This window comes from Sphingomonas sp. BL-S-29 (assembly GCF_055521495.1).
In genome coordinates, this window is sequence record NZ_CM145482.1 from 1,037,501 (window position 1) to 1,151,646 (window position 114,146).

Consider the following 114,146-nt stretch of genomic DNA (forward strand, 5'->3'; position numbering starts at 1 on the left):
TCGTGAGTTGTTCGCCCTTATTGGATTGGGCGGGCTTCGAAGAGGTTCCAGGAAATAGCCCCACCGTATAGACCGTACCCGAAACCGACACAGGTGGTCAGGTAGAGTATACCAAGGCGCTTGAGAGAAGTGTCCTGAAGGAACTCGGCAAATTGCCTCCGTACCTTCGGAAGAAGGAGGCCCTCACTATGCGCAAGCACTTTGAGGGGGCACAGGCCAGGGGGTAGCGACTGTTTAGCAAAAACACAGGGCTCTGCTAAGTCGGCTTCAAGACGACGTATAGGGCCTGACGCCTGCCCGGTGCCTGAAGGTTAAGTGGAGTGGTGCAAGCTGCGAAATGAAGCCCAGGTAAACGGCGGCCGTAACTATAACGGTCCTAAGGTAGCGAAATTCCTTGTCGGGTAAGTTCCGACCTGCACGAATGGCGTAACGACTTCCCCACTGTCTCCAGGACATGCTCAGCGAAATTGAATTCTCCGTGAAGATGCGGAGTACCCGCGGTTAGACGGAAAGACCCCGTGCACCTTTACTGCAGCTTCAGAGTGGCATTAGGAAAGAACTGTGTAGCATAGGTGGGAGGCTTTGAAGCGACGGCGCCAGCTGTCGTGGAGCCATAGGTGAAATACCACCCTGTTGTTTTCTGATGTCTAACCTCGATCCATGAAACTGGATCAGGGACCCTCTGTGGCGGGTAGTTTGACTGGGGCGGTCGCCTCCTAAAGAGTAACGGAGGCGCGCGAAGGTTGGCTCAGGACGGTTGGAAACCGTCTGTTAGAGTGCAATGGCATAAGCCAGCCTGACTGCGAGACTGACAAGTCGAGCAGAGACGAAAGTCGGTCATAGTGATCCGGTGGTCCCTCGTGGAAGGGCCATCGCTCAACGGATAAAAGGTACGCCGGGGATAACAGGCTGATAACCCCCAAGAGCTCATATCGACGGGGTTGTTTGGCACCTCGATGTCGGCTCATCACATCCTGGGGCTGGAGCAGGTCCCAAGGGTTTGGCTGTTCGCCAATTAAAGTGGTACGTGAGCTGGGTTCAGAACGTCGCGAGACAGTTTGGTCCCTATCTGCCGTGGGCGTCGAAATTTGAGAGGAGTTGACCCTAGTACGAGAGGACCGGGTTGAACATACCTCTGGTGTACCTGTCGTTTCGCCAGAAGCGCAGCAGGGTAGCTATGTATGGACGGGATAACCGCTGAAAGCATCTAAGCGGGAAGCCTCCCTCGAGATAAGATTTCATAGAGCCGTCGGAGACCACGACGTTGATAGATCGGATGTAGAAGTGCGGTAACGCATGGAGCTAACCGATACTAATTGCTCTATTTGCGCTTGAGAGTCCCACCATCAACGACAATCCTGGGTTCAGATCCAGCACTGTCCGCGATCGTCGGATGATTGACAGCAACGCCTAATAAACAACTACACCTGAATTCAGGCTAAAGCGTGCATCGATTTTAAAGAACCGTTTTTCGAGATAGATCCTCTTTGGAGGATCTGCCCGCGGTCAGGAAACTGACCGCGAGCTGTCTCACCGGCCTCATTGCTTGGTGGCTATAGCGTCAGTGCCCCACCCGATCCCATCCCGAACTCGGCCGTGAAACCTGACTGCGCCGATGGTACTATTGCTCAAGCAATGGAAGAGTAGGTCGTCGCCAGGCATTGAAGCCGGTGAAACAATCCACGAAAAACAGTCCTTCCAAGGAACCCATTCACAGTCATCCACCCGCCAACCAGCGGGTGCGAACCTTGGCGCGGGGTGGAGCAGCCCGGTAGCTCGTCAGGCTCATAACCTGAAGGTCACAGGTTCAAATCCTGTCCCCGCAACCAACGTCTCAACTCCAACGCCGAAACGGCGACAGAACCCATCTCATACCAACACCCACAGCCCGCAAAGCATCCGCTTCGCGGGCCGCAACGCGTTCGGCCACGGCCTCCAAAAATGTCAGTGACCTTCATGACATTTTGCGCCCCAGACCCTCGAGTCAAAACACCAGCCTCCGACTAGAGACAATACTCCGACGATCGCAAAACGCCGGCGCTCTTTCTCAACGTCGAAACCTCACCCCAGTAGATCCAGCTGCGCTTCGTCCTCACCCCCATCGAAGGTCGACAGGGTCACCCCGATCAGCCGGATCCCCGCTCGCAGCGGGTACAGCGTCCGCACCAGCGCGATCGCCGTGTCGTGCAAGGTCTCGCGGTCGTTCACCGTCGCATGCCGTGTCCGGCTGCGCGTCACCGTCTGGAAATCGGCATAGCGGCATTTCACCGTCACCGTCCGCCCGCGCCCGCCCGATTTCTCGCACCAGGCCCATACATCGTCGGCCATCGCCCGCACGCCTTCCTCGACCTGCTCGGGTGTCTCGCGATCCTCGCTATAGGTCGTTTCCGAGCCCGAGGATTTGCGCGGCCGGTCCGGGTTGACGATCCGGTCGTCCTCGCCCCGCGCGATCGCATGATACCAGGCGCCGGCCTTGCCGAAATGCGCCTGCAGGAACGCCATTTCCTGCGCGCGCAGATCCGCGCCGGTGAAGATGCCCAGCCGGTTCATCTTCTCCGCGGTCTTCGGCCCGACCCCGTGGAAGCGCCCGACCTCGAGCTTCTCGACGAACGCCGCACCCGCGCCGGGTGTGATGACGCATTGCCCATTGGGCTTGTTCTGGTCCGAGGCGAGCTTGGCGAGGAACTTGTTGTAGGAAATGCCCGCGGATGCCGTCAGCCCGGTCGTCTCGAAGATCCGTGCCCTTATCTCCGCCGCCGTTTCGGTCGCCGAAGCAAGCCCGCGCAGATTCTCCGTCACGTCGAGATAGGCCTCGTCGAGCGACAACGGTTCGACCAGCGGCGTATAGTCGAGGAAGATCGCCCGGATCTGCTGCGAGACGGCGCGGTACACCTCGAAGCGCGGCGGCACGAAGACGAGCTCGGCGCAGCGCCTGAGCGCCGTGACCGAGGGCATCGCGCTGCGCACCCCGAAGCGCCGCGCCTCGTAACTCGCCGCCGCGACCACGCCCCGCCCGCTCGGGCTGCCCACCGCCAGCGGCCGGCCGCGCAGCGACGGGTCGTCGCGCTGCTCCACCGACGCGTAAAAGGCGTCCATATCGACATGGATGATCTTGCGGGTCACGGCCCCGCCTTCTGGCACTGACGGCACGGTTCAGGAATAGCGCTCCTCGGTCCAGGGATCGCCGCGCATATGATAGCCGTTGACCTCCCAGAAGCCGGCCTTGTCGGCGGCCAGAAAGTCGATCCCCTTGATCCACTTCGCGCTCTTCCAGAAATAGAGATGCGGCACCACCAGCCGCGCCGGCCCGCCATGCTGGCGCGCCAGCGGTTTGCCCTGCCAGCCATGCGCCAGGATCGCGTCGGGCGCGGCAAAATCGGCCAGCGGCAGGTTGGTGGTATAGCCGTCATAGCCGTGGAGCAGCACGAACGCCGCGTCCTCGCCGGGCTGGACCAGATCGAGCAGGTCGCGCGTCAGCACGCCCTGCCAGTCATTATCGTAGCGCGACCAGGTGGTGACGCAGTGAATGTCGGTGCGGATGCCCGTCTGCGGCAACGCCATGAACGCCTTCCAGTCGAGCGCGACCGGGTTGTCGACCAGTCCGCTCACCGTCAGCATCCAGCGTTCGGTCGGCACATCGGGCTGCTGGCCCAGGTCGAGCACCGGCCAGTCGCGCACCAGATGCTGGCCGGGCGGCAGGCGCTCGGTGTCGGGGCGTGCGCTGTGGCCGGTCAGGAACTTGCCCTCGCTCGCCCAGCGCTGCTTCGATCGGGTGAGCTTGCTCGCTTCGGGGATGTCGTCGTCCATCCGTCGCTCCTGTGCCGTGCGCGCCCTGATTACAGCACGCGCTTCGCCGGCAACAGGGCCTTGTCGATCCGCGCCGACACGCCGACGCTGCGCCCCGCGAGATTGGCGATGGTGAGGCGCACCGCGCTGCCGAGCTGAGCGCTCTCGGACAGGGTCAGGCCCTAGTCCTGCTGCAACCACTGGATCAGCCCGGTGGTCGGGCCCTGGTCGGTGCGTCAAGTGGCGCAAAGCAATGTTAGCTATAAATCAGATATGCTATATGATCCGCGCAGGCGGAATCGCCGCTGCGTCGGGGAGGATTATCGAATGACGTTGTCGCGCTGGGTAGCCATGTCGATCGCGCTCGTAGCCAGTGTTGCGGGCGCCGAAACGCCCCGGCCGGCCGGGCAGTTCGTCGATCACCGCGACATCGGCGGGCCGGCGCATCCTGGCAACACCTCTTACGATGCGAAGACCGGCACCTATTCGATCACCGGCGGGGGCAGCAACATGTGGGCTGGGCACGACGCCTTCCAGTTCACCTGGAAGCCGATGTCGGGCAATGTCGCGATGCAGACCGACCTCGATTTCACCAGCCCGAAGCCAGCGCCGACCGCAGGCGGCTTCCTCCACCGCAAGGGCGGCGTGGTGCTGCGCCAGGATCTCGATCCGGATTCGGCCTATGTCGACGCGATCCGCATGAGCAACGACCAGCTCTCGCTGCAATATCGCGAAGTGAAGGGTGGGCAGACCCGGCTCATCTGGATCAACACCAGCCGCCTCGGCACGGTGAAGCTCGAGAAGATCGGCGACTATGCCTATCTCTCGGTGCCCGGCACCGATGGAAAGCTCCACCGCGCCGGCGGCTCGTTCAGGGTGAAGATCACCGGCACCTATTATATCGGCCTGGGCGTCTGTGCGCATGACGACACCAGGAGCGAGACCATGGCGTTCAGCAAGGTGAAGATCACCCCGCTTCCCGCGAACGCGACGGGCCGTTCGAACGATACCGTGCTGCAGACCATCCAGGTCACCAATGAGTTCGAACAGACCGTGCTCCACCGCAGCAGCGGCCCGATCGCGATCGCCGGCTGGTCGCCCGACGGCAAGGACATCGTCTATCACACGGGCGGCGCGGCCTGGAGCGCCACCGGCTGGGACAGCGACCGGGTCGGGAAACTCACCGGCGCGGCACCCGCGCTGGCGGCCCTTCCGGGTGGCGACTGGGTCTATTCGAGCGCCCCGGCCGGTCCGGCCTCCGGGCTCTGGCGCGCCCGCGCCGATGGCAGCGCCCGCACCCCGATCGAGACGGGCGCGGGCAGCGCATTCGATCCGCGCCTGTCGCCCGACGGCAAGTGGCTGGTCTATCTTGCGACCGAGACGCCGGTCCGCACCCTTGCGGCCACGACCGATGTCGCGCTGCGCCGCATGCCGGTGACGGACGGCGTGCCCCAGCCCGACAAGGCCATCACCCTGTCGAAGTTCCGCGGCGGCGCAGGCTCGCTCGACAAGGCAGCCTGGTCGCCCGACAGCAGACTGATCGCCTTCGTCACGCGCGACTGAGGCGGGAGGGCCTCCGCTCGGGGATTTGACCGGCGTCAAAGCGCCACCGGCAGCCGGGGCGCATCCCACCATCCTCACCTGGATGGAGCCTTTGAGATGATCGCCAACGCCTTTCCGCTGCTCGTTATCGTCAGCATGGTCCTGTTCGCGCTGGTGCTCGGCGGGATCGGCATCGAGGACGCGGTCCGCCACCGCGGCGAGTAAGGCTCAGCCCGCCGGTTCGATCCGGTAGTGGATCGGCTTGAAGCTGCCGCCGTTGGAATCCGGCGCCGAACAGGCGGTGAGGCCAATGATCAGATCGGCCGCCGCGCGAAAGGCGATATGGTCTCCGGCCCTGCTGATCGGCGGCAGCACCTTGAGTTCGCCGGTCTCGCCGTCGACCGGCACGTTCATGAAGCAGTTGAACGCGGTCGGGATTCGGTCCGGCACCACGCCATAGGGCGCCAGCGCTTCGGCGAGATTGCCGAAACAGCCGCGGTGCGGCGCCAGGTCGTCATAGAGCAGCCGGAAGGTGTCCGCCGAGCAGGGCGTCAGCAGGAAGTCGTGCCGGCCGACCATGTCCTCGACGATCTCCAGCAGCACGTTGGAGCGGTTTGAATAAAGCTTGTCGCCCGTCGTCAGATAGAGGCGCGAGGCATAGTCGAGCGTCCGCCCCGACGAGATCACTTCGTCCACATCATCGGCGTTGAACGCCAGAAGATCGGCCACCTGCTCGCCGCGCGGATCGATCACCACCAGCGTCTCGCCCTTGTGGAGGCGGAAGGCCGTGCCGCTGCGCTCGGGAATCTCGGTCACGTCGTTCACTTGGCATCCCCCGCATAACGGAATGGACAGGCCCAGTCCGAGCCCACCGCGCGACCGCTATATTGCCGCGCCTCGCTCGTGTCGCCGTGCCGCGCCAGCATCGGGTTGCGCGATCCGGCCAGCGCTTCGTCGCGCAGCAGGATCTTCTCGCGCATGCCCTCATATTTGCCCTGGGCGCGCAGCGTCTCGAACTGGTCGTGCAGGTTGAAGATCATCGCCGGCTTCGCGAAGCGCCGCGCCGGGCGGCTGGCATGCGGGTGCAGGCCGACGATGAAAAAGGCCTCGCCGCCGAAGCTCAGCGAGAAATGCGGGTTTTCCGGGTCGGGGCTGACGGCGGGATCATAATCCTGGCCGCGCCACACATCCTTGTCCGACAGCGACTGGACGCGTTCCCACAAGGCCGCCTCGAACCTGTCCTCGGCCAGATCCTCCGGCCCCTCGAACACCACCGCGAAGCTGCGGAACAGCGCAGGCGCCGCGCGATAGGCGCCGGCAAAGGCGATCAGCCCGTCATGGATGCGCAGATCGTCCCACGCGCTGTCGATGCGGTTACAGGCGAGCACCTGCAACGTGCCGCGCGCCAGGGCCGCCTTGGCGCCGACACAGGGGAAAGCCGGATCGTCGACCATGGCGTGCATCATGGCCTGCAATTCGTCCTGCGCATGATGCTGCCAGGGGTGAAGGGGGGTGCTGGGTGGTGACATAGCCGGGGGAAGACGCTTCGCCGCCGCCGCCGTTCCCGGGATTCGCACTGATCTACAGCAAGCGCGCCGCGATGAAATAAAACGACATTGGGGCCACCTGCGCTTGGGCCGTCCGGGAGAATGTGACATTTTCCGGGCTATGCCGATGTTCGAACCGACTTCACGGCCGATGACCGATTATGGCGGATTTCATCAAAGCAGCGGCATCTATTGGCGCTTCGCCCCGCCTGATGTGGGGTCTTTATGGGCCGGCCTGTCCGAAGTGAAGGCACGCGGCATGGCCGTGCGTATCCGCGGCGCCGGCCATTCGATGAACGGCTCCTCGATCCCACGCTCGGGCGAAGTACTTGTCGAGACCAAGGGGCTCGATTCCTATGTCTTCACCCGGTCCGGCACGATCACCGTCGGCGCCGGCGCGACGATGTGGGACGTGCAGCGGCTGCTCGCGCCGCTCGGCTACGAGCTGCCTGTGCTGAACGACGGCAATGCGCCTTCCTCCACCGTGGGCGGCTTCGTTTCGGCGGGGGGCTTCGGCGCGGAAAGCCGGCGGCATGGCGGCTTCTGGGAATGCGTCGAGAGTATCGACGTGGTGACGCTCGACGGCGCGGTGCGCACGGTCGGCCGGTCCGATCCGCTCTTTCCCTGGCTGTTCGGGTCGATGGGGCAGCTCTGCATCATCGTCTCGGTGACCATGGCCGTGCGGCCGCGCGATGGGGAAGACGCGGCCTTGCCGCTCGGCAAGCGGGGCCGCGTGCCGGCGAGCCGCCATCATTGGGAAAAGGCGATCTGGTTCTGTGCCTTCGTGCCGCGCCCTGCCTGGAGCCAGGCCCGGCGCGAGCTCGTAGCGATCGCGGAACGGCACCAGCATGCCTGGCAGGCGCGGCCGGCCTATGCCTATTCCCTGCCGTTCGGGCGCTTCACGCCGCCGCTGATCCATCCCGCCCAGCAGGATCTGGTCGCGGTCGGCATCTGGGGCGAGGAGCCTGAGGCGGGCTTCGATCACGCGGCGATCCGTGCGCTCGAAGCGGATTTCACCCTGTGGCTGCGCGCTCATCCGGATTTCCGCCGCTATGCCCAGGCCGAGCTTCTCTATCCCGGCTTCGATATCGCCGCCCATTTCGGCGCCGAATGCTTTGCCGGCTTTCGCAAATGGAAGCAGCAGCTCGATCCGTCGGGCCGGCTCGCGCCGGGCCTGCTCGATCTGCCGGCCCGCCGGGCAAGTGCGTGATCCGCCTGCCGGCCTGATCGGATCGGCCGAAGCACGCTTGGCGGCGCGCCCGGAGCAGGGCATGGTTCACCCGCCGCCGCCCGGCGGCATACACGGGCTCACCGCCGCTCCGGCGGTGCTGAGGGGAACGGGTTTGGATCTCGACGCGCTGCTCCATCATTATTTCGGCACGACGGCGATCGAGACGCTCGACGACGCGGCGATCGAACTGGGCATCGAGAGGCTCGGCACGGCCTTCTGGACTGAAGCCGAGCCCGGCCGCCGCTTCGCGCTCTGGGCGTTGCTGCACTCGCTCGGCGAGGCGCCAGATCCGGAGACTGCGTTCAAGACGGCGCGCGAGCGTGAGGCGGCCCATGCTTATGCCCGCGCGGCCTACCGGGCCGAACAGCCCTGACCGAGAGTCTTTCGCTCGCACAGGCGCGGCGGATCGCGCTCGCCGCGCAGGGTTTCGGCGCCGCGCATCCCGCGCGCGCCGATCAGGGTCATTTGCGCCGCACGCTCGACCGGCTCGCGCTGCACCAGATCGACAGCGTCAACGTGCTGGTCCGCGCGCATTATCTGCCCGCCTTTTCGCGGCTCGGCGGCTATGACCGCACCCTGCTCGATGCCGCCGCCTGGGGCCGCAAGGCGGAACGGCGGCTGTTCGAATATTGGGCGCATGAGGCGTCGCTGTTGCCGCTGTCGCTTCACCCCCTGCTGCGCTGGCGCATGGCGCGCGCGGATTCGGGCGTGGCCGGCTGGAAGAGCATGCGTGTCTTTGCCGCGGAGCGCCGGGCCGAGGCCGAGGCGATCCTTGCCCGCATCCGCGCCGAAGGGCCGCTCGCCGCCTCGGATTTCGAGGAGGGCAGGAGCAGCACCGGCTGGTGGGCATGGGGCGCGACCAAGCATGCGCTCGAATGGCTGTTCTGGGCCGGGCACATCACCACCGCGACCCGGCGGCGCAGCTTCGAGCGCGTCTATGACCTGACCGAGCGCGTCATTCCCTCCCGCATCCTCGCACTGCCGACGCCGCCCGAGGCGGACGCGCACCGCGCGCTGATCGAGATCGCCGCGCGCGCGCACGGCATCGCCACCACGACCGATCTGCGCGACTATTTCCGCCAGACGCCGGATGACGCGAGCCGTGCGGTCGCCGAGCTGGCGGAGCAGGGCGTGCTGGTCCCGGTCGCGGTCAGGGGCTGGACGCACCAGGCCTGGCTTCACCGCGACGCGAAGCGCCCGCGCCGGGTGCAGGCGGCGGCCTTGATCGCCCCGTTCGATCCGCTGGTGTGGGAACGCGCCCGCACTGAACGCCTGTTCGATTTCCGCTACCGCATCGAGATCTACACGCCGGCGGAGAAGCGCATCCATGGCTATTATGTCCTGCCTTTCCTGCTCGACGACCGCCTCGTCGCGCGCGTGGATCTGAAGGCCGATCGCCAGGCCTCGCGCCTGCTGGCGCACCGAGTCACGCTCGAGCCCGGCGCACCGGCCGAGACGATGGAGCAGCTGACCTTGGAGCTGCGGCGCATGGCGGATTGGCTGGCGCTGGACGATGTCGTGGTCGGGCCAGTGGTGTGACGCACTTTCTTCCAACCCTTCCCCGGCGGAGGCCGGGGCCCAGTCGGGAAGGCTGATGTAATGATGCGCAGCGCTCGTCCATTATCGTCCCCCAACTGGGCCCCGGCCTTCGCCGGGGAAGAGGACGTGTTTCGCCCGGGACCATTCCTCTCGCTGGTCGTTATGCGGCCATGAGCGCCGAGATCGAAGAGCTGCAAAAGCGCATGGAGGCCGCCGCCGCAGCACTGGATTTCGAGGAAGCGAAGCGCCTGCGCGACCAGCTCAATCTGTTGCGTGGCGGTGCCTCGGCCGAGGAGGCCGCGGCCGCCGACACCTCGGGGCTGATCCGCCAGCAGCCGGGCCGCATGGGCCTCGGCACCAGCCAGCAGCGCATGACCCCGCCGCCCGGCTGGACGCCGCCGAAGAAACCTGATCCGATGACTCGCGCGACCGGCCGGCGTCGCGCCAAGGATCCTTCATGATTCCCGAAAAAATCGCCCGCAGACCCGGCCTGATCAAACAGCTCGGCCCCGGCCTCATCACCGGCGCGGCGGACGACGATCCCAGCGGCATCGCCACCTACTCCCAGGCCGGGGCGCAGTTCGGTTTCGGCCTGCTCTGGACGCTGGTGCTGACCTATCCGCTGATGACCGCGGTGCAGCTGGTCAGTGCGCGGATCGGCCGGGTCACCGATGCCGGCCTTGCCCGCAACATGGCCAAGGTGCTGCCACGCTGGGCCGTGACCGGGCTGGTGCTGCTGCTGTTCGTCGCCAATACGATCAACATCGGTGCCGATCTCGCCGCGATGGGCGCGGCGGCCGAACTCGTCGCCGGGGCGGGCGGCCATCTGTTCACCGCTGCCTTCGCCATCGTTTCGCTGCTGCTCCAGGTCTTCGTGCCCTATCACCGCTATGCCGCCATCCTGAAATGGCTGACCCTGGTGCTGCTCGCCTATGTCGCCCTGATTCTGATGGTCCATGTCGACTGGGCGGCGGTCGGCTGGGGCCTGGTCTGGCCGAGCGTCGCGGGCGTCGGCGCGGTCACCACGATCGTCGCGGTCTTCGGCACCACGATCAGCCCCTATCTCTTCTTCTGGCAAAGCTCGCAGGAGGTCGAGGAAGTCGACCGGGACATCGCCAAGCACGCGCTGAACGACGCGCCGGACGAGGCGGCGGGCGAATTCCGCCGGATCAGCTTCGACACGTTCAGCGGCATGGCGGTGTCGAACCTCGTCGCGCTGGCGATCATGATCGGCACGGCGGCGACGCTCCACGCCTCGGGCAAGACGGACATCGCCAGCGCCGCCGATGCGGCCAGCGCGCTTCGGCCGGTCGCCGGGCAGTTCGCCTTCCTGCTGTTCAGCCTCGGTATTATCGGCACCGGTATGCTCGCCATCCCGGTGCTGGCCGGCTCGACGGCCTATGCGATCGCGGAATCGCGCGGCTGGAACACCGGCCTCGAACGCAAACCGCTCGAGGCGAAGGGTTTCTACGCGGTCATCGCGATCTCGACCCTGCTCGGTATCGGCATCGACTGGTCGCCGATCGACCCGATCAAGGCGCTGTTCTGGAGCGCGGTGATCAACGGCGTGGTCGCCGTGCCGATCATGGCGGCGATGATGATCGTCGTCTCGCTGAAGTCGACCATGGGGGACTATACCGCCCACAAGGCGCTGCTCTTCTTCGGCTGGGTCGCCACGGCGGTGATGGCCGCCGCGGCAGTGGCGATGGTGGTGATGTAGCGCTCAGCCCTTGAACAGGTCGCGAAACTGCCGCGGCTGCGACCGGAGATACTGGTCGGGCGCCTTGACCTGCCCGCCGAGATGCGCCGCCGCATGCCAGGGCCAGCGCGGATCGTAGAGGATGCCCCGGGCCAGCGCGACAAGGTCCGCATCGCCGGTGCCGATGATCGCTTCGGCCTGTTCGTAGTCGGTGATCATGCCCACGGCCACCACCGGCATACCGGTCGCCTGCTTCACTGCGCGCGCCAGCGGTACCTGATAGCTCGGGCCGGTCGGGATATGCTGCCGCGGGTCGAGCCCGCCACTCGACACATGCACTGCGCTGCATCCCCGTGCCTCCAGCGCCCGGGCAAAGGCGATGGTCTGGTCGACGTCCCAGCCGCCCTCGACCCAGTCGGTCCCGGACACCCGCATCGTCACCGGCTTGTCGGCCGGGAAGGCGGCGCGCACGGCATCGAACACTTCCAGCGGAAAGCGCATCCGGTTTTCCAGGCTCCCGCCATAATCGTCGTCGCGCCGGTTCGACAGCGGGGACAGGAACTGGTGGAGCAGATAGCCATGCGCGCCGTGCAGCTGCACCGCGTCGAGCCCGAGCCGCGCCGCGCGCTGCGCAGAGGCGACAAAGGCGTCGCGCACCCGGTCCAGCCCGACCTTGTCGAGCCCGAGCGGCGCATGGTCCTTGTGGTGGAAGCCGATCGGCGAGGGCGCGACCGTCTGCCAGCCATGCGGGTTGCCGGGCGCGATCTGCGCGCCGCCCTTCCATGGCACTTCAGTCGATGCCTTGCGGCCGGCATGGGCCAGCTGGATCGCGATCGGCATGTCCGACCAGCGCCGCACGCTCTCGATCGTCCGCGCGATCGCCGCTTCGGTCGCGTCGTCATACAGCCCGACATCGGCATAAGTGATCCGCCCTTCGGGCAGCACCGCGCTTGCCTCGATCGTCAGCAGCGCCGCGCCCGACAGGGCAAGCGAGCCGAGATGTATCAGGTGCCAGTCGGTCATGCACCCGTCGACCGCCGAATATTGGCACATCGGCGCGATCACGATCCGGTTGGACAGCGCGAGCGTGCCGATCGACAGGGGTTCGAACAGCCTGGGTCCTGCCATCTTCATGTCTCCGCCATCGCAACCGGGGCAACATGCCGCCGCGCCGTGCAGATCGGAATGGCGCATCCGACAATCAACCGCACCCCCTATTTAAGGGTGAGTGCAATCAATGCCCCTTCCCCGGCGAAGGCCGGGGTCCAGTTGGGAAGGCTAATGTGACGACGCGCAACGCTAGTTTACGACTGTACTCCAACTGGACCCCGGCCTTCGCCGGGGAAGCGGCCTGCGCGGATAGTGTCACATCACCCCACGAAAGCCCGTTCGATCACATAATGCCCCGGCTTCGCATTCGACCCCTCCTCGAACCCGCACGCCTCCAGCATCGCCGCGGTGTCGCGAATCATCGCGGTGCTGCCGCACAGCATCACCCGGTCATGCTCCGGATCGAACGCCTTGGCACCGGCCAGCGGCGTGCCGAACAATTGCCCGGTCTCCACCAGTGCATCGATCCGTCCGCTGGTGTGGAACGGCTCGCGCGTCACGGTCGGCACATAATGGAATTGCAGCAATGCCTGGTCGCCCACCAGCGGATCGCCGGCCAGCTGCGCGGTCAGCTCGTCATGATAGGCAAGGTCGCTCACGCGCCGCACTGAATGGACGATCACCACCTGCCCGAACCGGTCATAGACATCGGGGTCGCGCGCCACGCTCAGGAACGGGGCGAGCCCGGTGCCGGTCGACAGCAGGAACAGCCTTTTCCCGCCGAGCAGCGCATCGAGCACCAGGGTGCCGGTGGGCTTTTTGCCCAGATAGAGCTGGTCGTCCGGCCGGATCGTCTGCAGCCGCGAGGTGAGGGGGCCGTCGGGTACCTTGATCGACAGGAATTCCAGCTCGTCCGACCAGGCCGGGCTGGCGATCGAATAGGCACGCATCAGCGGACGGCCGCCGGCATCGTCGTCGCCGGGCAGCCCGATCATGACGAATTCGCCCGACCGGAAACGGAAGCTCGCGGGCCGCTCGATCGCGAAGCTGAACAGATGCTCGTTCCAGTGCCGCACCCAGCGCACCGGCACGGTCTGGAAGGCGGCATGGTCGGCAATGGTGCGCGGCGCGCGGACGGGCATGTTCATGGGTGCCCGGCGCCCGTGCCGGTGGCTGTGTCGCTGGCCATGGCGGTCGCGACGAAATCCGCCGCCTGGGCCAGTCGCGCCACCGCATCCTCGACGACCAGCCCGGCGGCCACCCGCTTGAGCCGCGCGATCGGCCCCTGCTGCGCGACCTCGAACAAGGCGAGCATGCGCGCCTCGTCGTCGGTCACCCGCGCCGATCCGGCGGCGCCGAAGCGGATCTGGCCGAAGCCGTCCTGGTCGAGCGTCGCCATCATCATGTTGAAATCCGGCAGCGCCTCGGCGATGCCGCGCCGCGCGAAGCCGGCATGGAGCGCATGACAGCAGCACCGCCCGGCGCGCGCCGCGCCGACCCAGGTCCGCATCGCGACGAGCAGGAACTGCTCCGGTTCATCGAGCCGGCGGATCGCGCGGTCGAGATAGCGGTACATGACGACTCCTTATTGCGAGTGCGTCGCATTATTGTGAAGCTGGACATGCGTCAATGCCGTAATGCCCCAAAGCGGGAGTGGGAAGGCCCAACCGCTTGAGGACGCGCCGATCGCCCTTTATCGTCCGGTGAAAAGGGGGAAGGCGGCGTGACCATCGACCAGCCGGGCGCGCCCGAACGCCCTTCGCAAAGCCTGCCCGAGCGCCCCCCCCAACGGCGGCGCCTGATCGGCCTGCAATATCTGCGCGGCATCGCCGCGACCGGCGTGGTCCTCTTCCATGTGACCGAGGCGGCGGGCGTGCCCTGGCGCTATGGTGCCTGGGGCGTCGACCTGTTCTTCGTGCTCAGCGGTTTCCTGATGATCGCGATCACGGATGGCGGGGCGCGTCCCTGGGCCTTTTTCAAGGATCGCCTGCTCCGCGTCGCGCCGCTCTACTGGATCGCGACGTCGGCGATGGTGGTGGCCGCGCTGATCGGCATCGCCCCCAATGTCGCGATCGATCCGGTGCGGGTGTTCACCTCCTTTGCCTTCATTCCCTATGGCCCGCAGACCATGCGGAACATCGCCTCGCCGATCCTCGCGGTCGGCTGGACGCTCAACGTGGAGATGCTGTTCTACACGCTCTTCACCCTGATCCTGTTCCTGCCGCGCTACCGGCTGGCGGTGCTGACCTGTATCCTCTGCGGGCTCGTGCTGCTCGGCAGGATGCTTGGTCCGAGCGGCCCGATCCTCGCCTTGTGGACTCTCCCGATACTCCTCGAATTCGTGGTCGGCGGCTGGGTCGCCATGATGTGGCTTCGGCCGGCGCTGCGCCGTCCGCGCGTCGCGCTGGCGGCGGTCGTGATCTTCGCGTTGCTGGCCCGCCCTGCGATGGTCCTGGTGACGGCGATGCTGGTCGGCACATTGATTCTGGAGGCGCGCGGCAGAGTCCCGACATGGCGGCCGTTCCTGCTGCTCGGCGACGCGAGCTATTCGATCTATCTGTGGCAGATCTTCCCGCTGCAATGCTGCTTCGTCCTCGCCCGGCTGCTGCACCTGCCGATGGCGCCGATGGCGGTGGTCGCGTTCTTCGGCGCGATCGGTGGCGGGATCATTGCCTATCTCCTGATCGAGCGACCGCTGCTGAAATTCTTCCATCGCCGCCGTACGCGGCGCGGCATCACCATCCCGTCCGGCCCATGATGACACTGGTGAGCGGCGCCGGTTTTTGATACCCTGCCGCAACGTTTTGCGGGGGCGGGCGATATGGCGACATTGGCGGGCGGTTTCGGGCGCGACAGCGTCTCCAGGGACCGCGGTTTCTTCCTGATCATGGCGCTGGTGATCTCGGCCACCGTGGTCGCCGGCTTCAGCCTCCAGCTCGTCGCCGGCCGGTCGAGCTTCGGCGCGCCCTGGTGGGTGCATGTCCACGGCATCACCTTCATGGGCTGGCTCGGCATCTATGTGACGCAGAATCTGCTCGTCTATCAGGGCAATCTCGCGCTCCACCGCCGGCTCGGCCGCTTCGCCGCTGTCTATGTCGGCTGGATGGTGCTGGTCGGGGTCAGCGTGAACACCCTGGCGGCGATCCATCACCGCATCCCGCCCTTCTTCGAACCCAATGTCTTTCTCGTGATGGACTGGCTGACCGTGCTGGTCTTTGCCGGCCTCACCTGGGCGGGCGTGCAGATGCGCGCGCGTACCGACTGGCACCGCCGGCTGATGCTCTGCGCCGCGATCCAGATCATGACGCCCGGCGTCGGCCGGCTGCTGCCGCTGCCGCTGCTCGGCACCTGGATCATCTGGACGATCTGGTTCATCATGCTGGTCTTCATCGGCATCGCGATGACCTATGATCTGTTCACGCGGCGCAAGGTGCATCCCGCCTATCTCTGGGGTTTCGGCGTGATCACCCTGGCGGTCGCGCTGACGCGCCCGCTTGCCTTCACCCCGTCGATGCTCGCGCTCACCGCTGCGCTGACGGGCTGATCCGGGAACCGCAAGCGCCGGGCAGGGTTGGAGACGCGCATGCCGAATACGGAAACCCTGCTGGTCGCCTGCCCGCATGACGGCGCGCTCAACCGCGTGCCGCGTGCCCGGCTCGACCAGAACCCGACCTGCGGCAAATGCCACCGGCCGCTCTTCGCGGGCAAGCCGGTCGATCTCACCGCGGCGAGCTTCGACCGGCATGTGGCGCAGGGCGATCTGCCCGTCGTGATCGATTTCTGGGCGGCCTGGTGCGGCCCCTGCCGAATGATGAGCCCCGCGTTCGAAGCGGCCGCGGCGCAGCTCGAACCCCGGGTCCGCCTCGCCAAGCTCGATACCGAGGCCGAATCCGCCATCGCCGCGCGCTACGGCATTCAGGGCATCCCCAGCATGATCCTGTTCCGCAAGGGGCGGGAGATCGCCCGCACCTCGGGCGCCATGCCGACGCAGCGGATTGTCGCCTGGATCGAACAGGCGCTCGGCTGATCATGCGCCTTCGCCCCTTCGGCAGCACCGCACGCGACGTCGCGATCATCGGCCAGGGTAGCTGGCGCATGGACGGCGGCAACCGCGCCGCTTCCGTCACGGCGCTCCGCCGCGGCCTCGATGCCGGCATGACGCATATCGACACCGCCGAAATGTACGGCGATGCCGAACCGATCGTCGGCGAAGCGATCGCCGGCCGCCGCGACGAGGTCTTTCTCGTCTCCAAGGTCCTGCCGCACAACGCCTCGCGCGCCGGCACGATCACCGCCTGCGACCGCTCGCTCGCGCGCCTCGGCACTGACCGGCTTGATTGTTACCTGCTCCACTGGCGCGGCAGCTATCCGCTCGAGGAGACCATCGCCGGCTTCGAGCAGCTCGTGCGGGCCGGCAAGATCCTGTCCTGGGGCGTCAGCAATTTCGACGAGGACGACCTTGACGAAGCACTGGCCATCGCCGGTCCGGGCCGCATCGCCTGCAACCAGGTGCTCTATCATCTGGAGGAGCGCGCCATCGAACATGCCGTGGTCCCGTGGTGCGACCGCAACGGCGTGGCGGTCGTCGGCTACAGCCCGTTCGGCAGCGGCGCCTTTCCCGCACCGTCGAGCCCGGGCGGGCGCGTGCTCGCCGACATCGCGGCGCGGCAGGGCGCGACCGCCCGACAGGTCGCGCTCGCGGCGCTCGCCCGCCATGCCTTCGTCATCCCCAAGGCGTCCTCGCCGGACCATGCCGCCGACAATGCCGGCGCCGGCGACCTCCTCCTCGACGAAGCGGCGCTGGCCCGGATCGACGCTGCCTTCCCGCTGGGACGGAAACCCCGCAGCCTGCCGATGATCTGACTCCTCAGGCGCGCGGTGCCAGCGCCTCGAGGATCCGACAGTCGGACATGGTCCCGCCCCGGCACGACGAGATCAGCGTGTTCAACTCCCGCCGCAATGCGGCCAGGTCGGCCAGCTTGCGGTCGATCTTGGCAAGATGCCCGGTCGCCATCGCATCGACCGACCCGCAATCGCGTTGCCCCTGCGCGGCCAGATCGAGCAGCTCGCGTACCTGGTCGATCGAGAAACCCAGGTCGCGCGCGCGCCGGATGAAGCTCAGCCGCGACAGCGCCTCGGTCCCATACGCGCGGTAATTGCCCTGCGTCCGCCCCGGCGCGGCCAGCAGCCCGATCCGCTCATAATAGCGCACCGTCTCCACCTTGGTCGCGGTCGCCCGGGCCAGATGCCCGATCGTGAATGCGTCAGCCATGGCTTGACCCTATAGTTGCTACAGGGTGCATATGCCCATCCGACTCCTGATCTGTCGAGGGAATGACGATGGCCTGCAGCAGCTGCGCGAGCGAGACGACACCGACCAATGATCCGCGCTGGCGCCGCATCCTGTGGATCGCGCTCGCGGTCAACGCGGCGATGTTTGTGGGCGAGATGGGCGCGGGCGTCGCGGGCGGCTCCCGCGCGCTCCAGGCCGACGCGCTCGACTTCCTCGGCGATGCGGCCAATTATGCGATCAGCCTCGGCGTTGCCGGCATGGCGCTGGCCTGGCGTGCCCGCGCCGCGCTGGTGAAGGGCGGCACGATCTTCGCCTTCGGCCTGGCCGTGCTCGCCGCCACTTTCTGGGCCGCGCTCCATGGCGCCACGCCCAGGGCCGAGGTGATGGGCGTGGTCGGCTTCATCGCGCTCGTCGCCAATGCCGCGGTCGCGGCGCTGCTGTTCCGCTACCGCACCGGCGATGCGAACATGCGCTCGGTCTGGATCTGCTCGCGCAACGATGCGATCGGCAATCTCGCGGTGATGCTCGCCGCGCTCGGCGTGTTCGGCACCGGTACTGCCTGGCCCGACCTGATCGTCGCGAGCGTCATGGCCGGGCTCGGCCTGTGGGGCGGCGCCCAGATCATCGGCCATGCCCGCGCCGAACTGCGCCCCGGCTCGGGCATCGAACCCGCCACGGCGTCTTGACGCGCCCTTCCGCCGGGGCGAGAATCCCGGCGCTAGGGGAGAAACGCGATGTTCAGTCACATGACGGTCGGCAGCAACGATATTGCCCGGTCCAGGACTTTCTACGATGCGCTGTTCGGTGCGATCGGGGGAAAGCCCGCCTTCGAAGACGATAGAGGCCGGCTAATCTACCGGCACAATGGGGGCACCTTCCTCGTCACCACGCCGATCGACGGCAAGGAAGCGTGCTGCGCCAATGGCGGCACGATCGGCTTCACGATGAGCGGCCCGGAAGAAACCGATGCCTGGCACAAGGCCGGCGTCGAGCATGGCGGCACCTCGATCGAGGACCCGCCCGGCATTCGCGCAGGCGGCTTCGGCAAGCTCTACCTCGCCTATCTGCGCGATCCCGACGGCAACAAGCTCTGCGGCGCGTACCGGGTGCCGGCGGCGTAAAGCGACGGGGTAGATTTCGCCCCCCGCCCTGGCAGTTCCCCGGCGGAGTACCGGGTCGGATCGTCCGCCGGACAACCCGGTGCTGGTCCAGTCGGGGGGCATATATTGGCTGCGATCGGATCCGACGCAGCGGCGGGTTCCGGCTCGCCCCTCACGCCTCCACCATCACCCCGCTCAGCACCGGGTCCTCCAGCGCCCGCCCGGCGCCCATCGCCACGCAGATCAGCGCATTCTCCGCGACGATCACCGGCAGGCCGGTGGCCTTGGCCAGCGCCTCGTCGATGCCCGCCAGCAGCGATCCGCCCCCGGTCATCACGATGCCCTGGTCGTAGAGATCGGCGGCCAGTTCCGGCTCGGTCCGCTCGAGCGCGCCGAGGACGGTCTCGACCACCTGGCCGACCAGGTCGGCCAGCGATCCGGCGATCTCGGCCTGGCTGACCTCGACTTCCTTGGGTACGCCGGCGACCAGGTCGCGGCCCTTCACGCGCATGATCAGGCTGGTCGATGCGGATTCCTCGCACGCCTTGCCGATTTCGATCTTCACCCGCTCGGCGGTGGATTCGCCGATCATGAGATTGTGCTTGCGCCGGATATAGGAGGCGATGGCATCGTCCATCCGGTCGCCGCCGACCCGCGCCGAAGTGCTATAGGCGAGCCCGCGCAGCGACAGCACCGCCACTTCGGTGGTGCCGCCGCCGATATCGACCACCATCGCCCCGATCGGCTCGGTCACCGGCAGACCGGCACCGATCGCCGCGGCCATCGGCTCCTCGATCAGATGGACCTTGCGCGCGCCGGCATTCTGCGCCGCCTGGCGGATCGCGCGGCGCTCGACCGGGGTCGCGCCCGAGGGGATGCAGATCGCGATCTCCGGATTGCGCGGCAGCCGGCTCTTCCCGCCATGCGCCTTGTCGATGAAATGCTTGATCATCTGTTCGGCGACATCGATGTCGGCGATCACCCCGTCGCGCATCGGCCGGATCGCGCGAATGCTCTCGGGGGTCTTGCCCATCATCAGCTTGGCCTCCGCCCCCACCGCGCGCACGCGCTGGACGCCGTTCAGCGTTTCGAGGGCGACGACTGAGGGCTCGTTGAGCACGATGCCGCGGTCGCGCAGATAGACGACGGTATTGGCAGTCCCGAGATCGATCGCCATGTCATTGGACGATCGGCTGAACAGGCGAGGAATTCGCATTTAAAATCAATCACTCGAAAGGCGGCCAGGATACGCGGCACGCCTGTATTGGGGTAAAGAGCGGCGGCGTGGGCGCGTCGGCCGAACGCGTCAAGGGTCCGAAGCGGACCCGTGCGCCCGACCGGCCTGTGCGGGCGACGAAGGGACCGGCCATTTCCGCGCGCGCCGATTCAAGTCGGTGCCCTTTCGTGCTGAACTCCCCAACCCGGCCCGTGGAGGCCGTACGGACTATTGGCGTTCAGCCCGAAGAAAAGCGTCATGATAAACCGATACCCCTCGCGTAATTCGGGAAATAATCCGTCCCTATCGCGGCAATACCGTCATGCGCCCGAATCGCATGATTCAGCTATTTCTGCGCCTCTCCAACAGCCCCGCTCCCTATTCGCCGCGCAGCGCTCAAGAACCGCTCGATTTCGCCCCGCTCGCAGGTGCCTCGCGAAATTCGGCGACTATTCGACCGGATCGCGCAACGCCGCGCCTTCTCCAACACCTGTTGCAGGCGTTTACTGCGGCGGTCCGATCCGGGCGCGCGCTTTACTCAGCGAGCGCGGCAGAGTCGGTCACCCGAAAGCCGGCGGCCGTCGTCACTGCCCCGGTCCCCGGCTGCCCGCCGCCGACCGTCAGCCCATAGGCCCCCGGCGCGACGATCCGCTTGCCCGCCTCGGTCACGCTGGAAAGCCCGCGCGCATCCAGGTCGAAATGCACCTTGCTGTTCGCCCCCGCCGCCAGATGCACCCGCGAAAAGCCGCGCAGCGCCCTGACCGGCATGCCCGGCGCCTGCGGGAAGCTGAGATAGAGCTGCACCACTTCGTCCCCGGCCAGCTTGCCGGTGTTGCGCACCGTCACATCGACGCCGAGCGCATCGCCCGCCTTCACCGTCGCGGCGGAGAGTATCGGCTTGCCATAAGCGAAGCTGGTATAGCTCAGCCCGTGCCCGAACGGGTACAAGGGCTTACCGGTAAAGTAGCGATAGGTCCGCTCCTTCATCGCATAGTCCTTGAACGGCGGCAGCTGGTCGACCCCGGTATAGAAGGTCACCGGCAGGCGCCCCGCCGGGTTGTTCGCGCCCGACAGCGTCTCGCCGATCGCGGTGCCGCCGGCCTGGCCCGGATACCACGCCTCGAGGATCGCATCGGCATTGGCGGCCGCCCAGTTCACCGACAGCGCCGATCCGTTCATCAGCACCACGGCCAGCGGCTTGCCCATCGCCTTGACCGCTTTCAGTACCTCTTCCTCGGGCGCGGGCAGGTCCAGGCTGGTGCGGTCCCCGCCGACGAAGCCCGGCACGTTCACCGTCATCTCCTCGCCCTCCAGCGCGGAGGTGATGCCCACCACGCCGATGACGAGGTCCGCGCTCTTGGCGGCCGCGACGGCACGCGCGAGCGCGTCGGTGCGCACCTCGTTCCACACGAAGCGCGGCGGGAATCGGCTCGGCGTCTGCTCGATCAGCACCTTGTGCTTCTCGCCCTTCACGAACCGCATCTCGACCAGGTTCGCGCCGCGCTGTTGCGGGTTCGTGTTGTCCGCGACGAGCTTGTCGTCGATCCACAATTTGGCCGACCGCCCGTTGATGCCGATCTTGTACAGCCCGTCGTCCGGCGCCGCCACGAAGCCGCTCCACCGCGCGGAGGTCACCGCCGCATCCGGAATCACCGCGGGCGTGTTGCGGCTATAGGCGATGATCGCATCGGTCCGGCTCACCGCCGGCGCCCCGGCGAAATCCACGCCGCGCCAGAATTCGGCCTTGAGCCCCGGCGCCCCATCGGGTGTCGACAGGGCGGCCGTCGGCACCGGCTCGGCCGCACGCAGGAAGTCGGTGCCCGGCTCGAACAGGATCTCCGCACCGGGAAAGGCCTTGCGGATGCCCTCCAGCGCGCTCACCGGCGCGACGGGCGTGCCGTTGTAATTGCCGTTCAGCACATCGACCTGATCCGCCAGCGGACCGACCACGGCGATCCGCTTCACGCCCGGCTTCACCGGCAGCACGCCATTGTTCTTGAGCAGCACCATCGCCTCGCGCGCCAGCGTCGTGGCGAGCGCGCCATGCTCGGGCGAATTGAGCGCGCTGTCCGGAATGGCGTTGAACGGTACCATCGCCGGCGGGTCGAACAGCCCCAGCCGCATGCGCGCGGTGAACAGCCGGCGCAGCGAGGCGTCGACCACCGCCTGGCTGACCAGTCCCTGCTTCATCGCATCGACATAGCGGTCGTAATCGGAGGTCGCGCCCGCCGTCCGGCCATATTCGGCGCAGTCATTGTCGACGCCCAGCTTGAGCGAGATCGCCGCCGCCTCGGCCACCGTCTTCGTATAATGATGCCCGCGCTCGATATCGGCGATGGAGTCGCAGTCCGACACCACATGCCCCTTGAAGCCCCAGGCGTCGCGCAGCCGGTCCTTGAGCAGGAATTCATTGGCGCAGGCGGGCTGGCCGTTGATCGCGTTATACGCGCACATCACGGACTCGACCTTGCCGTCCACCACCAGCGCGCGGAACGCGGGCAGATAGGTGTCCTCCTCGTCGTGCAGGCTCACCGGGATATTGTCGCTGTGCCGGCCCGGCTCGGGACCGCTGTGCACCGCATAATGTTTGGCGGTGGAGGACACGCGGTAATAACGCGCGTCGTCGCCCTGCATGCCGCGCACGAAGTTCACGCCCAGCGTGGCGGTCAGATACGGGTCCTCGCCATAGGTCTCCTGCCCCCGGCCCCAGCGCGGATCGCGGAAGATGTTGATGTTGGGCGACCAGAAGGTCAGGCCCTGCATGATGCGGTGCTCGCCCCCGGCCTTCTCGATCAGGTTCCATTTCACCCGGCCCTCGGTGCCGATCGCTTCGCCCATCGTTTTGATCGCCGGCGCGTCGAAGGTCGCGGCCAGCCCGATCGGCTCGGGAAACACGGTGGCGAAGCCGTTGTTCGCCACGCCGTGCAGCGCCTCGCTCCACCAGTCATAGGAAGGCACCCCAAGCCGCGGAATCGCGCGCGCCTGGTTGACCAGCTGCGACGCCTTCTCCTCGATCGTCATCTGCGCGATCAGCGCATCGACACGCTGCTCGGTGGGGAGCGCAGGGTTGCGCCAGGGCTGAGGAGAGGTCTGCGCAAAGGCAGTGCCGGACAGCAGCAGCGCAGCGAGCGAAAGGCCAAGCCCCGCCCTCCTGCCTTCGCCGGGGAAGGAAGAAGAGAAAGAACCAAAAATCATTTCCGATACCCCTGCCAAAGCCATTCGATCGCCCCAGGCAAGGTCTGCCCGACCACCCGCTGGTCGACATGAACCGAGTCCCTCGCGAACACGTAATGATAGGAATAGCCCTTCGCCTTCAGCGCCGCGGCCATGCGCTGGTTCGCCATCGGCCAATTGTGGAAGGTCGATTCCGGATCGTCGTAATGCAGGTCCTTCTCGCCGACATGCATCCAGATGCGGATCGGTTTCCGGGGGCTCTCGGGGACCAGATGCGCGTGATAGTCCCAGGCGCCCTCGGGCGTCGCAGGATCGGGCGGGCTCTGCTGGTTCACGAAGGTGCCCGAATAGGACAGCACCCGGCGATACCATTCGGGGTGGAACCAGGCCATGCTGAACGCCGCCGCCGCGCCGGAACTGGCGCCCATGGTCGCCCGCCCTTCCGGGTTTTTGGTGAAATTGACCCGGTAGTTGCGCGTCACCAGCGGCAGTACTTCGCGCTCGACGAACTCGGCATAACGGCCCGAGACCGTGTCGTACTCCAGCCCGCGCTCGGAGCCCTGCGCATCGCCACCGCCCGACTGGATCATCACCGCGACCATCGGCGGCACGCGCTTCTGCGCAATCAGCGTGTCGAGCGCGAGCGCCACCCGTGTCGCATAATCGCGCCCGTCCTGGACGACCATGAACGGCGTCTCGGTCCCGGCTTTATAGCCTGCCGGGATGTAGACGATCACTTCGCGGCGATACGGCGCCGGTTCGGACTGAAGCTCGGCCTTCGCTGCGATCCGGTTGCCGTACGCGTCGCGCTTCGCGATTGTCTCGTTCTGCAACTGCCGGATGCCCGGGTAGATGCTGGAATCCTGCGACAGCATCACGAAGCCGTGCAGCGTACCCATCGGCTGGCTCGGATTGACCGTCATTTCGGGCGCGTCGGTATAGATGGGGCCGATCACTTCCTCGGTCTTCGCGTCCTGCGCGAGGGCGCCCGTCGCCAGCAGCAGCGCCCCAACTGTTCCTCCCCACGCAGTGGGGAGGGGGACCACCCGCTTCTTCAGCGGGTGGTGGAGGGGTATTGGAGTGAGGCCAAGTCGCCGCGCTCCAAGCCCCCTCAACCGCGCAAGCGCGGTCCCCCTCCCCATCTGCGATGGGGAGGAAAGAAGATCACCATCACCAAATCTCATCGCGTTAGCCCCTCCGGCCGGTCGTCAGATCGCATAACCCTTGCGCTGCGGCCGGCTCAGCATCGCGTTCGCCGCATCGTCGCCGATGAAGCGCTCCTTGACCGGGTCCCAGTGCAACCGCCGCTCGGTGCGCATCGCGGTCCAGTGCAGCAGGCAGGTCGAGCAGGCCCGGTGCCCCAGCTCCGCCGGCGAGATGTTGGGCTTCCTTGTCCTGATCGAATCGATCCAGTTGCGATGCTGTTCGGGGCTGCGCGGCAGGTGGATTTCGTTCGGCCCGATCACGCTGTCGAGGATCTTGGGGTTGCTCGCCAGCAGCCCGCTCGTCCCCGCCGCGGCGATCGCCGGGTCGCTCGCGGTCACGCCGCCACCGGTACGCGTCACGAAGATCGACCCCTCGGTGCCGATGAACTTCACGCCATTGGGCAAGGCGCCGGAGATCTTCATCTCCACCCCGTTCGCATATTTGCCATAGGTTTCGAACGGCCCATGCACGTTCCACAACCCGCTCTTGGGGAACTCGGCCTTGCCCCATATCTCGATCGGGCCGGTGTGCTCGGTGTCCATGCCCCAATGCGCGATGTCGACATGGTGCGCGCCCCAGCCGGTGATCATGCCCGCGCCGAACTGCTCGCAGCGCAGCCAGCCCGGCCGACTGAACGTGCCGTCCTGCGGATGCACGCGGATTTCGGTATAATAGACCTCGGGCGTCGTCCCGAGCCACGCGTCGTAATTCAGGTTGGCGGGGATCGGCATCGGCGGCGCCTCGGGCCCGGAAGGATCGCCCGGCAGGCCGATCTCGACATGCGTCAGCTTGCCGATCCGCCCGTTGCGCACCAGCTCGCACGCGCGGTGGAATTGCGGCCATGGGTCCTGCGATCGTTGCTGCGATCCGATTTGCAGGATGCGGTCGGTCTTCGCCACGGCGTCGGCCATCTGCCGACCCTCGGCGATCGTCAGCGATGCGGGCTTCTGGCAGTACACGTCCTTGCCCGCCCGCACCGCATGGATCGAATTCGGCGCATGCTGATGGTCGGGCGTCGAGATGATGACCGCGTCGATGTCCTTGTTGGCCAGCAGCTCGTGATAGTCGGCATAGCCGCGCGTGCCCGAATAGGGCTTGCCCGTCTTCTCGCCATAGGTCTTGTCGACCAGCTCGATGCCCTGCTGCACGCGCCGTGTGTCGAGGTCGCACACCGCGACGATATGCGCGTCGTCGAACTTGAACACCTCGGCCATGTCATGGATGCGCGAGATGCGCCCCACGCCGATCGCGCCGATATTGATGCGCTTGCTCGGCGCATTCTGCCCGAACACGCTGGCCGGCACGATCGACGGGAAACCGACCGCGGCAATCGCCCCGGTCCTGATCAGGTCGCGCCGCGAGAAACCTTTGGTCATGAGAATGTCTCCCCGTCAGGCCGTGATCGGCCGGGTTGCGTTCTTCTGCGCCTTGAGCACGAGTTCGGCCGCCAGCAGCGCCTGTTCCTGGTCCTGCGCGATCGAGCTGCGCTCGACGATATCGGTCACGAATTGCGGGCCGAAGGGCAGATAGACCTTGCTGCAATCCAGATAGCGCGCGCTCTTGCCGTCGACCACGAACAGATGGTTGCCGCCGGGCTTGCCGGTCGGGTCGGCATATTTGCGCAGCTCGATATAGCCCTCGGTCCCCAGCACGAAGAGCCGCCCGTCGCCCCAGGTGCCGAGGCCCTTGGGCGTGAACCAGTCGACCCGCAGATAGCCGGTGCCGCCATTCCCGCTCATCGTCATGTCGCCGAAATCCTCGAACAACGGCTTGTCGGGATGGTTGATGTTGCCCGTCTGCGACGCGACGACCTGCGCGCGCGTGCTTTTGGTGAAGAACAGGAACTGCTCGGCCTGGTGGCTGCCGATATCGGTCAGGATGCCGCCGTACCGCGCCTTGTCCCAGAACCAGTCGGGCCGGCTCGCCGGGTTCACCTGGTGCGGCGCGATGTTGATCGTCTGCACGACGCGGCCGATCGCCCCCTGCTCGATCAGCTCGCCCGCCTTGATCGCGGCCGGCACTTCCAGCCGCTCGGAATACATGATCGCGAACTTGCGTCCGGTCGCCTTGATCGCGGCGCGTACATCGGCAAGCTGCTTCAGGCTGGTGATCGCCGGCTTGTCGCCGAGATAATCCTTGCCCGCCTTCATCGCCCGGATGCCGAGCGGCGCGCGCAGGTCGGGAATCGGCGCCCCGGCGATCAGCTGGATCGATCTGTCCTCGAGGATCTCGGCCTCGCTCCGCGCCAGCTTCGCGCTCGGGAAGAGCTTCTGGAAAGCGGCGAGCTGCTTCGCATCGGTGGCATAGACCCACACCAGCTCGCCCCCGCCGCGGATCACTGCCGCGGTCATCGAATAGATGTGATTATGGTCGAGCCCGATCACCGCGAATTTGATGTGGTGCTTTGGCCGCGGATCGCTCGGCGCGCCGGTATTGACCGTCTCGGGAACGGCATTGCCGCTCAGCGCCTGCGCCATCACGTCACCCGGCAGCGCGGCAGCAAGCCCGGCAAAGCCGGCGCCGGTCAGCATCGAGCGGCGGTCGATCGAATTCATGTCGTCTCTCCTGGTGGCCGGCGCTCAGTTCTTCGGCGTCGCCGGCGTCGTCCAGTTTATCACATGATAGGTCGTGTTGGTCGTGCCGACATTGCGCAGCCCGTGCAGCGAATTGGACGCGTTGAAGATCACCGATCCCGGCCCGAGCCTTTTCCACACGCCGTCGGACAGGGTCTCGACCGTGCCTTCGCGGATGATCACCAGCTCCTCGTTCGGGTGCTTGTGCGGGGCGTGGGACGTCTGGCCGGGCTTGAGCGTGGTGACGTGCATCTCGAGATCGTCGAGCGTCGCGGTCGGCCCATTGCCCAGGCTGCGCACTTCGCCGACATCGGTCGGAGTGACCTTCATCGTATTCCAGTCCCACACCGACGGGCCGATGATCTTCCTGGTCTGGGTTTGCGCCATCAGGCCGGCGGAACAGGTGACCGCTACCGACGCCAGCGCCACGACCAGGTCCCTACGCGTGATGCGCATCGCGATAATCCTCTCCTGGCCGGTGCGCCCGTGCTTCTCGGACGTCAGCGGAATCGCGCCGGTGGTAGCGCTAACCGGGTAGGTATCGTGTATCCTATAGGATTGTCAAAGCGCCATCTTCGGATCCGCGCTGATTCCGGTGGCTTCTTGCGGCTGGTCGCTCAGGCGCAGCATCGCCACGGCGGCGAACGCCATCAGCATGGCCGCGATCGCGATCGTCCAGATCGGCTCGGTCGGGAAGAATCGGTGGATCACCGGACCCATCACGAGCGCGATGAACAGCTGCGGCAGCACGATGAAGAAATTGAAGATGCCCATATAGACGCCGAGCTTGCCCGTTGGCAGCGCGTTCGCCAGCATCGCATAGGGCATGGTCAGGATCGACGCCCAGGCCACGCCGATTGCGATCATCGGCAGGATCAGCATCTGCGCGTCGTGGATGCCCAGCATCGCGGTATAGCCGGCCGCGCCGATCAGCAGGCAGATCATGTGAGTCCGCGCGCAGCCGATCCGCCGCACCAGCAGCGGCAGCAGAAAGGCGGCGGGCACCGCCACGCCATTATAGACGGAGAACAGGATGCCGACCCAGTCGGCGCCGTCATTATAGGCTTTGGACGACGGGTCGGTCGATCCGAAGACGTACCGGGTCACCACCGGCGTGGTATAGACCCACATGATGAACAGCGCAGACCAGGAGAAGAGCTGGACGACCGCCAGCCGCTTCATCTCGCCCGGCATGTGCACGATATCGCGCAGGATCTGCGCCACGGCATTGCCCGCTTTCCCGTCATCGCCCGCTTTCCCGTCATCGGGCGCCGGCGTCGCATCCTCGCCGGCAAAGACACGCAGCGCCTCGGGCGGATATTCGCGCGTGGCGGTCACGGTCCACAGCACGGCGGAGAGGATCGCCGCCGCGCCGAGATAAAAGGCGTAGCGCACCGCATCGGGGATCACGCCGGGCGGCGCGACATTGCTTGCCCCGAGCGCGGTGATCGCGAAGGGCGCGAGCGAGCCGAGCACGGCGCCCGCGCCGATAAACGCGGTCTGAAAGGCATAGCCCATGGTGCGCTGCGCCGGGCCGACCATGTCGCCGACAAAGGCGCGGAACGGCTCCATCGACACGTTGATCGCGGCGTCGAGCACCCAGAGCAGCAATGCCGCGGCGAGCAGCACCGGCGCATGCGGCATGCCGATCAGCGCCAGCGCGGCGAGCAGCGCCCCGACCAGGAAATAGGGCCGCCGCCGCCCGAACCGCCCCCAGGTGCGGTCGCTGAAATGCCCGATCAGCGGCTGAACGATCAGGCCGGTGATCGGCCCGGCGATCCAGAACAGGGCAAGGCTGTCGACATCGCTGCCGAGCGACTGGAAGATGCGGCTGATATTCGCGTTCTGCAGGCCGAACGCGACCTGGATCCCGAAGAATCCGAACGAAATATTCCACAGTCCGGCCAAGGACTGGCGCGGCCGTCCGGTCACTCTGTCCACCCCTGCATGTCTATTTTTTGTTTTCTGCCGGTCAGGATGTCAGTGACTTGGCGTCGCGGCAATCCCCGTTCGCGTATGGCCGTTGCTTTCAGCCCGGGGCGGCGCGCAAAAGGACGGAAACCGTAGGGGAGGGGCTGTGACGCGATCGGACGAGACGAGCGCATGGTGGCGCGGCGCAGCGATCTACCAGATCTATCCGCGCAGCTTCGCCGATTCGAACGGCGACGGCGTGGGCGATCTTGCCGGCATCACTGCGCATCTGGGTCATGTCGCATCGCTGGGCGTCGATGCAGTGTGGCTGTCGCCCTTCTACCCGTCGCCGATGAAGGATTTCGGTTACGACATATCCGATTATTGCGGCGTCGATCCGCTGTTCGGCACGCTGGCCGACTTCGACGCGCTGGTCGCCCGCGCCCATGGCCTCGGGCTTAAGGTGATCGTCGACCAGGTCTATGCCCACACCTCCGACGAGCATGCATGGTTCGCCGAGAGCCGGTCCGACCGCACCAACCCGCGCCACGACTGGTATGTCTGGGCCGATGCCAGGGCCGACGGGACGCCGCCCAACAACTGGCAATCCGTGTTCGGTGGTCCGGCCTGGACCTGGGACGCACGGCGCGGCCAATATTACATGCACAATTTCCTCAGCAGCCAGCCGCAGCTCAACGTGCATCTGCCTGCCGTGCAGGACGCATTGCTCGACGTCGCGCGCTTCTGGCTCGAGCGCGGGGTGGACGGCTTTCGGCTCGACGCGATCAGCTGCGCGATGGTCGATCCCGCGCTGCGCGACAACCCCGCGCGTCTCGGCAACAGCCGCCGCACCCGCTCGTTCGATTTCCAGTTCCATATCCACAACCAGTCGCACCCGGATATTCCGCTGTTCCTCGAACGCGTCCGCGCGCTGACCGATCGCTATCCGGATCGCTTCACCGTGGCGGAGGTCGGCGGCCCCGATGTCGAGCCCGAGATGCAGAGCTTCACGCAAGGCGATCACCGGTTGAACACGGCCTACGGTTTCAACTTCCTCTATGCGAAGACGCTGACGCCGGCGCTGGTCCGCGACGTGCTGGAACGCTGGCCCGATACGCCCGGCATGGGCTGGCCGAGCTGGGCGTTCGAAAATCACGACGCGCCCCGCGCGGTCTCGCGCTGGGCGCCGCCGGGGCATGAGGCGGCGTTCGCGCGGATGAAGATGCTGCTGCTCGTGGCGCTGCGCGGCAACATCTTCCTGTATCAGGGCGAGGAGCTCGGTCTCACCCAGGTCGACATTCCGTTCGACCGCCTGCGCGATCCCGAAGCGATCGCCAACTGGCCCCTGACCCTCGGCCGCGACGGCGCCCGCACGCCGATACCCTGGGCGGCCGGGGAAGCGGGGCGGGGCTTCTCGGCGGTGGAGCCATGGCTTCCCTTCGGCCCGGACCATGCGGCGCTGGCGGTCGACCGGCAGGAAAGGGACGGGGCGTCGATGCTGGCACTCACCCGGCGGCTGCTGGCGATGCGTAAGGCGAATGAGGCACTGCGGACCGGGGCGATCCGGTTCGTCGAGGCATCGGAGACGCTACTCGCGTTCGAGCGGGAGTCGGACGGGCAACGGCTGTTGTGCGTGTTCAACTTCTCGGCGGAAGCGCGGGGGTGGGCGCCTGAGGATGCGGACTCATGGAAGGTGATCGAGCAAGTGGGCAACATTGATGGCTGGGCATTCGGCCCATTCGGAGGATTGATTGCAGAACGCGCCGCCTAACCCCTCACCGTCATCCCGGACTTGTTCCGGGGTCCATCGTGGTTCGGGCGCTTCGCTTTGCGAAGTGGGCTGCGCCCCGCCGCAGAATGGATGCCGGAACAAGTCCGGCATGACGGTAAGGTCAGGCGAACGCGAACGCCTCAACCTCACGCCGCACTCCAACCTCGAGTGCCTCCGCCACCAGCCGCAACGGCGCCAGATCCACATCGCTCTCCCCCCGCGCCACCAGCTCGGCGAAGCGCGCATAAAGCCGCGGATATTCCACATTCGCCCCCACCGCGATCGCCTCGCCCGCAATGGTCAGTTCCGCGCCACCCATCGCCAGCTTCAGCATGCCGTCGGGCGTATCGATCTCGATGTCCCAGCGCTGCACGCCCTCATGCAGGAAATCGAGCGTGACCGAGACCGGCACCGCGCCGCTGCGCAGCGCCAGCGTCCCGGCGATCGGCTGCGACCGACCCGCCGGCACGTCCAGCCCGGCCGACTCCACCGTCAGCGGCGCTGGCAGGATATCGGTCAGGATCGACAGCGCGTTGATCCCCGGATCGAACACGCCGAAGCCGCCCGCTTCCAGGATCCATTCCTGCCCGGGATGCCAGACGCGGATGTCTTCCTTCCAGGTCACCCGAACCGCGTCGATCGTCCGCCCCACCAGCCAGGCGCGCGCCGGGTCGACCCCGGCCGCTTCCTGTGAATGCCAGGCGGTGAACAGGGTGACGCCCGCGTCCCGCGCCAGCGCCTCCAGCCCGGTCACCTCGTCGACGGTCAGCCCGGGCGGCTTTTCCAGCAGCACGTGCAGCCCCGCCGCGATCGCCTCTCGCGCCGCCGTAACGCGGGCGAAGGGCGGGGTGCAGATCGCCACCGCGGCCGGCGCATTGGCCGCGAGCAGCTCGGGCAGATCGGGATAGATCCGCACCTCGCTGGGCGCCGCATGCGGATCGACCGCCCCGACAAGCTGGAAGCGGGCGTCGGCACGGATCGCCGGGACATGCTGATCCCGGGCGATCTTGCCCAATCCGACAATGGCGATCGGCAGCATCAACGCTCCTTACTTCAGCGCCACGACGGTCACCGATTTGGCCGGCAGGGTCAGCACTGCCTTGCCGCCCGTCACCGTTACCGGCGCGATGTCGCGCGGCGCAACCGCCAGCGGCTCGCCGATGCGATTATGCGCGTCGATCCGGTCGGCGGTCAGCACGCTGCCGGTCACGGTCGATGCCGTGCTGCCATCGACGTTCAGGGTCACGGTCAGCGCATTCACCGGATCGAGATTGGCCAGCGAGACATGCACCACGCCGTCCGCACCGCGTACCGCCGAACTGCTCAGCGACGGCATCGCCCACTGGTCCTTGTTGTACCAGGGGCTGGTCAGGTCGACGGGTAATTGCGTCGCGTCCTGCCACGGCACGTACATGCCGAATATCTGATAGGTCGGCGTCACCACCATCTTGTCGCCGTCGGTCAGGATCATCGCCTGCAGCACGTTGATCATCTGGGCGATATTGGCCGTCTTCACGCGGTCCGCATGGCGGGTGAAGATATTGAGGTTGATCGCCGCGACCAGCGCATCGCGCAGGCTATTCTGCTGCTGCAGGAATCCGGGATTGCTGCCCGGCGTCGGATCGTACCAGGTGCCCCATTCGTCGACCGCCAGCCAGACGCGCTTTGCAGGATCGTACTTGTCCATGATCGCGCTGTGCTTGGTGACATACTCGTCCATCAGCAGCGTCTTGGACAGGGTCTTCGCCCAGTCCGCCTCGTCGAATCCGGTCGCCGAACCCTTTTTCTGCCAGGTGTCCGGCACGGTGTAATAATGGACGCCGATGCCGTCGATGGTGCGCCCCGTCTCGCGCATCATCACTTCGGTCCAGTCGTAATTGGAGTCGCTGGCGCCGCTGGCGATCTTCAGCGTCTTGGTGCCCTGGGGCACCTTGACGAAGGTCGAATAGCGCTTGGTCACGTCGGCGGCATATTGCGGGCTCATATTGCCGCCACAGCCCCACAACTCGTTGCCCAGCCCGAAATAGGGGAGCTTCCACGGCTCCTTGCGGCCGTTCGCGCGGCGTTCGTTGGCGAGCGTCGAACTGGTCGGCGAGGTCATATATTCGACCCAGTCGGCCATTTCCTGCGGCGTGCCGCTGCCGACATTGCCGGAGACATAAGCCTCCGCGCCGACCGCTTCGGTGAAGTTCATGAACTCGTGCGTGCCGACCGCATTGGGCTCGGTCACGCCGCCCCAATGGGTGTTGACCTTCACGGGACGCTTCGTGCCGACGCCCTCGCGCCAATGATATTCGTCGGCGAAACAGCCGCCCGGCCAGCGGATCAGCGGCACCTTGATCGCACGGAGCGCCGCGATCACGTCGTTGCGAAAACCATCGGTATTGGGGATGCGCGAGTTCCTGCCGACCCACAGTCCGCCATAAATGCCGGTGCCGAGATGCTCGGCGAACTGGCCGAAAATCTCGCGCTGCACCTTCGGGCCGGGCTTGTCGGCATGCACGGTGATGCTCGCCTCTTTCGCCTGTGCCCAGGCAGTGCCCGATCCGAGCGCCAGCGCCGCCGCCAGCGCGATCCGCGCAACCCTTTTCAACCGTCCCATCGCCGCCATCGCCCCGATCCTCTCAAAGATGCCGTTTAAGACGGCTGGCTTTAGCTTATTGTCTGAGTATATGATTACGCAAGCGCTAATCAGGAGAGGGTCATGCGAACGTCGCTCGTGCAGTTCATCAATGGCAGAGGCACGCGTGGCGTGGCCGTGCTGCGCGGCACGGAATCGCCGCGGCAACTGGCCGGGGTCGAGAGCATCCGTGCGCTGGCCGAGGCGGCGCTCGCGGCGGGCGTGACGCTCGCCGAGCAGGCGGCACAGACGGGCGACGCGGGCGTGGTCGATCTCGACTCGGTCACTTTGTTGTCACCGATCGACCACCAGGATCCGGCGCATCTGCTGCTCACCGGCACCGGCCTCACCCATCTCGGCTCGGCCGAGGGGCGCGACAAGATGCACCGGTCGATGACCGAGGCAGCGCAGCAGACCGATTCGATGCGCATGTTCCTGATGGGCGTCGAGGGCGGCAAGCCCGCCGCCGGCGAGACGGGCGCGCAGCCCGAATGGTTCTACAAGGGCAATGGCGAGCAACTGACGGCGCCTGGCGCGCCGCTGCGCTCCCCCGCCTTCGCGCTCGATGCGGGCGAGGAGCCGGAGATCGCCGGCATCTATCTGATCGATGCGGACGGCAATCCGGTCCGGCTCGGTTTCGCGATCGGCAATGAATTCTCCGATCATGTGACAGAGCGCGGCAATTATCTGTGGCTCGCCCATTCGAAGCTGCGCGCGGCGGCGCTCGGCCCGGAATTGCTGGTCGGCGAGCTGCCCGAGGATATCCGCGGCACCAGCCGGATCGTGCGGAACGGCGAGACCCTGTGGGAACGCCCTTTCGTGACCGGCGAGGCGAACATGTCGCACAGCATCGCCAATCTCGAGCACCATCATTTCAAATATGACCTGTTCCGCCATCCCGGCGACGTGCATGTCCATTTCTTCGGCACCGCGACCCTGTCCTTCTCGGAAGGAATCAGCACCGAGCCGGGCGATGTCTTCGAGATCGAGGCAGCGCCATTCCGCCTCCCGGCGCGCAATCCGATCGAAATCGAGGCGGCGCGTGATGTTCGGATACGAATGCTATAGGCTATCGACGGACGAGCCCTTCTGCGACGACGGAAGGGCCGAACGAGGAGAAGGCGGATGGGGGACAGGTGACGCCGGGAAAGCAACCAAAAGGGCGCCGGATCCACGGCACGATCGCGCACGATCTCGGCGTTCAGATCGTCACGGGGGTGTACAAGCCGGGCGACGTGCTGCCGGGCGAGATCGAATTCGCCGAGCAACTCCAGGTATCGCGCAGCGTGTACCGCGAGGCAGTGCGCATGCTGATGGCCAAGGGGCTGGTCGAAAGCCGCCCCAAGGCAGGCACCAGCGTCAGCCCGCGCAGCCGATGGAACCTGCTCGACCCCGATGTGCTTGCCTGGATGTTCGAGGGCGAACCGAGCGAGGGCTTCATCCGTAGCCTGTTCGAGCTGCGCATGATCGTCGAGCCTGCTGCGGCCGCCGTCGCGGCGGAACGCCGCACGGGCCGCGAGCTGGCGCAGATGGGCCATGCGCTGGAAGAGATGGGGCGCTACGGCCTCGCCACGCCCGAGGGCCGCGCGGCGGACCAGCAATTCCATCATCTGGTCCTCGAGGCGACGCGCAACGAGCCGCTGACCACACTCTCCAGCACCATTGCGGCGGCGGTCGGCTGGACCACCATCTTCAAGCAGCGCAACCGCAAGCTGCCGCGCGATCCCTTGCCCGAGCATCAGGCGCTGTACGACGCGATCGCCGATGCGAACCCGGATGCGGCCCGCGCCGCGATGGCGGAGCTGATCCGCCGCGCGCTGGAGGATACGGAATTGTCGATGGAGCCGGGTGGGGCGTGAGGCCTTCCTTTCTTCCTTTTTCTTCCCCGGCGAAGGCCGGGGCCCAGTTGGGAAAGCGCTTGTGACGACGCGCAGCATCCGTTTATCGACGTCCCCTATCTGGGCCCGCACCTCCGCCTAGGAAGGCAAATAGGGGAAGAATAACTCCTACAAATTTCTTGACCCGTTCGCGTCGCGCGCCATAGCGTCCCGCCGTTCCGGGAAGGGCGCGACCGCCAGGGTCGCCGTGCGTGGAGAAGATGTCGTGGCAAATCTGGCTCGAACCCTGGCGCGGCTGTCCACGCTGATGGTCACGGCAACGCTCGCGCTGTCGGGCGCCCAGGCCCAGACCGCCCCGCGCGAGCGCGTCCCGATCAACAGCGGCTGGCGTTTCCATATGGGCGACCCCGCAGGCGTCACCGGCCTGTCCTATGACGTGCGGCCCGAGATCGGGAAGAGCGAGGACGGCAAGGCAGCCGATGCGAAGCCCGACGAAGCCAGGGCCGTCACCGCCGTCGCCCAGTCCGTGCTCAAGCCCTGGATCCTGCCCAGCGCCAATGCCTTTATCCGCGATCCGGCGAAGCGCCACGTTCGGCCCGCGGGCAACCCCGGCAGCGACGTCTCCTTCGTCCAGGCTGGCTTCGACGACAGCGCCTGGCAGAAAGTGACGCTCCCGCATGACTGGGCGATCGAGCGGCCTTTCCTGAAGACCGGTCCCTATGGCGGCATGGGCCGGCTGGAGAGCTGGGGCATTGGCTGGTACCGCAAGGCGCTCGATATTCCCGCGCGCGACAAGGGCAAGTCGGTGTTCCTCGATGTCGAGGGCGCCATGTCCTATTCGGCGGTCTGGCTGAACGGCAAGCTCGTCGGCGGCTGGCCCTATGGCTATAATGGCTGGCGGCTCGACCTGACACCCTATCTCGCCTTCGGCGGCAGGAACGAACTGGTCATCCGCCTCGACAATCCGCCCGAATCGGCGCGCTGGTATCCCGGCGGCGGGCTCTACCGGAATGTGTGGCTGACCAAGGCGAATCCCGTCCATGTCGGCCAATGGGGCACGCGCGTGACCACGCCCGACGTCGCGAAGGACAAGGCGATAATCGCGCTCGACGTCTCGCTCGACAATGAGTCCCGCGTCGAGGCGAATGCGAGCGTGCGCACCGACATTTATGCGCTCGATGCCGCCGGCCGGAAGACGGGCGCCGTCGTCGCCCGCATCGCGCCCGCCAACACGCGCATCGCCGCAGGCGGCAGCGCCAGGATCGCGGGCGCGACCAGCCTCGCCAATCCGCGCCTCTGGGGCCCGCCGCCGACGCAGCAGCCCAACCGCTATGTCGCCGTCACCACCGTGACGCTGGGCGGCAAGCCGGTCGATCGTTACGAGACTCCGTTCGGCATTCGCGCCGTCACTTTCGACGCGAACAAGGGCGTGTTCGTCAATGGCGAGCGTATCGAGCTGAAGGGCGTCAACAATCATCACGATCTCGGCGCGCTCGGCGCGGCGTTCAACGTGCGCGCGGCGGAGCGGCAGCTCGAACTGCTGCAGGAGATGGGCGTCAACGCGGTCCGCATGAGCCACAATCCGCCCGCGCCCGAACTGCTCGAGCTGACCGATCGCATGGGCCTGCTGGTGATAGACGAAGTGTTCGACGTGTGGGAGCGCAAGAAGACCCCGCTCGATTTCCACCTGATCTTCCCCGACTGGCACGAGGCGGACCTGCGCGCGATGCTGCGCCGCGACCGCAACAATCCGTCGGTGGTGCTGTGGAGCGTCGGCAACGAAGTCGGTGAGCAATATACCGCGGAGGAGGGCGCCGCGATCTCGCGCGGGCTGGTCCAGATCGTCCGCGAGGAGGATCCGACCCGCCCGACCACCACTGCGATGAACTATGCCAAGCCGGACATGGCGCTGCCCGGGACGGTCGACGTGATCGGCCTCAACTATCAGGGCACCGGCGTCCGCGCCTATCCCGGCCAGTTCGCGGCCTTTCATGCGAAATATCCCGACAAGGTGATCCTGAGCACCGAAAGCGCCTCCGCGCTCAGCAGCCGCGGCGAATATCTCTTCCCGGTGGCCGGTGCGATCAGCGGCCCGGTGCGGCCGGGCTCGGGCGGCGACCCGGACCGGATGCAGGTCAGCGCCTATGAGCTGCATGCCGCCGATTTCGGCTCCTCGCCCGACCGCGTCTTCGCCTCGAACGACCAGAATCCGTTCGTCGCGGGCGAATTCGTCTGGACCGGCTTCGACTATCTCGGCGAGCCGACGCCCTATTATGCCGCGCGCAGCTCCTATTCGGGCATCATCGATCTGGCGGGTTTCAAGAAGGATCGCTTCTGGCTCTATCAGGCGCGCTGGCGCCCGGAACTGAAGTTCGCGCATGTCCTGCCGCATTGGACCTGGCCCGGTCGCGAAGGGCAGGTGACGCCGGTCCATGTGTTCAGCTCGGCCGACGAAGCGGAATTGTTCGTCAACGGCAAGTCGCAGGGCAAGAAGACCCGCGCGCCCTATGAATATCGTTTCCGCTGGGATTACGTCACTTATGAGCCCGGCGAACTGAAGGTTGTCACCTGGAAGGGCGGCAAGCCCTGGGCGACCGAGGTGGTGAAGACCGCGGGCGCGCCCGCCGCGCTCGAGGCGACGCCCGACCGCGCGCAGATCGACGCCGATGGCCGCGATCTGTCCTTCGTCACCGTGCGCATCACCGACAAGGACGGGCTCACCGTGCCGCGCGCCGACGATCCGGTGACCTTCACGGTCGAAGGGCCGGGCGAGATCGTCGCGACTGACAATGGCGATCCGACCAGCTTCGAGTCGTTCCAGTCGCCGACCCGCAAGGCGTTCAACGGCCTCGCGCTGGTGGTGGTGCGGGCCAGGGTCGGCAAGACCGGGGCGATCACCCTGCGTGCCCGGTCCGGGGCGCTCAAGGACGCCACGATCGTGCTGAAGAGCATGGCCTCGAGGTAACGCTATCGCTATTGCCCGCGCTCCGGGCGGCCTCTTGCCGGAGGTCGCGACGGCGCTGCATCGCGCAAAGAGACGATGCGTTCCGGTTCTGCGCTCAACCGAACATCGCTGCTTGACAGATTTTACCCAGACAATTAGCGGCCCGGATTGGTAGCGCTACCAGCGCTTTGTGCAATCAGGCGATCCGTCGACGAGCGGGCGCCTTCGGAGAGGTAAATCATTATGTTCCTGCGTAATCAGTCCCTGCGGACCGCCCTGCTGGCCGCCACCGGTATCGGTGCCCTGACGATCGCTGGAACTGCCTCGGCACAGGAAACGGCCGCTCCGGTCGTAAATACTCAGAGTATAAATACTGCGCCCGACGCTGCCGCGTCGCAAGAAACCAATCCGGCGAACCCCGACGACGCAACGGGGGACGACATCGTCGTCACCGGCATCCGCGCCTCGCTGCGCAGCGCGACCAACGCCAAGAAGAACGCCGTCGCCTTCGGCGATTCGATCTTCGCCGAGGACATCGGCAAACTGCCCGCGACCAACCTGGCCGAAACGCTGAACCGCATGCCAGGTGTGAAGCTCAACCGCGACATCAACGGCGAGGGCCTGCAGGTCTCGATCCGCGGCCTCGGCCCCAGCTTCTCCAAGGTGCTGCTCAACAACACGCAGATCGCGATCGCCTCGGACGGCGGCACCAATGGCGGCAATTCGAACCGCGAGGTCGATCTCGACTTCTTCCCGTCGGAGCTGTTCACCCGCCTCGACGTGGCGAAGAGCCCGGTCGCCTCGACGCTCGAGGGCGGCATCGCCGGCACCGTCAACCTGCGCAACGCGCGCCCGTTCGACAATCCCGGCCAGCACGTCACCGTGATCGCGCAGGGCCAATATACCGATAGCAACCAGCAGGTCAGCCCGCGCGGCGCGATCGTCGCCAGCAAGACCTGGGACAATTTCGGCGTGCTGATCGGCGTCTCGGGCGTGAAGACCAAGACGCGGATCGACGGCTTCGAAACGATCGGCTGGACCGATGCCAATCTCACCTGCCCGACCGCCAGCTGCAATGCAGGCGGCAACGGGTTCTCCTATGCGTCGGTCACGCCGAACAATGTCGGCCACGGCCTGACCCCGGGCACCCCGCTCGATCTCGCCGCGACCTCGGGCCTGTCGCTCGACCAGCTTTCCAAGGCGATCATCCCGCGGCTCGGCCGCAACAGCTTCACTGACGGCACGCGCTCGCGCATCTCGGCGCTGGCGTCGGTCGAATGGCGGCCGAGCGACACGCTCAGCTTCGCCGTCGACGCCATCTACGCCAAGTCGATCCGCGATTATTACCGGCTCAACATGAACTGGTATGTCCGCAACTCCGGGCCCGGCACCTCGCCGACCTCGACCGGCGGCATGGTCCCGATCGGCCTGACGGTCGATCAGAACAATGTCGTGACCAAGGGCACCTTCGCCAACTCCAGCTTCTTCCTGGAGAATGACGTGTTCCACCAGACCACCGAGTTCTGGAACGTGAACCCGAACGTCTCGTGGCAGCCGGCCGATAACGTGAAGATCGACGCGCAGCTCAATTACGGCCATTCGACCTTCTTCCGCGAACAGCCCCAGTTCGATTTCCAGACGCCGCGCGAATCCGGCCTGGAGGTCACCTATGACAACAGCACCGGCGCCGCGCAGCCGATCATCACCACCAACCGCGACCTGGGCGATCCCAATCTCGGCTGGCAATGGTACCGCGTGAACGTGCAGAATGTCCGCCGCGAGACGACCACCAAGGGGGCGCATCTCGACACGACGATCGGCGACAAGACGACCAACTTCAAGTTCGGCCTGGCCTATGACGAGGCCTCGCGCTCGATCCGCGCCTATGACAACAGCATCGCCTTCCAGACCTCGGTGTGCGGCGCGACCTGCAACGGCCTGACCGGCTCGGTGCCGAATTCGGCGGTGGCGCAATATCTGTCGCGCTGGAGCGTCGACAATTTCGGCCATCTCGCCGATGGCAGCGTCGGCTATACCAGCATGATCATCCCCAATCTGGCGGCGCTGGAAAAGGCCACCAACTATGCGTCCTTCCGCGACAGCGCGCCGGAGAGCAGCGGCGCGGTGACCGGCGGCGCGACCGGCGACATCGCGGAAAAGACCTTCGGCGCCTATGCCGAGACCAATGCCGTCGCGACGGTCGCGGGCAATGATCTGCACATCAATGCCGGCATCCGCTACGTCCACACCAACCAGACGGTGGTCGGCCCGACCCAGACCGCGACGGGCCTGGTCGATGTCACACTGAAGACCGGCTATGACGAGTTCCTGCCCTCATTCAACGCGACCTATGACCTGACCAGCCGGATCAAGCTGCGCGTCGCCGCCTCGCGCAGCATGACGCGTGCCGATGCCAGCCAGTTGCTGCCGGGCCTGACCTTCTCCGATCCGTCGGCGCAGATCGCGACCGCGGGCAACCCGGATCTGAAGCCCTACACCTCGAACAATATCGATATCGGCGGCGAATATTATACCGGCGGCATCGGCTATGTCGGCTTCGCGGCGTTCCACAAGAATGTCGACGGCTTCACCGTGACGCAGCAGTCGACCGTGCCGTTCACCTCGCTCGGCATCAACTATAGCGACCTCAACACCACGCAGCAGCAGGCGATCGACCTGCGCGGCGGCCCGAATGTCGCGACGGTGACGGTCAACCGGCCGGTCAATCTGCAGAATCTGGTGCTCGACGGCATCGAGGGCACCTGGGTCCAGCCGCTCGACTTCGCGGTGAAGGGTCTCGGTGCCTCAGCCAACGTGACCTATATCAAGCAGAGCTCGTCGAGCGGCCTGTTCGCGCCGGGCGTGGCGCCGTGGAGCTACAACCTCCAGGGCTTCTACGAAGGGCACGGCGTCTCGATCAGCGTCAACTATGTCTGGAACGACAAGACGGTGGCGGCGAACGGCCCGCAGAACAATCTGCCGGTCGGCCTGATCAGCGATGCGCGCGGCCAGCTCGATCTGTCCGCCGGGTACGAACTGCCGTTCCTGAACAAGGCGTTCCGCCTGACGCTCGACGTGCTGAACATCACCAACGCGCCGCTCCGCACGACCTTCGGCTACGAAAACGCGACCTACAGCGTCTATTATCCCGGCCGCCAGGTCCTGTTCGGCGTCCGCTCCAAATTCTGAACCCTTTCCTCTCCTCCCCCCTCCGGGCCGGCCTTCGCGCCGGCCCTTTTTTTGGGTTGGGGGGCATTGTGTCCCCGCGACGGCGGGGACCCAGTCTGGGCTCCCGCCTTCGCGGGAGCACAAGGAAGCAAAGGACACCGTCTCGCTTACGTCGCTGACTTCGGCAGCGATGGGCTGGCCCTTTAGTGATTATCCCGCGGCAACCCGCGCGTCTGGGCGATCCGCTGATATTGATCAGCCCCTTCCAGGATCGCGCCGCTATCCAGCTGGCCGACGATCGCACGCTGGATCTCCTGCCACGGCGTCTGCGAGGCGGGATAGGCATAGCCGCCCGCCGCCATCAGCGCGCGGCGGCGCTCGGCCAGCTCCGCATCGTCGATCAGTACATTGGCCGTGCCGGCACGCAGGTCGATGCGCACCCGGTCGCCGGTGCGGATCAGCGCCAGGCCGCCATTGGCCGCCGCCTCGGGTGAGGCGTTGAGGATCGAGGGCGATCCCGACGTGCCCGATTGCCGCCCGTCGCCGATACAGGGCAGGGCATGCACGCCCTCGCGGATCAGATAGCCGGGCGGTCGCATGTTCACGACTTCCGCCGCACCCGGATACCCGATCGGCCCGGCGCCGCGCATGAACAACAGCGTCCGGTCCGTGATGCCGGTCGCCGGATCGTCGATGCGCGCGTGATAATCCTCGGGCCCGTCGAACACGACCGCGGGGCCTTCGAACGCGTCGGGATCGTTCGGGTCCGACAGGTAGCGCGCGCGGAATTCGGGGCTGATCACGCTGGTCTTCATGATCGCCGCGTCGAACAGATTGCCCTTGAGCACGACGAAGCCCGCATCCGCCATCAGCGGCTCGGCGAAGGGGCGGATAACGTCCGCGTCCTCGATCGTCGCGTCGCGGCAATTGTCGCCAATCGTTCTGCCATTGGCGGTGATCGCCTCCTCGCGGATCAGCCCCTGCTTCATCAGCTCGGCCACCACCGCGGGGACGCCGCCCGCATGATAGAAATCCTCGCCGAGATATTCGCCCGCCGGCTGCAGGTTGACCATCAGCGGCACCTTGTGGCCGTGCGTCTGCCAGTCGTCGAGCGGCAGGTCGACGCCGATATGGCGTGCGATCGCGGCGAGATGGATCGGCGCATTGGTCGATCCGCCGATCGCCGAATTGACCACGATCGCGTTGGTGAAGGCGTCGCGCGTCAGGATGTCGCTGGGTTTCAGATCTTCCGCGACCATCTCGACGATACGCTTGCCGGTGCGCCACGCCACTTCCTGCCGGTCGCGATAGGGCGCGGGGATCGCCGCCGATCCGGGCAGCTGCATGCCCAGCGCCTCGGCCAGCGAGTTCATCGTCGTCGCCGTGCCCATGGTGTTGCAATAGCCGGTCGAGGGCGCCGACGACGCGACGAGCTTGACGAAGCCGGCATGGTCGATCTCGCCCGCGGCGAGCAGCTCGCGCGCCTTCCACACGATCGTGCCGGATCCGGTGCGCTCGCCCTTGTGCCAGCCATTGAGCATCGGCCCGACCGACAGCGCGATGGCCGGGATGTTCACCGTCGCCGCCGCCATCAGGCAGGCCGGCGTGGTCTTGTCGCAGCCGATCGTCAGCACCACGCCGTCGAGCGGGTAGCCGTACAGCACCTCGACCAAAGCGAGATAGGCGAGGTTGCGGTCCAGCCCCGCGGTCGGGCGCTTGCCCGTCTCCTGGATCGGATGGACCGGGAATTCGATCGCGATGCCGCCGGCTTCGCGAATGCCTTCGCGCAGCCGCTCGGCCAGCACGAGGTGATGGCGGTTGCAGGGGGAAAGGTCTGACCCGGTCTGGGCGATGCCGATGATCGGCTTGCCCGATTGCAGCTCCTCCTGCGACAGGCCGAAATTCATGTAGCGCTCGATATAGAGCGACGTCATGTCGATGTTCGCGGGGTTGTCGAACCAGGCGCGCGAACGCAGCCCAGAAGGTGGTGGTGTCGTCATCAGCGTGGCGCCACCGAGACGCGGTAGATCATCAGGTGGCGATAAGGCTTGCCCGGATCGACCCGTGCCGAGCCGAAGGCCGGCTGGTTGGGCGTATCGGGGAATTTCTGCGGCTCCATCGCGACGCCGTCACCCATGCGATAGACATGGCCGTGCTTGCCGACCAGCGTGCCGTCGAGGAAATTGCCGGTATAGAGTTGCAGTCCGGGCTCGGTGCTGAGCACTTCGAGCACCCGGCCGGAGACGGGGTCCTCGAGCCGCCCGGCCAGCTTGGGCTCGGCGGTCAGCCCGGCATCGATCGCGAAATTATGGTCGTAGCCGCGGCCCGCGACGATCTGCGTGTCGCGCCCGTCACGCAGGCCCTCCGCCAGCACGCGCGGCTTGCGGAAGTCGAAGACACTGCCCTGGACCGGGCGCAGCTCGCCGGTCGGGATCAGCGTGGCGTCGACCGGGGTATAGGCCCTGGCCGGCATGGTCAGCCTGTGACCCATCGCGCCCATCGGCGACCCTTCGCCGCCGAGATCGAAGATCGCATGGTTGGTCATGTTGACGATAGTCGGCTTGTCGCTCGACGCCCTGTACTCGATCGACAGCGATCCCTTCTCGTCGAGGCCGTAAGTGACGGTCACGTCGAGCTTGCCGGGATAGCCCTGGTCGCCGTCCGGGCTGACATAGCCGAAGGTCACGCGCGCCACGGGCCCGTTCTCGACCGAGACGACGCGCCACACCACCTTGTCGAACCCCTTGGTCCCGCCGTGCAGCGAATTGGGGGCGTTGTTGATCGGCAGCTGATAGGTCTTGCCGTCGATCGCGAACTGCCCCCTGGCGATGCGGTTGGCATAGCGGCCGACGGTCACGCCGAAATAATTGGGCTTGTCGACATAGCCGGCAAGATCGTCATAGCCGAGCACGATATCGGCCGGCTTGCCGTCGCGGTCGGGCGCGACCAGCGATTGCAGCGTCGCGCCATAGCTCAGGATGCGCGCCGTCACGCCCTTCGCATTGGACAGGGTGATCGCCTCGACCTTCGCGCCGCCGACCTCGCCCACGGTCTCGCGCGCCGCGGAGGCGGCATGGGCCTCGGCGGCGACGCCAAGGGTTCCAATCGCCGCCAGCATGATCAAAACCTTCTGCATGAAAAATCGCCCTCCACCACGGCTGCTCGAACCGGCGCCGTTGACCGCGATTTTGCTTACATATACTCAGACAAAAAACAAGCGATGCAGCAGAGGACGTGAAAATGGCGGGACCGATACTCAATACGACGGCGCCGCTGGGGGCAGGCGCCGGCGCGGGCCCCGGCTACCGGGCAACGCTCAGCCTGCTCGCCACCCTGTTCTTCATGTGGGGGTTCATCACCGTGATCAACGGCACGCTGCTGCCGCATCTGCGCAGCGTGTTCGATCTCAATTATACCCAGACAACCCTGATCGAATCGGTCTGGTTCATCGCCTATTTCTTCGCTTCGATCCCCTCGGCGATGCTGATCGAGCGGATCGGATACAAGCGCTCGATCGTCGCCGGCCTGATCATCATGGCCTTCGGCGCGGTGCTGATGGTCCCCGCCTCGATGATCCCCTCCTATGGCGTCGTGCTCGCGGCCCTGTTCATCATCGCCGCCGGCATCACCTTGCTGCAGGTCGCGGCCAACCCCTATGTTGCGGTGATCGGATCGCCCGAAACCTCCTCGTCGCGCTTGAACCTGGTCCAGGCGTTCAACTCGATGGGCACGACCTTGGCGCCCCTGTTCGGCGGCTATCTGATCCTCGGGCGCAGCACCTCGGGCACTGCGGCAGCGGGCGCGGTGCTGACCCCGGCGGAGCGGCTGGCCGACGCGCAATCGGTGCAGCTGCCCTATCTGATTGTCGCCGCGGTGCTGGTCGTGCTCGCGGTGGTGATCGCGCGCTTCAAACTCCCCGACATGAACGCCTCGACCCGCGGCCAGGCGCGCGAGGCACGGCACGGCCACAGCCTGTGGCGTCACCGCAACCTGGTGTTCGGCGTACCGGCGATCTTCATCTACCTGATCGCCGAGATCGGCGTCGGCAATTTGTTCATCAACTTCGTCTCCGCGCCGGAGATCGGCAATCTGACGCACGAACAGGCCTCGCATTATCTCTTCCTGCTATGGGGCGGGATGATGGTCGGGCGTTTCCTCGGCAGCTATCTGATGCAGCGTATCCCGGCCGAAACCGTGCTCGCGGCGTTCAGCGTGGGAGCGCTGGTCGTGATGCTCATCGCGACCTTCACCACCGGTCCGATTGCGATGTGGGCGCTGATCTCGGTCGGGCTGTTCCACTCGATCATGTTCCCCACGATCTTCACCCTCGGCATCCGCGGCCTCGGCCCGCTGACCGAGGAAGGATCGGGCCTGCTGATCATGGCCATCGCCGGCGGCGCGCTGGTGATCGTGCAGGGCTGGCTGGCCGATGCGTACGGCCTGCAACTGTCCTTCCTGCTGACCGCGGCGTGTGAGCTCTATGTGCTCTTCTATGCGCTGTGGGGGGCGAAGTCGGTCGAGGCGGCGGCGGACTGATCCGCCGCCTGCGCCACGCCGTCACCCCGGACCTGTTCGGTGGCGGTCCCGCTGAAGCATGTACCTACTCGTTCCCCGGCGAAGGCCGGGGCCCAGTCGGGAAGGCTATCGTTGTGAAGCGGGGGCGCCAGTTTATAGGCGTCCCCCAACTGGGCCCCGGCCTTCGCCGGGGAACAAGTAAAGTAGGTACCACCGGACAAGTCCGGCACGACGGAGGGAGCGGTCAGTGGCTGGAAGCCCCGGCCGCCCCGATTCCCGTCTCCGACCGCACCCGCTGCTCGAGATACGCCCCTCGATCCACCGCCGCCCGCGCGGAGGTGTCGAGCACCGACACCAGCCAGATCGTGAAGAAGGCCAGCGGCACCGTGAAGATCGCGGGCGACGAATACGGGAAGATCGCCTTGTCGTGATGCAGGATCGCGACCCAGATCGCCGGCGACAGGATCGTCAGCACCAACGCCGTCACCAGCCCGACCGATCCGCCAACCACCACGCCGCGCGTCGTGCAGCCCTTCCACAGCAGCGACAGCAGCAGCACCGGGAAATTGCCCGATGCCGCCAGCGCGAAGGCCAGGCTCACCATGAACGCGACATTCTGCTTCTCGAACAGGATGCCGAGCAGGATCGCGACCACCGCCAGCACCAGCACCGTCCGCCGCGACACGCGCAGCTCGGCCGCTGAATCGGCCGCACCTTTCCGGAACACCGTCGCGTAGAGATCGTGGCTCACCGCCGAGGCGCCCGACAGGGTCAGCCCCGCGACCACCGCCAGGATCGTCGCGAACGCCACTGCCGAGACAAAGCCGAGAAAGATGTTTCCCCCGATCGCCTGCGCCAGATGAATCGCCGCCATGTTGCTGCCGCCCCGCAACGCGCCGGTCGCGTCGAGATAGCCCGGGTCGGTCGCCACCAGCACGATCGCGCCGAAGCCGATGATGAAGGTCAGCAGGTAGAAATAGCCGATCCACCCCGTCGCCCACAGCACCGAGCTGCGCGCCGCCCGGGCATCGGGCACCGTAAAGAAGCGCATCAGGATATGCGGCAGGCCGGCGGTGCCGAACATCAATGCCATGCCGAACGAGATCGCCGAGATCGGGTCCTTGATGAAATTGCCCGGCCCCATGATCGATCGCCCGCGCGTCGTCGCTTCCGCGCCCGACAGGCCGGTCGCCACGGCGAGATCGGTCTTCACCTGCACGGCGCGCGCGAACAGCGCCTCGGGCGAGAAGCCGAACTGGGCCAGCACCATGAACGCCATGAAGCTCGCGCTGCCGAGCAGCAGCACCGCCTTGATGATCTGCACCCAGGTCGTCGCGGTCATGCCGCCGAACAGCACGTACAGCGTCATCATCACCCCGACGATCACCACGGCATATTCGTAACGCAGCCCGAACAGCAATTTGATCAGCTGCCCCGCGCCGACCATCTGCGCGATCAAATAGAACAGCACGACGACCAGCGTGCTCAGCGCAGCGAAGGTCCGAACCGGCGTCTGCGCGAAGCGGAACGAGGCGACATCGGCAAAGGTATAGCGCCCGAGATTGCGGAGCCGCTCCGCCATCAGGAACAGGATGATCGGCCAGCCGACCAGGAAACCGATCGAATAGATCAGCCCGTCATAGCCGTCGGCGAAGATCTGCGCCGAGATGCCGAGGAAGCTCGCCGCCGACATGTAGTCGCCGGCAATGGCCAGCCCGTTCTGGAACCCGGTGATGCCGCCGCCGGCAGTGTAGAAATCGGACGCGGTGCGCGTGCGCCGCGCCGCCCAGCGGGTGATGCCGAGCGTCAGGATCGCGAAGGCCGCGAACATGGTGATCGCGGTCCAGTTGGTCGCCTGCTGCACCGTCTGGCCCGCCACGCCGTCCGCCAGGGCAGGAGTGGCGATCAGCAGGGCGGCGGAGGCGATAGCGACAATGGGCGCGGCGGCGCGGGCGAGGGTCATTCGCCCTTGCTCTCGACCAGGCTCTGCACCAGCGCGTCGTAGTCGCGATTGGCGCGGCGCACATACAGCCCGGTCAGCCCGATCGCGAGCAGGATCACGCCGAGCCCGACCGGAATGCCGACCGATGTCACGCCCGATCCGATCGGCGCGGCAAGCGCGCTCTTGTCGAAGGCGATGAGCAAGATGAAGCCGAAATAGGCAGCGAGCATCACGCAGGTCAGCGTCCAGGTGAACCGGCCGCGCTGTCGCGTCAGCGCCAGGTATCGGGGGTCCGCCGCAATGCGCGCCAGACGTTCTGAATCAGCCATTGCTCTCTCCCCCTGCCGCTCGTTGGCGGTATCGCTACCATGCTATATCGGTCGCACGATGCAAGCGACGTTTGCCGATCGAACGTGTCAACAGGAAGGGCGCGCATGGGAAGACGTAAGGCCGGGAACAAGGAAAAAGATTCCCGCTGAGGCACAGTTCTCCGCGCCTCAGCGCGCATTTCCCTTTTCTCGCCGCCAAATCCGGTGTTTCGACGACAGATATCGAACGCGCGCTCGCTGGCGCCAGGACAGGACGCCGATGATGCGAAGAACCCACGCTGCGTTCCTGCTCGCCGGGCTGCTCCTGGGCGCCGCGCCCGCCGCCGCCCAGATCCGCTCGGGCTCGTTCCGGACAGCCGGGCCCGGTCCGCAGGGCACGCCGCACCTCCTCATGTTGGGCGGCGTCACGGTCGATCTCTACGACAAGCGCGCCCGCGCCAGGCCAGCGGGGACGCCGGCCGAGCGCATCTTCATCGATTTCCCGGAGGGCAGGGCACTGCCCAAGGGGCAATCCGCCGAACGCTGCATGATCACCGTCGCCCGCCTCCCGCCGGAGCCGCAACCCGGCAAGGCCTGGCGGACTGACTGGGCCGACATGCTCACCCGGCAGATCGACCCCGAGGATTATGCGCAAGGGGAAATCCCCACCGCGCCGGTCAGCCTGGACTATCCGCAATATGATGCCCTGGGTTTCACCTATGACGTGACGAACGCCGCGACGACGTCACATCCCGGGACTGAATTCTTCGAAAAAATCTATTTCGGCCGCGACGAATCCGGTGTGGTGCGAGACTATAGCGTCGCCTTGTGGTGCACGAGCCGGGGGTCGGCACGCGCGCTGGGCAAGAAGGTAATGGTCTCCGTCCTGCCGCAGCGGATGGTGCGCTAGATGCGCTACGGGGTGAAGCTGGCCGCCGGCGCGCTGACGCTATGCCTCATGGCGACGGGCGTGAACGCGCAGATCGGGCATTTTGGAACCGCTGCCCCAGGGTTGGGGGGAACTGGAACGGCATTTTGTGGGGCAGCACGGTCGAAAGCGTGCGCGCGGCTTCCGGCCAGCAAGGAAAATTCTTCGCGCCGGATCGTGACCAGCGGTCCGCGCTGAGGATTCCCTACACGCTGGCCGATCTTCCTTTCGAAGCGACGTTCCATTTCACCCGCAATGCGCTGCGATATGTCGACATCCACGATGAATCATCCGCGTTCGACGCCAGCAAATGCGCCGCGCTGATCGAGACCCAGTCCGCGACTACGCCACATGTCACTTTTCCGGGCCTTTATTCCAAGACCCGACGGAAATGGCCGATGTGACCTATAGCGATGAGCCCATGACCACGCACCGCTGGACGGATCTTGCGAACCGAACTCAATATTCCGTCGCGGTGGGCGACACCTCGAAAACTGCGAGTCGCTGACCGTCGCCCCGATGATCCGCCGAGAGGAATATGAGCACGGATCGCCGGTGAACGACTGATTCCGGAAAGCTGAACCGCAGATGCGCTCACGGCGTCATGTCGCCCGAACCTCTGTCGATCGTGACGCTGTAGGTGATCCGGTCGGGCAGCGCCTTCTCGATCGTGAAGGTCAGATCACGAATATGGGCCTGCGCGGCGCCCAGCCTGAAGGTCTCGGTCTGGCCCGATCCCGGATGCACCAGATCGTCGATCGAATAACCGCGGATCTCGAACTGCATCTCGCCATCCTTGATGCCCTGATAGGCGATGTCGTAGATCCGCCCGACGTCGATCGCGTCATGGTCCCTGGGCTCCGGCACCTGCGGCCCCCTGGCATAATCGCGCGGCGGCACCATCGGCTGTCCCATCGTCACGGTCTGCCGCTTGCCGAAGCTCGCGGGCGGCGGCGCGGAGGAGCGGATGACCGTGACACTGTCGTCGGCAGCCATGCGATCGTGCAGGGCGCTCGGGGACTGGCCCGCATTGGCCTCGTCGAGGACCGCCGCGGTAAATGCCGCATCGTCGATGGTCAGGGGGAAATAGCCGGCCGCTTCCCGTGCGGCTGCGTCGGAACAGGCAAAATCCAGCTCGGCCTGCGCTATCGGGCCGTCGGGCTTCGCCATCTCCGGGGCGCGGCGGGTCGAGGTGTCGATCACTGCCTCATCATGGCCGAAGCGCTGGACGCCTACCCAGCCCAGGACGCGGCCGGCGCAGTCCGCGCGCATGAACTTGACCCGCATCGCGACGGGATCGCCCAGCCGCCGGATCACCTCCTTCGACGCGAAGTCGACCCTCTGCCCATCGCGCTCGACCGATCCCGCATCGACGAACACCGCCCGGTCCCCGGCATGGCCGGCATACCACCAGGGCGCCGCCGCTGCCGGCGCGGCAGCGACGGTCGCAAGCATTGCAAGAAGCTTCCATGAAATACGCATCGATCGTCCTTTGTCTGACTGCTAACGGGTCGATCGAAACAGCGTCGGCCAGTCCCCCGGCGCGGTGCCCCCACAGGATTGCTGGAGCGTCATCTCGGAGAGGCGGAACGTCTCACCGTCCCAGATCCAGCTCGCCGACATGCCGCAATCGGCAAGCCCGCGCCCCTTGGCCGCCATGCTCAGCGTGCCCGTCTTCGGATCGAACGCGCTCTCGGTGAAATAGGCCGCGCCCGATCCGTCGGATCCAGCGCCGCGATACGGGGTCGGTGCGATCAGCCGATGCGCGGCGCCACCCGCACGGGGGGCGATGAAGGCAAGGGAGGACCCCTGATACGCGCCCATGATGCAGGGGATCAGGACGAGCGCCCGGCCCTCGTCCAGGGCATGTGCCTCGGGCAATTCCGGCGTCTCCCCGCATTCCTCCTTGTCGAATTCGGCCTTCTCGCTGGCACGAACCGAGGCGATCAGCCGCGCTTCCTCGCCCGCGGCCAGTTGCGCGCGGATCGGGTGGCCGGAAATCCTCGGGGCCATCGGCGCCGCGGGCACCCGAGCAGCGGGCAGCGGCCCCGGTTTCAGCAGTGCGCTAACGCCGCCCACTCTTCCCTGACGATCGTCGAGGCGCAGGACAGCCGCGGCGAACCCGTCCAGCGGCACCGCAACGTCCCCGCCCAGCGTCAGTGTCGAGGCCTTACGCAGGCGCTGCACGATCGCCCGCACCGCGCCAGGGTCGTCACTCGTCGCCGATGTCTCGCCGTCCTCGCTCGTCAAGTGCCAGGCCGGCGCCGCCAGGCCTGCCGGCCGGCCGTCGATCGCGACATCGCCAAGCGCAAAACCATGATCCGCGCTGATCGAGACGATCGCCGCGCCCTTCGGCCCCGCATCCCGCTCGATCCGGATCTCGGCGCCCGCGTCACTGTCGCTGAAGCCCTTGGCGACACAGGAGAGCGTGTTGTCACAGGCAACGAACCAGGATTGATAGCTGTCGTAAGACTGCACGATCTCGTGCGCTGCGGGAGCCGCGCCGGACGCCGACGCTGCCGCAGCCAGCAGGAGGAGGATTTTGGCCATTGCTCGCACAATCCCGGGCACCGGTGTTCGTTCCGAACGCTTCCGCGCTAAGCCGGAAGAATGCGCTACCTGCCCCCAAGCCTTCGCGCCTTCGCGCCTTCGCGTGAAAATCAAATCTGCGTGTTGATCCCGAACACCGGCTCGTCCGGATTCCAATAGGGCTCCACCTCGGCGATGAACGCGACCGGCACTTCGTCGATGATCGTCGTCAGCCACTCCGCGCAATAGCGCATCCCGCCCGCGACCGACTTCGCCTGGCCGAGCAGGATCAGCGCCTTTTTGCCCCCCGCGGCGATCAGGTCCTGGGCATATTCCACTGCTTCCCATTCGCGGGTGTAGCCGCACACCACCACATCGACCGCGCTGTTGAACAGGGCGATGGTCGGCAGCTGCGAGGCATTGCCCCAGCTCGTCGCGACCGTCGCCACCGGCAGCTTCGGGTCGCCGACGATGCGCATGGTGCGGTCGCCGAGCCTGTCATGAAGCTGCTGCGCCAGCCCGAGCAGGGTCGTCGGCGCCAGCTTGAACAGGTTGAGATTGGCCGGGTCGGCAAGGTTGCCCGTCCAGCCCAGCTCCTTCGCCATGCCGGTCGCGATCCCGTCGGGCGTGCGGTCGCGCCAGTGATCGTGGAAGTTGAAGATCACCAGATCATGTGCGCGGATGAAGTCGCGCTTCGCCTTGAACAATTCGTCGCCCTCGAGCCGGTCGAGCGCGTCGTTGCTCGACCAGAAGGGCGGATCAAAGGTGACGATCAGGTTCTTGCCCGTGGCCACTGCGGCCCTGAGGCAATCGAACGTCGCCATCGCCGTGGTGGCGATGCCCGTCACCGCGGTGGTCGGGTCGCCCGCGACGATACGGTCGACGGTCTGCGGCCGGCCCGGCGCGCCGGACTTTTCGAGGATGCGATCGACCAGCTGCAGCGCCGTGACCGGGCCGGTGTGGAGCGGCGGACGGGCCGGAAGGGGAGGGGCGGCCTGCATCATGCGATCCTCGTATCGATCTCGAACACCGGGCGGCGGACGTTCCAATAGGGCTCGATGATCGGCAAGAACTTCACCGGCACTTCCTTCACGAACCCGCCGAGCCATTCGGCGCAGGCCTTCATGCCCCATTGCTCCGACTTCACATGGCCGAGCACGATCAGCGCCTTTTTCCGGCCCGACGATACCAGGTCCTGGGCATAGGCGATCAGGTCCCAGTCCTGCGTCTCGCCGATCACCAGCACGTCCGCCTCGCTGTTGAGGAAGTTGATGCCGGGAAAGGCGCTGCAATTGCCCCAGCTTTCATAGACGATCGACACCGGCAGCGCCGGATCGCCGATCACCCGGATGGTGTTCGCGCCCATGTGTTTCTGGAAATCCTTCGACAGTGCGAGCAGGCTCGTTTTCGGAATGGTGAACAGCCGCTGGTTGTCGGCATGCATGAACTTGGTCCAGCCCATCAGCTGCATCGTGCCGAGATTGATCCCGTCGACCGGGCGCAGCGCATGCCAGTGATCGTGCAGATGGTACGACACCAGATCGTGCGTCTTCGTATAGGCCAGCTTGGTCCGGTAGAGCGGATCGTCCTCGATCCCGCTCAGCCGGTCCTGATGCGAAAACCAGGTCGATTCATGCGTGATGATCATGTTGAGGCCTTGGCGCGCCGCCGCCTTCATCGCGTCGAACGTTGCCATCATCGTGGTGGCGATGCCGGTCACGACCGTGTCGGGCCCGCCGGCCTTGAAGCCGTCCACCCCGCCGTCACGCCACGGACCGCCGATCTGCAGCTTCATCCGCTCGATCACCTCGCCGGCGGTAAGCTTGCCCGCGGCGAGGGCAGGGCCGGCGCTCGCGGTCAGCGCCGCACCCGCGCCCAGCGCGAGCACGCCGCGGCGCGACAAGTCGAGCTCGCGCATCATTTGAGTTCCTTCTGCGCGAACTGGATGAAATAGTGCCAGTTGGGGTTGGGCGTATGGCCCCAGGGATGCTGGCGGAACGCAACGTCTCCGCTGTCGATCAGCGTCTCGACCTTGGGGAAGGTCGAGGTGCCGATGCCCTTCCTGCCCAGCACTTCCCAGGCCGGGCTGGCTGCGACCGCCGCCATGAACATGCCCTGCGCGTCCTGCCACGCATCGCCCGGAATGGCGCAGGGCGGATCCATGATCAGCCCGCCGCCGCCGATGAAGATCGGGCGCGGCGCGACCAGGGCGACGAACTCATGCGCGTCGACCGGCATCTCGTCGGCGCTGTGGCCGACCGCGGCATATTTGAGGAAATTGCCCGCCATCCAGTGGAATTCATTGGGCGCCGCGACATTCTCCAGCAGCTCGCCATAATTGCGGCGGTACAGGTTCGCGCCGCCCGCGCCCGAGGAGGAGATGAAACCGATCGCGAAGCGCGGATCGTCGACCAGCGCCACCAAAGCCGCCTTGCCGCCGCGCGAATGGCCCATCACGCCGACCTTGCTGCCGTCGACATCGGGGTCGGTCAGCAGATAGTCCATCGTCCGGCTGGCGCCCCAAGCCCAGGCACGCAGCACGCCCCAATCGTCCATCGATCGCGGCTGGCCCTTGTTGACCAGGCCGATGATGCCCTTGGTCAGGCCGGCCCCGTTGTCCGCCTGCACCGCATTATTGTCGACCGAGACGAAGCCCCAGCCTTTCTCGAGCAACTGCTTGCCCGAGGAATCGACCACCGGGCCGCTCAGCATGCACATGCCGGTGGTGGCGCGGGTCGGCGGGGCGAGCGGCATCGGCCGTGGGCGCAGCGATCCGCCGCCGATGATCACCGGCACTTTCCTGCCCTTGGCGGAGGCGGGGGTGACGATGTCGGCCGCGATCTCGACGCTGATCGCCGGATAGGCCGCATTGTCGACATGGCCGACGACATGCTTGACGATCACGGGGATGCCCTCGAAATCCTGCTCCGCCGTGCTGGCAATGGTCCAGGTCACCTTGGGCAGACGCGCCGGATATTTGCCGTAGACCTGCGTGTCGAACAGCGCCTTGATCTCGTCGCGGCGCTTCGCCCATCCCGCCGGCGTCGTCACCCTGGTCCCATCGCGCAGCGTCATCAGCGGCGGCAGGTTCGGATAGGGATTGGCCTTGGCCTCGTCGTAATTGGCGAAGTCCGGCCGGCCGGGGATCACCGCGTTTTTCGGAATGCGCAACGCCGTGATGCCCTGCGCCTTCATCTCGCGCACCAGCTCGACGGTCGAGGCATCGAGCACCGCCTGCGCCTCGGGCGATCGCGGCCGCGCGGCGGAGTCGCTCGGAATCACTGGCGTCACGACGTCCTGGCCCGCGGCCGTGGCGACGCCGCCGGCCGCCATGGCACTCAGCAGCACACCGCACAACAAAGGCGATTTCTTCATGCTTCCTCTCCCCGACTCGGACATATCCGATATTCTATATGATTCTTGGCGCGGTTATCCCGCTGTCCGGGGTCGCTGGCAAGGGGCAGGTGAGCCCGATCATTTCTGTCGCGAAACGCCCGATTCGGGCCAGTTGGAGTCGCGGATAACGCCCGCTATGGTACCGCTATCGCGGCACCGGTCGAGGCCAGGGATGACCGTCACAAGGCGGCGAAACGATAAAAAAGGAGAAGATGGTGAGAAGCTTCCGTCCCTATCTGTCCCTCGCCGCATTGGCGCTGGTGTGTCAGCCGATCGCCGCCACCGCCCAGTCGAAGGTCTGGACGAGAAGCTGGCAGGCTGTGCCGATGGAGCGCCCCGGCCAGCGCCCCCCGCCGCCAGTACAGCCGGGCCAGCCGACGCCGCCACCGCCCCAGCCCCAACAAGGCCCCACCGTCCCGACCTCGGACGTCACCTATCGCATGGTCGCGCATCTCTCGGCCGGCGGCTCGACCCTGCGTCTGCGCCTGTCCAACGAGACGGGCACCGAACCGCGTCCGATCGGCGCCGTCCATGTCGGGCTCGCCGGCCCCAATGGTGAGGTCGTCCCCGGCAGCGACCGAATCGTCACCTTCGACGGCGACGCCTCGCCCGTCATCCCGGCCGGCGCCCCCATGGTCAGCGACCCCGTCGCGCTCAGAACTGGTCCGCTCGCCAATGTCGTGGTCAGCATCCATGTGCCTGGCGACACGGCCTCGCTTAGCGTCCACGCCCTGGGCGTCGCGACTACGCAGATCGCCCCGGGCGACCAGACCGCCGCCGCCAGCTTCCCGCCCGGCGGCCCCACCAACACGATGCGCGTGCTGCTCACCGGCATCGACGTCTCGGGCGGCCCCGCCACCGCGACGATCGTCACCATCGGCGATTCGATCACGGACGGCGCGCAATCGAGCCGCGACACCAACAACCGCTGGCCCGACATATTAGCCGCGCGGCTGGCCAGGGCAGGCAAGTCCGGCTTCGCCGTCGCCAATGCCGGCATCTCGGGCAATCGCCTGCTCAACACCGGCAGCGGCCCGGCGGCGCTCGCCCGCTTCGATCGCGACGTGCTGTCGGTGCCCGGCGTGCGCTATGTCGTGATCCTCGAAGGTATCAACGACATCGGCAGCGCGACCCGCGCCAAGACCGCGCTGCCCAGCGTCGCCGACATCACCGGCGCCTACCGCCAGATGATCGCCCGCGCGCATGATCGCGGCGTGAAGGTGATCGGCGCGACCGTGCTCCCCTACAAGGGCGCCGGCTATTACAGTCCGGAAGGCGATGCCGTGCGCACCGCGGTCAATGCCTGGATCCGCACGCCCGGCAATGTCGACGGCGTGATCGATTTCGACAAGGCCATCGCCGACCCGGCCGATCCGCTGCGCATGGCCAAGGCTTATGACAGCGGCGACGCGCTTCACCCCGGCGATGCCGGCTACCGCGCGATGGGTGAGTCCATCGACCTCGCCCTGTTCCGCTGATCCGGAGAATGACGATGCTGCGCAGCATGATGATCGCCGCGACCCTGATCGCGGCAAGCGGAACCGCACAGGCACAGGAGATCGCCTTCACCTGGGACGATCTTCCCTCGCACAGCGCGCTGCCCGAGGGCACGACCCGGGTCGAGATCGGCGACAAGATCATCGCCGCGTGGAAGGCGGCGAAGCTCCCGCCGGTCTATGGCTTCGTCAACGGCGTGCGCACCGAGGAGGAACCGGCATCGACCGCGATGCTCGATCACTGGCGCGCCGCGGGCCTGCCGCTCGGCAACCATGCCTGGTCGCACATGAACCTCGCGACCCACACCGCGGGCGAGTTCGAGCAGGACGTGATCAGGGGCGAAGGCGTCGTCGCCGATCGGATGAAGGGCGAGAACTGGCACTGGTTCCGCTATCCCAACCTCTCGGAAGGCGACACGCCGGAGAAGAAGGCGACGGTGCGCAAGCTGCTCGCCGATCGCGGCTACCGCATCGCCGGCGTCACGATGAGCTTCGGCGACTATATGTGGAACGCGCCCTATGCCCGCTGCGTCGCGAAGAAGGACGAGCACGCGATCGCCTGGCTGAAGAAGACCTATCTCGACGCAGCCGACGAGAGCATCACCTATGGTCGCGGCGTCTTCAAATCGCTGCTCGGCCGCGATATCCCCTATGTCCTGCTGATGCATGTCGGCGGTCTCGACGCGGAAATGCTGCCGCAATTGCTCGACCTCTACAAAAGCCGCGGCTTCAAGTTCGTAACCCTGGAAGAGGCCCAGCGCGACCCCTGGTACAAGGGCTATATGGACCCGCGCGAACCGGATGCTCCGGGGCGCCCCGAATCCCAGCTCCAGGCGAAAGGCCTGCCGGTGCCGGAACGCCACAATTACGGCCCGGAGCTGGAAAAGATCTGCACCTAGTTCCTCCCCGGAACGGGGAGGGGGACCGTTCGCCTCTTCCGGCGAATGGTGGAGGGGCTTGGAGCGCGGAACGGCTGTCCCGCGCTCCAAGCCCCTCCACCCCGCGCTGAAGAAGCGCGCGGTCCCCCTCCCCGAGCAAGCTCGGGGAGGAACGAGGAGTCACTGGACAACCCCCTCAAACGCTGCTCCTATATCCTATACGATCCGCGCGAGGGCGGACGGGGGAAAGCGACGATGAAGGGCCCATTCCGTGCATTGATCCTGGTCGGCCTCGGCCTCGCCACCCCCGCCATCGCCGCCGAAACCCCGCTGCTCCACGTCATGTTCCAGGATCACGCCGTCCTGCAGCGCGACAGGCCGATCCCGGTCTATGGCCAGGCCGCGCCGAACACGACCGTCACCGTCAAACTCGGCACCGCAACCGCCACCGCCAAGGCCGACAAGACCGGCCAATGGCGCACCACGCTCCCGGCGCTCCCCTCCGGCGGCCCCTACATTCTGGAGGCGCGCAGCGGCGGCGCAACCCAGGCTGTCCAGGACGTGCTGCTCGGCGACGTCTTCCTCTGCACCGGCCAGTCCAACATGCAGCTCGCGGTCCGCGCCGCGGGCAATGCGGCCTTCGAGATGCGCGCCGCGACCGATGGCCAGATCCGCCAGCTCGGCATCGCGACGAAGGACAGCCTGACCCCGCTTTCCACCTTCGCCACGCCGGTGTCCTGGACCGTCGGTTCCCCCGACACGGTCGGCAATTTCTCGGCGAGCTGCTATTATTTCGCCCGCGAGATCAAAAAGACCACCAACGCCCCGGTCGGCCTCGTCGTCTCCGCCTGGGGCGGCAGCCGGGTGCGCGACTGGGTAAGCGAGCCGAATCTGCGCAAGCTCGGCCAGTACAACGCCGATCTCGACATGCTCGCGCTCTACCGCACCGACCCCCAGGCCGCGCAGCGCCGCTGGGACGCAAGCTGGGAAAGTTGGTGGAAAGCGAACGGTGCCGCAGCCGCCAGGGGCAATCCCTGGGAGCCCGCCTATCCCGTCACCGACTGGAAAACCGCCCCTGCCGCGCTCGGCCCCTGGGCGCTGTGGACCGGCAATTCGCCCGACGGTTTCGTCGGTCAGATGTGGTTGCGCACCAGCGTCGATCTCACCGCGGCGCAGGCAGCGCAAGCCGCGACGCTCGATCTCGGCTCGGTCAATGAGGAGGACCAGAGCTGGATCAACGGCAAGGGCGTCGGCGGCACCAGCTGGTCGAAACAGGCGCTGCACGAGATCCCTGCGGGCGTGCTTCATGCGGGCGCCAACATCATCGTCACCAACATCTTCTGCAGCTGGCGCAATTGCGGGATGAGCGGCCAGGCCGAGACGCGCGCGATCCGCCTGAAGGACGGCACCGCCGTGCCGCTGTCCAGTCCATGGCGCTATGCGGAAGTGCCGAACGGCCTCATCGCGCCGCAGCTTCCCTGGGGCCCGACGCACGGCGTCACCCAGCTCTATAACGGCATGATCGCCCCGATCGGCGGCTACGGGTTCAAGGCCGCGATCTGGTATCAGGGCGAATCCGACATCTATTTCAGCAGCCGGTATCAGGCGACGCTGGCGGCGATGATGGGCGACTGGCGCGGCCGCTTCGGCGCGGACTTGCCGTTCCTCATCGTGCAAATCCCCAATTACGGCCCGCGCCCGACCGCGCCGGTGGAATCGGTCTGGTCCGAAGTCCGCGAGGCGCAGCGCCGTGCCGCGAATGCCGATGCCAGGGCCGCGTCGATCGTCACGGTCGATATCGGCGACGCGACCAATCTCCACCCCTCGAACAAGCAGGATATCGGCCGCCGCCTCGCCATCGCCGCGCGCCACACCGTTTATGGTGACGCAACCCCGCCGGCCGGCGCGGTGCCCGGCGCCGTGCGCCGCTCGGCCGATGGCGTGATCATCCCGTTCGGCCAGATCACCGGCACGCTGGCGGCCTGGAGCGGCCAGCCCAACGCGTTCGAACTATGCGGCCCGGCGGCCGGATCGTGCCGCTACGCCGACGCCCGCATCGACGGCACGACCGTGGTGGTGAAGGCTGATGCCATGGATGCGACGCGTATCCGCTATTGCTGGGGCGACAGCCCGACCTGTACCCTCACCGACACGAGCGGTCTGCCGGTCACGCCGTTCGAGCTGGCGATCCCGCCGCGCTGAGCGCCGGGACGGGGCAGGGGGAAGGTTGATGTGGTTCTGGTTTCTCGGGCTGCCGGTGGTGGCGGTCTATTGCATCTGCCAGGCCGTCCGCGATTTCCGCCGGGGCGAGCGCGCAATGGGTCTGCTCGGTGCGGTCTGCGCCGGTCTCATCCTGCTCATGCCGATCAAGACTCATGCGGTGAAGGTCGACTTGCCGATCGCGGTGCCCAATCGCTGAGGCCAATCGCGCCATTGCCCGCGTTTGCCGGGGCAGAGAGCGATTCTCGGTCTGGCCCCGCCAGTGGCGGGGATGATGTCACGCGGAGGCGCGGAGGCGCGGAGAGGAAGCGACCGGGGGACTGGCGGTCCGTAACGACCAGCCAGTCCAAAGCCGGCGATGACAGGAATCCTGCGCGCCGAGGACGATCTCCGCGCCTCCGCGCCTCCGCGCGAATCCTTTTTCCGACGCGCTCAGGCGCACGACATCCCGTCGATCGCCCCTATACCGTGCGGCGGCCGGTCACGAAGTGAAGAATGATCATCACCACCGCGATGACGAGCAGCAAGTGGATCAGCCCGCCTGCGACATGAAAGGCAAAGAAGCCGAGCAGCCAGAGCACCACCAGGATTGCAGCAATAGTTCCCAACATCATATTATCCTTTTCGTTGAACCCGCGAAACGACTTGGAAGGCCTTGTGGTTCCGTCGTCCATCAGGCGAGCGTGCGCACGCCCGGCTCGCGGTCCCAGAAACGCTTCGCCGCCGCCGCGGTGAAGCCCTTGTCCGCCGGCACCACGCCCTCGTCCGGCACGACCCCGGCCTTGTCGAGCAGCGGCTGGGCTTCGGGCGAATGGCCGATCGCCTTGAGATGGCCGAACGCATCCATCGCGAACTGCACCGCCGCCGCTTCCTTCAGCAACGCCGCGCAGCCTTCCTCCGACAGGATGATCGCCACGGCATCGGCCAGCACCGAGGGATAGCCGGCGAGCTGCGCATCGGCCTTGAGCAGCTTGCCGTCGGACAGTTTGGCCCCGCCGACCTTGGGCGCGACGATCACGGCGCGGGCGCCCGCGCCGGTGATCGCGTCGACCATGGTCGCGACGGCCTTGGCGTCCGATCCGTCGGCGATCAGCACCGCGATCGACCGGCCCTTGATATCGGCGGGCGCGCGCGGCCCCTCGACGATGCGCAGCGCGGGCGAGGGATCGAGATCCTGCGGCGCCACCGCCGCCTTGGACGCCTTGGGCAACGGCATGTTGAGCCCGTCCGCGACGCGCTTGGCGAGCGCGGCATCGACATTGACCAGGTTCGACATCATCCGCACCCGGACATGCTCGAGCCCGACCTTGGACAGCTCGAACACCAGCGCCGACGCCAGATGCGCCTGTTCCGGCGCGGCGAGCGAGCGGAAGAACAATCGCGCCTGGCTGTAATGATCGGCAAAGCTCTCGGGCCGGATGCGCAGCTTGTCGCCCTGCTCGTCCGGGCCGTCGGCCGCGGGGAAGCTGGTGAAGCCCGTCATCGGGCATTCGCGCGGGCCGCCATCCTCGCCCGCTTCGGACAGGCTGTTCGGCTCGTAATTCGCGCGGCCCTTGGGGATCGCCATCTGCATGTGCCCGTCGCGCTGGAAATTCATCACCGGGCATTTCGGCGCGTTGATCGGCAGCTGGTGGAAATTGGTCGAGCCGAGCCGCTTCAGCTGCGTGTCGAGATAGGAAAAGAGCCGCCCCTGGAGCAGGGGATCGTTGGTGAAGTCCACGCCCGGCACCACGTTCGCCGGGCAATAGGCGACCTGTTCGGTCTCGGCGAAGAAATTGTCCGGATAGCGATCGAGCACCATCCGCCCGATGATGCGCACCGGCAATATTTCCTCGGGGATGATCTTGGTCGGGTCGAGCACGTCGAACGGCAGGCTGTCGGCGAATTTCTGGTCGAACGCCTGGATACCGAGCTCCCATTCGGGGAAGTCGCCCCGGTCGATCGCTTCGAACAGGTCGCGCCGGTGGAAATCGGGGTCTGCGCCGGCGATCTTCACCGCTTCGTCCCAGCAGGTCGATTGCACGCCCTGTTTCGGTTTCCAGTGGAACTTCACGAACGTCGACTTGCCCTTGGCGTTGACCAGCCGGAAGGTGTGGATGCCGAACCCCTCCATCGTGCGCAGCGACCGCGGGATGGTCCGGTCGGACATCGCCCACATCACCATGTGCGTCGATTCCGGCATCAGGCTGATGAAGTCCCAGAAGGTGTCGTGCGCGCTGGCCGCCTGGGGATAGCCGGTCTGCGCCTCCATCTTCACCGAATGGATCAGGTCGGGAAATTTGATCGCGTCCTGGATGAAGAACACCGGGATATTGTTGCCGACCAGATCCCAATTGCCCTCCTTGGTGTAGAATTTTACCGCAAAGCCGCGCACGTCGCGCGGCGTGTCGACCGATCCGGCGCCGCCCGCCACGGTGGAGAAGCGCGTGAACAGCGGCGTGCGCTCGCCCGCGCGCTGGAACAGGTCGGCCTTGGTGATGTCGGCCAGGCTCTCATAGCATTCGAAGAAGCCGTGCGCCGCCGAGCCGCGCGCATGGACGATCCGCTCCGGGATGCGCTCATGGTCGAAATGGAAGATCTTCTCGCGAAGGACAAAATCCTCCAGCAGCACGGGGCCGCGCGGGCCGGATTTCAGCTGGTTCTGGTTGTCCGAGACGCGGATGCCCTGGTTGGTGGTCAGGCCGTTCTCCGCCTCGTTCGACACCGTCTGGTGGGTTTCGCCGCCATTGCCCGATGTCACGCCGCTTTTCGTCGCCATTGTCCGCTCCCGTCACTGTTCGCGGGGTCAACTGCAGGGCGACGGGAAAGGTCCGCGCGATCAGCGCGACTTGCTCTGGATCAGCGCGATTCTTCGGCCCGGGCGGGATTACCGGCGATCGTCCCGCCGCTGGATGATCGCGCGCCCGCTATCGGGCCCGGGCTTCGGGTGTCAGTGCCACGACGGTGATATGTACCGGGAAACGTCGCGGTCGCAATGGCAACGGCCGCGGCGTTCGATTCAACCGGCTCCCGCCGCGTCCTATGCTGCGGTCGTCGTCGGCCCATGCCGCCGCACCGGAGCCGTCACGCCATGCCCTTATCCGATGACGAGGTGACAAATAACATCAGGAATACCGTAAATACTCCTGATCAATTCTCGAAAATGCGCAGGAAAAACGGTAATATTCATGCCGATCGAATTCCCGGCGCTCTTCCTGGAAATACGACTGAGCGGGGCATGGATAGCCTGGGCGCCATCCGTCGCCACAGTAACGCGCCGAAAATTCGGGGTCGACGTTGGCTGGCGAAAATCCCGCTTTACTGTCCGTTTTTCCGCGGGTTCCAACAGAATTACTTGGGCTGCGGATCACCCGCCGCCATAGCCCCCGATGATCGGCAATATCTCCCCGGTGATGTAGCTGGAGCATTGCGGCGAGGCGAGGAAGACATAGGCCGGCGCGATTTCCTCGGGCTGGGCCGGGCGCTTCATCGGCGTGTCGGCACCGAAGGTCGCGACGTCGGGCGCTTCCTTGTCACTCGGGTTGAGCGGGGTCCAGACCGGCCCCGGCGCAACCGCGTTCACCCTGATGCCCTGCGGGATCAGGTGCGTCGCCAGGCTGCGGGTAAAGGCATGGATGCCGCCCTTGGTCATCGAATAATCGAGCAGATCCTTGTTGCCCATGATGCCGGTGACCGAGCCCGTGTTCACGATCGCACCGCCCGGCTTCATCTTCGCGACCGCTGCCTGCGCCATGAAGAAATAGCCGTAGAGATTGGTCTTCAGCGTCTGGTCGAAATGCTCGGCCGTCAGGTCGGCAAAGCTGGAATGGACCTGGAAGGCGGCGTTGTTGACGAGGATGTCGAGCCGCCCGAACGCCTTCGCCACCTCTTTCACCGCGGCCTTGCAGAATGCCTGGTCGCGCACGTCGCCCGCGATGACGATGGCGCGCCGGCCTTCCTGCTCGACCGCCTTTTTGGTGACCTGCGCATCCTCGTCCTCGTCGAGATGCAGGATCGCGACGTCGGCGCCCTCGCGCGCGAACAGGATCGCGACCGAGCGGCCGATCCCCGAATCCCCGCCGGTGACGATCGCCGCCAGGCCCTCCAGCTTGCCCGATCCCTTGTAGAAAGGCGCATCGTACAGCGGCGCCGGATCGAGCGCGGATTCCTTGCCCGGCTTCAGCTGATGCTGCTGCGGCAGCGGCGGCTCGGGATATTTTCGCGCACCGGCCTGCATCGCGCCGCCCTTCTTCTTGGGCTTCTTGTCGGCTTTAGCCACCTGCGCCTGGATCGCGCGCTGCTCGGCGACGGTCTTTTTCGGGTTCGATTTCGCCATGGTCATCCTCGCCGGTTGAGGCGACCTCAATGCATGGGGGCGAGGGACCGTTCCCCCGTTCGTTGTGGCCAGCGCCGCGATCACCTGCTAGCATGTTCCCAGTTCGTTCCAGAGGTGATGATGGCCAATCGCGCCGGCAGTGCCGATCTTCCCCTCCATGGCGGCCATGTGCCGCCATGGCTGAGTACGCGCATGGCGAGCCTCGGGGCGGTCATGGCGCAGGCGATCGTGCATCATTACGGGCGGGACGAGCTGCTGCGCCGGCTTGCGCACCCCTTCTGGTTCCAGAGCTTCGGCGCGGTGATGGGCATGGACTGGCATTCCTCGGGCATCACGACGAGCGTGATCGGCGCGCTGAAGCGCGGCCTTGCGCCGCTGTCGGGCGAGCTCGGCCTCCATGTCTGCGGCGGGCGCGGCAAACAGTCGCGCCGCACGCCCGGCGAGCTGGTCGCGATCGGCGACCGGGTCGGGCTCGATGGCGCCGGCCTTGCGCGCACCAGCCGGCTCGTCGCCAAGGTCGACAGTGCGGCGGTGCAGGACGGGTTCGATCTCTATCTCCACGGCTTCATTATCGCCGATGACGGGCAATGGGTCGTGGTGCAGCAGGGCATGAACGGCGATCTGCGCCAGGCCCGGCGCTACCATTGGTCGTCCGAGGGGCTGGGCAGTTTCGTCGACGCGCCGCACGCCGCGATCGAGGGCAGGGGCGGCGGCGAGATCGTCAACCTCACCGATCGCCGCGCCGCCGCGTCTCGCGATGCGCAACTCGACCTGCTCCGCGATCTCGGCCCCGACCGCATCGCCCGCGAGGCCGCCGCGCTCGAACCGGTCAAGCCGCCCGCGCCGACCGACCAGCCGATGCTCCCGCACCTGGTCCTGCCCGGCCATCACGACGTCCGCCCATCCGACGTGATGATCCGCCGCCTCCACGGCACGCTCGCCGCCGCGGCCGAGAATGGCCCGGCCGATTTCCCGGAATTGCTGCTCGTCCCCGGCGTCGGCGCGCGCACGGTGCGCTCGCTGGCGATGGTGGCGGAGGTGATCCACGGCGCGCCCTGCCGCTTCGCCGATCCCGCCCGCTTCTCGCTCGCGCATGGCGGCAAGGATCGCCATCCCTATCCGGTGCCGATCAAGGTCTTCGACCGGACCATCGCGGTGATGAAGCAGGCGGTCGGCAAGGCAAAGCTCGGCAATGACGAGAAGCTCGCCGCGATCCAGCGCCTCGACGCCCAGGCCCGCGCGATGGAACGCCACGCGACCGGCCCGACCCTGCCCGAATTCGTGGCGGAAGAATGCCGCAATTCGCACGACTATGGCGGCCGCAGCGTGTTCGGCTGGGAGCCGGAGGTTGCCGACGCCGAAAAGGCTGCACGGAACCTTTAGAAGCGCAGTCAGCCCAAGACAGACGTCAGTCGTCATTCGAGCAAAGAACCTTGTGTCCCCGCGAAGGCGGGGACCCAGCCTGGGCTCCCGCCTTCGCGGGAGCACAATAAGGTGCGAGGCGCTCTATCGTCGATTCAACTATTCGCTGGTCTAGGACAGTGTACCGATCAGGCGCGTGAAACCCGCCCCGCTGTTTCTCATGATGGCCGATTGCTTACGCTTCGATCCGTCCCCGTTCCCCGACCGAGCCGCCCTGGTCCGCGGGAAATTCACCCTGTTATGAGCACGGAACAGGGAAGCGCCGGCGCCTATTTCACCCCGATCAGCCAGGGCTGCACCACGCCGGTGGGCTTGGCTGTGCCGTCGATCCGTTCGGCCCGGATCAGCGGGATCGGCTTCAGGATCATCTGGCCCTTCATCGGGCCAGATCCGCCGCCGATCGGCTGGGCGAGGATCTTGCGCACCACGTCCATGCCCTCGACGACATGGCCGAACGCGGCATAGCCGGTATAGCCCGGCTTCGCGTCCATGCTCGGATGCGCGCCGAGCATGATCGCGAAATTGCCGGTCGCGCCATTCTCGTCGCGGCCATGCGCCATCGAGATCACCGTATCGACATGGCGGATACCGGTCCGGCTGGTCGGCTCCAGCGGCACCGGCGACGGCAGCATGCGCCGCGCATCGGTGCCGATCCCGCCCTGGACGAAGCCATAGGTCGGGTCAGCCTTGCTCCGCGCCGAGCGATAGAAGCTGGTATTGTCGAGCCTCTTGTCGTCGACATAAGCGAGGAAGTTCGCGGTGGTCTTCGGCGCGCGCCTGGCGTCGAGCGCGATCACGATCGGGCCGAGCGCGGTGACGATCCGCACGCGCACCAGGCCGGGTGCGGGCCTGCTGTGCTGCTGCGCCGTGGCGGGTGCCGCCAGCGCGAGGAAGGCGAGGGCGAGGAAGGAGAGAATCGGGCGCATCGGGCTCGCTCGAAGGGGGTGAAGCCCCTGCGCGCTAGGGGCTGGGCGAGGGGGACGCAAGCGGCGCAACGTTAGAGTTGGGGCGGATCCCACTCCTCCGTTCGTCCTGAGCTTGTCGAAGGACTGTTCTTCCCTTTCGCCAGTCGTGAAATGAGATCCCAATCGCCACGGATCAGCGCCAGCTTCTTGGCACGGCTCCACCCTTTGATCCGCCGTTCGGCCTCAAGTGCCTCGATCCGCCTCGGAAATTCCTGCGACCACACAAGCGTCACCGGACCATAGTCTCGCGTGTAACCAGGGATCAGTCCGCTTTGATGCTGACCGATTCTGGCTTCAAGATTGTCGGTGTGGCCGACGTACAATCGGCCGGCCCGGCAGTGCAGCATATAGGCCCAGAAGCTCATTGGGCGAGCCTAAGGGGAAGAACAGCCCTTCGACAAGCTCAGGGCGAACGGATGGTGGGGGGTTCCCTCCCCCTACCGCGCCGCGATCACCGGCCTTTGCCACCCGCCGCCGAGCGAGCGGAACAGGTCGATCTGCGCGCCGGCGATCCGCGCGTCCGATGCCGCCAGGTCGGCGTCCGCATCGGCGAAGGTGCGCTCGGCATCCAGTACTTCGAGGAAGTCGATCTGTCCCTCGCGCTGGCGGGCGCGGGTGATACGGGCGGCCGCTTCCGCCCCGTCGCGCGCGGCCTGCAGGGCGGCGCGGCGCTTCAGTTCGCCCTGATAGGTGGCCAGCGCGGTCTCGGTCTCTTCCAGCGCCTGGAGCACCGTCCCGTCGAACTGGGCAAGCGCCTCGCGGCTGCCTGCTTCGCTCTCGGCGATGCGCGCCCGCGCGGCTTCCTGGTTGGGGAAGGACCAGCTGATCAGCGGCCCGAGCAGGAAGCGCAGCGCGCCGCCGCCGAACAGATCGCCGATGCTCGCGCTGCTCGACCCGACCGATCCGCCCAGCGTGATGCGCGGATAGAGCTCTGCCGTCGCCACGCCGATGCGCGCCGTCGCCGCCGCCAGCCGCTGCTCGGCCGCGCGCACGTCCGGCCGCCGCGCCAGCAGCGCCTGGCCGTCGCCGACCGGGATCGGCTGGTCGAGATGCGGCGTGTCGGTCCGCGCCGCGGCGATCTCGGGCAGTTCCTGCGGCGTCCGCCCGGTCAGGGTCGCCAGCCGGAACAAGGCCGCCTGGCGCTCCGCCTCGATCGCGGGGACGAGCGCGGCACGCTGGTCGCGCAGGGTGGTGATGCGCACCTGGTCGAGCTTCGCCGCGCGGCCCGCCTCGACGCGCTTGCCGGTCAGGGTCGCGGACTTGTCGAGCAGCTCGACGATGCGCTTCGCCACGCCGAGCCGCTCGGCCGAGGAGGCGGCATCGACATAGGCGCGGGTGGTCGCGGCGACCACCGCGACGCGCACCGCATCGGCATCGGCATCGGCGGCGCGGACGTCGCCGCGCGCCGCCTCGATGTTGCGGCGGACGCGACCGGCCAGGTCGACCTCATAGGAGACGCTCAGCCCGACATCATAGGATTCGCCCTCGGCGGCCGAGCCCGGCAGGCGCTGGCTGTCGGGGGTGCGGCCATAGCCGCCGGTCGCGCCGATCGAGGTCTGGGGCAGCCGGTCCGACCGGACGCCGCGCAGCGACGCGCGTGCCTTGTCGAGCCGCGCCACCGCCACGCGGATATCGGTGTTGGCGGCGAGCGCCTCGGCGACGAACTGGTCGAGCGCCGGGTCGCGGTAGAGCTGCCACCAATGGTCGTCCGCCGGGGCGGTCGAGACGCTGGGGCTGGCGCTGCCGATGAACTGCCCCGCCGCCTTGGGCGGGGCGACCGGCGCGACGAAGTCGGGGCCGGCGGCGCAGGCGGACAGCGCCAGCGCGGAGATCGAGGCAAGCAATAGCTGTTTCATGACGGCCGCTCCTTATTCGGCGGGCTGAAGAGTCGCCGGCAGCTGGTGCTCGCGACGGCGGGTGAACCGCATCGCGAGCGCCCGGCAGACGACATAGAAGGTCGGCGTGAAGAGCAGGCCGAAGCCAGTGACGCCGATCATCCCGAAGAACACCGCGGTGCCCAGCGCCTGGCGCAGCTCGGCGCCCGCGCCGGTCGCGATCACCAGCGGCACCGAGCCGAGGATGAAGGCGAAGCTGGTCATCAGGATCGGGCGGAGACGGGTCTGCGCCGCCCGCACCGCCGCCTCGATCGGCGACAGGCCTTCCTGCTCCTCGGCCTGCTTGGCGAACTCGACCACGAGGATCGCGTTCTTCGCGGCCAGCGCGATCAGCACGACCAGGCCGATCTGGGTCAGGACGTTATTGTCCATGCCCCGCAGGTTCACGCCGGTCATCGCCGCGAGCAGACACATCGGCACGATCAGCACGATCGCCAGCGGCAAGGTGACGCTCTCATATTGCGCCGCCAGCACCAGGAAGACGAACACTACCGCCATCAGGAAGACGAGGCCGGCCGTGCTGCCCGCTGCCTTTTGCTGATAGGCGATGCCCGTCCACTCATGGGAATAGCCGGCGGGCAGGGTCTTGTCGGCGAGCTTCTCCATCGTCACCAGCGACTGGCCCGAGGAGAATCCGGGTGCCGTGTCGCCGTCCACCTCGACCGCGGGGAAGAGGTTGTAGCGGACGACGCGGTACGGCCCGGTCTTGTCCTGGAAGGTCGCGACCGACCCGATCGGCACCATCTGGCCCGAATTGGAGCGGGTCTTCAGGTTGGCGATGTCGGCGGTGGTGTTGCGGAACGGCGCATCGGCCTGGGCGGTGACGCGGTAGGTGCGCCCGAGCAAGTTGAAGTCGTTGACGAACGCCGAGCCGAGATAGACCTGCAGCGCCTCGAACACCCGCTCGGGCGGCACGCCGAGCATGTTCGCCTTGGTCCGGTCGACATCGGTGAAGATGCGCGGCGTCGCGGTGTCGAAGAAGGTGTAGATCTGGGCGAGGCCGCTGGTCTGGTTGGCCTTGCCGATCAGGTCATAGGAATTCTTGCCCAGATCGGCGTAACCGCGTCCCTCGGTATCCTGCACCATCATCCGGTATCCGCCGGCCGAGCCGATGCCCTGGATCAGCGGCGGCGGCACGATCAGCAGCCGCGCCTCGTTCACGTCGGCGGTCGCCTTGCGTGCCTCGGCCATGATGCCCTGGAAGGTGACGCCGAGCTTCCTGCGTTCCTCGAAGCTCTGCAGCGGGAAATAGGCCGCCGCCGAATTGGGCGCGAGCGTCTGGGATGGGCCGTCGAAGCCGGCCAGCATGACCGAGCCCTTGATGCCCTTGAGCGGCAGGATCTTGGCCGCGACCTTGCGCATCACCGCGTCGGTCCGCTCGATCGAGGAGCCTGGCGGCAGCTGGATCACGGTCAGGAAGTAACCCTGGTCCTGCGCCGGCACGAAGCCGGTCGGCGTGATCCAGAACACCCCGCCGGTCAGCGCGATGAGGCCCGCATAAGCGAACATCATCTTCTTCGGCGCGCTGACCAGCCGGCGCGTCAGCGCGGCATAGCCGACGCTCATCCGCTCGAAGCCGCGGTTGAACGCGTCGCCGGCACGGTTGACGATCCGCTGGAAGCGGTTCTCGGTCCCGGTCGTCTCCTTGTGGCGGAGCAGCAGGGCGGCGAGCGCGGGCGACAGGGTCAGCGACAGGACGAGCGAGATGATCGTCGCGGTCGAGATGGTCACCGCGAACTGGCGGTAGAAGGCGCCCGACAGGCCGGTCAGGAACACCGTCGGCACGAACACCGCGCAGAGCACGAGCACGATCGCGACGAGCGCGCCCGACACTTCGTCCATCGAGGTACGCGCCGCCTCGAGCGGGGAGAGCCCGCGCTCGAGGTTGCGCTCGACATTCTCGACGACGACGATCGCGTCGTCGACGACCACGCCGATCGCCAGCACCAGCCCGAACAGCGACAGGTTGTTGAGCGAATATCCGAACGCCGCCAGCACCGCGAAGGTACCGATCAGCGAGACCGGGATCGCGACCACCGGGATGATCGCCGCGCGCCACTTCTGCAGGAACACCAGGATGACGAGCACGACGAGCACGATCGCCTCGAGCAGCGTGTCCTTCACCGCGTCGATCGACTGCGCGATGAACTCGGTAGGGTTGTAGATGACCTTGTATTCGAGCCCCTTGGGGAAGCGGGCGGACATGGACTTCATCTCGGCGGAGACCCCTTCCGCCGCGGCGAGCGCGTTGGAGCCGGGGCGCTGGAACACCGCGACGATGACCGTCGGCTTGCCCGAGAGATAGGTGTTGGAGCCGTAATCCTGCGCGCCGAGCTCGACCCGGGCGACGTCCGACACCTTGACCTGGCGGCCATCGGGGTCAGTGCGGATCACCACATCGGCGAACTGCTTGGGGTCGGTCAGGCGGCCCTGAGTCTCGACGTTGAGCTGGAAGGCGTTGCCGCTGGCATAAGGCGGCTGGCCCAGGGTGCCGGCGGCGACCTGCACGTTCTGCGCGCGCAGCGCCGCGACGATCTCGCCGGCGGTCAGGTCGAGCGCGGCGGCGCGGCCGGGATCGATCCAGACGCGCATCGAATAGTCGCGCGACCCGAACAGCTGCACGTCGCCCACGCCGTCGATGCGGCTGAGGCGGTCGCGCACCTGGGTGAGCGCATAGTTGGAGATATAGCCGCGATCGAGCGAGTTGTCGGGCGAGATCAGGTTCACGACCATCAGGAAGTCGGGCGAGGTCTTGCGCGTCACCACGCCGAGCCGCTGCACTTCCTCGGGCAGGCGCGGCACCGCGATGGCGACGCGGTTCTGCACCAGCACCTGCGCGGCATCGAGATCGGTGCCCTGCTTGAAGGTGACGGTGATGACGACCTTGCCGTCACCAGTCGATTGCGAGGACTGGTACAGCATGTTGTCGACGCCGTTGATCTCCTGCTCGATCGGCGCGGCAACGGTCTCCGCGACCGTCTCGGCCGAGGCGCCGGGATAGGCAGCGCTGACCGTCACGGTCGGCGGCACGATGTCGGGATATTGCGACACCGGCAGGGTCATATAGGCGATCGCACCGACAAGCGTGATGACGACCGCGATCACCGCGGCAAAGATCGGCCGCGTGATGAAGAAGCGCGAAAAGCGCATGGATTTCGTCCTTCAGAGAGGAAATATCTTCACCACCGTTCGTGCTGAGCTTGTCGAAGCACTGTTCTTCCTTCTCACCGTCGAGAAGAAGAGCAGCCCTTCGACAAGCTCAGGGCGAACGGGGTGGTTGGTCTCAGTTCGCGATGGTCGCCTCGCCCGCGACGGGCAGCGACACCGCCGGCGCGGCCGACGCCGTCGTCGCGGCGGCGATGCGGCCTGCCGTGGGGGCGACCTTGGCGCCGGGCATCGCCATCTGGTTGCCGGCGATGATCACCCGGTCCTTCGGCCCGATGCCCGAGCGGATGACCCGCAGGCCGTCGACCACCGGACCCAGTTCGACCGGCTTGGCCGAAACCTGGTTCTGCGCGTCGACCGTCAGCACGATCTTGCGCGCCTGGTCGGTCTGGATGGCCGTGTCGGGCACCAGCAGGGCCGGGGCCTTGCCGCCGCTCGCCAGCCGCATGTTGCCGAACATGCCGGGCGTCAGGAAATAGCCCGGGTTGGACAGCACCGCGCGACCGCGGATCGTGCCGCTGCGCTGGTCCAGGCCATTGTCGGTGAAGTCGAGGCGGCCCTTCCAGCGATGCTCGGTCTCGTCCTGCAGCTGGATCTCGACCGCCGCCGGCTCGGCGCCGGGCTGACGGGCGCGCTGCGTCTTCAGGTACAGCGCCTCCGACCCGTCGAAGGTGAAGTAGATCGGGTCGAGCGCGTTAATCGTGGTCAGCACCGTGCCGTTGGTGCCCTCGCCGCCCGCGACCTGGTTGCCGGCATCGACCTTGCGGTCGGAGATGCGGCCGGCGATCGGCGCGCGGACCTGGGTGAACTCGATGTCGAGCGCCCGGACCCGGACGCGCGCATCGGCGGCGGCAAGTGCGGCCTGCGCTGCCTGCACCTTGGCACGCAGCGAATCCACTTCGCCCGCCGACACCGCCTCATCGGCGATCAGCCGGGTCGCGCGGCCGAGATCGGCCTGGGCCAGCGCCAGCGCGCTGCGTGCGCTCGCCGCATTGGCGCGTGCCTCGGCCAGAGCCGCGGCGAACGGGCGGGGATCGATGGTGAAGAGCAGCTGGCCCTTCTGCACGATCTCGCCGTCGCGGAAATGGATGCCGGTCACTTCGCCCGCCACGCGGGGACGGATCTCGACCGTGCGGCTCGGCGCGAAGCGGCCGACATAGTCGTCCCACTCGTTGACCTCGCGCACCAGAGGTGCCGCGACCGTTACCGCCGCCGGGGGAGGAGCGGCGGCAACGGCCGGGGACTCACCGGCCAGCTTGGTGCCGGCCGCGGCGACGATCGCCAGGGGGATGAGGACGATCGCCGCACGCCGCGTTCGCGACATGCGGTTGAAACCGTCGACCAGCGGTCGCGCGGTCGTGCTCTCGATGGGGGTGATCATGTTCATGCGGCGATCCTTGGATTGGCGTAGATCTGGACGAGGCCGACCCGGTCGCCGGTGACGCTGGCCACCAGGGTCTCGGCCTGGGAAAGGGTGAAGCCGGCGTCGAGGAACCGGTCGATCTCGGCCTGGGCGATGGCATAGCCGCGGCGCCAGGCATGGACGGCGAGCCGGCGCAGCGCCTCGAGCCTGGTGTCGGCCAGCCGCGAGCGGGTGCCGATGCCGAACAGGCCGCCCAGCGCGCGGGAGACCCGGCCGGGCTCCTCCAGGCTGGACAAGGTGTCGCGGCGCGAGACCGCGATCACGCTCCATTCGAGCGCCGAGAAGCTGCCGGTCTCGCCGTCCGGCGCGATCGAGACCTCCATCGCGCGGCTGCGGACGGGGGCGGCGAACATGTTGTCGATGTCGAGATAGGCCATGGCTATTCCCCTTGAAGTGATTGGCCACGAGGCGCCGGGCGCGACGACATCATGTCTCGCGGGCGGATGCGCTCGGGGCGTGAAGGGCCGGCAACGGACAGCCTCATGCCATCCGCTCCTCGATCCTCGAAAATGATGATGCGCGATTGGCCTCAGGCCGCTCGCAGGTGGTTCAGCAGTCCGACTTGGTCATGGGCGTTTCCCTCCGCCATGGCGAGCCGGTGAAGGACCCGCATTCAATACCGATCGGTATATAACGCCATGCTGCGGCGCGTCAAGCGCCTTTTATACCGGTGGGTACAATTAATTTCAATCATCGAGTGGGCCAGACCGACAGGCTGGTTTCGACCAGCTGGCTCAGCTCCTGGCAGGTCGCGCCCGAACCCGCCTGGACCGACAGTCCCTGCAGTAGCGCGGTGAGATAGCGCACCAGCGCGACCGGCTCGATCGTCTCCGGCAAGTCGCCCTCTTTCCTGGCACGCTCGAAGCGCGCGATCATCGCGGCTTCGGAGGAGGCGCGACGCTTGACCACCTCGGCCTTGATCGATTCGGCCTCGAGGCCGCACGCGCTCATGCTGATCACGCCGAGGCAGCCCTTGGGGTCGCAATTGCTCATCTGGATTTCGAGCGCACCGCGCAGCAGCTTCTCCGCCACGCCGCGCGCGGTCGGCGCGTCGAGTGCGTAGCGCATATAAGCGAGCTTTTCGCGCTCATAGAGGTCGAGCGCCTTGTGGAACAACGCTTCCTTGTTGCCGAACGCGGCGTAGAGACTCGGCTTGGTAATGCCCATCTCGGCGGTCAGCTCGGACATGGATGCGCCTTCATAGCCGCGGCTCCAGAAAACCCGGAGCGCGGAGGCGAGCGCGCTTTCCACGCAGAATTCCCGGGGCCGTCCCTTGGTGGGTGCCGGGGCAAGATCCTGTTCCATACCGATCGGTATATAGCGCGCTTTCCGTAAACGTCCAGTACCCCAATTTCCGTCCTAGTTCCTCCCCGTGCCGGGGAGGAATGCGAGCTTCTTCGCCGGCGAATTGACACCCGCCCCCATCACTCCTAGCAGATGCAAACGCGAATCACTCGCATTAGCATTACGTGTCACTTCGGGGGTATCATGATCGACCACATCACCACGCCGCGCGCGCCCATCCGCACCGGCGCCGCCGCGCTCGCGATCGCCTGGGCGCTGGCCGCCGGCGCGGCGCACGCCGCCGACGAGGCTCGCCCCGCCGACGAGGACAAGGACCTCGTCACCGTCACCGCGACGCGCACACCGCTGCTGATCTCCGACGTGCCCGCCACCGTCACCGTGATCACCGCCGAGACGATCGCCGACCAGCTCGCGAGCGACATCAAGGATCTGGTCCGCTTCGAACCCGGCGTCAGCGTCCGCCGCGCGCCGACCCGTTTCGGCGCGGCGCAGGGCGTCACCGGACGCGACGGCAATGCCGGCTTCAATATCCGCGGGCTCGAGGGCAATCGCGTGCTGATCCAGGTCGATGGCGTGCGCGTGCCCGACGGGTTCGAATTCGGCGCGCAGAGCGCCGGACGCGGCGACTATGTCGATCTCGGCGTGGTCAAGTCAGTCGAGATTCTGCGCGGCCCGGCCTCGGCGCTTTATGGCAGCGACGGCCTGGCCGGGGCGGTCAGCTTCGTGACCAGCGATCCGCAGGATTTCCTCACCGGCGGCAAGAGCTTTGGCGGCATCGCCCGCGCCGGTTTCGATTCGGCTGACGACCAGTTCTCCGAAACCGGTATCGTCGCCGGGGCGATCGGCAACTGGTCGGCGATGGTCGCCTATACCGGCCGCGACGGGCATGAGCTCGACAACATGGGCACCAACGAATCGCCCAACGCGAACCGCACCGCGCCCAACCCGCAGGACACCAGCTCGAATTCGGTGCTGGCCAAGCTGGTCTGGTCGCCCGATGACCATAACCGCGTCCGCCTGACCTATGATCATCTCGATGGCCATGTGCGCACGACCGTGTTGAGCGGCATCTCCGCCGCAGTGCCGGTCCCGGCGACCGGCGTGATCGGCCTCACCGCAAGCGACCGCACCAAGCGCGACCGCGTGGCGCTCGACTGGCTCTATACCGGCACCGGCGCGATCGCCTCGGCGCATGTGACGGGCTGGTACCAGGACGGCGAGAACCGCCAGTTCACCGCCGAGGATCGCAACACCGCGGCGGACCGCACGCGCCTCAACACCTTCGCGAATCGCGTCTATGGCGCGAGCGTCGAGCTGCGCAGCGACTTCGCGACCGGCGCGCTGACGCACAAGCTGGTCTATGGCGGCGATGTCAGCGTCACTCGGCAGGAGGGCATCCGCGGCGGCACCGTGCCGACCGCACCCGACGTCTTCCCGACCCGCGCCTTCCCGATCACTGATTATACCCTGGTCGGCGGCTATATCTCGGATGAGATCGGCCTTGCCGATGGGGCCTTCACCTTGTTCCCGGCGCTGCGCTTCGATCATTATGCGCTGACGCCCAAGCCCGACGCGCTCGTCCCGACGGCCTCGGCGCCCCCCGGCAAGCAGAGCGGGTCGCGGGTCTCGCCCAAGCTCGCCGCGCTGGCGACCTTCGGCCCGATCCGGCTGTTCGCCAATTATGCGCGCGGCTTCAAGGCGCCGTCGCCGACTCAGGTAAACCAGTTCTTCGATAACCCGACCTCACCGCAATTCGCCTATCGCTCGATCCCCAATCCCGATCTCCGGCCCGAGACCAGCGAAAGCTTCGAGGGCGGCGCGCGCATCGTCACGCCCGTGGTGAGCGCCGGCGTGACTGGCTTCACCGGCAAGTACCGCAACTTCATCAGCCAGGAGATGGTCGGCAATCATGCGGGCACTCCCGCCGATCCGATCATCTTCCAGTTCATCAACCTCGCCCGTGCCCGCATCAGCGGCGTGGAAGGCAAGATCGACGTGACCCCGGTCGCGGGCGTCACCGCGCGGTTCGCGGCCAGCTATACCAAGGGCACCAGCACGGGCGCCAATGGCGTGAAATCGCCCCTGGTGACGGTCGATCCGGTCAAGCTGGTCGGCGGTATCGGGTATGACGCGCCCAACCGTCGCTTCGGCGGCCAGATCGTCGCGACCTATTCGGCGCGCAAGCCCAAGTCCGAGGCTGCGTCCACTGCCTATCGCCCCGACAGCTTCACCATCGTCGATGCGACCGCCTATGTCCGGGTCGCCGATGTGCTCACCCTGCGGGCGGGCATCTTCAACGTCTTCGACCGCAAATATGCCTGGTGGAGCGATGTGCGCGGGCTCGCCGCCAGCTCGACCGTCACGGACGCCTATACCCAGCCCGGCCGTAACGCGAGCGTGTCGCTGACCGCGAAGTTCTGACCGTTTCCCCTCCCTACCTCTCCGGGAGGGGCTGGGGAGGGAAGCAGTCGCACCCACCGGATTTGCCCCCCGGGACTGTTTCTCTCCCCCTCTTGTCCGATCATCACGAGGAACCATGCTCATGAAGACATTCCCGTTCCGTCTGGCGCTCGTCGCAGGCCTGCTCACTCTTCCGCTCGCGGCGCCCGTACTCGCCGACGGTCCTGTCGCGCCGCGCAGCGCCGCCGAGGAAAGGGCGGCGTTCGAGGCGGATCGCGCCGCGATCCTCGCCATGGCGGGCAATTACAAGGTGACCTTCGACATGAAGGAAACCACGCCCTGGCGCGCGGACTACACCCAGATCCCGGCGAAGATTTCGGGCGGGCATGAAAGCGTCCGCGTCATCGAGGACAGTGGCCGCCATATCGTGTTGCAGCACATGCTGGTCGTCACCGGCGAGGGCGGCAAGACCATGGTGATCAAGCACTGGCGCCAGGACTGGAGCTTCGAGCCGGCCTCGTTCCTCGCTTATGCCGGCAATGGCCGGTGGAATGTCGAAGCGATTCCGGAGCGGATGCGCAAGAGCCGCTGGTCGCAGACCGTGTGGCAGACCGACGATTCCCCGCGCTACGGCGGCTGGGGCGAATGGACTGACGATGGCGGCGTGCGGCGCTGGCGCAGCAGCTGGACCTGGCGTCCGCTCGCCCGCCGCGATGCGGTGCGGCATCCGCGCTACGACCGCTATCTCGGCATCAACCGCCACTCGCCCTCGCCCGCGGGCTGGATCCACTGGCAGGACAATATCAAGATGGGCCCGGTCGACGGGAAGATCGTGCCCTTCGTCCAGGAAACGGTGCTCAACACCTATGCCACGGACGACACCTATGACGTGAAGGTGGCCGACGATTACTGGGCCGCGACGAAGGACTATTGGGCGGCGATCCGCGCCGCCTGGGACGCGGCGATCGCGAAGGACAAGGGCGTCTCGGTCGCCGAAGTCGCCGAGACCGGCTCGGCCTCGGGCGAGCGGCTGATGGACTATGCCGATCAGGTGCAGGCAGGCAAGCTGACCACCGCGGCGGCGATCGAGCAGGGCAGGGCGGTGATCGCGGAGGTGACGAAGCGGTAGGGGGCCATGGTAGCCACTACTTTCGTCCCACCCACTCCGTCACCCTGAACTCGTTTCAGGGTCCATGCGCGGTCAGCTAACCCAAGAGCGACGCTGATGGGGCAGGTGACCGCGCATGGATGCTGAAACAAGTTCAGCATGACGGCGGTGTCATAGTCGCGCTCGACCCGCCTCACTCCAGCGATTCCACCAGATCCTTGGTTTCCTTCAGCCCCAGATGCGTCGCATCCCGCGCCAGCTTGATCGCGTCGATCTTCCGCCCCGCCGCGAGCAGCGCGCGAACCTGTTCCTCCACCTCGGGCGGCAGGGAGGTAGCAAGTGCCTCGGCCGGAAGGCGAGGCGCAGCCGGCGCGCGATAGACCGGCGCCTGTCCGCCCCCCATCAACGGATCGCGGCTGCGCGCCGACCGCAGGGCCAATGCAAGCAGCACCAGAAAGACGACGCCGGCCGCGATCAGCACCGGGACGGGAACGAACATTCTAGCGCGTCACCACGTCGCCGGAGACCGTCACCCGCTCCAGCACACGGTCGGCGGGCCAGTAATCGCCGACGGCATAATGCTGAGTCGATCGATTGTCCCAGATGCCGATCGCGTTCGGGGTCCAGCGGAAGCGGACCTGATATTCGGGCACCTTGATCCGATCGTAGAGCAGGCGCAGCAGCTCCTTGCTCTCCGCCTCGGGGATGCCGAGGATCCGCGTCGTGAAAGTGTAGTTGACGTAGAGGATCTTCTCGCCGGTCTCGGGATGGGTGCGTACCACCGGATGCGCCACCGCCGGGAAATCGCGGGCGAGCTGCGCCTTTTTCTCCTCGCTCACGCGCCCGCCGAAGCTGGCGACGATGTCATGCTCGGCATCGAGGTTCGCGATGCGGTCCTTCACCGGCTGGGGCAGGCCCTCATAGGCCGCCGCCGTATCCGACCAGATCGTGTCGCCGCCCAGCGCCGGCAACAGCCGGGCGCGCAGCACCGAAGCGATCGACGGCCGCTCGCGGAAGGTCACGTCGGTGTGCCATTTGTTATAGGCCTTGAATGGGGTGAAGGCGTCGGCGGTGAGCTGCACGCCCTCGACGCCGCGGATCACCAGCACTTCCGGATAGCCCTCGACATGCGGGATGACCGGATGGCCCTCCAGCTCGCCGAACAGCCGGCCGAGGCGGAGATGGCTTTCATAATCCACGTCCTGGTCGCGGAAGAAGATCACCTTGTGGGTGAGCCAGGCCTCGCGGACGATCTCGGCCACGCTGTCGTCGAGCGGCTGGTTCAGGCCGATGCCCGATATCTCGGCGCCGATCGTCGGGGTCGAGGGCATGATGACGATCCCGCGCGAGGCGGCGCGTTCCTGCAGGTCGGTCCGGATGTTCAAAGCGGTCGCCATGGCGATCTCCTCTCCATGCTCAATGTCTGCCCTTGCACAAGGTTGCGCAACCTTTGCCGTTCGGCCCCGGATTCGATCCGGGGTTGTCGAAGCCCTGTTCTTCTCTTCGCAGGCAGAAAGAACAGCCCTTCGACGAGCTCAGGGCGAACGGGAGAGGGGGCGCTTAAGTCTCCGGAAACAGCGCCGGCCCTTCTCCCTCGGCGAAGGACAAGGCCGGCGGCTGCATCACCAGCGCGCCGGGGGCGACATCCCCGGTCACCCATACATTGCCGCCGATCGTCGCACCGCGCCCGATCCTGACCCGGCCGAGGATCGTCGCCCCGGCATAGACCACTACATCGTCCTCGACGATCGGGTGGCGGGCGAAGCGCTCGCGCACGCTGTGCCCGTCCTCGGGCGGCAGGCGCCGCGCGCCGAGCGTGACATGCTGGTACAGCCGCACGCGCGCGCCGATGATCGCGGTCTCGCCGATCACCACGCCGGTGCCATGGTCGATGAAGAAGCTCGGCCCGATCGTCGCGCCCGGATGGATGTCGATGCCGGTGCGGGTATTGGCGATCTCGGAGATGACGCGCGCGACGAGCGGCGCGCCCAGTTCGAACAGCTGGTGCGCCAGCCGGTGGTACATCACCGCCACCGCGCAGGGGTAGCAGATCAATATCTCGTCGACGCTGCGTGCGGCGGGGTCGCCCTGAAAGGCAGCGGCGACATCGCTGTCGATCAGCCGGCGGATCTCGGGCAGGGCGGCGGCGAACAGGCGGACGATGGTGTCGCCATGGTCGCAATCGAACCGGTCGCCGGTTTCTGCTTCCCAGTAACGCAGCTCGCGCCCGATCTCCGCCTCGAGCAGGCCGAGTGCCTGATCGAGGCGGAGCCGGACGAAGACGTCCTCGGTCGTGCCTTCGAAATGGCCGAGCCGCTGCGGGAACAGTGCCGCTTCGAGATGCTCGAGCATGAACTCCAGCGCCACGCGCGACGGGAAGCGCGCGGTGCCGGCATTGGCGTGGCGCTGGTGCGCGGCGCGCCAGTCCCGCCGCGCCGCAGCGAGGCCCAGGACCACGCCGTCGATCGAATCATTGGCCATCAACATGTCGCACCTTACCTGCTTAGGCGTATATTCCTATCATTTGGATGGGATATAAAAAGGCAAGTTCGGCTTGCCGGCCCGAAAGCGCGACTAACGGCGCCGGCAGGCCACCTCCCCGGAGATAAACCTTAGTCTGTGTTATCGTCCCCACCGCTCGGCACTATCTCAGGACAACGAGCGGCAAGGCGCCTGGATGACGGGTTTTTCATGTTCCATCCATCACGGCGTCAGGCGGCCCGGCATAGGAGCGGGCGATGAAAATGACCTTCCAGGACCGCGCGAGGCGGCGCGGTTCCTCTTCCAGGGCGCTGCACTGGGCTGGCGGCATTGCGCTCGCGATTGCTGCCGCGCTGTTGGCTTTGGCAGCGATGGCCGGCTTCTTCGATCGCGATCCGATCCGCCTGTTCGGCGATTTCGGTCGCGGACGCGTGCCGGTCGTCGCCTTGTTCTTCTCGGGTGATCTCGGCCTGCGCTTCGGCATGGGGCCGCATGTCACGCAAGCGCTGGCGGTGCGCGGCATCCCGGTGATGGGGGTGAATTCCCCCACGGTCTTCGGCCGGCACCGCAGCCGGGCCGAGGTCGACGGGCTGGTCGCCGATGCCGTGCGCGGCGCGCTCGCGCGGGCGCATGCCGACCGGGTCGTGCTGATCGGCCAGTCCTTCGGGTCGGATGTGCTCGGCACCGGTGCTGCCCGCCTGCCGGCCGACCTGCGCACGAAGGTCGCGGCGATCGTGCTGGTGGTGCCGGGCCAGACCGTGTTCTTCCGCGCCGACCCGACCGATCTTTCCTATCGCGGCACACCCGACGCCCGCGCGCTCGATGCGGCGCGTACTCTCTCCTGGGCGCCGCTGACCTGCATCTATGGCGTCCGCGAGACCGAGAGCCTGTGTCCGTTGCTCCCCGCACCAATGACGCGGATCGCATTGCCGGGCGGGCATTTCCTGAACAACGACCCGCACCGGCTGATCGCGACGATCGTCGCAGCGCTTCGCCCCGTGCTGCCGGGAATCCACGCATGATCGCCGCGCTCCTGTTGATGCTCGCCGGCGCTCCGGCCGGGGGCGGCGGCATGACCGCGACCCGCGACCTGCCGGTCGGCCTGTGGCAGAATCCGAAGGCGACGCTGCGGGTGCGGACCGCGCCGTGCGGCGATGCGCTGTGCGGCGCGATTGCCGCCGCGACCCCGACGGCCGAGGCCGATGCGCGCGATGCCGGGATCGACCATCTCATCGGTATCGAGCTGCTCAAGGACTATCGCCGGGTCGGACCCGATCGCTGGGCCGGCACCGTCTATGTGCCCGACATGGGGCATAGCTTCTCCTCGCGGATCGAGCGGCTTTCGCCCGATACGCTGAAGATCTCCGGCTGCCTGATCGGAGGGTTTCTGTGCAAGTCGCAGATCTGGAAACGCGTCTGATCCGGTCCCCGGGGCGGTCGGGCGCGACGCAGTGGATGCTGCGCCGCCGCCGCTGGCTGGTCGCGCTGGCCGTGCTGGTCGTCGCCCTGCTCGGCTTCGCAGCGCTCCATGCCCTGCTCGCCGAGGTACGGCTGAAGGATGTGCGCGCCGCGTTGCACGCCATTCCGGACGCGCGGATCGGGCTGGCGCTGGCGCTGACCATCGGCAGCTATCTCTGCCTGACGCTCTACGACCTGCTGGCGCTTCGGGCGATCGGCCGGCCGCTGCCGTGGCGGACGGCGGCGCTCGCCTCGTTCACCAGCTACACCGTCAGCCATAATCTCGGCCTGTCGCTGCTGACCGGCGGATCGGCGCGCTACCGCGTCTACGCCAATGCCGGGCTGGAGCTGGGCGATGTCGCGCGCGTCACTCTGCTCGCCTCGGCGACGTTCTGGGGCGGCGTGGCGGTGGTCGGCGCGGGGGCCTTGTTGTTCGCAGGCGAACCGATCGACCTCGGCATCGTCACCATCGCGCCGCTGGCCGGGCATGTCGCCGGCGCGGCGATGCTGGTGGCCGTTGCCCTGCTGCTCGTCGCACGCGCCGCCGGGCGCGACCGGATCGGCCGGGGCGATTTCGCGCTGCCGGTGCCGGCGCTGCCGATCATGGGCGCGCAGATCGGCGTGGCGGCGCTCGACCTGCTGCTTGCCGCCGCCACGCTCTATGTCCTGATCCCCGCGCCCTCCGCGCCGCCGCTCGACCTGTTCCTGGTCGCCTATGCGGTCGGGCTGGTCGCGGTACTGGTCACACATGTGCCGGGCGGCATCGGCGTGTTCGAGGCAGTGATGCTGGCGATCGTCCCGGGCGACCGGCCCGGCCTGTTCGCCGCGCTGCTGCTTTACCGCATCGTCTATTATCTTCTGCCGCTCGCCGCGGCGGCGGGACTGCTCGGTGTGCTCGAGGGGCGGCGGCTGCGCCGGCCGATCGCGGCCGGCGTGTCGATGGTCGAGCAGGCCAGCCGCGCCCTGGCGCCGCCGCTGCTGGCCGCGCTGGTGTTCACCGGCGGGCTGGTGCTGCTCGTATCGGGCGCGCTGCCGGCGGTGCATGACCGCATCTTCTGGCTGGCCGACATCGTGCCGCTGCCGTTCATCGAGGCATCGCATTTCTCGGCGAGCCTGGCGGGTACCGCGCTGATCCTCGTCTCGCCGGCGATCAATGCCCGACTGCGCAGCGGCTTCATCGCCGCGCGGCTGCTGCTGGTCGGCGGCGCCATCTTCTCGATCCTGAAGGGCGTGGATTATGAGGAAGCGGCGATCCTGGCGGTGATCGCCGGCATCCTGCAATATTGCCGCCCGGCATTCTACCGCCGCGCCGGGGTGTTCGACGCGCCGTTCCAGCGGCTCTGGCTGGCCGCGGCGATGGTGGCGCTCGCGCTCAGCCTTTGGGCCGGCTTCTTCGCCTACAAGCATGTGCCCTATTCGACTGATCTCTGGTGGGAGTTCGCGTGGAAGGGCAATGCTCCGCGTTTCCTGCGCGCGAGCGTTGGCGCGGTGGTCGTCCTCGTCGCCGTGGCGATGTGGCGGCTGCTTGTCGCGCCGGTGCGCGCGCATGGCGAAAGCGTCCTGCCGCGCGACCTGGCCGATCGCGCGCTGGCAGTCGCGTCACGGGCCGATGCGGCGCTGGCCTTCACCGGCGACAAGCATTTCATCGTCTCGGCCTCGGCCGACGCTTTCCTGATGTACCGCGTACAGGGCCGCACCTGGGTCGTGATGGGCGATCCCGTCGGCCCCGCTGCCGCCTGGTCCGAGCTGGTATGGCGGATCCGCGCCGAATGCGATGCGGCGCATGGCCGGCTGTGTTTCTACCAGGCAAGCACCGAGATGCTGCCGCTGCTGGTCGAACTCGGCCTGCAGGTGATGAAATATGGCGAGGAAGCGCATGTGCCGCTCGATCGCTTCACGCTCGACGGCCCGGCGGCCAAGTCGCTGCGCCATTCGGTGCGGCGCGCCGATGCCGCTAGCCTGCGTTTCGAAATCCTGCCGGCAGCCGACGTCGCGGCACATGGCCCCGCGCTGAAAACCGTGTCGGACGACTGGTTGCGCGGCAAGGCGGGAGTAGAGAAGCGCTTCAGCATCGGTCGATTCGATCCCGATTACATCACCCGCTTCGACTGCGCCGTGCTGTGGCAGGATGACCGGATCGTCGCCTTCGCCAATATCTGGGCGACGCGGAACCGGTGCGAGCTGTCGGTCGACCTGATGCGGCATCTGCCCGATACGCCTTATGGCACGATGGATTTCCTGCTCGTGTCGTTGATGCAATGGGGCGCGGCGCACGGGTACAAACGCTTCAACCTGGGCATGGCGCCGCTGTCGGGGCTGGGCGGCGGGCGTCTCGCGCCAGGCTGGTCGCGGATCGGCCATGCGATCTATGGCCATGCCGAGGCGCTGTACGGCTTCGCCGGCCTCCGCTCGTTCAAGGCGAAGTTCCACCCCGACTGGCAACCGCGCTATGTCGCGACCCCGCCCGGCCTGCCTGCGGCGCGCGCGATGATCGACCTGATCGCGCTGATCGGCGGCTGATCGAACGGCGTTTCCGGGACAGCGCCCTTGCCACCGGCGGCAATAGCGCCCACACGCCTCTTGCTGGCACTCCTTCGGGGAGCGCCAAATCGCAAATCGGCGGCGCTGGCTTCCCGCTTGTGAAAGCGGCGATGTCGTCGCGACCCAGCGACCGATCGGCCATCTCATGACCATTCGACCGCCCGAAAACCGGTCCTTGTTCGCGGCCCATTTCTGAGGAGTATCTATGTCCAGAATCCCCGTTCGCCCCTTCCTCGTCGCCAAGGACGAGGACGGCGTATTCCGCGTCACCGTGCGGACCACGCGCTATAATTCGCAAGGCTATCCGCTCGTGTCGGCCGAGCTGCTCGAGGACACCTTCCGTACGCAGACCGCCGCGCGCGCCTTTGTGCGGGAAACCTACAAGGCCGAGACGGGCGACATCGCCAGCAAATAGGCCGGGCTGACCGGCTGTCGCAGGGCAGCCGCCAGGTTCAGCGTTTTTCGAAGCGATCCGGCGGCGGGAGAGTCGCGCCCAGCCGATCCAGCTCGGCCTTCGCCGACATGTCGCCACGCAGGGTCCAGCGCCAGAACAAGGTGGTCGCCCGTGCCACCACCGCGCGCACATGCGGCACCGGGCTACTGTCGGGCAGCGGGATATTGTCCTGCCCGCTGAACATGCGGTGGTTAGCGCCTTCCATCACCAGCAGATATTTGCCGCCCGGTGCCATGGCACGGAACGGGCGTTCGCGGTCCTTCGGCGTGACCGTGTTGAGCCAGGCGACCTGGTCCTTCGTGCCCGTGATCGAGAAGAAGGGCATGCTGATGCCGCCGAACGCGCTCGTATCGCGCGCGGCGACGGGCGGCTGCGGGCTGAATGCGATCGCTGCCGTCACCCGGCCGTCGCCGAAATTCATGCCGGCCACCGGATACTGCTGCCCCGCGATCGACAATGTCGTCTGCGCGCCGAAGCTGTGGCCCGACATGCCGATGCGATGAAGGTCGAGCCTTGTCAGGTCGCACGCGCCCTCGCGCCTGTGTTTCGCCAATGCGTCGATCGCGAAATGCACGTCGTCCGCCCGCGCGCGAAGCTGCTCGATCGACATGGCGGCGCGAAGGCCGCCACTGCCGATGATGCCGCTGTCGCTGCCCGCATGCTGCAGGTGGATCACCGCGTCGCCATCGCGCACCCAGGCCTCGGCCCAGAGCGTCCCGGCGTCGAGCGAGCCACCCAGTCCATGGCTGAACAGGATGACGGGCACCTTGCCGGTGCCGGCGGGCATGCGGATGCGCACCGGCACGATGCGGTTGCGCGCGGTATCGCGCCACTGCGCTTCGCAGACCGCGCCGCTTGGCTGCGGCGACGGGGCGGCCGCGATCGAGGTCGCCGCGATGGCGGCGAGGAACAGGCTTTTCATAATGTCTCCACGGCGCCCGGTGGGGAAAGCCCGAGCGGCATCAGCCTTTCCGCTGCGCCTTCAGCGTCTCCAGAAGCTGTTTCGCCGCGGCGAGCTCGGCCTGGTCGACCTTGTCGTCATTGTTCGCGTCGGCGCGGTCGAACATCAGGGTCGGGGCGCCGGTGAATTCCTCGCGGCTCACCCGGCCGTCGCCATTCTTGTCCATCTGCGTGATCAGTGCGTTCAGGCGCTCGCCCGCCTGGGGGCGAAGCTTGAGCAGCCGGCCGAAATCGTCGCGCGCGACGGCGCCGTCGCCATTGCGGTCCATCTTCGCGAAGCGGGCGCTGCGCGCGGCGAGGAATTCGGCGCGGGTGATGACGCCGTCGCCATTGGCATCGGCATTGGCGAACGGGTCCATCGCATCGCCCGCGCCGAACATCTGCGCGCCGGCGGGCGCGGTGATGGTGGTGGCAAGCAGGACGGCAATCAGGAAAGTCTTGGTCATGTCTGGGTCTTTCGAAAAAGGAGCGGCCGCGCCGGAGGGGATGGCGCGGCCGTGGGGCGTCAGGGGCGGGGGACGGTGCCGCTGACGGTTCGGCTGTTGCCGTTGAGGCGAGTCACGGTGCTGCTGTAGCTCGCCGTGCCGTCACCATTGTTGGTCGTGCTGGTCGAGCGGGCGGCGGTGCGGCCGTCGCCGGTCGTGGTGGTGCGGTCGCCGCTATAGCCGCCATTGCCCCAGCTCGCGTCGCGCGAAGTATCGTAGCCGCGGCCGTTATTGGCGTGGACGCTGCGGTCGCTCGAATAATGGCCCGGGCCGTATTCCCGGCTGCGCGATGCCTCATAGCCGCGGCCGCTATTGGTCTGCAGGCCGCGATGGACCGAAGCCGCGCCGCGCTGGCGGTTGACCGAGCGGGTCTGGACCAGGCCACGCCCATGCGCGCCCTGGATGCTGAGGACATGCCCGCGCGAACGGGCCTCGGCGGGCGTCGCCGATGCCGTGCCCAGGGCGGCGGCGAGGGCGGCGAAACCCAGCATATGCTTGTACATGATGACTCCTTGCACTGGCGGCGATCCGGCCGCCGCGCCCTGGCTTATGCAGCCATAGCGTAAGCCGTTGGCGTCGATCAGGTGTCACTTGGTTACAGAGTGTAACAGCCGGGCCGCCCCTCTTTCGCGCGGGCGTGGGGCAGGGCAATCTGGCGACGATGGAAAATAGCTGCATTGCCGTGGTCGAGGACGACCGGGAGATTCGCTCGATGGTGGTCGACCTGCTCGCGCGCGAGGGATTCCGCGCGATCGGCTGCCGTACGGCCGCCGAGTTCGACCAGCTGCATGAACGCCAGCGCGTCGATCTCGCGGTGCTCGACGTGATGCTGCCCGGCGAGGACGGCTTCTCGCTGTGCCGTCGCTTGCGCGCGGCGGGCGACGTCTCGATCCTGATGGTCACCGCGCGCGGCGACGATATCGACCGGATCGTCGGGCTGGAGATCGGCGCCGACGATTATCTGCCCAAGCCTTTCAACCCGCGCGAACTGGTCGCGCGCGTTCGCGCCGTACTGCGCCGGACGCGCGAGCAGCACCGGGTGACGGCGGCGTTGCCGGTCGAGCGTTACCGTTTCGCCGGCTGGACGATCGATGTCGGCGCGCGGCGCGTGACCTGTCCGGACGGCGAGGAGGTCGATCTGACCGCGGGCGAGTTCGACTTGCTGCTGTGCTTCGTCACCCATCCGCAACGCGTGCTCAACCGCGACCAGCTGCTCGACTGGACGCGAGGCCGCAATGCCGCCGCGTTCGACCGCGCGGTCGACGTCCAGCTCAGCCGGTTGCGGCGCAAGCTCGCCGACCGCCCGAGCGGGGCTGCGCTGATCAAGACGGTGCGCGGCGGCGGCTATCAGTTCACGGTCGGCGTGGAACGGGCATGACGATCGCATCGAACCTCTCGCTGCGCATCACCGCGATCCTGCTCGCAGGCTTCGTCGCGCTGCAATTGCTGATCGTCGCGGCGACCAGCCTGCCGACGCGCGGCGACGATCGGCGGCCCTATAATCTGACGCTCCCTGCTGAAGCCCGCGCGATGGCCGATGCGCTCGATCGCGCGCCGGCCGGCCAGCGCCCGGCATTGCTCGATGCCTTTAACGGCGGCCTCTACACCGTGGCGCTCGCGCCCGGCCTGCCCGCTATCACCGCCACGCCCACCCCCGATCTGGAACTGCTGTCGCTCTATTATGCTCGTGCGCTGCCCGGGCGGGATATCGCGGTTAACGGCCGGCGTCCCGGGTTCGGCCGGCTGATCGGAACGCAACCGCGCCCCGCGCGCTTCTTCGCGCCCGTTACCGTGGCGATCGGGTTGCACGACGGCGGCGCGATGGTGCTGACCAGCCGGCCCTCGCCCTCGATGCGCGGCTATTTCCGCTCGCGCTCCTGGCTGGGCGCGATCGGCGGGTTGATCGTGCTGGCCGCGCTGGCGCTCGCGGTGCGCCAGACAACCCGGCCACTGGTTCGGCTGTCGCGCGAGGTCCAGCGGTTCGGCACAAGCCTCGATGCGCCCGACCTGCCCGTCGCGGGTCCGCGCGAAGTGCGCGACCTGTCGTCGTCGTTCAACGAGATGAAGGGACGCATCCGCGACCTGATGGGGGAGCGGACCAGGGTGCTCGCCGCCATCGCCCATGACATGCGCACCTATCTGACGCGGCTTCGCCTGCGCGCCGAATTCATCGACGATCCGCGCCACCGCGACGGCGCGGTGCGCGACCTGGACGAGATGTCGGCGCTGCTCGACGATACCCTGTTCCTGGCACGCGGCGAGGCGGAAGCGGTGCCGCCGATCGAGATCGATCTCCATGCGGCGGCGGCCGCGCTCGTCGCGGTGCGGCGGGACCTGGGCGAAGCGGTGACGATCGAGCCGGCCGGGCCGCTCCGGGTGCGCGCGACGCCGCTGTCGCTGCGACGCATCCTCGGCAATCTGATCGACAACGGCCTGCGCTACGGCACCGCCGTCACGGTACGCTTTGCGACCGGAGCGGGGACGATCGACCTGATCGTCGAGGATGACGGGCCGGGCGTACCGCCCGAGGTGCTCGCGCGGCTGGGTGAGCCGTTCAACCGGATCGACACCTCGCGCAATCGCGAGACCGGCGGTGCGGGGCTTGGCCTCGCGATCGTCCGCGCGCTGGCGGGTCGCGACGGAGCCGACGTGATCTTCGCCAACCGCGCCGAGGGCGGGTTGCGGGTGACCGTGCGCTATCCGGCGGCCTAGGCCAGCGCTTCCCGATGGTCCATCGTGTCCGGCGTCCATTTCTGCAGGATTGCACAGGGCGGGCGCTTGTCCTCCTTCGCGCGCGGGGCTGCCGGCGCCGGGCGACGTGCGTCCGGCTGCGCCGACGCGAGTCGCGTCATCGGATGAGTGCAAGGCCTGGCCAGCGCGGGCTGGGCCGCACAGCTGGCGATCAGGGCAAGGGCGAGAGCGTATCGCATGGCGCCATTATTCACACTCCGGCCGACCAGTCCATAACCTCGGTCGCGCCGATCCACAGCGAGCGCGATCCCCGGGCGTCACGCTCGACATGCAGGCGCAGGCCCCAGCCGCGGATCGTTTCGATCGGGTTGCTCGCGCCCATCGCGGCGAACTTGCGGCGAATGCGGAACACCAGCACTTCGCAGGTGTCGGGCCGCGCATTGCTCGCGGTGAGCATCTCGCGCAGGTCCGACCAGGGCGCGCGCTCGCGCTTGATCAGCCGGGCCATGATCGCGGCTTCGAGCGGGGATAGCGGCACGCGGCTGCCGTTCCAGCAGATTTCGAGCGGGTCGAACGTCGCGGTCAGCGCGCCGCGCTTGATCAGCGGACGCCTGCCTTCCGCGCCCATCATCGGCGGCGCGACCGGGGTGCGCGATACGATGTCGGAACGGGATGCGGTGCCGTGCATGCGGTGTATGATAGCCATGCGACACGGCGTCTCACCCGGGATGCCGCGAACAGCGCCGAGCCCCCGACGAACGGCATAAATGGTGCGAACGGCACGCTGAGGCCGACCAACGTCACGGTGGCGCTGTTTACCCGTCAAGGTGTCGCTCGCTACGATGGCGGATGCACGTGAAGATCGAAAACCTGCCGGAAGAGACTGACAGCATCCGGGCGATCCGTCGCACGATGACCTGGTTCATCCTGCTGTTCTGGACGACTCAATTCTCCATGCTGACGCTGATGCGGCGGCTCAACATGGGCGAAGAGGAGAAGCTGTCCTATCTGCTGCCACGCTTCTGCGTGACGGTGGTGGCGATCGGCCTGTCCTTCCTGATCGCGCAGCAATTGCGGCGGCTGGCGAGCCGATCGATGCGGGTCAAGCTGAGCGCGGCGGCGGCGATGGCGGTCGTGGGCTGCATCATCCATGGCGCCGCGAACCTCACGATCTTCGAATTGCTCGTGCCCGAATCGAACATGGAGTCCTTTTCGGTCGGGCTCTACCTCGCGGCATTGCTGCAATGGTTCTGGTCCTATGCGGCACTCTGCGCGCTGCTGCTCGCCGTCACGTCGAGCCTGGAACTGAGCGATCGCGAACGGCGCATCGCGCATCTGCAGCGCGTCGCGCATGCGGCGCAGCTCCGCGCGCTGCGCTACCAGCTCAACCCGCATTTCATGTTCAACACGCTCAATTCGATCGCCGCGCTGATCTCCCGGCGCGAGGCGGAGCGCGCCGAGGCGATGGTCGAAAATCTCGCCGACTTCCTGCGCGCTGGCCTGTCGCTCGATCCGCATGAGGACATCCCGCTCGCAAAGGAGATCGAGCTCCAGTCGCTTTATCTGTCGATCGAGGAACTGCGCTTCCCCGACCGGCTGAAGGTCGAGATCGACGTGCCCGAACAGGTCCGCGCGGCGCTGGTACCGAGCCTGGTCACTCAGCCCCTGGTCGAGAATGTCGTGCGCCATGCGGTCGCGACCAGCCTGGAGCCGATCCTGTTGTCGATCGTCGCGCGGCATGAGGGCGAGAGGCTGCGCATCACCGTGCGCAACAGCGCGCCGATCGGCGGCGCGCCGGTCAGCAAGGGCACTGGCGTTGGCCTCGCCAATATCGCCGACCGGCTGCGCGCGCGCTTCGGGCAGGACTGCCTGTTCCTGGCCGAGCGGCAGGGCGATGGCGGCTTCCTGGTGGTGATCGAACTTCCCTGGTCGACGATGGGCTGAGGCGATGATCAGACTTCTTCTGTGCGATGACGAATTGCTCGCGATCCAGCGCTTGCAGGACCTGCTCGGCCGGATCGACGGCATCGAGGTGGTCGGCACCGCCGCCAACGGTACCGCCGCGCTGGCCGAGATCGCGGCGCTTGCCCCCGATGCCGTGCTGCTCGACGTCGAAATGCCCGCGCTAGACGGGTTCGACGTGGTCGAGGAACTGGCGCGCGCCGGCGAATCCGCGCCGTTGATCGTGTTCGTCACCGCCTATCCGCATTTCGCGGCGACCGCGTTCGAGACGGGGGCGATCGATTTCCTGACCAAGCCGATCCGGCTCGGGCGGTTGCAGATCGCGATCGACCGCATCCGCCGGTCGATCGAGGACCGCAGTGCCCGCGCGCGCCTCACCGAATTGGCCGGCCAGCTCGACGCGCTGCGCCGCGAACGGACCGGCGGCGACATCGCCGAAGCCCGCCATATCTGGGTGCAGCGGCGCGGCGAGACGGTGCGGGTCGATCTCGACCGGGTCGACTGGGTCGCTGCGGAGGGCGAATATGTGCGGCTCCATGTCGGCGACGCCAATTACCTGCACCGGGAGTCGCTGACCGCGTTACTCGAGCAACTCGATCCGCAACGCTTCACCCGCATCCACCGCTCCTACATCGTCAACCGGGACCGCATCGCCTCGGTCAAAAGGATGGCGACGGGGAGCTACCAGCTCGGCACGGACGCAGGAAACAAGCTGCCGGTCGGGCGCAGCTATCGCCGCGTCGTGCGCGACATGATCGCCAATGGCCGGATTCCGTCGGATTGACCTTGTACAGCCTCCCTAAATCCTTCCCCGGCGAAGGCCGGGGCCCAGTCGGGGGACGATTCTGATTGGCGTTGCGCTCTGTTACTTCAACCTTTCCGACTGGACCCCGGCCTGCGCCGGGGAAGGAAGAAGGGGCGGCCTTAAGAAGGGGCGGCCCTCAATCAGCCCCCATATCGCCGCGCATCAAATGGTTCAGCATGGAATCGAGCCACGCGATCCGTGCCCGGATCGATCGCACCGCATTGTCGTGAACGAACGCCTTGAACGGCACCGAGACGCCTTGCTCATAGCGTTCGAGCCGCTCGATCTGCGCGGCGAGCTGGTCCTTCGCGCTGAGGATCCAGTCGATCCGCTCCGCCTCGCTGAGCAGGCCGAAGGACTGGACCTTGGTGCGCAGCGGGTCCTCGAGCAGCAAATGGCTCGGCCGGATCTCCTTGACCCAGGCGCGCACTGCCTCTTCGCCCGCGGGCGTGCAGCTCAGCTGCTCGGTCCCCCGCGCATCGCCTTCGACGACATGCTTGTCGAGCAGCCCGCGCTCCGCCAGCCGGCGGATCAGCGGATAGATCTTGCCCTTGCTGGTGTTGAAGTTGCTGACCGGCGATCCGTCATAGATTTTGGAGACGAGATAGGCAGTGACCGGCTGGATTCGCCGCACCAGCGCAAGGAAGGTGCCCTCATGATCGGTAAGGCTGAGGTCGCGATCAACCAACGGCATTCCCCATGCTATGAACGGGGCTTAGCAGGCGCGCGATGCCGCCAGCAAGACGCTGGCCGATCCGCGCTTGCCGAGGTGCCGGTGATCGGGTCCTACTGCGCGGTGCGCTCGCTGGCGGCGGGCGGGTCCAGCACATAGCGCTCGATCCGCCCGACGATCAGCCAATAGGCCGCGACGGCCGCCAGGACGTGGAAGCCCACATAGAGCAGCGCTCCGTCATAGGATCCGGTGCGTGCGACGATCATGCCGATCGCGATCGGCGTGATGATGCCGCCGATGCTGCCTGCGGCGTTGAACAGGGCGCCCGTCACGCCGATCGCCGCCGCGGGCGCGGTGTCCGCGATCACCGTCCAGCCGAGCGCGCCGAAGCCTTTGCCGAAAAAGGCGGCGCACATGATGACGACGACGACGATGTTCGCGTCGGTGTAGTTGCACAGGATGATCGTCGCGCTGAGGCAGAGGCCGATCGTGATCGGCACCTTGCGTGCGATGGTCAGCGATCCGGTGCGCCTGAGCAGCGCATCCGAGAAGAATCCGGCGGAGACGCCGCCGATACAGCCGCAGATCGCCGGCAGCGCCGCGACGAATCCGGCCTGCAGCATGCTGAAATGCCGGGCCTCGACCAGATAGCTCGGGAACCAGGAGATGAAGAAGGTGGACAGCGACGCGATGCAATATTGCGCGAAGAAGATGCCGACCAGCATACGGTTGGAAAGGATTCGCAGCACTGTCGTGCCCGCGCCCGGCTCGGGGCTCGCCCCGGCGCGGGGCGCAATGTCGCCCAGCTGAGTCAGCGCCCCGCGCGCGGTGATATCGTCAAGCTCGCCCGGGGACAGCCGCCGGTCGCGGCGCGGCGAATGATATTGCCCGATCCACACCAGAGCGAGCGCAATGCCGATCGCGCCCATCACCGAGAAGATGTGTTCCCAGCCGAAATAATGGAACAGAAAGCCCATCAACGGGGTGAAGACCGCGAGCGAGAGATATTGCGCCGAGTTGAAGATGGCGCCCGCAACGCCGCGTTCGTCCGGCGGGAACCAGGCGGCAATGACGCGCGCACAGGCCGGCGTTACCGGCGATTCCAATACGCCCAATAGAATGCGTAGCGCATAGATGGCGAGGATCGGCGCCGCGAAATAGCCGACGCCGGTGGTGAGCAGGGTCGCGATCGACCAGCCCAGCACGGCAACAAAGATCGCGATCCGCGCGCCGATCCGGTCGACGAGATAGCCCGCCGGCACCTGGGCGAGGAAATAGCTCCAGGAGAAAGCGGAAAAAAGCCAGCCCATCTCGACCGGGCCGATGCCGAGATCGCGCGAGATGCCCGGTGCCGCGACCGACAGGGTCGCCCGGTCGCCCGTGCTGACCGCAAGCACTGCGGTAATCAGCGCAAGGACGAGGAAGCGCCGCCGGGGCCTGCGGGAGGAGGGGGCTGCACCGCCGGATACGCCGTTCATACTCACGCGAACGCGATCGAGCCGTCCGGGCGCTTCGGCAGCTTGCGCTCCCACCGGACATAATTGTCCGTGGCGAGATGCGCCTCGTCGATCTCGACGCCCCAGCCCGGCCGGTCGGGGCGCAGGTCGAGGTAACCGTCGCGCGGCAGATAGGGATCGCGGACATAATGCGCGTCGCCGACCGCTTCGCCCTTCATCCCCTCGCGTCCGCCGGGCAGGACGTCCGGGTTGGGCAAGCGATATTCCAGGATCTTGAAGTTCTGCTGCGCCGCGCAGAAATGCACGTTCACCGCGGTCGCGAGCGGTCCCATCGGATTGTGCGGGGCCACCGTGACATAATGCGCCTCGGCAATGGCGGCGATCTTGCGCATCTCCAGCAGCCCGCCGACCACGCAGATATCCGGCTGGATGATGTCGCACCCGCCGACTTGCAGCAGGCGCAGGAATTCGTAGCGGCTGTAGAGCGATTCACCTGTGGCAAGCACGCAGGTGACGCTGCGGTTCAGTTCCCCCCATTTCTCGACATTCTCCGGACGGATCGGCTCCTCGAAGAACAAGGGATCATAGGGCGCGAGCGCATTGCCGAGCTGGGCGGCCAGGCGCGGCTCGAAGATCTTGGCGTGCGCGTCGAACGCGATGTCGATATCGGGCGCGGCATGCTCGCGCAGCGACCGGAAATAGTCCGCGCTGGTGCGCACCACTTCGCCCCAGCGATTGGCATGGATATCGATCCGGTAGGGGCTGAGCTTGAACGCGGTGAACCCCCAATCCTCGCGCAGCATCGCCATCGTGTCGGCCGCCGCCTGCGGATCCGGGGCAGTGTAGATGCCCGAATAGGTGCGGACCCGGTCGCGCGCATTGCCGCCGAGCAGCATATAGACCGGCACGCCGAGCGCCTTTGCGGAAATGTCCCAGAGGCAATGGTCGATCGCGGAAATGGCGGCGAGGCCGAGCGCGCCCGGCGGGAAGCGCGCCTGCTGCATCAGCAGCTGCATCAGATATTCGATGCGGCGCGGATCCTGCCTGGCGATGAACTCGGCGAGATAGTCGAGGATCGGCGGCAGCGCCCGGTCCGGCCCATGATTATAGCATTCGCCCCAGCCGGTGATGCCGGCATCGGTATCGATCGCGACGATCACGCGCGGCCGACCGCCGTCTCGGGTCATGAAGGCACGGAGGCGATCTATTCTCATCGGGTCGTCCTCGTCCTTGGTTGCGCCTGCGTCACGGGCATCTGCCGTTAAGGCGGCGATCGTTTGCCGGCATCAGCTTTCGGCCAGCGCCGCAGCGTTATCGGCGGCCACGTCCCGCAGCAAATCCGTAAGGACCTGCCGGGCATGATCGGACAGCGGCCAGGCTGCGGGCGGACGCGGCGGGCCGCAATCATTGCCGAGAAGCTGGAGCGCCGCCTTGACCACCGAAACGTTCGCGCCGTTGCGCTCTTCGGAGCGCAGCGCTTCGAAGGGGGCGATGCTCTCGACCAGGGATCGCGCCCCGGCATAGTCGCCCTTTTCCAGCAGCCGGCTGATCGCGACCGAACGCTCCGGCCACACATTGATCAGGCCTGAGGTGAAACCGCGTGCGCCGACCGCGTAGAAGATCGGCGCCCAGGTCTCGGCCAGGCCGCCACTCCATACGAGCGACGGATCGTTCGCCCTGATCGCCTCGGCCAGGCGCAGCGGGGTGGGGCTGGCCCATTTGACGCCGACGACGTTCGGAATGGCACAAAGATCGCTGATGGCGTCCATGCCGATACCGTCATCACGCAGGTATAGAAGGACGGGCAGGCCCTGTCCGGTCTCGGCGATGCGCGCGACATAGTCGACGATTCCGCGCGGCGCGGCGAAGGGATCGGGCGGCTGGTGCACCATCAGGCCGGCGGCGCCCGCCGCGCGCGACGCGCGCGTCAGCGCCAGCGCATCGCCGATGCTGCGGCCGATACCGGCGATCAGCGGGACGCGGTCAGCGACGAGCTCGGCACCGGCATGCACCATCGCCTCCGCCTCGGCGGTGGTCAGCGCATAGAATTCGCCGGTATTGCCGTTGGAGACCAGCACATCGACGCCGGCGCCGATCGCGCGGTCGATCACCGGGGCGAGGCGGGCGGGTGCGAGCCGGTCGTCGGCATCGAACGGGGTCGTGAGAATGCCCGAGACGCCGCGCAGGGCGCTCCTCAGCCGATCATCCGGCTTGCTCGCCATTCACCCGTCTCCCCGTCGCGTTTTGTGCTGCTACCTTGTCATTTATATTTACATGTTAAGAGCGATGTCAACCGTACGCGATCATGCTAGCCTTTGGCGCAGGGATGTTCCCGGAGAAGGCCGATTTGACCAACCTGATTGCGATACCGGAAAAAAAGGAGCGCCTGGGCGACCGGCTCTACGGGCAGATCCTCGAGCAGATCGTCTCGGGAACATTGCGGCCGGGCGACAAGCTTCCTTCCGAAAACCAGCTCTGCGGTCTGTTCAACGTATCCCGGCCGGTCGTGCGCCAGGCGCTGGTCCGGCTCCAGGCGGACGGCCTGGTGATCACGCGCAAGGGCCTTGGCACGGTCGTGCAGAATGCCCCGCCGGAAGGGCTGACGCGATTTTCCCAGCCGAGCGATGTCGCGCACATGCTGCGGTGCCTCGAGCTGCGCCTGGCGCTGGAGGGCCAGGCGGCGGCATGGGCCGCGACGCGCCACACCGCGGCGGAGCTGCGCCGGCTCGGCCGGGCGATGGAGGCCTTTGAAGACCAGATGCGCATCGGCGGCGTCACCGCGTCGGCCGATTTCGCCTTTCATCAGGCGGTCGCGGCGGCCAGCGGCAATATGTTGTTCGAACAGGTGTTGCAGTCGCTCGATGACGCGATTCGCCGCGGCATGGTGATCGCGCTCGGCCTGACGAAGGAGCGCAGCCCCGAACGGGCGCAGCGGGTGATGGACGAACATCGCGCGATCTACGATGCGATCGCCCGGCGCGACGGGCAGGGGGCGGAACTGGCGATGCGCTATCATCTCGATCGCGTACGCCAGCGCGTGACCGACGGAAGGCGCGACCAATAATCGGCTATTGACGTTTGCCACCTGTTAGTTCAATTTACAAGTAGAGACGAGCAAAGACGCTTGCCCGATTCCGTTGGGGTCATGGCAGCCGACCACGCCGTCGCTCAACACCCCGACAGGTCCAGCCTGGAGGCCGTGGCCCCGCGCCGCGGAAAGGTGGCGTGCAACAAATGAGCCGGTCGATGAAACCGGACGATCAGGAAGGATGCCGATGCGGAAGGGCCTTATCGCCACGTTGTTGACGGGCAGTGCGATTGTTCCGGTGCTGGCGATTGGCGCACAGCCGGCCAGCGCGCAGGTCGTCAAGGAACCGCCGGCGCAAGCCGCCCAGGAGGATGCCGCGCAAGCTGCGGCGGCAACCGAAACGTCCGAGGACGCAAGTCAGGATATCGTCGTCACCGGCAGCCGTGTGGCGCGTGCCGGTTACTCGGCGCCGACGCCCGTCACCATGCTTCAGGCGGATTCGCTTACCGCAAAGGCGCCGGCCAGCCTGTCCGACGGGCTCAACCAGCTCCCCGTATTCACCGGCTCGATCAGCAATGCGCAGGACCGCAACTCCAATGCCGGCCGCGTGCGCACGGGCAATTATCTCAATCTGCGCTCGCTCGGTGCCCAACGCGTGCTCGTGCTTCAGGACGGCCAGCGCCTGCCGCCGACCGGCAACGCCGGCGGCACCGATGCGAACATGATCCCGCAGTTGCTGATCGAGCGGATCGATGTCGTGACCGGCGGCGCCTCCGCCGCTTATGGGTCGGATGCCGTCTCGGGCGTGGTCAATTTCATCCTGGACAAGAAATTCACTGGCCTGAAGCTGCAGGCGCAGGGCGGCATCTCGTCGCGCGGCGACAATGGCTCCACGCGCCTCGGCGCCGCGTTCGGCCACAGCTTCCTTGACGACCGCCTCCACATCATCGGCAGTGCCGAACGCTATCAGTCGGACGGTATCACGCAGCGCTCGTCGCGCGCCGGCGTGAACGAGAATTACGCCGTGATCGGCGCCGGCACGGTGGCCGACCCCTTCTCCAATGTCTCCGGCGTGCGCTTCAACAACGTCACGGATGGCGGCTATATCCTGGACGGTCCGTTGCGCGGCCAGCAGTTCCTGTCGAACGGCCGCGTCGGCGCGTTCAACGCGGGCACGCCGACGGGGCGCTCGGGCCTGAGCTATGGCGGCGAAGGGTCGGTGTTCCCTGCATCGAAGAGTTCGCTCAGCGCCGCGGCGACGACCGAGCAATATCTGGGGCGCGTGTCGTTCGATCTCCGCAGCGGCACGTCGATCCATCTGCAGGGCACCTATAACCATGCCGTGAATTCGGATCACCAGCTGCCGGTGACGCGCAGCTCCTCGACGACGGGCATGCGCATCTTCGCGGAAAATGCCTATCTCGATCCGGCAGATCGTGCTGCGCTCGGCGCGACGCCGAGCTTCGGCCTGACCCGCTTCTTCTCCGACTTCCCCTTTTACACCGCGAAGCAGGAAACACGCGCGACGGTGCTGAACGCCGGTATCGAGGGCGGTCTCGGCAGCTTCAAATGGGGCGTCAACTACACCTATGGCCGGACCCGGCTCGATTCCTCGGCGCTCGATCTCGACATGGAGCGTTTTTATGCCGCGGTCGATGCGGTCCGTAACCCCGCGGGGCAGATCGTGTGCCGCGTCACCATCACCAATCCAGGCGTACAGGATGGCTGCGTGCCACTGAACGTGTTCGGCGTCGGCAATGCGTCGCCCGAGGCGATCGGCTATGTCATGCGCCGCACGACATGGCGCGCGATCAATACCATGCACGATGTCGAAGGCAGCATTTCGGGCGAGCCCTTCTCGACCTGGGCAGGCCCGGTGTCGGTGGTGATCGGCGGCGAATATCGCCACCAGACGCTCGACCAGGTTACCAACAGCAACCCCGCGACCCCGCCCTCCTTCACCGGCATTCGCGGTGTGCCGACCAATACTTTCGCCTTCTCGTTCACCAACGTCACCGCGGCGACGGGTGCCTATTCGATCAAAGAAGGTTTTGGCGAGATCGTCGTGCCGCTGGCCAAGGACTCGGTGATCGGCAAATCGCTCGAGCTGAACGGCGCCTTCCGCTACACCGATTATTCGACGTCCGGCTCAGTCCAGACATGGAAGGCCGGCGGCACCTATGAGCCGGGCTTCGGCCTCAAGGCCCGCGTCACCGTCTCCCGCGATATCCGTGCACCGACGCTGTATGAGCTTTTCGCCGGCCCGACGCAGCGCGTGCAATCCTATTCGGACAAGCTCACCAACCAGCTCGCGCAATATACCGAGGTCAGCCAGGGCAATCCCAACCTGCGGCCCGAAGTGGGCTCGACGCTGACCGGCGGCCTGGTGTTCCAGCCCGGCTTCCTGCGCGGCTTCGCCTTCTCGGTCGATTATTACCGGATCAAGATTCGCGACGCGATCGCAAGCCAATATTCCAGCATCCAGGTGCTCGATCTCTGCGCGAACAGCAATTATACCAGCCCGGTCTGCAGCCAGATCATTCGCCCGTTGGGGCCGACCAACACGACCACGGCCAACTTCCCGAGCCGGGTGAACATCTTCCAGAGCAATGTGGCGAGCGCTCGCACCGAGGGGCTCGACATGGAAGCCTCGTATCGCACGTCGCTGTTCGGCGGGACCTTGTCGAGCCGCCTGCTCGCGACCCGCCTGATCAGCTACACGGTGCAGGGATCGGCCACCGCCGCCGCGGTCGAATATGCCGGCACCGCCGACTTCGCCGATTCCGGCAACCAGCCCTTCCCGATGCCCAAATGGCGCGGCAATCTGGATCTGTCCTACGCCCAGGGCGGCTTCACCATCGGCGCACAGGGCCGCTACATCGGCGGCTACAAGCGGTCGAACCTGTTCGTGTACAAGAACAATGCCATCGGCTCCGTGTTCTACACCGACCTGAATCTCAGCTACGATATCAAGACGCCGCACGGGGATTTCCAGATCTTCACGACGGTGAACAACCTGTTCGATCGCGGTTATCCGATCACCCCGATCGGCTCCAACCCCGGGCTCGCGGTTTCCACCTTCCGGTCGATCTACGATGTGACCGGCCGCTACTTCACTACCGGGGTGCGCGTCCGCTTCTGACCAGATTCCGTATCCGTCGCCTCTCCAGGGGCGACGGATGCTGATCTTGTCGATCGTCGGCCCGGTTACCGGCGCGGCCGAGGCTCTCAATGCGCACGGGCGAACCTTCAATAGAGCCCTGGCGGAAGTTCCGTTCGTGGCCGCGCGGATTCCTTCATGGGTCGTGACGCCTTGTTTATCGGCCGCCGGGCGGCTTCCCACCGGGTATCGCCTGTGGCTGCAGGCGGCTTTTCGAGGTAGCGGGCGTCCATCCGCCACGCCTATCGCGGTAACAGGCCCGGTCCGGATGAATGCGCCGAGCGTCCGGCCTCGTGTCGCCACCGTCGCCCCATGCCGCCGAGTGGCACGGTTTTTCGGCCGAACGGCATGCGCAGACCAGAATCCATCGCCTGAAGGCTGCAAACGCCGCAGGTCCAGCCGCGTCATCATGCTGATCCAATGGGACGGCTGAACCTCACCGAAGTTATCGCAACCATTGCTGCCCTGGCGAGGGCAGAGCGGTAAACGCATCTGATCGCGACAATGACGGAAATCCCGCTCCTTTGGTGCCCCGCGCGCCAGAGTGGCTGGAGATGTGTGCGGTAACATTACTGCGCACCAGCTGGAAGTAGTCGAAATTTGTTGCGGTTTTTCGACCGTGTATGCAAGTTTCCACTATCCTATATCATATTTGCCATTCTATTTATTCCGTGAACGTCCGATTCGGTCCTTCGAAACCGAACGACGAAAAGGGGAGAGGAGACGCGCGGGGCAGGCAGGCCGCCGCCCATATTTCCGTGACAAAACAAGAAGCTTCAGCGCCCGCAGAGGCGTGGGGGTCCGGGAGGCGTGCGCGCGGTGGAGCTTTGCCGATCCGCGATGCGCGCGATGCACCATCAGGGGAGACTGAAATGATCCAACCGATGCGATGGCTGATCCACAGGATATCAGCCCTATTGCTGATCATGGCGTCCATGATCGCCCTACCACAATCCATACTGGCGCCCGCCTGGGCACAATCCACACCGGCACCCGCCGCGCCGGTTCAGGTCACCGAACAATTACCACAGGACGATGCCGAACTGAGCAGCGAGGACATCGTCGTCACCGGCACCAGCATCCGCGGCGTCGCGCCGGTGGGTGCCAACCTCGTTTCGGTCGGCCGCGAAGCGATCGAGCAGACCGGCTCGGTCAACGTGCAGCAGATATTGAAGACCGTCCCCTCGATCACCGGCCTTGGCGGCGCGGGTGTCGGGCAGACGGCGGGCAATAGCTATTATGCCCCGACCATCCACAGCCTCGGTTCGTCGGCGTCCAACTCGACCCTGACCCTGATCGACGGCCACCGCCTGCCGCTCGGCGGCACCAACCATGCGCTCGCCGATCCCTCGATGCTGCCGACCATCGCGATCGAGCGCGTCGAGGTCCTCGCCGAGGGCGCGTCCTCGACCTATGGCTCGGACGCGGTCGCCGGCGTGGTCAACTTCATCACGCGCAAGAACTACAAGGGCTTCCAGGCCAATGGCCAGGTCGGCTTTGGCGATGGCGGTTACCGCACCTACAGCGCCGGCCTGCTCTACGGGAACCGGTGGGATACCGGTTCGGTGATGGTCGCCTATGGCTTTTCGCAAGCTGGACCTCTGGTCAATGATTATGCCGCGCGGCCCTTTCTCCAGCCCAATCATCTCGACGAGGGCGGCAGCAACTTCCAGAGCTTCAACTGCTCGCCAGCTACCATCCAGATGGGAACCTCGGGCTCAGCGCCGGTCTACCTCTCGCCGAGCGCCACTTCGACAGTCGCCAATTCGGGCGCCAACGCCCCGTGCGATACTTCGATCTTCTCCGATCGCCTCGGCAAAGAAACCCGCCACACCGGTTATGTGAAGATTACCCAGGACGTCGGCGACAATCTGAGTTTCACCGGCGACTTCAACTATTCGAAGCGCAAGAACCTGTCGCGCGTCGCCCGCGGAGGCATCACCGCCCGTGTGTTCCAGACCGACGCCGCGAATAGCGGCGGCGATCCGACCAATGCGATCGGCCAGGCCAATCCCTTCTACATCAACCCGCCGGGGCAGACGGGCACCACGCAGACGATCCGCTGGAATGCCGATCAGCTGCTCGGTCCGGGCGCGACCAGCGAGAATTCGGCGCAAACCTGGTTTGCCACGCTCAATGCCGAATATCGCCTGGGCGAGAATTTCCGCATCACCGCGCTCGGCATGATCGGCCAGGACGAGACGCTGGCGCTCACTCAGGGTACGCTGTGCACGGCCTGCGCGCTGCTCGCGCTCAACGGCACGACCAATGCTAACGGTGTCGCCAACCAGTCCAACCCCGGTCGCACCGACGTCGTTCAGCAAAGCCTGACCGGCGCCAATGCGCTCGATGTGTGGAACGGCCCAAGCGGCAACCGCACCTCGGCGGCAGTGCTCGCGCGCCTCATCGACAGCCGCTCGGCGCAGCGCGGCAAGAACGTCATCAAGCAGGGCCGCATCGGCATCGACGGATCGGTTTTCGAACTGCCCGCCGGCAAGGTGCGGATCGCCGTCGGCGGCGAACTGCTCAGCTACACGCTCGACACAGCGGTCGATCGCCCCAACGGCACCGGCCCGTCGAGCCTAGCCAATCAGAGCTTCTTCTTCCCGACCAGCCGGTCGGTGCAGTCGGCTTATGGCGAATTGCTGGTGCCGGTCATCGGCGCGGATATTGGCGTGCCGCTGGTGCGCCAGTTCGATATCAGCGTGTCCGGCCGGTACGATCATTACAACGATTTCGGCAGCACCTCGAACCCCAAGGTCGCCGCGAACTGGGAAGTGTTCGACGGCCTCAAGATCCGCGGCAACTGGTCCAAGTCGTTCGTGGCGCCGTCGCTCCGCTCGCTCGGCGATCCCAATGCCAACGGCCTCTACAATGAATCGGCCGTCGTCCAGCTGAGCGATACGCAGCAGGTACCAGTCTCGTCCTTCCCGGACGTCGCGCTGATCCCTGGCATTCCGTGCTCGAACGGATTCTGCCAGATCAGCGGCACCACCCCGGGCATCCGCATCCAGACGGGCAATCCGGGCCTCAACCCGCAAAAGGGCACGACCTGGTCGATCGGCTTCGATTTCGCGCCGAAAGACTTTCTGAACGGGCTGCGCATCTCCACCACCCTGTTCAACAACAAGCTGCGCGGCGGCATCACCTCGCCTCCGCTCTCGGCGATCATCAACTCGGCCTCGATCAACAATTTGCTGGTCTTCTATCCACAGGGCCTGTCGCCGACCGACCCGATCGTCGCGGCGGCGATCGGCAATGTTCCGATCACCACCGGGCTGCCGACGCGCATCTATTACATCTACGACTTCCGTCAGCGGAACACGTTGAACCTGACGATTCAGGGCCTCGACATCGCCGCAAGCTGGCGCATCCCGACCGGCATCGGCACGTTCACGCCGGGGGGCTCCGTCACCCAGTTCCTGAAATACGACCAGAATTTTTCCGGCGGCCGTACCTTCAGCGTGCTCGGCACGACGGGCTTCAACACCACCTTCCCGTCGATCCGCACTCAGGGCCGCGCCTATCTGATGTGGGAGTATCAGGGCATCTCGGCCAGCATCTTCGCCAATCATGTCGGCGGATATCGCAACTGGTCGGGCTCCACGATCAGCCCGGTGGTGATTGCCGGCGGCGCGCCCACTGGCGCCGGCGGCGACCGGGTCCGCCCGAACACGACGATCGACACGCATCTCGCCTGGAACTTCTCCACGGGCGGTCTGCTCGGCGACAGCGAAGTCTATGTCGATGTCGAGAATCTGTTCGATCGCGATCCGCCTTTCTACAACGGGTCGCCGGGCTATGACTCCTACGGCGCCAGCCCGCTGGGCCGGGTGATTAGCGTGGGCCTCCGCGCGAAGTTCTGAGGCATTTGCGCCGCCTGCGCTTCGGGGCGCGGGCGGCGCTTCTTTTCCATCTCATGCTACAGAAGGGCCGAGTCGAAGCAGGGAGAAAGCGATGCTGCGCGGAATCGGGGTGATGGCGATACTGATGATGTCGGGCGCGCCCGATATGGCGCAGGCGCAACAAGCCGGACGGATCACCGGGGTCGGCGGGATCTTCGTCAAGAGCAAGGACCCGAAGGCGCTCGCCGCCTGGTACCGCGACGTGCTGGGCATTCAGGTGGAATCGTTCGGCGGCGCGGTGCTTCGCTACGATGCGCCCGGTCATCCCCCGGTTCTTGCCTGGAACGCGTTCCGACAGGGCACCAGCTATATGGAACCCTCGACCCGGGAGTTCATGATCGATTTCGCGGTCGACGATCTGGACGCCTTCATCGCGCGCCTGACGGCAAAGGGGGTCGAGATCCTCAAGCGCGACGATAGCGATCCGAGCGGCCGGTTCGCCTGGATCCTCGATCCGGACGGCACCAAGATCGAGCTGTGGCAGCCAAAGGCGGATCGCTAGGCCCGCAACGCCGACGCGCCCGGCGGCACGAAAAAATATCGCAGGACCTTGTCGATTCCCGACAGCCCCGTTCGTCGTTCCAATGTCGGGCAGCTGAGCCCGGCTCGAACAAGGGAGACAGCCAGTGCATGTGATGGTGTTCGTGAAGGCGACCGAAGACAGCGAAAAGGGCTTTGTCCTCACGCCCGAGACGGCGGAGATGATGGAGGCGATGGGCAAGTTCAACGACGAGCTGCGCGCCGCCGGCATCCTGCGCACCGCTGACGGCCTCAAGCCCACTTCCGAGGCGAAGCGTGTGGCCTTCGACGGCCCCGGTCGTACGGTCATCGACGGTCCCTTCGCCGAAACCCGGGAACTGGTCGCCGGCTTCTGGCTCTGGGAAGTCAAGGACATGGACGAGGCGGTCGCCTGGGTGAAGCGCTGCCCCAACCCCATGCCGGGGCCAAGCGAGATCGAAATCCGGCCGCTGTACGAGGCGAGTGATTTCCAGTGAGGTGCCGACGCGGGCTCGTTCCCGACGCACCTTGCCATCGATCGGAGCGTGAAGATGACCATTACCATCACCGCGTTTGAAACATCCCCCGATCGCGGCAGGGGCCTCGCGCGCGACATGCGCGTCCGCTGGGCGCTCGAGGAAGTCGGCCAGCCCTATGACGTCCGCCTCGTCTCGTTCGCCGAGATGAAGGAGCCCGCGCACCGGGCGCTTCATCCGTTCGGGCAGATCCCGACCTATGAGGACAATGGTCTCGTCCTGTTCGAATCCGGGGCGATCATCTTCCATCTCGCGGATCGCTATCCCGGCCTGTTGCCGGACGAGCCCGATGCCCGGGCACGCGCGATCACCTGGATGTTTGCCGCGCTCAGCACGGTGGAGCCGCCGATCCTCGATCTCGTCACCGTCAAGTTCATGGAAGGCGACAAGCCCTGGGCGGAGGAACGCCTGTCATTGGTGCAGGATCGCATCCGAGACCGGCTGGGCGACCTTTCGCGCCGGCTTGGTGATGCCGACTGGCTCGACGGGGCGTTCAGCGCGGGCGACCTGATGATGGTGGAGGTGCTGCGCCGGTTGAGCGCATCGGGGTTGCTGGACGAATATCAGAACCTCGCGGCCTATGTCGCCCGCGCCGAAGCGCGGCCCGCGTTCAAGCAGGCGTTTGCCGCCCAGCTGGCGGTCTTCACCGCCGCTTCGGGCGGCTGCAAAGGGCCGCGTCGAGCGCCAGAGCGAAGCTTAGTCAGCTGGAATCACCTCTCCCCGTTCGCCCTGAGCTTGTCGAAGGGCTGTTCTTTCTTCCGGGGAAGAGAAGAGCAGGGCTTCGACAACCCCGGATCAAGTCCGGGGCCGAACGGAGGTGGTGGATCAATCCAGCTCGAATATGCTCTAGCCTCCTACGACGCTGATCCGCGGCAGGGTGCGGATCGGCTCGATGGTGATCGCCCGGAACCAGGTCTCGGCGCCCTCGGACTGGAGCTGGATATGGCCATGAGTCAGCGGCACCCGCGTCCCGTCGGGCGCCAGGCTCGCCAGACCGCGCACCTCGGCCACCGGCACGCCGTTGACGACGTGAATCGCCCGGTCGCCAAGCACATAGAGATCGAGCGTGTTCCAGGCGCCGACCGGCCGTTCCGCATCGCTTGCGCCCTCGACGTTCCAGGTCGGGGTGCCGTTGATCATGTCGATCTCCCGACCGCCCAAGCGGAAACGGAGGTGCGGCGCGATCAGCGAGGGATCGAACGCCACGTTTGTCCATGCCCGCACCCTGGTGCCGACGGTGACGACCATGCCGGTCGACCCCTTCATGATCTCGAATTCGACCGACGGCCGCCATGTCCCGAACACCTCTCCGGGCGTTCCGTGGGTGTGGTAGAGCAGGCCGTTGTTCTGCGGCAGGCGCTCGCGCGGCGGCCATGTCCGTACGCCCCATTTATACTGGAGCCGGAGATGATAGTCGCGGAGGTCGGCATGGTGGACGAGGCTGCCCCACGTCTCGCCCTTCACCCGGATCGCCGGCGCGCCGTCGACCTGCCGGACGGCGAAATCGCCGCTGGTGTCGCGGCTGGCGCCGATCGGCGCGCTGCCGGGATTGGCTTTGTAGGTCACCGCCGGGTCGGCATAGCCGAGCCATGGCTGCCATCCGGCGAGGCTGCGGCCGTCGAACAACGCGATTCGCTTGCCCACCGGTTTCGGGAGGTCAGCGAGGGTGAGGCGCTGCGTGGTGGCAGGCGGGTCACCCGCGATGGCGCGCGCCCGCTCGGCTGAATCCTGTGCCAGTGCGGCGGCCGGCATCAGGAATAGGGTCAGCAACGCTCGGTTCACCACCATGATCTTCTCCCTCGTCACGTCGCCGTGCTCGGCGCCCGCGAGTCAGCGGACGGCACTCACTGCGGGAACTTGCGTCAGCAAGTGGCGACGGACAATGGTGGACGCTACCCGGCGGGCCGACTTCGGCTAGCCGAGATCGAAGAAATCCACCTCGCCCCGGGCGAGGCTGTAGGTGCCGCCGACGATGCGCAGGCGCTTTTCGGCGATCGGCGTCATCAGCATCGGCTCGGAGGCATGGCGAAGCTGGCTGACGATGCGCGACACGTTGCGCCTCGTGGATGCTTCGAGCAGATCGGTTGCGCCCGCCCGCTGCGCCTGGAGCACGGCCGGCACGATCGGTTCGATCATCCGGCCGATCGATCCGGGATAGTCCTTTCCTTTCAGGACCACCGACACCGCGGCATCCACTGCGCCGCAGCGCTCGTGCCCGAGTACCAGGATCAGCGGAACCTTCAGCACGGCGACGCCATATTCGATCGAGCCCATCGCCACCGTATCGACGACGTTGCCGGCGTTGCGAACGACGAACAATTCCCCCAGGCCGCGCCCGAACAGGAGCTCGGGCGGTACGCGCGAATCCGAACAGCAGACCAGGGCCGCGAACGGGCTTTGCGATTCCACCAGCGAAAGCCGGCGCTTCTCGCTCTTGTCCCGATCGGGCGCCTTCCCGGCGGCATAGTCACGATTGCCGTCCTGCAGCAAAGTCAGTGCTTCGTCCGGCGTCTTGCCCGAAACCGGGGGAACCATCTCCTGGCCGGCGGCCCAGGCGAATCCCGACATCAGGGGGAGGGCGATGGGCGCAGCAATCATGGCGCGACGTGAAATCATCCGATCAACTCCCAGCCGAATATCCGTGCTCGATAAGAATTCTTTATGATCCGGGCGAAAGCATTCTGTCCAACGCATTCGCGACACTCAGGCGGACTCTTGCCCGGTGTTGCTCGCACCGCGCGCCAAATGGCATGGAAACTGTTCGGGTTGCGGCAAACTCCTGACAAGTGACAGATAGATCGGAAATAGTTCTATCTGGTGATAATGCGATGTCGGCGGACCGATCGCATCGGGGCCGGAAGCGGCTGATCCGCTCCCGGCCCCATGAACATCCTCTTCGTTGCGCCGAAGCTGTACTCAGCTCCGGATGAACGCGAGCAGATCGCGGTTGATGATGTCGGCATGCGTGGTCGGCATCCCGTGCGGAAGACCGGGATAGGAGATCAGCGCGCCGTTCTTCAGCAGCTTGACCGATCTCGCGCCGGTGGTGGTGAACGGACAGATCTGATCGTCCTCGCCGTGCAGCACCAGCACCGGCACGTCGATCGCGACCAGGTCGTCGTAGAATTTGGTCTCGGACAGGGCGCTCGCGTCGCGGATACGTGATCGTTACCTTGAGACTGGTTTCCCGGACGAAGTTGGTCCGGCCATGACGCGAGGAACAGCTCCTTGCTTGCTGTGCCTCGCTCGCCTGCTCCCATCGTTGCGAAGCAGCCTAAAACTGTCGAAATTTAACGTTGTTTAACCTGCGCTGGTCTGCGCGCCAGGCTATTCCGGCCCCGCCGGCACGGGGATGCGCGCTCTTGTCACAAGTCACCGTCGACCGGCACGCATCAATGTCGACCGAAGGGAGAACCGATCATGTCCATGGGGAAAGTGCTCGTTGTTGGCTCCAATGCTACTCGTATCGAGATTCAGGGCGGCGGTACCGGACCGACCGGCCAATATTTGAACGAACTGGTCGTGCCGGTGATGGCGCTGGTTGAGGCTGGCTATGACATCGTCTTTGCCACGCCGAACGGCACCAAGCCGTTTATCGATCCGGTCTCCGACCAGACGATGCATTTCGACAATGACGAGGCGGCGCACAGGCGCGGCCGGGAGTTCTTCGACACGCATCCGGCGATGAACAATGTCTCGACGCTGCGTGCGATCATCGATGGCGGGCTGGATCCCTATCTCGCCTTCTTCACGCCCGGCGGCCAGGCCCCGGTGGTCGATCTGATGCAGGATGGCGATCTGGGCGAGATCCTGCGCCACTTTCACACGCAGGGCAAACCCACGGCCTTTCTCTGTCACGGCCCGATGGCGTCCGTCTCCGCCATGCCGCGCGCCAGGGAATTCCGTGCAGCCCTCATCGCCGGCGACAAGACCAAGGCGGCCGAGCTTGCCGCGGACTGGCAATATGCCGGCTACAACATGACGGTCTATTCGGCGAGCGAGGAGAAGCCGATCGAGGACAATGTCCTCCACGGCAAGCTCTATTTCCACATGCCCGAGGCGCTGACGATCGCCGGCGCCCATGTGGAGACCGGCCCGGATTTCGCTCCCAAGGTGATCGAGGACCGCGAAGTGATCACCGGCCAGAATCCGCGTTCGGACCATCCGATCGCCAAGGCGCTCATCGCGGCACTGGCGCGCGCGAGCGTCGAAGCATGAGCGACGGCGCGCGCGATCGTGGCGTCATTTTTGATCCGGGGAGAGCGCAATGCCTGGTCCAGTGAAACTCATGGCGATTCTCGTCGCGCGCCCCGGCAAGGCGGCGGCGTTGCGGGCGCTGCTCGACACCATGATCGCGCCAAGTCGGGCTGAGCCAGGCAACCTGCGATGGGATATCTGGCAGGATCAGGCCGACAGCGACCGCTTCGTCCTCGACGAGCTCTACACCGACATGGCTGCCGCGGTCGCACACCGTGAATCGCCGCACTTCCGTCACTATGCCGGCAGCGTCGGCGACCTCGCCGACCGAACGCCGCTGACGCTCGATCCCGTGGCGATCGGCTGATCGCTCGATCCGCCTGCGCCGCCGCGCACCGACCAACTGGAGACCTTCGATGAAACGCATGATCTGGAGCCTGTTCGCCATGATGGCCATCGCCGCACCGTCCGCCACGCCCGCCGCCGCCCCTGAGAAGCCGGTTTCGATCGTCCTGGTGCACGGCGCCTTCGCCGACGCATCCGGCTGGAAGCAGGTCTACGACATCCTGTCGCGCGACGGCTACGAAGTCCTGATGGTCCAGAATCCCACCATCACCCTTCAGGGAGATGTCGATGCAACGCGCCAGGTCATCGCCAGGGCAAGGCATCCCGTGGTGCTGGTCGGCCATTCCTATGGCGGGGCCGTCATCACTGAAGCCGGCACTGACCCCAAGGTCCAGAAGCTGGTCTATTTCGCGGCCTTCGCGCCCGATGTCGGTGAATCGGTGTTCGATCTTGCGACCAGGCCGACGCCCGGCGAGGATTCCGCCCCGCTGCTGCCGCCGAGCGAGGGCTTCCTCATGGTAGATCCGGAGAAATTCCCGAACGCGTTCGCCGCGGATATCGACCCGTCGGTGTCACGCTTCATGGCAGCCGCGCAGGTGCCCTGGGGGCTTGGCGCGGTGCAGCCGAAGATCGTCAACGCCGCGTGGAAGACCAAGCCTTCCTTCTACATGCTGACGCTCAAGGACCATATGGTGGCGCCGAGCACGCAACGCCTGATGGCGACCCGGGCTAAGGCGACGATCGCCGAGATACAGAGCAGCCATGCGGTAATGCTGTCGCATCCTCAGCAGGTCGCCGCCTTTATCGAAACCGCGGCAGGCGCGGCTAAATAGCTCCTGGATGCAAGGAGCTGCCGGACTTTCGGAGGAGCGTGGCAGCTCGTCCGAAAGCCGGCAGGCAGCTGGCGCGCCTTACATATTGGCGGAGGTCGGCCGCACGATCACTTCGTTGATGTCGACACCCTCGGGCTGTTCCAGCGCGTAGCGGATCGCGCGGGCGATCGCGTCCGGGGTCAGCGATTTCTGGCGCCAGTCCTTGAGTGCCGCCGCAATCTGCGGATCGCTGATGTCGTCGCCCAGTTCGGTTGCGGTCACGCCGGGGGAAATGACGGTGGCGCGGATGTCGTCATGCTCCTGCCGCAGCCCTTCGGTGATCGCCCACACCGCATATTTGGTGGCGCAATAGACCGCCGCCGTCGGCAGGACGAAGTGCGCGCCGACCGAGGCGACGTTGACGACATGTCCGCTGCGCTGCGCGACGAAGCGCGGCAGCACCGCGGCGATGCCGTTCAGCACGCCGTGGATGTTGACGTCGATCATCCGGGTCCATTCGTCGGTCTTCAGTGCGGCAAGCGGCGACAGCGGCATGACGCCGGCATTGTTGATCAGCACGTCGATCCGCCCGAATTTCTGCTCGGCGGCATCGGCGAACGCAGCGAAATCGGCTGCGTCGGTCACGTCGAGTTCGCGCCAGGCGACATTGGCGCCGAGTTCGGCGGCCAGCGCCTGGAGCCGCTCGCCACGGCGCGCGCCGATGAACAGCTGCGCACCCGTGGCGGCCAGTTCGCGTACGGTCGCTTCGCCGATGCCGCTCGATGCGCCGGTGATGAGGATGGTCTTGTCGAGGCTCGTCATGGTCATGTCCTTCTTGCTTCGAGGTGGTGACGGACAAATGGTGCCCGACGCATGTCAGGCGGTAGAGCGATCGCCCGCAGGCTTTGCACGATCCTCCAAAAGTGACGGGCGCGCCTTGCGCGCTCGCGCGGGATCGTGTCTCACCGCGCCATGCACCGTATCGCCGACCTGACCGACCTCATCGCACGTCACGCGCCACAATCCGGGATTTCCGCCACGGCAGTCCCCAGGCTGTCGCTGATCCGTGCGGATGCTCCGTCGGTGCCGGTGCCGGCGGTGTATGAGGCATCGCTTTGCCTGATCGCCCAGGGGTCTAAGCGCGTGTCGCTCGGCGATCACAGCGTGGTCTATGATGCGTCACGCTATCTGCTGGTCTCGGTCGACCTGCCGCTGGTCGGCCATGTGCTCGAGGCGAGCGCGGATGCGCCCTATCTGTGCTGCAAGATCGATCTCGATCCCGCCATGCTCGCCGACCTGGTGATCGCCGATGGCGGCACGCCTGCCAGGAGCGCGCTGCCCGCGCTCGCGGTCTATCCGGGCGATCCCGACCTGATCGACGCCGCGTGCCGGCTGGTGCGGCTGCTCGACCGGCCCGACACGGTGGCCGCGCTCGCGCCGCTGATCGAGCGGGAGATCGCCTATCGCCTGCTGAACGGGCCGCATGGGGCGATGCTGCGCCACATGGCGACCGCGGACAGCCATCTGAACCAGGTCAGCCGCGCCATCGCGCGCATCCGCCGCGGCTTTCACGAGCAGCTGCGGATCGACGAGGTAGCCGCCGCGGCCGGGATGAGCGCCTCGTCGTTGCACGCCCACTTCAAAGCGGTGACGCGCATGACGCCGCTCGAATACCAAAAACAGCTGCGCCTGCAGGAAGCGCGGCGGCTGATGCTCGCGGCCGGTGCCAGCGCGGGCGCGGCCGGCTTCGCGGTCGGCTATGACAGCCCGTCCCAGTTCAGCCGGGAATATCGCCGCCTGTTCGGCGCCCCGCCACGCCAGGATATCGAGAGCCTGCAGGCGGGGCAGAATTACGGCGCGGGCGTCTGAGGCCATTCTGCTCAATGCAGTACAGGCGTCGCCAAACCCACCTACGAAAGTCTTCGTTGACACCTACGAAGTTCTTCGTATAGAGACTCGGCTATGACGCGGATCGATCTTCCCAAGCCGACCGAGGCCGAGCTGGAGCTGCTCGCGGCGCTGTGGGCAAAGGGCGAGGCGACAGTGCGCGAGCTGTTCGACGGCCTCGGCCAGGATCGTCCGCGCGGCTATACCTCAGTGCTCAAGACGCTGCAGATCATGACCGAGAAGGGGCTGGTCGAGCGGACCGAGCAGGGCAAGGCGCATCTCTACCGCGCTGCCGCCAGCCAGAGCGACACTCAGAGCCAGCTGCTGCGTGACCTCACCACGCGGCTGTTCGCCGGGTCGGCCGCGCAGCTCGCCATGCATGCGCTGTCGATGGAGACGGTCGATGCCGACGAGCTCGGCGAGATCCGAAAGCTGATCGACGCGAAGAGGCCGAAACCGTGACCTTGCACGCCGACGCCCTGGCCTGGACCCTGATCCATTTCTCCTGGCAGGCGGCGGCCATCGCCTTTGTCTATGGCGTCGTCGACCGGACGCTTGTCGGCCTGAGCAGCCGGGCGCGGTATGGACTGGCGCTGGCGGCGCTGCTGGCGATGGTCGTCGTAGCGATCGCCACCCTGATCCACCAGGAGGCGCTGGCGCGGGTCGCGGCACAATCCCTGGCCATCCCGATTGCCGACGAAGATGTGCCCCTGGCGCTCGCGGCGATGAAGGACGGTACGGCGTTCCGGTCTGCCTGGTCGCCAGCACACGACGCGTTGCTGTTCTGGCTCGACCTGGCGTGGCTTGCCGGCGTGTCGCTGCTGTCGGTCCGGGCGATCGGCGGCTGGATCCTGCTGCGCCGTCTCGTACGCGCGGCCGATATCGAAGTCCCGGCGCCCCTGGCGGCGATGGTCGAACGGCTGCGCCTGCGCATGACGCTGCGCCCGGTGGTGTTGCGGCTGTCCTGGCAGGCGTCGGGGCCCTTCGTCATGGGCCTGTTCCGCTCGGTCGTGGTGGTGCCGGTTTCGGCGCTGGCCGCGCTGACGCCCGATCAGCTCGAAGCGGTGCTGGCGCACGAACTCGCGCATATCCGCCGCGCCGATTATTTCTGGAACCTGCTGCAGACCCTGGTCGAAACCTTGTTCTTCTTCCATCCCGCCGTGTGGTGGATCGGCCGGCGTCTGCGTGAAGAGCGGGAGCATTGCTGCGACGATCTCGCGCTCGTGGCGTGCGGCGATCCGCTGGCCTTCGCCACCGCGCTGTGCACGCTCGAAGCGGCGCGCATTCCAGCGCCCACCCTTGCGCTGGCGCTTGACGGGCACCGGCCGGCCTCGGCTCTGCGCTTGCGGGTCGCGCATATCCTGGGCGAGGCTCTACCCGCGCCGCGTCGTGCGGCGCCGTTGATGCTGGCCGGCATCGCCGCGCTTGGCCTGTGCGCCGTCACGGTCCTGCCGCGCGCGCGCGCGGCCGTCGTTCAGCCCGTCCGGGCGAAGCACGCCCCGATGATCCGGATCGCCGGCGGGGCGACCTTCACTGCCACCACCATTGCGACGGAAGCGCCCGCGACGGCAAAGACGCCCGAGCCGCTGCCGGCGGCCGCTGTGGAGAAAGGGGGCGCCGTTGATCCGGCTCCGCCCGCATCGGCCGCCGAATCCTATGAGGCGGCGATGCTCCGAGCGGGTTATGGCGGGGATCTGCGCGCGCTGCCGATGCTGGAGAAGCTTGGCATCACGCCCGACTATCTGCGCTCGATCACGGCGCTCGGGCTTGGCCTACCCAATGCGAAGCAGCTCCAGATCCTCTGGTCGCACGGCGCCCGCGCCAGCGATGTCGAAGCCTTCCGTGCCGTGGGCGCGGCACCGCCCAACCTTTATGATTTCGTCGGCTACCACCTCTATGGCGTGACCCCCGCGCTGGTCACCGGCATGCGCGCGGTCGGGTTCGACGGCATCCCGTCGAGGAAACTCGTCCAGCTCGCCAAACTCGGCGTCACCCCGGCCTATGCCGCCGCGGCGAGGCGGGCGCGGCCGGAGATCGATCTCTGGCACCTGATCGGCCAGCGCATGGAAGAACGCGACAGGCAACACCAGGCCGGCGACGGGGCGGGTTAGCCGCAACCCATCACAGCAGCCGAAAAATCACCAACCGTGTGACGGTGGACCCCCCAGGCTCGTCCGCGAGTCAAGGAGCAGCGATGAGACGTGAGACTCACTTTTCCAAAGACGCCTGCTGATGACCTCGGGCAGAAGCGCGATGGCCGAATGGGCGCTGAACATGGCTGATGTCCGTCCGCCCAGCGGCGCCGAGATCGATGCGGCGCGCGCCGCGGCAGACCAGCTGTCCAAGCTGGATCGCGGCGACGACGTGGTCAGCCTGCCTGCCGGTGTCGGTCG

General features: G+C 66.6%; 98 protein-coding genes, 1 tRNA gene, 2 rRNA genes and 1 pseudogene (2 of these 102 running past the window's edge). 51 read left to right on the forward strand and 51 right to left on the reverse strand.

Annotation, left to right across the window (positions count from 1 at the left end):
- The 3 genes from ACZ1I2_RS05040 to ACZ1I2_RS05050 all read left to right on the forward strand — a co-directional run.
- Positions 1–1,336: ribosomal RNA gene (locus ACZ1I2_RS05040) — 23S ribosomal RNA — on the forward strand (it extends 1,460 nt beyond the left edge of the window).
- A gap of 209 nt (positions 1,337–1,545) precedes the next feature.
- Positions 1,546–1,660: ribosomal RNA gene (gene rrf / locus ACZ1I2_RS05045) — 5S ribosomal RNA — on the forward strand.
- 92 nt (positions 1,661–1,752) lie between these two features.
- Positions 1,753–1,829: transfer RNA gene (locus tag ACZ1I2_RS05050), tRNA-Met, on the forward strand.
- A gap of 232 nt (positions 1,830–2,061) precedes the next feature.
- Here the strand turns inward: ACZ1I2_RS05050 and dinB are convergent.
- Entirely contained in the window at positions 2,062–3,096 is a 1,035-nt protein-coding gene (gene dinB, locus ACZ1I2_RS05055) for a DNA polymerase IV (RefSeq protein WP_465177181.1), read from the reverse strand.
- A 57-nt stretch (positions 3,097–3,153) separates the two neighbouring features.
- Positions 3,154–3,807 carry a sulfite oxidase-like oxidoreductase gene (locus ACZ1I2_RS05060; RefSeq protein WP_465170774.1) on the reverse strand — a complete coding sequence of 218 codons (654 nt, stop codon included), beginning with the start codon at positions 3,805–3,807 and terminating at the stop codon, positions 3,154–3,156.
- 306 nt (positions 3,808–4,113) lie between these two features.
- Here ACZ1I2_RS05060 and ACZ1I2_RS05065 point away from each other — a divergent pair, with 306 nt between their 5' ends.
- A complete protein-coding gene (locus ACZ1I2_RS05065; RefSeq protein ID WP_465174922.1) occupies positions 4,114–5,349 on the forward strand; it encodes a TolB family protein in 1,236 nt (411 codons plus the stop codon).
- Positions 5,350–5,556: 207 nt separating this feature from the next.
- On the opposite strand, the gene ACZ1I2_RS05070 is transcribed toward ACZ1I2_RS05065, so the two are convergent.
- Both ACZ1I2_RS05070 and gntA read right to left on the reverse strand, forming a co-directional pair.
- A complete protein-coding gene (locus ACZ1I2_RS05070; RefSeq protein ID WP_465174921.1) occupies positions 5,557–6,153 on the reverse strand; it encodes a DUF1989 domain-containing protein in 597 nt (198 codons plus the stop codon).
- Positions 6,150–6,857, reverse strand: a complete 708-nt coding sequence (gene gntA, locus ACZ1I2_RS05075; RefSeq protein ID WP_465170771.1) for a guanitoxin biosynthesis heme-dependent pre-guanitoxin N-hydroxylase GntA — start codon at positions 6,855–6,857, stop codon at positions 6,150–6,152. The genes ACZ1I2_RS05070 and gntA overlap by 4 nt, the downstream gene beginning before the upstream one ends.
- Before the next feature lie 145 nt (positions 6,858–7,002).
- Here gntA and ACZ1I2_RS05080 point away from each other — a divergent pair, with 145 nt between their 5' ends.
- The 5 genes from ACZ1I2_RS05080 (at position 7,003) to ACZ1I2_RS05100 (ending at position 11,365) form a co-directional block, all read left to right on the forward strand.
- Positions 7,003–8,085 carry an FAD-binding oxidoreductase gene (locus tag ACZ1I2_RS05080; RefSeq protein ID WP_465174920.1) on the forward strand — a complete coding sequence of 361 codons (1,083 nt, stop codon included), beginning with the start codon at positions 7,003–7,005 and terminating at the stop codon, positions 8,083–8,085.
- A gap of 133 nt (positions 8,086–8,218) precedes the next feature.
- The gene (locus ACZ1I2_RS05085; RefSeq protein WP_465181586.1) at positions 8,219–8,479 is read left to right on the forward strand and encodes a hypothetical protein; all 261 of its coding nucleotides are present in this window, start codon (positions 8,219–8,221) and stop codon (positions 8,477–8,479) included.
- A 92-nt stretch (positions 8,480–8,571) separates the two neighbouring features.
- Positions 8,572–9,645 (forward strand): winged helix-turn-helix domain-containing protein, encoded by a 1,074-nt coding sequence (locus tag ACZ1I2_RS05090; protein WP_465174919.1) that lies wholly within the window; start codon positions 8,572–8,574, stop codon positions 9,643–9,645.
- Between the two features lie 170 nt (positions 9,646–9,815).
- Positions 9,816–10,106, forward strand: a complete 291-nt coding sequence (locus ACZ1I2_RS05095) for a UvrB/UvrC motif-containing protein (RefSeq protein WP_465170767.1) — start codon at positions 9,816–9,818, stop codon at positions 10,104–10,106.
- Positions 10,103–11,365 (forward strand): NRAMP family divalent metal transporter, encoded by a 1,263-nt coding sequence (locus ACZ1I2_RS05100; RefSeq protein ID WP_465174918.1) that lies wholly within the window; start codon positions 10,103–10,105, stop codon positions 11,363–11,365. The genes ACZ1I2_RS05095 and ACZ1I2_RS05100 overlap by 4 nt, the downstream gene beginning before the upstream one ends.
- A 3-nt stretch (positions 11,366–11,368) precedes the next feature.
- Here the strand turns inward: ACZ1I2_RS05100 and ACZ1I2_RS05105 are convergent, their stop codons facing one another.
- From ACZ1I2_RS05105 to ACZ1I2_RS05115, 3 genes are all read right to left on the reverse strand, one after another.
- Positions 11,369–12,472, reverse strand: a complete 1,104-nt coding sequence (locus ACZ1I2_RS05105) for an NADH:flavin oxidoreductase/NADH oxidase (RefSeq protein WP_465177180.1) — start codon at positions 12,470–12,472, stop codon at positions 11,369–11,371.
- A 242-nt stretch (positions 12,473–12,714) separates the two neighbouring features.
- Positions 12,715–13,536: a ferredoxin--NADP reductase gene (locus ACZ1I2_RS05110; RefSeq protein WP_465173995.1), complete on the reverse strand. Its 822-nt coding sequence runs from the start codon at positions 13,534–13,536 to the stop codon at positions 12,715–12,717.
- A gap of 2 nt (positions 13,537–13,538) precedes the next feature.
- Positions 13,539–13,970: a hypothetical protein gene (locus ACZ1I2_RS05115; protein WP_465170765.1), complete on the reverse strand. Its 432-nt coding sequence runs from the start codon at positions 13,968–13,970 to the stop codon at positions 13,539–13,541.
- Positions 13,971–14,117: 147 nt separating this feature from the next.
- On the opposite strand from ACZ1I2_RS05115, the gene ACZ1I2_RS05120 reads away from it, so the two are divergent.
- From ACZ1I2_RS05120 to ACZ1I2_RS05135, 4 genes are all read left to right on the forward strand, one after another.
- Positions 14,118–15,152, forward strand: coding sequence for an acyltransferase family protein (locus tag ACZ1I2_RS05120; RefSeq protein ID WP_465174917.1), 1,035 nt, complete (start codon positions 14,118–14,120; stop codon positions 15,150–15,152).
- Between the two features lie 63 nt (positions 15,153–15,215).
- Positions 15,216–15,938, forward strand: a complete 723-nt coding sequence (locus tag ACZ1I2_RS05125; RefSeq protein WP_465170763.1) for a hypothetical protein — start codon at positions 15,216–15,218, stop codon at positions 15,936–15,938.
- 39 nt (positions 15,939–15,977) lie between these two features.
- Positions 15,978–16,421, forward strand: a complete 444-nt coding sequence (trxC, locus tag ACZ1I2_RS05130; RefSeq protein WP_465170762.1) for a thioredoxin TrxC — start codon at positions 15,978–15,980, stop codon at positions 16,419–16,421.
- Between the two features lie 2 nt (positions 16,422–16,423).
- Positions 16,424–17,257: an aldo/keto reductase gene (locus ACZ1I2_RS05135; RefSeq protein WP_465174916.1), complete on the forward strand. Its 834-nt coding sequence runs from the start codon at positions 16,424–16,426 to the stop codon at positions 17,255–17,257.
- A 4-nt stretch (positions 17,258–17,261) separates the two neighbouring features.
- On the opposite strand, the gene ACZ1I2_RS05140 is transcribed toward ACZ1I2_RS05135, so the two are convergent.
- Positions 17,262–17,666, reverse strand: a complete 405-nt coding sequence (locus ACZ1I2_RS05140) for a MerR family transcriptional regulator (protein WP_465174915.1) — start codon at positions 17,664–17,666, stop codon at positions 17,262–17,264.
- A gap of 68 nt (positions 17,667–17,734) precedes the next feature.
- Here ACZ1I2_RS05140 and ACZ1I2_RS05145 point away from each other — a divergent pair, with 68 nt between their 5' ends.
- The gene (locus ACZ1I2_RS05145) at positions 17,735–18,373 is read left to right on the forward strand and encodes a cation efflux transmembrane domain-containing protein (protein ID WP_465181587.1); all 639 of its coding nucleotides are present in this window, start codon (positions 17,735–17,737) and stop codon (positions 18,371–18,373) included.
- 48 nt (positions 18,374–18,421) lie between these two features.
- A complete protein-coding gene (locus ACZ1I2_RS05150) occupies positions 18,422–18,808 on the forward strand; it encodes a VOC family protein (protein WP_465174913.1) in 387 nt (128 codons plus the stop codon).
- A 151-nt stretch (positions 18,809–18,959) separates the two neighbouring features.
- Here the strand turns inward: ACZ1I2_RS05150 and ACZ1I2_RS05155 are convergent, their stop codons facing one another.
- The 7 genes from ACZ1I2_RS05155 to ACZ1I2_RS05185 form a co-directional block, all read right to left on the reverse strand.
- A complete protein-coding gene (locus tag ACZ1I2_RS05155) occupies positions 18,960–20,003 on the reverse strand; it encodes a rod shape-determining protein (protein ID WP_465170756.1) in 1,044 nt (347 codons plus the stop codon).
- 534 nt (positions 20,004–20,537) lie between these two features.
- The gene (locus tag ACZ1I2_RS05160; protein WP_465174912.1) at positions 20,538–23,198 is read right to left on the reverse strand and encodes a glycoside hydrolase family 3 C-terminal domain-containing protein; all 2,661 of its coding nucleotides are present in this window, start codon (positions 23,196–23,198) and stop codon (positions 20,538–20,540) included.
- The gene (locus ACZ1I2_RS05165; RefSeq protein WP_465174911.1) at positions 23,195–24,223 is read right to left on the reverse strand and encodes an alpha/beta hydrolase; all 1,029 of its coding nucleotides are present in this window, start codon (positions 24,221–24,223) and stop codon (positions 23,195–23,197) included. Before ACZ1I2_RS05165 ends, ACZ1I2_RS05160 begins: the two co-directional genes overlap by 4 nt.
- 162 nt (positions 24,224–24,385) lie before the next feature.
- Positions 24,386–25,759, reverse strand: coding sequence for a Gfo/Idh/MocA family protein (locus ACZ1I2_RS05170; protein WP_465174910.1), 1,374 nt, complete (start codon positions 25,757–25,759; stop codon positions 24,386–24,388).
- A 15-nt stretch (positions 25,760–25,774) separates the two neighbouring features.
- Positions 25,775–26,938 (reverse strand): Gfo/Idh/MocA family protein, encoded by a 1,164-nt coding sequence (locus tag ACZ1I2_RS05175; protein WP_465174909.1) that lies wholly within the window; start codon positions 26,936–26,938, stop codon positions 25,775–25,777.
- Positions 26,939–26,962: 24 nt separating this feature from the next.
- A complete protein-coding gene (locus ACZ1I2_RS05180) occupies positions 26,963–27,412 on the reverse strand; it encodes a cupin domain-containing protein (RefSeq protein ID WP_465174908.1) in 450 nt (149 codons plus the stop codon).
- A 105-nt stretch (positions 27,413–27,517) separates the two neighbouring features.
- Positions 27,518–28,888, reverse strand: coding sequence for an MFS transporter (locus ACZ1I2_RS05185; RefSeq protein ID WP_465174907.1), 1,371 nt, complete (start codon positions 28,886–28,888; stop codon positions 27,518–27,520).
- Between the two features lie 145 nt (positions 28,889–29,033).
- On the opposite strand from ACZ1I2_RS05185, the gene ACZ1I2_RS05190 reads away from it, so the two are divergent.
- On the forward strand, positions 29,034–30,638 hold the full coding sequence (locus ACZ1I2_RS05190; RefSeq protein WP_465174906.1) for an alpha-glucosidase family protein: 1,605 nt from the start codon (positions 29,034–29,036) through the stop codon (positions 30,636–30,638).
- 121 nt (positions 30,639–30,759) lie between these two features.
- Here ACZ1I2_RS05190 and ACZ1I2_RS05195 read toward each other — a convergent pair whose 3' ends face one another.
- Together ACZ1I2_RS05195 and ACZ1I2_RS05200 are read right to left on the reverse strand one after the other, a co-directional pair.
- Positions 30,760–31,677, reverse strand: a complete 918-nt coding sequence (locus ACZ1I2_RS05195) for a Gfo/Idh/MocA family protein (protein ID WP_465174905.1) — start codon at positions 31,675–31,677, stop codon at positions 30,760–30,762.
- A gap of 9 nt (positions 31,678–31,686) precedes the next feature.
- Complete coding sequence (locus ACZ1I2_RS05200) at positions 31,687–33,249, reverse strand: alpha-N-arabinofuranosidase (RefSeq protein WP_465181588.1); 1,563 nt, start codon at positions 33,247–33,249, stop codon at positions 31,687–31,689.
- A 93-nt stretch (positions 33,250–33,342) separates the two neighbouring features.
- Between ACZ1I2_RS05200 and araD1 the strand changes: the two genes are divergently transcribed.
- The 4 genes from araD1 to ACZ1I2_RS05220 all read left to right on the forward strand — a co-directional run bounded on the left by araD1 (position 33,343) and on the right by ACZ1I2_RS05220 (position 41,229).
- Positions 33,343–34,326 (forward strand): AraD1 family protein, encoded by a 984-nt coding sequence (gene araD1, locus ACZ1I2_RS05205; protein WP_465174903.1) that lies wholly within the window; start codon positions 33,343–33,345, stop codon positions 34,324–34,326.
- Between the two features lie 68 nt (positions 34,327–34,394).
- Positions 34,395–35,117 carry a FadR/GntR family transcriptional regulator gene (locus ACZ1I2_RS05210; RefSeq protein WP_465174902.1) on the forward strand — a complete coding sequence of 241 codons (723 nt, stop codon included), beginning with the start codon at positions 34,395–34,397 and terminating at the stop codon, positions 35,115–35,117.
- 244 nt (positions 35,118–35,361) lie between these two features.
- On the forward strand, positions 35,362–38,061 hold the full coding sequence (galB, locus tag ACZ1I2_RS05215) for a beta-galactosidase GalB (RefSeq protein WP_465174901.1): 2,700 nt from the start codon (positions 35,362–35,364) through the stop codon (positions 38,059–38,061).
- Positions 38,062–38,283: 222 nt separating this feature from the next.
- Positions 38,284–41,229: a TonB-dependent receptor gene (locus tag ACZ1I2_RS05220; RefSeq protein WP_465174900.1), complete on the forward strand. Its 2,946-nt coding sequence runs from the start codon at positions 38,284–38,286 to the stop codon at positions 41,227–41,229.
- 182 nt (positions 41,230–41,411) lie between these two features.
- On the opposite strand, the gene ACZ1I2_RS05225 is transcribed toward ACZ1I2_RS05220, so the two are convergent.
- Positions 41,412–43,208 (reverse strand): IlvD/Edd family dehydratase, encoded by a 1,797-nt coding sequence (locus tag ACZ1I2_RS05225; protein WP_465174899.1) that lies wholly within the window; start codon positions 43,206–43,208, stop codon positions 41,412–41,414.
- Positions 43,208–44,344 carry an aldose epimerase family protein gene (locus tag ACZ1I2_RS05230; protein WP_465174898.1) on the reverse strand — a complete coding sequence of 379 codons (1,137 nt, stop codon included), beginning with the start codon at positions 44,342–44,344 and terminating at the stop codon, positions 43,208–43,210. The genes ACZ1I2_RS05225 and ACZ1I2_RS05230 overlap by 1 nt, the downstream gene beginning before the upstream one ends.
- Before the next feature lie 104 nt (positions 44,345–44,448).
- Between ACZ1I2_RS05230 and ACZ1I2_RS05235 the strand changes: the two genes are divergently transcribed.
- Positions 44,449–45,744, forward strand: a complete 1,296-nt coding sequence (locus ACZ1I2_RS05235) for a sugar MFS transporter (RefSeq protein ID WP_465170739.1) — start codon at positions 44,449–44,451, stop codon at positions 45,742–45,744.
- 223 nt (positions 45,745–45,967) lie between these two features.
- On the opposite strand, the gene ACZ1I2_RS05240 is transcribed toward ACZ1I2_RS05235, so the two are convergent.
- The gene (locus tag ACZ1I2_RS05240) at positions 45,968–47,686 is read right to left on the reverse strand and encodes a cation acetate symporter (RefSeq protein ID WP_465170738.1); all 1,719 of its coding nucleotides are present in this window, start codon (positions 47,684–47,686) and stop codon (positions 45,968–45,970) included.
- Positions 47,683–47,994 carry a DUF485 domain-containing protein gene (locus tag ACZ1I2_RS05245; protein ID WP_465170737.1) on the reverse strand — a complete coding sequence of 104 codons (312 nt, stop codon included), beginning with the start codon at positions 47,992–47,994 and terminating at the stop codon, positions 47,683–47,685. The genes ACZ1I2_RS05240 and ACZ1I2_RS05245 overlap by 4 nt, the downstream gene beginning before the upstream one ends.
- 262 nt (positions 47,995–48,256) lie before the next feature.
- Between ACZ1I2_RS05245 and ACZ1I2_RS05250 the strand changes: the two genes are divergently transcribed.
- Both ACZ1I2_RS05250 and ACZ1I2_RS05255 read left to right on the forward strand, forming a co-directional pair.
- Complete coding sequence (locus ACZ1I2_RS05250; protein WP_465174897.1) at positions 48,257–48,883, forward strand: hypothetical protein; 627 nt, start codon at positions 48,257–48,259, stop codon at positions 48,881–48,883.
- 125 nt (positions 48,884–49,008) lie between these two features.
- Complete coding sequence (locus ACZ1I2_RS05255; RefSeq protein ID WP_465174896.1) at positions 49,009–49,305, forward strand: hypothetical protein; 297 nt, start codon at positions 49,009–49,011, stop codon at positions 49,303–49,305.
- A 190-nt stretch (positions 49,306–49,495) separates the two neighbouring features.
- Here the strand turns inward: ACZ1I2_RS05255 and ACZ1I2_RS05260 are convergent, their stop codons facing one another.
- From ACZ1I2_RS05260 to ACZ1I2_RS05280, 5 genes are all read right to left on the reverse strand, one after another.
- Entirely contained in the window at positions 49,496–50,383 is an 888-nt protein-coding gene (locus tag ACZ1I2_RS05260; protein WP_465181589.1) for a hypothetical protein, read from the reverse strand.
- Positions 50,384–50,404: 21 nt separating this feature from the next.
- On the reverse strand, positions 50,405–51,451 hold the full coding sequence (locus ACZ1I2_RS05265; protein ID WP_465174894.1) for a DUF1176 domain-containing protein: 1,047 nt from the start codon (positions 51,449–51,451) through the stop codon (positions 50,405–50,407).
- Between the two features lie 110 nt (positions 51,452–51,561).
- A complete protein-coding gene (locus ACZ1I2_RS05270; protein ID WP_465174893.1) occupies positions 51,562–52,434 on the reverse strand; it encodes a Nif3-like dinuclear metal center hexameric protein in 873 nt (290 codons plus the stop codon).
- Entirely contained in the window at positions 52,431–53,348 is a 918-nt protein-coding gene (locus ACZ1I2_RS05275; protein WP_465174892.1) for a Nif3-like dinuclear metal center hexameric protein, read from the reverse strand. Before ACZ1I2_RS05275 ends, ACZ1I2_RS05270 begins: the two co-directional genes overlap by 4 nt.
- The gene (locus tag ACZ1I2_RS05280; RefSeq protein ID WP_465174891.1) at positions 53,348–54,805 is read right to left on the reverse strand and encodes an alpha/beta hydrolase family protein; all 1,458 of its coding nucleotides are present in this window, start codon (positions 54,803–54,805) and stop codon (positions 53,348–53,350) included. Before ACZ1I2_RS05280 ends, ACZ1I2_RS05275 begins: the two co-directional genes overlap by 1 nt.
- 233 nt (positions 54,806–55,038) lie before the next feature.
- Between ACZ1I2_RS05280 and ACZ1I2_RS05285 the strand changes: the two genes are divergently transcribed.
- The 4 genes from ACZ1I2_RS05285 (at position 55,039) to ACZ1I2_RS05300 (ending at position 59,619) form a co-directional block, all read left to right on the forward strand.
- Positions 55,039–56,304 carry an SGNH/GDSL hydrolase family protein gene (locus ACZ1I2_RS05285; RefSeq protein ID WP_465174890.1) on the forward strand — a complete coding sequence of 422 codons (1,266 nt, stop codon included), beginning with the start codon at positions 55,039–55,041 and terminating at the stop codon, positions 56,302–56,304.
- Between the two features lie 14 nt (positions 56,305–56,318).
- A complete protein-coding gene (locus ACZ1I2_RS05290) occupies positions 56,319–57,221 on the forward strand; it encodes a polysaccharide deacetylase family protein (protein ID WP_465174889.1) in 903 nt (300 codons plus the stop codon).
- A 234-nt stretch (positions 57,222–57,455) separates the two neighbouring features.
- Positions 57,456–59,402 (forward strand): sialate O-acetylesterase, encoded by a 1,947-nt coding sequence (locus ACZ1I2_RS05295; protein ID WP_465174888.1) that lies wholly within the window; start codon positions 57,456–57,458, stop codon positions 59,400–59,402.
- Positions 59,403–59,430: 28 nt separating this feature from the next.
- Positions 59,431–59,619 (forward strand): hypothetical protein, encoded by a 189-nt coding sequence (locus tag ACZ1I2_RS05300; protein WP_465174887.1) that lies wholly within the window; start codon positions 59,431–59,433, stop codon positions 59,617–59,619.
- 262 nt (positions 59,620–59,881) lie between these two features.
- Here ACZ1I2_RS05300 and ACZ1I2_RS05305 read toward each other — a convergent pair whose 3' ends face one another.
- The 3 genes from ACZ1I2_RS05305 to ACZ1I2_RS05315 form a co-directional block, all read right to left on the reverse strand.
- Positions 59,882–60,031 (reverse strand): lmo0937 family membrane protein, encoded by a 150-nt coding sequence (locus tag ACZ1I2_RS05305; RefSeq protein WP_465170726.1) that lies wholly within the window; start codon positions 60,029–60,031, stop codon positions 59,882–59,884.
- 62 nt (positions 60,032–60,093) lie between these two features.
- Positions 60,094–62,178: a catalase gene (locus tag ACZ1I2_RS05310; RefSeq protein WP_465174886.1), complete on the reverse strand. Its 2,085-nt coding sequence runs from the start codon at positions 62,176–62,178 to the stop codon at positions 60,094–60,096.
- A gap of 588 nt (positions 62,179–62,766) precedes the next feature.
- Positions 62,767–63,735, reverse strand: coding sequence for an SDR family oxidoreductase (locus tag ACZ1I2_RS05315; protein WP_465181590.1), 969 nt, complete (start codon positions 63,733–63,735; stop codon positions 62,767–62,769).
- 117 nt (positions 63,736–63,852) lie between these two features.
- On the opposite strand from ACZ1I2_RS05315, the gene ACZ1I2_RS05320 reads away from it, so the two are divergent.
- The gene (locus ACZ1I2_RS05320) at positions 63,853–65,118 is read left to right on the forward strand and encodes a DUF763 domain-containing protein (protein ID WP_465181591.1); all 1,266 of its coding nucleotides are present in this window, start codon (positions 63,853–63,855) and stop codon (positions 65,116–65,118) included.
- Positions 65,119–65,426: 308 nt separating this feature from the next.
- Here ACZ1I2_RS05320 and ACZ1I2_RS05325 read toward each other — a convergent pair whose 3' ends face one another.
- The 7 genes from ACZ1I2_RS05325 to ACZ1I2_RS05355 all read right to left on the reverse strand — a co-directional run bounded on the left by ACZ1I2_RS05325 (position 65,427) and on the right by ACZ1I2_RS05355 (position 73,910).
- Positions 65,427–66,083 (reverse strand): peptidylprolyl isomerase, encoded by a 657-nt coding sequence (locus ACZ1I2_RS05325; RefSeq protein ID WP_465174884.1) that lies wholly within the window; start codon positions 66,081–66,083, stop codon positions 65,427–65,429.
- 71 nt (positions 66,084–66,154) lie between these two features.
- The gene (locus ACZ1I2_RS05330; RefSeq protein WP_465174883.1) at positions 66,155–66,487 is read right to left on the reverse strand and encodes a GIY-YIG nuclease family protein; all 333 of its coding nucleotides are present in this window, start codon (positions 66,485–66,487) and stop codon (positions 66,155–66,157) included.
- A gap of 72 nt (positions 66,488–66,559) precedes the next feature.
- Positions 66,560–67,978, reverse strand: coding sequence for an efflux transporter outer membrane subunit (locus ACZ1I2_RS05335; protein ID WP_465174882.1), 1,419 nt, complete (start codon positions 67,976–67,978; stop codon positions 66,560–66,562).
- A 12-nt stretch (positions 67,979–67,990) separates the two neighbouring features.
- Positions 67,991–71,167, reverse strand: a complete 3,177-nt coding sequence (locus ACZ1I2_RS05340) for an efflux RND transporter permease subunit (RefSeq protein ID WP_465174881.1) — start codon at positions 71,165–71,167, stop codon at positions 67,991–67,993.
- Between the two features lie 133 nt (positions 71,168–71,300).
- The gene (locus ACZ1I2_RS05345) at positions 71,301–72,569 is read right to left on the reverse strand and encodes an efflux RND transporter periplasmic adaptor subunit (protein ID WP_465170715.1); all 1,269 of its coding nucleotides are present in this window, start codon (positions 72,567–72,569) and stop codon (positions 71,301–71,303) included.
- Entirely contained in the window at positions 72,566–72,982 is a 417-nt protein-coding gene (locus ACZ1I2_RS05350; RefSeq protein ID WP_465170714.1) for a hypothetical protein, read from the reverse strand. Before ACZ1I2_RS05350 ends, ACZ1I2_RS05345 begins: the two co-directional genes overlap by 4 nt.
- Before the next feature lie 313 nt (positions 72,983–73,295).
- Entirely contained in the window at positions 73,296–73,910 is a 615-nt protein-coding gene (locus tag ACZ1I2_RS05355) for a TetR/AcrR family transcriptional regulator (RefSeq protein ID WP_465174880.1), read from the reverse strand.
- 183 nt (positions 73,911–74,093) lie between these two features.
- Between ACZ1I2_RS05355 and ACZ1I2_RS05360 the strand changes: the two genes are divergently transcribed.
- Both ACZ1I2_RS05360 and ACZ1I2_RS05365 read left to right on the forward strand, forming a co-directional pair.
- Positions 74,094–76,331 (forward strand): TonB-dependent hemoglobin/transferrin/lactoferrin family receptor, encoded by a 2,238-nt coding sequence (locus tag ACZ1I2_RS05360; RefSeq protein WP_465174879.1) that lies wholly within the window; start codon positions 74,094–74,096, stop codon positions 76,329–76,331.
- 121 nt (positions 76,332–76,452) lie between these two features.
- Complete coding sequence (locus tag ACZ1I2_RS05365; protein WP_465174878.1) at positions 76,453–77,439, forward strand: DUF6607 family protein; 987 nt, start codon at positions 76,453–76,455, stop codon at positions 77,437–77,439.
- A gap of 172 nt (positions 77,440–77,611) precedes the next feature.
- Here ACZ1I2_RS05365 and ACZ1I2_RS05370 read toward each other — a convergent pair whose 3' ends face one another.
- The 3 genes from ACZ1I2_RS05370 to epsC form a co-directional block, all read right to left on the reverse strand.
- On the reverse strand, positions 77,612–77,917 hold the full coding sequence (locus tag ACZ1I2_RS05370) for a ribosomal protein L7/L12 (RefSeq protein ID WP_465170710.1): 306 nt from the start codon (positions 77,915–77,917) through the stop codon (positions 77,612–77,614).
- A gap of 1 nt (position 77,918) precedes the next feature.
- Entirely contained in the window at positions 77,919–78,815 is an 897-nt protein-coding gene (locus ACZ1I2_RS05375) for a TauD/TfdA dioxygenase family protein (protein WP_465170709.1), read from the reverse strand.
- 163 nt (positions 78,816–78,978) lie between these two features.
- A complete protein-coding gene (epsC, locus tag ACZ1I2_RS05380; protein WP_465174877.1) occupies positions 78,979–79,905 on the reverse strand; it encodes a serine O-acetyltransferase EpsC in 927 nt (308 codons plus the stop codon).
- 251 nt (positions 79,906–80,156) lie between these two features.
- Here epsC and ACZ1I2_RS05385 point away from each other — a divergent pair, with 251 nt between their 5' ends.
- The 4 genes from ACZ1I2_RS05385 (at position 80,157) to ACZ1I2_RS05400 (ending at position 84,313) form a co-directional block, all read left to right on the forward strand.
- The gene (locus ACZ1I2_RS05385) at positions 80,157–80,921 is read left to right on the forward strand and encodes an AcvB/VirJ family lysyl-phosphatidylglycerol hydrolase (protein ID WP_465174876.1); all 765 of its coding nucleotides are present in this window, start codon (positions 80,157–80,159) and stop codon (positions 80,919–80,921) included.
- The gene (locus ACZ1I2_RS05390) at positions 80,918–81,319 is read left to right on the forward strand and encodes a DUF2147 domain-containing protein (RefSeq protein ID WP_465174875.1); all 402 of its coding nucleotides are present in this window, start codon (positions 80,918–80,920) and stop codon (positions 81,317–81,319) included. The genes ACZ1I2_RS05385 and ACZ1I2_RS05390 overlap by 4 nt, the downstream gene beginning before the upstream one ends.
- Positions 81,289–83,877, forward strand: a complete 2,589-nt coding sequence (mprF, locus tag ACZ1I2_RS05395) for a bifunctional lysylphosphatidylglycerol flippase/synthetase MprF (RefSeq protein WP_465174874.1) — start codon at positions 81,289–81,291, stop codon at positions 83,875–83,877. Before ACZ1I2_RS05390 ends, mprF begins: the two co-directional genes overlap by 31 nt.
- A gap of 226 nt (positions 83,878–84,103) precedes the next feature.
- The gene (locus ACZ1I2_RS05400) at positions 84,104–84,313 is read left to right on the forward strand and encodes a hypothetical protein (RefSeq protein ID WP_465170704.1); all 210 of its coding nucleotides are present in this window, start codon (positions 84,104–84,106) and stop codon (positions 84,311–84,313) included.
- Between the two features lie 37 nt (positions 84,314–84,350).
- On the opposite strand, the gene ACZ1I2_RS05405 is transcribed toward ACZ1I2_RS05400, so the two are convergent.
- The 3 genes from ACZ1I2_RS05405 to ACZ1I2_RS05415 are packed head-to-tail and all read right to left on the reverse strand — an operon-like array spanning position 84,351 to position 86,300.
- Positions 84,351–85,274 (reverse strand): alpha/beta hydrolase family protein, encoded by a 924-nt coding sequence (locus ACZ1I2_RS05405; protein WP_465170703.1) that lies wholly within the window; start codon positions 85,272–85,274, stop codon positions 84,351–84,353.
- Between the two features lie 40 nt (positions 85,275–85,314).
- Positions 85,315–85,758: an EF-hand domain-containing protein gene (locus tag ACZ1I2_RS05410; RefSeq protein WP_465174873.1), complete on the reverse strand. Its 444-nt coding sequence runs from the start codon at positions 85,756–85,758 to the stop codon at positions 85,315–85,317.
- Positions 85,759–85,817: 59 nt separating this feature from the next.
- Complete coding sequence (locus tag ACZ1I2_RS05415) at positions 85,818–86,300, reverse strand: hypothetical protein (RefSeq protein ID WP_465174872.1); 483 nt, start codon at positions 86,298–86,300, stop codon at positions 85,818–85,820.
- A gap of 158 nt (positions 86,301–86,458) precedes the next feature.
- On the opposite strand from ACZ1I2_RS05415, the gene ACZ1I2_RS05420 reads away from it, so the two are divergent.
- On the forward strand, positions 86,459–87,175 hold the full coding sequence (locus tag ACZ1I2_RS05420; RefSeq protein ID WP_465177179.1) for a response regulator: 717 nt from the start codon (positions 86,459–86,461) through the stop codon (positions 87,173–87,175).
- On the forward strand, positions 87,172–88,509 hold the full coding sequence (locus ACZ1I2_RS05425) for an ATP-binding protein (protein ID WP_465174871.1): 1,338 nt from the start codon (positions 87,172–87,174) through the stop codon (positions 88,507–88,509). The genes ACZ1I2_RS05420 and ACZ1I2_RS05425 overlap by 4 nt, the downstream gene beginning before the upstream one ends.
- 229 nt (positions 88,510–88,738) lie before the next feature.
- On the opposite strand, the gene ACZ1I2_RS05430 is transcribed toward ACZ1I2_RS05425, so the two are convergent.
- On the reverse strand, positions 88,739–89,176 hold the full coding sequence (locus tag ACZ1I2_RS05430) for a hypothetical protein (protein ID WP_465174869.1): 438 nt from the start codon (positions 89,174–89,176) through the stop codon (positions 88,739–88,741).
- Between the two features lie 167 nt (positions 89,177–89,343).
- On the opposite strand from ACZ1I2_RS05430, the gene ACZ1I2_RS05435 reads away from it, so the two are divergent.
- Entirely contained in the window at positions 89,344–90,432 is a 1,089-nt protein-coding gene (locus tag ACZ1I2_RS05435) for a sensor histidine kinase (RefSeq protein WP_465174868.1), read from the forward strand.
- Positions 90,433–90,436: 4 nt separating this feature from the next.
- The gene (locus ACZ1I2_RS05440) at positions 90,437–91,234 is read left to right on the forward strand and encodes a LytR/AlgR family response regulator transcription factor (RefSeq protein ID WP_465174867.1); all 798 of its coding nucleotides are present in this window, start codon (positions 90,437–90,439) and stop codon (positions 91,232–91,234) included.
- Between the two features lie 157 nt (positions 91,235–91,391).
- Here the strand turns inward: ACZ1I2_RS05440 and ACZ1I2_RS05445 are convergent, their stop codons facing one another.
- The 4 genes from ACZ1I2_RS05445 to ACZ1I2_RS05460 form a co-directional block, all read right to left on the reverse strand.
- On the reverse strand, positions 91,392–91,949 hold the full coding sequence (locus ACZ1I2_RS05445) for a hypothetical protein (RefSeq protein ID WP_465181592.1): 558 nt from the start codon (positions 91,947–91,949) through the stop codon (positions 91,392–91,394).
- 92 nt (positions 91,950–92,041) lie between these two features.
- Positions 92,042–93,406: an MFS transporter gene (locus ACZ1I2_RS05450; protein ID WP_465177178.1), complete on the reverse strand. Its 1,365-nt coding sequence runs from the start codon at positions 93,404–93,406 to the stop codon at positions 92,042–92,044.
- A 2-nt stretch (positions 93,407–93,408) separates the two neighbouring features.
- Positions 93,409–94,599 (reverse strand): mandelate racemase/muconate lactonizing enzyme family protein, encoded by a 1,191-nt coding sequence (locus tag ACZ1I2_RS05455; RefSeq protein WP_465181593.1) that lies wholly within the window; start codon positions 94,597–94,599, stop codon positions 93,409–93,411.
- Between the two features lie 72 nt (positions 94,600–94,671).
- A complete protein-coding gene (locus ACZ1I2_RS05460) occupies positions 94,672–95,607 on the reverse strand; it encodes a dihydrodipicolinate synthase family protein (RefSeq protein ID WP_465174864.1) in 936 nt (311 codons plus the stop codon).
- Between the two features lie 125 nt (positions 95,608–95,732).
- Here ACZ1I2_RS05460 and ACZ1I2_RS05465 point away from each other — a divergent pair, with 125 nt between their 5' ends.
- From ACZ1I2_RS05465 to ACZ1I2_RS05490, 6 genes and pseudogenes are all read left to right on the forward strand, one after another.
- The gene (locus tag ACZ1I2_RS05465) at positions 95,733–96,449 is read left to right on the forward strand and encodes a FadR/GntR family transcriptional regulator (protein ID WP_465170692.1); all 717 of its coding nucleotides are present in this window, start codon (positions 95,733–95,735) and stop codon (positions 96,447–96,449) included.
- Between the two features lie 211 nt (positions 96,450–96,660).
- Complete coding sequence (locus tag ACZ1I2_RS05470; RefSeq protein WP_465174863.1) at positions 96,661–99,555, forward strand: TonB-dependent receptor domain-containing protein; 2,895 nt, start codon at positions 96,661–96,663, stop codon at positions 99,553–99,555.
- A gap of 944 nt (positions 99,556–100,499) precedes the next feature.
- A complete protein-coding gene (locus tag ACZ1I2_RS05475) occupies positions 100,500–103,439 on the forward strand; it encodes a TonB-dependent receptor domain-containing protein (RefSeq protein ID WP_465181594.1) in 2,940 nt (979 codons plus the stop codon).
- A gap of 91 nt (positions 103,440–103,530) precedes the next feature.
- The gene (locus ACZ1I2_RS05480) at positions 103,531–103,980 is read left to right on the forward strand and encodes a VOC family protein (protein WP_465174861.1); all 450 of its coding nucleotides are present in this window, start codon (positions 103,531–103,533) and stop codon (positions 103,978–103,980) included.
- Positions 103,981–104,104: 124 nt separating this feature from the next.
- A complete protein-coding gene (locus tag ACZ1I2_RS05485; RefSeq protein WP_465174860.1) occupies positions 104,105–104,473 on the forward strand; it encodes a YciI family protein in 369 nt (122 codons plus the stop codon).
- 117 nt (positions 104,474–104,590) lie between these two features.
- Positions 104,591–104,722: pseudogene (locus ACZ1I2_RS05490) on the forward strand (glutathione S-transferase N-terminal domain-containing protein); the annotation flags it as partial.
- A gap of 636 nt (positions 104,723–105,358) precedes the next feature.
- Here the strand turns inward: ACZ1I2_RS05490 and ACZ1I2_RS05495 are convergent.
- The 3 genes from ACZ1I2_RS05495 to ACZ1I2_RS05505 form a co-directional block, all read right to left on the reverse strand.
- Positions 105,359–106,318, reverse strand: coding sequence for a 3-keto-disaccharide hydrolase (locus ACZ1I2_RS05495; RefSeq protein WP_465174859.1), 960 nt, complete (start codon positions 106,316–106,318; stop codon positions 105,359–105,361).
- Positions 106,319–106,426: 108 nt separating this feature from the next.
- Complete coding sequence (locus ACZ1I2_RS05500; protein ID WP_465174858.1) at positions 106,427–107,080, reverse strand: carbonic anhydrase; 654 nt, start codon at positions 107,078–107,080, stop codon at positions 106,427–106,429.
- A gap of 348 nt (positions 107,081–107,428) precedes the next feature.
- The gene (locus ACZ1I2_RS05505) at positions 107,429–107,605 is read right to left on the reverse strand and encodes an alpha/beta fold hydrolase (protein ID WP_465181595.1); all 177 of its coding nucleotides are present in this window, start codon (positions 107,603–107,605) and stop codon (positions 107,429–107,431) included.
- Between the two features lie 327 nt (positions 107,606–107,932).
- Here ACZ1I2_RS05505 and ACZ1I2_RS05510 point away from each other — a divergent pair, with 327 nt between their 5' ends.
- Genes ACZ1I2_RS05510 through ACZ1I2_RS05520 form a run of 3 tightly spaced genes read left to right on the forward strand, consistent with a single transcriptional unit; the run spans position 107,933 to position 109,887 of the window.
- Entirely contained in the window at positions 107,933–108,730 is a 798-nt protein-coding gene (locus ACZ1I2_RS05510) for a DJ-1/PfpI family protein (protein ID WP_465174856.1), read from the forward strand.
- A gap of 49 nt (positions 108,731–108,779) precedes the next feature.
- A complete protein-coding gene (locus ACZ1I2_RS05515; protein WP_465174855.1) occupies positions 108,780–109,076 on the forward strand; it encodes a putative quinol monooxygenase in 297 nt (98 codons plus the stop codon).
- Between the two features lie 49 nt (positions 109,077–109,125).
- Positions 109,126–109,887 carry an alpha/beta hydrolase gene (locus ACZ1I2_RS05520; RefSeq protein ID WP_465174854.1) on the forward strand — a complete coding sequence of 254 codons (762 nt, stop codon included), beginning with the start codon at positions 109,126–109,128 and terminating at the stop codon, positions 109,885–109,887.
- 78 nt (positions 109,888–109,965) lie between these two features.
- On the opposite strand, the gene ACZ1I2_RS05525 is transcribed toward ACZ1I2_RS05520, so the two are convergent.
- Complete coding sequence (locus ACZ1I2_RS05525; RefSeq protein WP_465174853.1) at positions 109,966–110,688, reverse strand: SDR family oxidoreductase; 723 nt, start codon at positions 110,686–110,688, stop codon at positions 109,966–109,968.
- Positions 110,689–110,838: 150 nt separating this feature from the next.
- Here ACZ1I2_RS05525 and ACZ1I2_RS05530 point away from each other — a divergent pair, with 150 nt between their 5' ends.
- The 4 genes from ACZ1I2_RS05530 to ACZ1I2_RS05545 all read left to right on the forward strand — a co-directional run.
- The gene (locus tag ACZ1I2_RS05530) at positions 110,839–111,735 is read left to right on the forward strand and encodes an AraC family transcriptional regulator N-terminal domain-containing protein (protein WP_465174852.1); all 897 of its coding nucleotides are present in this window, start codon (positions 110,839–110,841) and stop codon (positions 111,733–111,735) included.
- A 93-nt stretch (positions 111,736–111,828) separates the two neighbouring features.
- Positions 111,829–112,215, forward strand: a complete 387-nt coding sequence (locus ACZ1I2_RS05535) for a BlaI/MecI/CopY family transcriptional regulator (protein ID WP_465174851.1) — start codon at positions 111,829–111,831, stop codon at positions 112,213–112,215.
- Positions 112,212–113,864, forward strand: a complete 1,653-nt coding sequence (locus tag ACZ1I2_RS05540) for a M56 family metallopeptidase (protein ID WP_465181596.1) — start codon at positions 112,212–112,214, stop codon at positions 113,862–113,864. Before ACZ1I2_RS05535 ends, ACZ1I2_RS05540 begins: the two co-directional genes overlap by 4 nt.
- 121 nt (positions 113,865–113,985) lie before the next feature.
- Positions 113,986–114,146, forward strand: partial view of an excisionase family DNA-binding protein gene (locus ACZ1I2_RS05545; protein ID WP_465174848.1) — the 5' portion only. The gene runs 274 nt beyond the window's last position; 161 of the gene's 435 nt are visible here — the first part of the coding sequence; it begins with the start codon at positions 113,986–113,988; its stop codon lies beyond the right edge, outside the window.

Excerpts from the sequence above, each read along its gene's own strand:
- dinB (WP_465177181.1), bottom strand. The coding sequence starts at position 3,096 with ATGGACGCCTTTTACGCGTCGGTGGAGCAGCGCGACGACCCGTCGCTG.
- ACZ1I2_RS05060 (WP_465170774.1), bottom strand. The coding sequence starts at position 3,807 with ATGGACGACGACATCCCCGAAGCGAGCAAGCTCACCCGATCGAAGCAG.
- ACZ1I2_RS05065 (WP_465174922.1), top strand. The coding sequence starts at position 4,114 with ATGACGTTGTCGCGCTGGGTAGCCATGTCGATCGCGCTCGTAGCCAGT.
- gntA (WP_465170771.1), bottom strand. The coding sequence starts at position 6,857 with ATGTCACCACCCAGCACCCCCCTTCACCCCTGGCAGCATCATGCGCAG.
- ACZ1I2_RS05080 (WP_465174920.1), top strand. The coding sequence starts at position 7,003 with ATGTTCGAACCGACTTCACGGCCGATGACCGATTATGGCGGATTTCAT.
- ACZ1I2_RS05095 (WP_465170767.1), top strand. The coding sequence starts at position 9,816 with ATGAGCGCCGAGATCGAAGAGCTGCAAAAGCGCATGGAGGCCGCCGCC.
- ACZ1I2_RS05100 (WP_465174918.1), top strand. The coding sequence starts at position 10,103 with ATGATTCCCGAAAAAATCGCCCGCAGACCCGGCCTGATCAAACAGCTC.
- ACZ1I2_RS05105 (WP_465177180.1), bottom strand. The coding sequence starts at position 12,472 with ATGGCAGGACCCAGGCTGTTCGAACCCCTGTCGATCGGCACGCTCGCG.
- ACZ1I2_RS05110 (WP_465173995.1), bottom strand. The coding sequence starts at position 13,536 with ATGCCCGTCCGCGCGCCGCGCACCATTGCCGACCATGCCGCCTTCCAG.
- ACZ1I2_RS05115 (WP_465170765.1), bottom strand. The coding sequence starts at position 13,970 with ATGTACCGCTATCTCGACCGCGCGATCCGCCGGCTCGATGAACCGGAG.
- ACZ1I2_RS05125 (WP_465170763.1), top strand. The coding sequence starts at position 15,216 with ATGGCGACATTGGCGGGCGGTTTCGGGCGCGACAGCGTCTCCAGGGAC.
- trxC (WP_465170762.1), top strand. The coding sequence starts at position 15,978 with ATGCCGAATACGGAAACCCTGCTGGTCGCCTGCCCGCATGACGGCGCG.
- ACZ1I2_RS05135 (WP_465174916.1), top strand. The coding sequence starts at position 16,424 with ATGCGCCTTCGCCCCTTCGGCAGCACCGCACGCGACGTCGCGATCATC.
- ACZ1I2_RS05140 (WP_465174915.1), bottom strand. The coding sequence starts at position 17,666 with ATGGCTGACGCATTCACGATCGGGCATCTGGCCCGGGCGACCGCGACC.
- ACZ1I2_RS05145 (WP_465181587.1), top strand. The coding sequence starts at position 17,735 with ATGGCCTGCAGCAGCTGCGCGAGCGAGACGACACCGACCAATGATCCG.
- ACZ1I2_RS05150 (WP_465174913.1), top strand. The coding sequence starts at position 18,422 with ATGTTCAGTCACATGACGGTCGGCAGCAACGATATTGCCCGGTCCAGG.
- ACZ1I2_RS05155 (WP_465170756.1), bottom strand. The coding sequence starts at position 20,003 with ATGCGAATTCCTCGCCTGTTCAGCCGATCGTCCAATGACATGGCGATC.
- ACZ1I2_RS05160 (WP_465174912.1), bottom strand. The coding sequence starts at position 23,198 with ATGATTTTTGGTTCTTTCTCTTCTTCCTTCCCCGGCGAAGGCAGGAGG.
- ACZ1I2_RS05170 (WP_465174910.1), bottom strand. The coding sequence starts at position 25,759 with ATGACCAAAGGTTTCTCGCGGCGCGACCTGATCAGGACCGGGGCGATT.
- ACZ1I2_RS05175 (WP_465174909.1), bottom strand. The coding sequence starts at position 26,938 with ATGAATTCGATCGACCGCCGCTCGATGCTGACCGGCGCCGGCTTTGCC.
- ACZ1I2_RS05180 (WP_465174908.1), bottom strand. The coding sequence starts at position 27,412 with ATGCGCATCACGCGTAGGGACCTGGTCGTGGCGCTGGCGTCGGTAGCG.
- ACZ1I2_RS05195 (WP_465174905.1), bottom strand. The coding sequence starts at position 31,677 with ATGCTGCCGATCGCCATTGTCGGATTGGGCAAGATCGCCCGGGATCAG.
- ACZ1I2_RS05200 (WP_465181588.1), bottom strand. The coding sequence starts at position 33,249 with ATGGCGGCGATGGGACGGTTGAAAAGGGTTGCGCGGATCGCGCTGGCG.
- araD1 (WP_465174903.1), top strand. The coding sequence starts at position 33,343 with ATGCGAACGTCGCTCGTGCAGTTCATCAATGGCAGAGGCACGCGTGGC.
- ACZ1I2_RS05220 (WP_465174900.1), top strand. The coding sequence starts at position 38,284 with ATGTTCCTGCGTAATCAGTCCCTGCGGACCGCCCTGCTGGCCGCCACC.
- ACZ1I2_RS05225 (WP_465174899.1), bottom strand. The coding sequence starts at position 43,208 with ATGACGACACCACCACCTTCTGGGCTGCGTTCGCGCGCCTGGTTCGAC.
- ACZ1I2_RS05230 (WP_465174898.1), bottom strand. The coding sequence starts at position 44,344 with ATGCAGAAGGTTTTGATCATGCTGGCGGCGATTGGAACCCTTGGCGTC.
- ACZ1I2_RS05235 (WP_465170739.1), top strand. The coding sequence starts at position 44,449 with ATGGCGGGACCGATACTCAATACGACGGCGCCGCTGGGGGCAGGCGCC.
- ACZ1I2_RS05240 (WP_465170738.1), bottom strand. The coding sequence starts at position 47,686 with ATGACCCTCGCCCGCGCCGCCGCGCCCATTGTCGCTATCGCCTCCGCC.
- ACZ1I2_RS05245 (WP_465170737.1), bottom strand. The coding sequence starts at position 47,994 with ATGGCTGATTCAGAACGTCTGGCGCGCATTGCGGCGGACCCCCGATAC.
- ACZ1I2_RS05250 (WP_465174897.1), top strand. The coding sequence starts at position 48,257 with ATGCGAAGAACCCACGCTGCGTTCCTGCTCGCCGGGCTGCTCCTGGGC.
- ACZ1I2_RS05260 (WP_465181589.1), bottom strand. The coding sequence starts at position 50,383 with ATGCGTATTTCATGGAAGCTTCTTGCAATGCTTGCGACCGTCGCTGCC.
- ACZ1I2_RS05265 (WP_465174894.1), bottom strand. The coding sequence starts at position 51,451 with ATGGCCAAAATCCTCCTCCTGCTGGCTGCGGCAGCGTCGGCGTCCGGC.
- ACZ1I2_RS05270 (WP_465174893.1), bottom strand. The coding sequence starts at position 52,434 with ATGATGCAGGCCGCCCCTCCCCTTCCGGCCCGTCCGCCGCTCCACACC.
- ACZ1I2_RS05275 (WP_465174892.1), bottom strand. The coding sequence starts at position 53,348 with ATGCGCGAGCTCGACTTGTCGCGCCGCGGCGTGCTCGCGCTGGGCGCG.
- ACZ1I2_RS05280 (WP_465174891.1), bottom strand. The coding sequence starts at position 54,805 with ATGAAGAAATCGCCTTTGTTGTGCGGTGTGCTGCTGAGTGCCATGGCG.
- ACZ1I2_RS05285 (WP_465174890.1), top strand. The coding sequence starts at position 55,039 with ATGGTGAGAAGCTTCCGTCCCTATCTGTCCCTCGCCGCATTGGCGCTG.
- ACZ1I2_RS05290 (WP_465174889.1), top strand. The coding sequence starts at position 56,319 with ATGCTGCGCAGCATGATGATCGCCGCGACCCTGATCGCGGCAAGCGGA.
- ACZ1I2_RS05295 (WP_465174888.1), top strand. The coding sequence starts at position 57,456 with ATGAAGGGCCCATTCCGTGCATTGATCCTGGTCGGCCTCGGCCTCGCC.
- ACZ1I2_RS05300 (WP_465174887.1), top strand. The coding sequence starts at position 59,431 with ATGTGGTTCTGGTTTCTCGGGCTGCCGGTGGTGGCGGTCTATTGCATC.
- ACZ1I2_RS05305 (WP_465170726.1), bottom strand. The coding sequence starts at position 60,031 with ATGTTGGGAACTATTGCTGCAATCCTGGTGGTGCTCTGGCTGCTCGGC.
- ACZ1I2_RS05310 (WP_465174886.1), bottom strand. The coding sequence starts at position 62,178 with ATGGCGACGAAAAGCGGCGTGACATCGGGCAATGGCGGCGAAACCCAC.
- ACZ1I2_RS05315 (WP_465181590.1), bottom strand. The coding sequence starts at position 63,735 with ATGGCGAAATCGAACCCGAAAAAGACCGTCGCCGAGCAGCGCGCGATC.
- ACZ1I2_RS05320 (WP_465181591.1), top strand. The coding sequence starts at position 63,853 with ATGATGGCCAATCGCGCCGGCAGTGCCGATCTTCCCCTCCATGGCGGC.
- ACZ1I2_RS05325 (WP_465174884.1), bottom strand. The coding sequence starts at position 66,083 with ATGCGCCCGATTCTCTCCTTCCTCGCCCTCGCCTTCCTCGCGCTGGCG.
- ACZ1I2_RS05330 (WP_465174883.1), bottom strand. The coding sequence starts at position 66,487 with ATGAGCTTCTGGGCCTATATGCTGCACTGCCGGGCCGGCCGATTGTAC.
- ACZ1I2_RS05335 (WP_465174882.1), bottom strand. The coding sequence starts at position 67,978 with ATGAAACAGCTATTGCTTGCCTCGATCTCCGCGCTGGCGCTGTCCGCC.
- ACZ1I2_RS05340 (WP_465174881.1), bottom strand. The coding sequence starts at position 71,167 with ATGCGCTTTTCGCGCTTCTTCATCACGCGGCCGATCTTTGCCGCGGTG.
- ACZ1I2_RS05345 (WP_465170715.1), bottom strand. The coding sequence starts at position 72,569 with ATGAACATGATCACCCCCATCGAGAGCACGACCGCGCGACCGCTGGTC.
- ACZ1I2_RS05350 (WP_465170714.1), bottom strand. The coding sequence starts at position 72,982 with ATGGCCTATCTCGACATCGACAACATGTTCGCCGCCCCCGTCCGCAGC.
- ACZ1I2_RS05355 (WP_465174880.1), bottom strand. The coding sequence starts at position 73,910 with ATGGAACAGGATCTTGCCCCGGCACCCACCAAGGGACGGCCCCGGGAA.
- ACZ1I2_RS05360 (WP_465174879.1), top strand. The coding sequence starts at position 74,094 with ATGATCGACCACATCACCACGCCGCGCGCGCCCATCCGCACCGGCGCC.
- ACZ1I2_RS05365 (WP_465174878.1), top strand. The coding sequence starts at position 76,453 with ATGAAGACATTCCCGTTCCGTCTGGCGCTCGTCGCAGGCCTGCTCACT.
- ACZ1I2_RS05370 (WP_465170710.1), bottom strand. The coding sequence starts at position 77,917 with ATGTTCGTTCCCGTCCCGGTGCTGATCGCGGCCGGCGTCGTCTTTCTG.
- ACZ1I2_RS05375 (WP_465170709.1), bottom strand. The coding sequence starts at position 78,815 with ATGGCGACCGCTTTGAACATCCGGACCGACCTGCAGGAACGCGCCGCC.
- epsC (WP_465174877.1), bottom strand. The coding sequence starts at position 79,905 with ATGTTGATGGCCAATGATTCGATCGACGGCGTGGTCCTGGGCCTCGCT.
- ACZ1I2_RS05385 (WP_465174876.1), top strand. The coding sequence starts at position 80,157 with ATGAAAATGACCTTCCAGGACCGCGCGAGGCGGCGCGGTTCCTCTTCC.
- ACZ1I2_RS05390 (WP_465174875.1), top strand. The coding sequence starts at position 80,918 with ATGATCGCCGCGCTCCTGTTGATGCTCGCCGGCGCTCCGGCCGGGGGC.
- ACZ1I2_RS05400 (WP_465170704.1), top strand. The coding sequence starts at position 84,104 with ATGTCCAGAATCCCCGTTCGCCCCTTCCTCGTCGCCAAGGACGAGGAC.
- ACZ1I2_RS05405 (WP_465170703.1), bottom strand. The coding sequence starts at position 85,274 with ATGAAAAGCCTGTTCCTCGCCGCCATCGCGGCGACCTCGATCGCGGCC.
- ACZ1I2_RS05410 (WP_465174873.1), bottom strand. The coding sequence starts at position 85,758 with ATGACCAAGACTTTCCTGATTGCCGTCCTGCTTGCCACCACCATCACC.
- ACZ1I2_RS05415 (WP_465174872.1), bottom strand. The coding sequence starts at position 86,300 with ATGTACAAGCATATGCTGGGTTTCGCCGCCCTCGCCGCCGCCCTGGGC.
- ACZ1I2_RS05420 (WP_465177179.1), top strand. The coding sequence starts at position 86,459 with ATGGAAAATAGCTGCATTGCCGTGGTCGAGGACGACCGGGAGATTCGC.
- ACZ1I2_RS05425 (WP_465174871.1), top strand. The coding sequence starts at position 87,172 with ATGACGATCGCATCGAACCTCTCGCTGCGCATCACCGCGATCCTGCTC.
- ACZ1I2_RS05430 (WP_465174869.1), bottom strand. The coding sequence starts at position 89,176 with ATGCACGGCACCGCATCCCGTTCCGACATCGTATCGCGCACCCCGGTC.
- ACZ1I2_RS05440 (WP_465174867.1), top strand. The coding sequence starts at position 90,437 with ATGATCAGACTTCTTCTGTGCGATGACGAATTGCTCGCGATCCAGCGC.
- ACZ1I2_RS05445 (WP_465181592.1), bottom strand. The coding sequence starts at position 91,949 with ATGCCGTTGGTTGATCGCGACCTCAGCCTTACCGATCATGAGGGCACC.
- ACZ1I2_RS05450 (WP_465177178.1), bottom strand. The coding sequence starts at position 93,406 with ATGAACGGCGTATCCGGCGGTGCAGCCCCCTCCTCCCGCAGGCCCCGG.
- ACZ1I2_RS05455 (WP_465181593.1), bottom strand. The coding sequence starts at position 94,599 with ATGAGAATAGATCGCCTCCGTGCCTTCATGACCCGAGACGGCGGTCGG.
- ACZ1I2_RS05460 (WP_465174864.1), bottom strand. The coding sequence starts at position 95,607 with ATGGCGAGCAAGCCGGATGATCGGCTGAGGAGCGCCCTGCGCGGCGTC.
- ACZ1I2_RS05470 (WP_465174863.1), top strand. The coding sequence starts at position 96,661 with ATGCGGAAGGGCCTTATCGCCACGTTGTTGACGGGCAGTGCGATTGTT.
- ACZ1I2_RS05475 (WP_465181594.1), top strand. The coding sequence starts at position 100,500 with ATGGCGTCCATGATCGCCCTACCACAATCCATACTGGCGCCCGCCTGG.
- ACZ1I2_RS05480 (WP_465174861.1), top strand. The coding sequence starts at position 103,531 with ATGCTGCGCGGAATCGGGGTGATGGCGATACTGATGATGTCGGGCGCG.
- ACZ1I2_RS05500 (WP_465174858.1), bottom strand. The coding sequence starts at position 107,080 with ATGTCGGGATTCGCCTGGGCCGCCGGCCAGGAGATGGTTCCCCCGGTT.
- ACZ1I2_RS05510 (WP_465174856.1), top strand. The coding sequence starts at position 107,933 with ATGTCCATGGGGAAAGTGCTCGTTGTTGGCTCCAATGCTACTCGTATC.
- ACZ1I2_RS05515 (WP_465174855.1), top strand. The coding sequence starts at position 108,780 with ATGCCTGGTCCAGTGAAACTCATGGCGATTCTCGTCGCGCGCCCCGGC.
- ACZ1I2_RS05520 (WP_465174854.1), top strand. The coding sequence starts at position 109,126 with ATGAAACGCATGATCTGGAGCCTGTTCGCCATGATGGCCATCGCCGCA.
- ACZ1I2_RS05525 (WP_465174853.1), bottom strand. The coding sequence starts at position 110,688 with ATGACGAGCCTCGACAAGACCATCCTCATCACCGGCGCATCGAGCGGC.
- ACZ1I2_RS05530 (WP_465174852.1), top strand. The coding sequence starts at position 110,839 with ATGCACCGTATCGCCGACCTGACCGACCTCATCGCACGTCACGCGCCA.
- ACZ1I2_RS05535 (WP_465174851.1), top strand. The coding sequence starts at position 111,829 with ATGACGCGGATCGATCTTCCCAAGCCGACCGAGGCCGAGCTGGAGCTG.